Origin of the sequence: Achromobacter insuavis, from assembly GCF_902859645.1 — a bacterium.
Lineage (GTDB): Bacteria > Pseudomonadota > Gammaproteobacteria > Burkholderiales > Burkholderiaceae_B > Achromobacter > Achromobacter insuavis.
This window is the reverse complement of record NZ_CADIJR010000003.1, coordinates 57,672-169,627: the sequence shown is the minus strand read 5'-3', so window position 1 is coordinate 169,627 and position 111,956 is coordinate 57,672. Positions and strand designations below refer to the sequence as shown.

Annotated in this window: 109 protein-coding genes, 3 pseudogenes and 1 riboswitch; of the genes and pseudogenes, 67 read left to right on the top strand and 45 right to left on the bottom strand. The window is 63.1% G+C overall.

All coding sequences use genetic code 11. The features are described from left to right. Nucleotides 1–53 precede the first annotated feature (53 nt). From H0523_RS03755 to H0523_RS03745, 3 genes are all read right to left on the bottom strand, one after another. Complete coding sequence (locus H0523_RS03755) at nucleotides 54–1,523, bottom strand: methyl-accepting chemotaxis protein (protein ID WP_054428319.1); 1,470 nt, start codon at nucleotides 1,521–1,523, stop codon at nucleotides 54–56. A 475-nt stretch (nucleotides 1,524–1,998) separates the two neighbouring features. Then, nucleotides 1,999–2,709: a glutathione S-transferase gene (locus H0523_RS03750; RefSeq protein WP_054428321.1), complete on the bottom strand. Its 711-nt coding sequence runs from the start codon at nucleotides 2,707–2,709 to the stop codon at nucleotides 1,999–2,001. Nucleotides 2,710–2,732: 23 nt separating this feature from the next. Next, complete coding sequence (locus H0523_RS03745; RefSeq protein WP_082380634.1) at nucleotides 2,733–3,815, bottom strand: GlxA family transcriptional regulator; 1,083 nt, start codon at nucleotides 3,813–3,815, stop codon at nucleotides 2,733–2,735. 124 nt (nucleotides 3,816–3,939) lie between these two features. Between H0523_RS03745 and H0523_RS03740 the strand changes: the two genes are divergently transcribed. The 7 genes from H0523_RS03740 (at nucleotide 3,940) to H0523_RS03710 (ending at nucleotide 10,037) form a co-directional block, all read left to right on the top strand. Further along, a complete protein-coding gene (locus tag H0523_RS03740) occupies nucleotides 3,940–4,995 on the top strand; it encodes an ABC transporter substrate-binding protein (RefSeq protein WP_054428325.1) in 1,056 nt (351 codons plus the stop codon). Nucleotides 4,996–5,011: 16 nt separating this feature from the next. Beyond that, the gene (locus H0523_RS03735; RefSeq protein WP_054428326.1) at nucleotides 5,012–6,061 is read left to right on the top strand and encodes an ABC transporter ATP-binding protein; all 1,050 of its coding nucleotides are present in this window, start codon (nucleotides 5,012–5,014) and stop codon (nucleotides 6,059–6,061) included. After that, complete coding sequence (locus tag H0523_RS03730; RefSeq protein ID WP_082380635.1) at nucleotides 6,058–6,906, top strand: ABC transporter permease; 849 nt, start codon at nucleotides 6,058–6,060, stop codon at nucleotides 6,904–6,906. The genes H0523_RS03735 and H0523_RS03730 overlap by 4 nt, the downstream gene beginning before the upstream one ends. Then, the gene (locus tag H0523_RS03725; RefSeq protein WP_054428328.1) at nucleotides 6,903–7,694 is read left to right on the top strand and encodes an ABC transporter permease; all 792 of its coding nucleotides are present in this window, start codon (nucleotides 6,903–6,905) and stop codon (nucleotides 7,692–7,694) included. Before H0523_RS03730 ends, H0523_RS03725 begins: the two co-directional genes overlap by 4 nt. Before the next feature lie 39 nt (nucleotides 7,695–7,733). Then, nucleotides 7,734–8,747, top strand: a complete 1,014-nt coding sequence (locus H0523_RS03720) for a proline racemase family protein (RefSeq protein ID WP_054418649.1) — start codon at nucleotides 7,734–7,736, stop codon at nucleotides 8,745–8,747. A gap of 392 nt (nucleotides 8,748–9,139) precedes the next feature. After that, nucleotides 9,140–9,613 (top strand): type II toxin-antitoxin system RelE/ParE family toxin, encoded by a 474-nt coding sequence (locus tag H0523_RS03715; RefSeq protein WP_082404270.1) that lies wholly within the window; start codon nucleotides 9,140–9,142, stop codon nucleotides 9,611–9,613. Then, nucleotides 9,597–10,037, top strand: a complete 441-nt coding sequence (locus H0523_RS03710; protein ID WP_035359324.1) for a CBS domain-containing protein — start codon at nucleotides 9,597–9,599, stop codon at nucleotides 10,035–10,037. Before H0523_RS03715 ends, H0523_RS03710 begins: the two co-directional genes overlap by 17 nt. Before the next feature lie 33 nt (nucleotides 10,038–10,070). Here the strand turns inward: H0523_RS03710 and H0523_RS03705 are convergent, their stop codons facing one another. Continuing rightward, nucleotides 10,071–10,835, bottom strand: coding sequence for a TSUP family transporter (locus H0523_RS03705; protein ID WP_054428330.1), 765 nt, complete (start codon nucleotides 10,833–10,835; stop codon nucleotides 10,071–10,073). 290 nt (nucleotides 10,836–11,125) lie between these two features. Here H0523_RS03705 and H0523_RS03700 point away from each other — a divergent pair, with 290 nt between their 5' ends. The 4 genes from H0523_RS03700 (at nucleotide 11,126) to H0523_RS03685 (ending at nucleotide 16,639) form a co-directional block, all read left to right on the top strand. Then, nucleotides 11,126–12,010 carry an FxLYD domain-containing protein gene (locus H0523_RS03700; RefSeq protein WP_054428332.1) on the top strand — a complete coding sequence of 295 codons (885 nt, stop codon included), beginning with the start codon at nucleotides 11,126–11,128 and terminating at the stop codon, nucleotides 12,008–12,010. Further along, nucleotides 12,000–12,899 (top strand): FxLYD domain-containing protein, encoded by a 900-nt coding sequence (locus tag H0523_RS03695; RefSeq protein WP_054428334.1) that lies wholly within the window; start codon nucleotides 12,000–12,002, stop codon nucleotides 12,897–12,899. Before H0523_RS03700 ends, H0523_RS03695 begins: the two co-directional genes overlap by 11 nt. Before the next feature lie 321 nt (nucleotides 12,900–13,220). Then, complete coding sequence (acnB, locus tag H0523_RS03690) at nucleotides 13,221–15,812, top strand: bifunctional aconitate hydratase 2/2-methylisocitrate dehydratase (RefSeq protein ID WP_054428336.1); 2,592 nt, start codon at nucleotides 13,221–13,223, stop codon at nucleotides 15,810–15,812. Between the two features lie 227 nt (nucleotides 15,813–16,039). After that, nucleotides 16,040–16,639: a transglycosylase SLT domain-containing protein gene (locus H0523_RS03685; RefSeq protein ID WP_054428338.1), complete on the top strand. Its 600-nt coding sequence runs from the start codon at nucleotides 16,040–16,042 to the stop codon at nucleotides 16,637–16,639. 10 nt (nucleotides 16,640–16,649) lie between these two features. Here H0523_RS03685 and H0523_RS03680 read toward each other — a convergent pair whose 3' ends face one another. Continuing rightward, on the bottom strand, nucleotides 16,650–17,309 hold the full coding sequence (locus tag H0523_RS03680; protein WP_054428340.1) for a thiopurine S-methyltransferase: 660 nt from the start codon (nucleotides 17,307–17,309) through the stop codon (nucleotides 16,650–16,652). 352 nt (nucleotides 17,310–17,661) lie between these two features. On the opposite strand from H0523_RS03680, the gene H0523_RS03675 reads away from it, so the two are divergent. From H0523_RS03675 to H0523_RS03665, 3 genes are all read left to right on the top strand, one after another. Beyond that, nucleotides 17,662–18,207, top strand: a complete 546-nt coding sequence (locus tag H0523_RS03675; protein ID WP_054428342.1) for a fasciclin domain-containing protein — start codon at nucleotides 17,662–17,664, stop codon at nucleotides 18,205–18,207. Nucleotides 18,208–18,358: 151 nt separating this feature from the next. Then, nucleotides 18,359–19,063 carry a tetratricopeptide repeat protein gene (locus H0523_RS03670; protein ID WP_054428344.1) on the top strand — a complete coding sequence of 235 codons (705 nt, stop codon included), beginning with the start codon at nucleotides 18,359–18,361 and terminating at the stop codon, nucleotides 19,061–19,063. Between the two features lie 72 nt (nucleotides 19,064–19,135). Next, a complete protein-coding gene (locus H0523_RS03665; RefSeq protein WP_082404272.1) occupies nucleotides 19,136–19,951 on the top strand; it encodes a hypothetical protein in 816 nt (271 codons plus the stop codon). A 24-nt stretch (nucleotides 19,952–19,975) separates the two neighbouring features. Here the strand turns inward: H0523_RS03665 and H0523_RS03660 are convergent, their stop codons facing one another. From H0523_RS03660 to H0523_RS03650, 3 genes are all read right to left on the bottom strand, one after another. Beyond that, complete coding sequence (locus tag H0523_RS03660; protein ID WP_006390661.1) at nucleotides 19,976–20,734, bottom strand: YoaK family protein; 759 nt, start codon at nucleotides 20,732–20,734, stop codon at nucleotides 19,976–19,978. Nucleotides 20,735–20,746: 12 nt separating this feature from the next. Continuing rightward, nucleotides 20,747–21,436 carry a lysozyme inhibitor LprI family protein gene (locus H0523_RS03655; protein WP_054428346.1) on the bottom strand — a complete coding sequence of 230 codons (690 nt, stop codon included), beginning with the start codon at nucleotides 21,434–21,436 and terminating at the stop codon, nucleotides 20,747–20,749. Between the two features lie 137 nt (nucleotides 21,437–21,573). Beyond that, nucleotides 21,574–22,620: an aldo/keto reductase gene (locus tag H0523_RS03650; RefSeq protein WP_054429196.1), complete on the bottom strand. Its 1,047-nt coding sequence runs from the start codon at nucleotides 22,618–22,620 to the stop codon at nucleotides 21,574–21,576. 314 nt (nucleotides 22,621–22,934) lie between these two features. Here H0523_RS03650 and H0523_RS03645 point away from each other — a divergent pair, with 314 nt between their 5' ends. The 3 genes from H0523_RS03645 (at nucleotide 22,935) to ycaC (ending at nucleotide 25,684) form a co-directional block, all read left to right on the top strand. Next, a complete protein-coding gene (locus tag H0523_RS03645) occupies nucleotides 22,935–23,870 on the top strand; it encodes an AraC family transcriptional regulator (protein ID WP_054428348.1) in 936 nt (311 codons plus the stop codon). A 99-nt stretch (nucleotides 23,871–23,969) separates the two neighbouring features. Then, nucleotides 23,970–24,941, top strand: a complete 972-nt coding sequence (locus H0523_RS03640; RefSeq protein WP_054429197.1) for a LysR substrate-binding domain-containing protein — start codon at nucleotides 23,970–23,972, stop codon at nucleotides 24,939–24,941. 119 nt (nucleotides 24,942–25,060) lie between these two features. Next, a complete protein-coding gene (gene ycaC / locus H0523_RS03635) occupies nucleotides 25,061–25,684 on the top strand; it encodes an isochorismate family cysteine hydrolase YcaC (protein WP_054428349.1) in 624 nt (207 codons plus the stop codon). Nucleotides 25,685–25,700: 16 nt separating this feature from the next. Here the strand turns inward: ycaC and H0523_RS03630 are convergent, their stop codons facing one another. Further along, entirely contained in the window at nucleotides 25,701–26,846 is a 1,146-nt protein-coding gene (locus tag H0523_RS03630; protein ID WP_054428351.1) for a sterol desaturase family protein, read from the bottom strand. Nucleotides 26,847–27,103: 257 nt separating this feature from the next. Here H0523_RS03630 and H0523_RS03625 point away from each other — a divergent pair, with 257 nt between their 5' ends. The 3 genes from H0523_RS03625 to H0523_RS03615 all read left to right on the top strand — a co-directional run bounded on the left by H0523_RS03625 (nucleotide 27,104) and on the right by H0523_RS03615 (nucleotide 28,595). Beyond that, complete coding sequence (locus H0523_RS03625; protein WP_054428352.1) at nucleotides 27,104–27,328, top strand: HP1242/YdcH family protein; 225 nt, start codon at nucleotides 27,104–27,106, stop codon at nucleotides 27,326–27,328. 291 nt (nucleotides 27,329–27,619) lie between these two features. Then, nucleotides 27,620–27,871, top strand: a complete 252-nt coding sequence (locus tag H0523_RS03620; protein ID WP_054428354.1) for a BssS family protein — start codon at nucleotides 27,620–27,622, stop codon at nucleotides 27,869–27,871. A gap of 121 nt (nucleotides 27,872–27,992) precedes the next feature. After that, nucleotides 27,993–28,595: a LysE/ArgO family amino acid transporter gene (locus H0523_RS03615; protein ID WP_054428356.1), complete on the top strand. Its 603-nt coding sequence runs from the start codon at nucleotides 27,993–27,995 to the stop codon at nucleotides 28,593–28,595. Here the strand turns inward: H0523_RS03615 and H0523_RS03610 are convergent. Continuing rightward, entirely contained in the window at nucleotides 28,576–29,052 is a 477-nt protein-coding gene (locus H0523_RS03610; RefSeq protein ID WP_054428358.1) for a carboxymuconolactone decarboxylase family protein, read from the bottom strand. The genes H0523_RS03615 and H0523_RS03610 overlap by 20 nt on opposite strands. Before the next feature lie 204 nt (nucleotides 29,053–29,256). On the opposite strand from H0523_RS03610, the gene H0523_RS03605 reads away from it, so the two are divergent. After that, entirely contained in the window at nucleotides 29,257–29,778 is a 522-nt protein-coding gene (locus H0523_RS03605; RefSeq protein WP_054428360.1) for a hypothetical protein, read from the top strand. Here H0523_RS03605 and H0523_RS03600 read toward each other — a convergent pair. Continuing rightward, entirely contained in the window at nucleotides 29,741–30,277 is a 537-nt protein-coding gene (locus H0523_RS03600; RefSeq protein ID WP_054428361.1) for a hypothetical protein, read from the bottom strand. The genes H0523_RS03605 and H0523_RS03600 overlap by 38 nt on opposite strands. A 356-nt stretch (nucleotides 30,278–30,633) precedes the next feature. On the opposite strand from H0523_RS03600, the gene H0523_RS03595 reads away from it, so the two are divergent. Next, nucleotides 30,634–32,121, top strand: coding sequence for a tyrosine-type recombinase/integrase (locus tag H0523_RS03595; RefSeq protein ID WP_054448037.1), 1,488 nt, complete (start codon nucleotides 30,634–30,636; stop codon nucleotides 32,119–32,121). A 51-nt stretch (nucleotides 32,122–32,172) separates the two neighbouring features. Here the strand turns inward: H0523_RS03595 and H0523_RS03590 are convergent, their stop codons facing one another. The 3 genes from H0523_RS03590 to H0523_RS03580 form a co-directional block, all read right to left on the bottom strand. Beyond that, a complete protein-coding gene (locus tag H0523_RS03590; protein ID WP_054460692.1) occupies nucleotides 32,173–32,712 on the bottom strand; it encodes a JAB domain-containing protein in 540 nt (179 codons plus the stop codon). A gap of 444 nt (nucleotides 32,713–33,156) precedes the next feature. Next, complete coding sequence (locus H0523_RS03585; RefSeq protein WP_197286504.1) at nucleotides 33,157–34,302, bottom strand: MBL fold metallo-hydrolase; 1,146 nt, start codon at nucleotides 34,300–34,302, stop codon at nucleotides 33,157–33,159. Between the two features lie 47 nt (nucleotides 34,303–34,349). Next, nucleotides 34,350–35,075, bottom strand: coding sequence for a RibD family protein (locus tag H0523_RS03580; RefSeq protein WP_054428365.1), 726 nt, complete (start codon nucleotides 35,073–35,075; stop codon nucleotides 34,350–34,352). A 221-nt stretch (nucleotides 35,076–35,296) separates the two neighbouring features. Between H0523_RS03580 and H0523_RS03575 the strand changes: the two genes are divergently transcribed. The 3 genes from H0523_RS03575 to H0523_RS03565 all read left to right on the top strand — a co-directional run bounded on the left by H0523_RS03575 (nucleotide 35,297) and on the right by H0523_RS03565 (nucleotide 37,092). After that, the gene (locus H0523_RS03575) at nucleotides 35,297–35,935 is read left to right on the top strand and encodes a LysR family transcriptional regulator (protein WP_081397570.1); all 639 of its coding nucleotides are present in this window, start codon (nucleotides 35,297–35,299) and stop codon (nucleotides 35,933–35,935) included. Nucleotides 35,936–36,070: 135 nt separating this feature from the next. Further along, the gene (locus H0523_RS03570; RefSeq protein WP_127185445.1) at nucleotides 36,071–36,604 is read left to right on the top strand and encodes a DUF6152 family protein; all 534 of its coding nucleotides are present in this window, start codon (nucleotides 36,071–36,073) and stop codon (nucleotides 36,602–36,604) included. Continuing rightward, nucleotides 36,604–37,092 (top strand): DUF6644 family protein, encoded by a 489-nt coding sequence (locus tag H0523_RS03565; RefSeq protein WP_108914246.1) that lies wholly within the window; start codon nucleotides 36,604–36,606, stop codon nucleotides 37,090–37,092. Before H0523_RS03570 ends, H0523_RS03565 begins: the two co-directional genes overlap by 1 nt. Nucleotides 37,093–37,215: 123 nt before the next feature. Here H0523_RS03565 and H0523_RS03560 read toward each other — a convergent pair whose 3' ends face one another. From H0523_RS03560 to H0523_RS03550, 3 genes are all read right to left on the bottom strand, one after another. After that, nucleotides 37,216–38,172, bottom strand: a complete 957-nt coding sequence (locus tag H0523_RS03560) for a Bug family tripartite tricarboxylate transporter substrate binding protein (protein WP_076409397.1) — start codon at nucleotides 38,170–38,172, stop codon at nucleotides 37,216–37,218. After that, the gene (locus H0523_RS03555) at nucleotides 38,162–39,421 is read right to left on the bottom strand and encodes a CaiB/BaiF CoA transferase family protein (protein ID WP_054448035.1); all 1,260 of its coding nucleotides are present in this window, start codon (nucleotides 39,419–39,421) and stop codon (nucleotides 38,162–38,164) included. The genes H0523_RS03560 and H0523_RS03555 overlap by 11 nt, the downstream gene beginning before the upstream one ends. A 293-nt stretch (nucleotides 39,422–39,714) precedes the next feature. After that, nucleotides 39,715–41,373, bottom strand: coding sequence for a sigma-54 interaction domain-containing protein (locus H0523_RS03550; protein WP_054428366.1), 1,659 nt, complete (start codon nucleotides 41,371–41,373; stop codon nucleotides 39,715–39,717). Nucleotides 41,374–41,544: 171 nt separating this feature from the next. Between H0523_RS03550 and H0523_RS03545 the strand changes: the two genes are divergently transcribed. Genes H0523_RS03545 through H0523_RS03495 form a run of 11 tightly spaced genes read left to right on the top strand, consistent with a single transcriptional unit; the run spans nucleotide 41,545 to nucleotide 52,942 of the window. After that, the gene (locus H0523_RS03545) at nucleotides 41,545–42,777 is read left to right on the top strand and encodes a CaiB/BaiF CoA transferase family protein (protein ID WP_054428367.1); all 1,233 of its coding nucleotides are present in this window, start codon (nucleotides 41,545–41,547) and stop codon (nucleotides 42,775–42,777) included. Between the two features lie 42 nt (nucleotides 42,778–42,819). Further along, complete coding sequence (locus H0523_RS03540; protein ID WP_054428368.1) at nucleotides 42,820–43,599, top strand: enoyl-CoA hydratase-related protein; 780 nt, start codon at nucleotides 42,820–42,822, stop codon at nucleotides 43,597–43,599. Nucleotides 43,600–43,627: 28 nt separating this feature from the next. Then, nucleotides 43,628–45,304, top strand: a complete 1,677-nt coding sequence (locus tag H0523_RS03535) for a class I adenylate-forming enzyme family protein (RefSeq protein WP_054428369.1) — start codon at nucleotides 43,628–43,630, stop codon at nucleotides 45,302–45,304. Between the two features lie 7 nt (nucleotides 45,305–45,311). Then, a complete protein-coding gene (locus tag H0523_RS03530) occupies nucleotides 45,312–46,082 on the top strand; it encodes an enoyl-CoA hydratase/isomerase family protein (protein WP_054428370.1) in 771 nt (256 codons plus the stop codon). A 2-nt stretch (nucleotides 46,083–46,084) separates the two neighbouring features. Then, nucleotides 46,085–46,831, top strand: coding sequence for an SDR family NAD(P)-dependent oxidoreductase (locus H0523_RS03525; protein ID WP_054428371.1), 747 nt, complete (start codon nucleotides 46,085–46,087; stop codon nucleotides 46,829–46,831). A 28-nt stretch (nucleotides 46,832–46,859) separates the two neighbouring features. Then, nucleotides 46,860–48,029, top strand: a complete 1,170-nt coding sequence (locus H0523_RS03520; RefSeq protein WP_054428372.1) for an acyl-CoA dehydrogenase family protein — start codon at nucleotides 46,860–46,862, stop codon at nucleotides 48,027–48,029. A gap of 3 nt (nucleotides 48,030–48,032) precedes the next feature. Next, nucleotides 48,033–48,908, top strand: a complete 876-nt coding sequence (locus H0523_RS03515; protein ID WP_054428373.1) for a 3-hydroxyacyl-CoA dehydrogenase family protein — start codon at nucleotides 48,033–48,035, stop codon at nucleotides 48,906–48,908. Between the two features lie 5 nt (nucleotides 48,909–48,913). Then, the gene (locus H0523_RS03510; protein WP_054428374.1) at nucleotides 48,914–49,585 is read left to right on the top strand and encodes a 3-hydroxyacyl-CoA dehydrogenase family protein; all 672 of its coding nucleotides are present in this window, start codon (nucleotides 48,914–48,916) and stop codon (nucleotides 49,583–49,585) included. Then, nucleotides 49,572–50,702, top strand: a complete 1,131-nt coding sequence (locus tag H0523_RS03505; protein ID WP_054428375.1) for a CaiB/BaiF CoA transferase family protein — start codon at nucleotides 49,572–49,574, stop codon at nucleotides 50,700–50,702. Before H0523_RS03510 ends, H0523_RS03505 begins: the two co-directional genes overlap by 14 nt. Further along, the gene (locus H0523_RS03500; protein WP_054428376.1) at nucleotides 50,699–51,709 is read left to right on the top strand and encodes an NADPH:quinone oxidoreductase family protein; all 1,011 of its coding nucleotides are present in this window, start codon (nucleotides 50,699–50,701) and stop codon (nucleotides 51,707–51,709) included. The genes H0523_RS03505 and H0523_RS03500 overlap by 4 nt, the downstream gene beginning before the upstream one ends. Nucleotides 51,710–51,727: 18 nt before the next feature. Continuing rightward, nucleotides 51,728–52,942, top strand: coding sequence for an ABC transporter substrate-binding protein (locus tag H0523_RS03495; protein ID WP_054428377.1), 1,215 nt, complete (start codon nucleotides 51,728–51,730; stop codon nucleotides 52,940–52,942). A gap of 57 nt (nucleotides 52,943–52,999) precedes the next feature. On the opposite strand, the gene H0523_RS03490 is transcribed toward H0523_RS03495, so the two are convergent. Together H0523_RS03490 and H0523_RS03485 are read right to left on the bottom strand one after the other, a co-directional pair. Continuing rightward, nucleotides 53,000–53,779, bottom strand: a complete 780-nt coding sequence (locus tag H0523_RS03490; protein ID WP_054428378.1) for a glucose 1-dehydrogenase — start codon at nucleotides 53,777–53,779, stop codon at nucleotides 53,000–53,002. A 40-nt stretch (nucleotides 53,780–53,819) separates the two neighbouring features. Beyond that, on the bottom strand, nucleotides 53,820–54,803 hold the full coding sequence (locus H0523_RS03485) for a Bug family tripartite tricarboxylate transporter substrate binding protein (RefSeq protein ID WP_054428379.1): 984 nt from the start codon (nucleotides 54,801–54,803) through the stop codon (nucleotides 53,820–53,822). Between the two features lie 291 nt (nucleotides 54,804–55,094). Between H0523_RS03485 and H0523_RS03480 the strand changes: the two genes are divergently transcribed. Next, complete coding sequence (locus H0523_RS03480) at nucleotides 55,095–56,273, top strand: CaiB/BaiF CoA transferase family protein (RefSeq protein WP_054428380.1); 1,179 nt, start codon at nucleotides 55,095–55,097, stop codon at nucleotides 56,271–56,273. 17 nt (nucleotides 56,274–56,290) lie between these two features. Here H0523_RS03480 and H0523_RS03475 read toward each other — a convergent pair whose 3' ends face one another. Further along, the gene (locus H0523_RS03475) at nucleotides 56,291–57,964 is read right to left on the bottom strand and encodes a sigma-54 interaction domain-containing protein (RefSeq protein ID WP_054428381.1); all 1,674 of its coding nucleotides are present in this window, start codon (nucleotides 57,962–57,964) and stop codon (nucleotides 56,291–56,293) included. Nucleotides 57,965–58,278: 314 nt separating this feature from the next. Here H0523_RS03475 and H0523_RS03470 point away from each other — a divergent pair, with 314 nt between their 5' ends. The 9 genes from H0523_RS03470 to H0523_RS03430 all read left to right on the top strand — a co-directional run bounded on the left by H0523_RS03470 (nucleotide 58,279) and on the right by H0523_RS03430 (nucleotide 66,365). After that, nucleotides 58,279–59,466: a CaiB/BaiF CoA transferase family protein gene (locus H0523_RS03470; protein WP_054428382.1), complete on the top strand. Its 1,188-nt coding sequence runs from the start codon at nucleotides 58,279–58,281 to the stop codon at nucleotides 59,464–59,466. Nucleotides 59,467–59,539: 73 nt separating this feature from the next. Continuing rightward, complete coding sequence (locus tag H0523_RS03465; protein ID WP_054428383.1) at nucleotides 59,540–60,115, top strand: DUF2889 domain-containing protein; 576 nt, start codon at nucleotides 59,540–59,542, stop codon at nucleotides 60,113–60,115. Nucleotides 60,116–60,272: 157 nt separating this feature from the next. Then, a complete protein-coding gene (locus tag H0523_RS03460) occupies nucleotides 60,273–61,055 on the top strand; it encodes an enoyl-CoA hydratase/isomerase family protein (RefSeq protein WP_231689862.1) in 783 nt (260 codons plus the stop codon). Between the two features lie 210 nt (nucleotides 61,056–61,265). After that, entirely contained in the window at nucleotides 61,266–62,081 is an 816-nt protein-coding gene (locus H0523_RS03455; protein ID WP_054428384.1) for an enoyl-CoA hydratase/isomerase family protein, read from the top strand. Continuing rightward, nucleotides 62,078–62,488 carry a Zn-ribbon domain-containing OB-fold protein gene (locus H0523_RS03450; RefSeq protein ID WP_054428385.1) on the top strand — a complete coding sequence of 137 codons (411 nt, stop codon included), beginning with the start codon at nucleotides 62,078–62,080 and terminating at the stop codon, nucleotides 62,486–62,488. The genes H0523_RS03455 and H0523_RS03450 overlap by 4 nt, the downstream gene beginning before the upstream one ends. Nucleotides 62,489–62,499: 11 nt before the next feature. Continuing rightward, a complete protein-coding gene (locus H0523_RS03445) occupies nucleotides 62,500–63,678 on the top strand; it encodes a thiolase C-terminal domain-containing protein (protein WP_054428386.1) in 1,179 nt (392 codons plus the stop codon). A 51-nt stretch (nucleotides 63,679–63,729) separates the two neighbouring features. Next, nucleotides 63,730–64,197, top strand: a complete 468-nt coding sequence (locus tag H0523_RS03440) for a MaoC/PaaZ C-terminal domain-containing protein (protein ID WP_054428387.1) — start codon at nucleotides 63,730–63,732, stop codon at nucleotides 64,195–64,197. Continuing rightward, nucleotides 64,194–65,153 carry a Bug family tripartite tricarboxylate transporter substrate binding protein gene (locus tag H0523_RS03435; RefSeq protein ID WP_127185446.1) on the top strand — a complete coding sequence of 320 codons (960 nt, stop codon included), beginning with the start codon at nucleotides 64,194–64,196 and terminating at the stop codon, nucleotides 65,151–65,153. Before H0523_RS03440 ends, H0523_RS03435 begins: the two co-directional genes overlap by 4 nt. Nucleotides 65,154–65,384: 231 nt before the next feature. Then, nucleotides 65,385–66,365, top strand: coding sequence for a Bug family tripartite tricarboxylate transporter substrate binding protein (locus tag H0523_RS03430; RefSeq protein WP_054428389.1), 981 nt, complete (start codon nucleotides 65,385–65,387; stop codon nucleotides 66,363–66,365). A 59-nt stretch (nucleotides 66,366–66,424) separates the two neighbouring features. On the opposite strand, the gene H0523_RS03425 is transcribed toward H0523_RS03430, so the two are convergent. The 3 genes from H0523_RS03425 to H0523_RS03410 form a co-directional block, all read right to left on the bottom strand. Next, a complete protein-coding gene (locus tag H0523_RS03425) occupies nucleotides 66,425–67,567 on the bottom strand; it encodes an acyl-CoA dehydrogenase family protein (RefSeq protein WP_054428390.1) in 1,143 nt (380 codons plus the stop codon). Nucleotides 67,568–69,682: 2,115 nt separating this feature from the next. Next, the gene (locus H0523_RS03415; RefSeq protein ID WP_131728821.1) at nucleotides 69,683–69,874 is read right to left on the bottom strand and encodes a hypothetical protein; all 192 of its coding nucleotides are present in this window, start codon (nucleotides 69,872–69,874) and stop codon (nucleotides 69,683–69,685) included. Nucleotides 69,875–69,920: 46 nt separating this feature from the next. Continuing rightward, a complete protein-coding gene (locus tag H0523_RS03410; protein WP_054435593.1) occupies nucleotides 69,921–70,496 on the bottom strand; it encodes a manganese efflux pump MntP in 576 nt (191 codons plus the stop codon). A 15-nt stretch (nucleotides 70,497–70,511) separates the two neighbouring features. Further along, a riboswitch (yybP-ykoY riboswitch) is annotated at nucleotides 70,512–70,682 on the bottom strand. 300 nt (nucleotides 70,683–70,982) lie between these two features. Here H0523_RS03410 and H0523_RS03405 point away from each other — a divergent pair. Further along, nucleotides 70,983–71,240: pseudogene (locus H0523_RS03405) on the top strand (transposase); the annotation flags it as partial. Nucleotides 71,241–71,390: 150 nt separating this feature from the next. Here H0523_RS03405 and H0523_RS32475 read toward each other — a convergent pair. Continuing rightward, nucleotides 71,391–72,071, bottom strand: a pseudogene (locus H0523_RS32475) (IS110 family transposase); the annotation flags it as partial. A 236-nt stretch (nucleotides 72,072–72,307) separates the two neighbouring features. Between H0523_RS32475 and H0523_RS03395 the strand changes: the two are divergent. The 5 genes and pseudogenes from H0523_RS03395 to H0523_RS03375 form a co-directional block, all read left to right on the top strand. After that, a pseudogene (locus tag H0523_RS03395) lies at nucleotides 72,308–72,530 on the top strand (transposase); the annotation flags it as partial. Nucleotides 72,531–73,137: 607 nt separating this feature from the next. Beyond that, nucleotides 73,138–74,649: an aldehyde dehydrogenase family protein gene (locus H0523_RS03390; RefSeq protein WP_054435600.1), complete on the top strand. Its 1,512-nt coding sequence runs from the start codon at nucleotides 73,138–73,140 to the stop codon at nucleotides 74,647–74,649. A 14-nt stretch (nucleotides 74,650–74,663) separates the two neighbouring features. Then, entirely contained in the window at nucleotides 74,664–75,191 is a 528-nt protein-coding gene (locus tag H0523_RS03385) for a cupin domain-containing protein (protein WP_054435588.1), read from the top strand. Nucleotides 75,192–75,243: 52 nt separating this feature from the next. Continuing rightward, the gene (locus H0523_RS03380; RefSeq protein ID WP_054435599.1) at nucleotides 75,244–76,221 is read left to right on the top strand and encodes a tripartite tricarboxylate transporter substrate binding protein; all 978 of its coding nucleotides are present in this window, start codon (nucleotides 75,244–75,246) and stop codon (nucleotides 76,219–76,221) included. Between the two features lie 72 nt (nucleotides 76,222–76,293). Next, the gene (locus H0523_RS03375; RefSeq protein WP_054435586.1) at nucleotides 76,294–78,081 is read left to right on the top strand and encodes a thiamine pyrophosphate-binding protein; all 1,788 of its coding nucleotides are present in this window, start codon (nucleotides 76,294–76,296) and stop codon (nucleotides 78,079–78,081) included. Between the two features lie 95 nt (nucleotides 78,082–78,176). Here the strand turns inward: H0523_RS03375 and H0523_RS03370 are convergent, their stop codons facing one another. The 11 genes from H0523_RS03370 to pcaH form a co-directional block, all read right to left on the bottom strand. Then, nucleotides 78,177–78,956, bottom strand: a complete 780-nt coding sequence (locus H0523_RS03370) for a sulfite exporter TauE/SafE family protein (RefSeq protein ID WP_158072276.1) — start codon at nucleotides 78,954–78,956, stop codon at nucleotides 78,177–78,179. Between the two features lie 182 nt (nucleotides 78,957–79,138). Next, entirely contained in the window at nucleotides 79,139–79,684 is a 546-nt protein-coding gene (locus H0523_RS03365) for a MarR family winged helix-turn-helix transcriptional regulator (protein ID WP_054435582.1), read from the bottom strand. A 74-nt stretch (nucleotides 79,685–79,758) separates the two neighbouring features. Beyond that, nucleotides 79,759–80,952, bottom strand: a complete 1,194-nt coding sequence (locus H0523_RS03360; RefSeq protein WP_054435579.1) for a Gfo/Idh/MocA family protein — start codon at nucleotides 80,950–80,952, stop codon at nucleotides 79,759–79,761. 14 nt (nucleotides 80,953–80,966) lie between these two features. Beyond that, nucleotides 80,967–81,938: a PDR/VanB family oxidoreductase gene (locus tag H0523_RS03355; protein ID WP_054435577.1), complete on the bottom strand. Its 972-nt coding sequence runs from the start codon at nucleotides 81,936–81,938 to the stop codon at nucleotides 80,967–80,969. A gap of 42 nt (nucleotides 81,939–81,980) precedes the next feature. Beyond that, the gene (locus tag H0523_RS03350; RefSeq protein ID WP_054435574.1) at nucleotides 81,981–82,970 is read right to left on the bottom strand and encodes an ABC transporter substrate-binding protein; all 990 of its coding nucleotides are present in this window, start codon (nucleotides 82,968–82,970) and stop codon (nucleotides 81,981–81,983) included. A 12-nt stretch (nucleotides 82,971–82,982) separates the two neighbouring features. Then, on the bottom strand, nucleotides 82,983–84,299 hold the full coding sequence (locus H0523_RS03345; RefSeq protein WP_054435573.1) for a Rieske 2Fe-2S domain-containing protein: 1,317 nt from the start codon (nucleotides 84,297–84,299) through the stop codon (nucleotides 82,983–82,985). Nucleotides 84,300–84,415: 116 nt separating this feature from the next. Then, a complete protein-coding gene (locus tag H0523_RS03340; RefSeq protein WP_081397568.1) occupies nucleotides 84,416–85,432 on the bottom strand; it encodes a Bug family tripartite tricarboxylate transporter substrate binding protein in 1,017 nt (338 codons plus the stop codon). 243 nt (nucleotides 85,433–85,675) lie between these two features. Further along, the gene (gene pcaC, locus H0523_RS03335) at nucleotides 85,676–86,050 is read right to left on the bottom strand and encodes a 4-carboxymuconolactone decarboxylase (RefSeq protein ID WP_054435571.1); all 375 of its coding nucleotides are present in this window, start codon (nucleotides 86,048–86,050) and stop codon (nucleotides 85,676–85,678) included. After that, nucleotides 86,037–87,443 (bottom strand): 3-carboxy-cis,cis-muconate cycloisomerase, encoded by a 1,407-nt coding sequence (locus H0523_RS03330; protein WP_054435569.1) that lies wholly within the window; start codon nucleotides 87,441–87,443, stop codon nucleotides 86,037–86,039. The genes pcaC and H0523_RS03330 overlap by 14 nt, the downstream gene beginning before the upstream one ends. 10 nt (nucleotides 87,444–87,453) lie before the next feature. Then, entirely contained in the window at nucleotides 87,454–88,044 is a 591-nt protein-coding gene (gene pcaG, locus H0523_RS03325; protein ID WP_054435566.1) for a protocatechuate 3,4-dioxygenase subunit alpha, read from the bottom strand. A gap of 2 nt (nucleotides 88,045–88,046) precedes the next feature. Then, nucleotides 88,047–88,757 (bottom strand): protocatechuate 3,4-dioxygenase subunit beta, encoded by a 711-nt coding sequence (pcaH, locus tag H0523_RS03320; RefSeq protein WP_054435563.1) that lies wholly within the window; start codon nucleotides 88,755–88,757, stop codon nucleotides 88,047–88,049. Nucleotides 88,758–88,852: 95 nt separating this feature from the next. Between pcaH and pcaQ the strand changes: the two genes are divergently transcribed. Both pcaQ and H0523_RS03310 read left to right on the top strand, forming a co-directional pair. Next, the gene (gene pcaQ, locus H0523_RS03315) at nucleotides 88,853–89,794 is read left to right on the top strand and encodes a pca operon transcription factor PcaQ (RefSeq protein WP_054435562.1); all 942 of its coding nucleotides are present in this window, start codon (nucleotides 88,853–88,855) and stop codon (nucleotides 89,792–89,794) included. Between the two features lie 84 nt (nucleotides 89,795–89,878). Then, entirely contained in the window at nucleotides 89,879–90,145 is a 267-nt protein-coding gene (locus H0523_RS03310; RefSeq protein ID WP_231689859.1) for an SOS response-associated peptidase family protein, read from the top strand. 257 nt (nucleotides 90,146–90,402) lie between these two features. Here H0523_RS03310 and H0523_RS03305 read toward each other — a convergent pair whose 3' ends face one another. Then, complete coding sequence (locus tag H0523_RS03305) at nucleotides 90,403–91,221, bottom strand: alpha/beta fold hydrolase (protein WP_054428391.1); 819 nt, start codon at nucleotides 91,219–91,221, stop codon at nucleotides 90,403–90,405. A gap of 48 nt (nucleotides 91,222–91,269) precedes the next feature. Between H0523_RS03305 and H0523_RS03300 the strand changes: the two genes are divergently transcribed. After that, entirely contained in the window at nucleotides 91,270–91,584 is a 315-nt protein-coding gene (locus H0523_RS03300) for an ArsR/SmtB family transcription factor (RefSeq protein ID WP_054428392.1), read from the top strand. A 688-nt stretch (nucleotides 91,585–92,272) separates the two neighbouring features. Here the strand turns inward: H0523_RS03300 and H0523_RS03295 are convergent. Beyond that, a complete protein-coding gene (locus tag H0523_RS03295; RefSeq protein WP_054448033.1) occupies nucleotides 92,273–93,583 on the bottom strand; it encodes a sigma-54-dependent transcriptional regulator in 1,311 nt (436 codons plus the stop codon). After that, nucleotides 93,580–94,965: a sensor histidine kinase gene (locus H0523_RS03290; RefSeq protein WP_054428393.1), complete on the bottom strand. Its 1,386-nt coding sequence runs from the start codon at nucleotides 94,963–94,965 to the stop codon at nucleotides 93,580–93,582. Before H0523_RS03290 ends, H0523_RS03295 begins: the two co-directional genes overlap by 4 nt. Before the next feature lie 99 nt (nucleotides 94,966–95,064). On the opposite strand from H0523_RS03290, the gene H0523_RS03285 reads away from it, so the two are divergent. From H0523_RS03285 to H0523_RS03265, 5 genes are all read left to right on the top strand, one after another. Continuing rightward, the gene (locus tag H0523_RS03285; RefSeq protein WP_054428394.1) at nucleotides 95,065–95,286 is read left to right on the top strand and encodes a hypothetical protein; all 222 of its coding nucleotides are present in this window, start codon (nucleotides 95,065–95,067) and stop codon (nucleotides 95,284–95,286) included. 22 nt (nucleotides 95,287–95,308) lie between these two features. Next, entirely contained in the window at nucleotides 95,309–95,794 is a 486-nt protein-coding gene (locus H0523_RS03280) for a tripartite tricarboxylate transporter TctB family protein (RefSeq protein WP_231689858.1), read from the top strand. Nucleotides 95,795–95,797: 3 nt separating this feature from the next. Beyond that, on the top strand, nucleotides 95,798–97,318 hold the full coding sequence (locus H0523_RS03275) for a tripartite tricarboxylate transporter permease (RefSeq protein WP_054428395.1): 1,521 nt from the start codon (nucleotides 95,798–95,800) through the stop codon (nucleotides 97,316–97,318). 127 nt (nucleotides 97,319–97,445) lie between these two features. Continuing rightward, nucleotides 97,446–97,883, top strand: a complete 438-nt coding sequence (locus H0523_RS03270; protein ID WP_234353517.1) for a hypothetical protein — start codon at nucleotides 97,446–97,448, stop codon at nucleotides 97,881–97,883. 38 nt (nucleotides 97,884–97,921) lie between these two features. Continuing rightward, a complete protein-coding gene (locus tag H0523_RS03265; RefSeq protein WP_054428397.1) occupies nucleotides 97,922–99,181 on the top strand; it encodes a putative Na+/H+ antiporter in 1,260 nt (419 codons plus the stop codon). Nucleotides 99,182–99,490: 309 nt separating this feature from the next. Here the strand turns inward: H0523_RS03265 and H0523_RS32440 are convergent, their stop codons facing one another. Beyond that, nucleotides 99,491–99,841, bottom strand: coding sequence for a helix-turn-helix domain-containing protein (locus H0523_RS32440; RefSeq protein WP_353851931.1), 351 nt, complete (start codon nucleotides 99,839–99,841; stop codon nucleotides 99,491–99,493). A 614-nt stretch (nucleotides 99,842–100,455) separates the two neighbouring features. Here H0523_RS32440 and H0523_RS03255 point away from each other — a divergent pair. From H0523_RS03255 to H0523_RS03230, 6 genes are all read left to right on the top strand, one after another. Continuing rightward, complete coding sequence (locus H0523_RS03255) at nucleotides 100,456–100,866, top strand: (R)-mandelonitrile lyase (protein ID WP_054448032.1); 411 nt, start codon at nucleotides 100,456–100,458, stop codon at nucleotides 100,864–100,866. Nucleotides 100,867–101,044: 178 nt separating this feature from the next. After that, complete coding sequence (locus H0523_RS03250) at nucleotides 101,045–101,722, top strand: carboxymuconolactone decarboxylase family protein (protein WP_054429200.1); 678 nt, start codon at nucleotides 101,045–101,047, stop codon at nucleotides 101,720–101,722. Nucleotides 101,723–101,845: 123 nt separating this feature from the next. Further along, complete coding sequence (locus tag H0523_RS03245) at nucleotides 101,846–103,255, top strand: MFS transporter (RefSeq protein ID WP_081397566.1); 1,410 nt, start codon at nucleotides 101,846–101,848, stop codon at nucleotides 103,253–103,255. Between the two features lie 262 nt (nucleotides 103,256–103,517). Next, the gene (locus tag H0523_RS03240; RefSeq protein WP_054428398.1) at nucleotides 103,518–104,282 is read left to right on the top strand and encodes an SDR family oxidoreductase; all 765 of its coding nucleotides are present in this window, start codon (nucleotides 103,518–103,520) and stop codon (nucleotides 104,280–104,282) included. Between the two features lie 17 nt (nucleotides 104,283–104,299). Continuing rightward, nucleotides 104,300–104,965 (top strand): NAD(P)H-dependent oxidoreductase, encoded by a 666-nt coding sequence (locus H0523_RS03235; protein WP_197286516.1) that lies wholly within the window; start codon nucleotides 104,300–104,302, stop codon nucleotides 104,963–104,965. Nucleotides 104,966–105,329: 364 nt separating this feature from the next. After that, nucleotides 105,330–105,737, top strand: coding sequence for a GFA family protein (locus H0523_RS03230; RefSeq protein WP_076409393.1), 408 nt, complete (start codon nucleotides 105,330–105,332; stop codon nucleotides 105,735–105,737). A 75-nt stretch (nucleotides 105,738–105,812) separates the two neighbouring features. Here H0523_RS03230 and H0523_RS03225 read toward each other — a convergent pair whose 3' ends face one another. From H0523_RS03225 to H0523_RS03200, 6 genes are all read right to left on the bottom strand, one after another. Beyond that, on the bottom strand, nucleotides 105,813–106,802 hold the full coding sequence (locus H0523_RS03225) for an aldo/keto reductase (RefSeq protein WP_054428399.1): 990 nt from the start codon (nucleotides 106,800–106,802) through the stop codon (nucleotides 105,813–105,815). A gap of 92 nt (nucleotides 106,803–106,894) precedes the next feature. Then, nucleotides 106,895–107,269, bottom strand: a complete 375-nt coding sequence (locus H0523_RS03220; protein ID WP_054428400.1) for a DUF2255 family protein — start codon at nucleotides 107,267–107,269, stop codon at nucleotides 106,895–106,897. A gap of 82 nt (nucleotides 107,270–107,351) precedes the next feature. Further along, on the bottom strand, nucleotides 107,352–107,705 hold the full coding sequence (locus tag H0523_RS03215) for a cyclophilin-like fold protein (RefSeq protein ID WP_054428401.1): 354 nt from the start codon (nucleotides 107,703–107,705) through the stop codon (nucleotides 107,352–107,354). 209 nt (nucleotides 107,706–107,914) lie between these two features. Continuing rightward, on the bottom strand, nucleotides 107,915–108,982 hold the full coding sequence (locus tag H0523_RS03210) for an NAD(P)-dependent alcohol dehydrogenase (protein ID WP_217482961.1): 1,068 nt from the start codon (nucleotides 108,980–108,982) through the stop codon (nucleotides 107,915–107,917). Nucleotides 108,983–109,107: 125 nt separating this feature from the next. Further along, nucleotides 109,108–110,118 (bottom strand): aldo/keto reductase, encoded by a 1,011-nt coding sequence (locus H0523_RS03205; protein WP_054428402.1) that lies wholly within the window; start codon nucleotides 110,116–110,118, stop codon nucleotides 109,108–109,110. Between the two features lie 22 nt (nucleotides 110,119–110,140). Continuing rightward, nucleotides 110,141–110,878 carry an SDR family oxidoreductase gene (locus tag H0523_RS03200; protein ID WP_054428403.1) on the bottom strand — a complete coding sequence of 246 codons (738 nt, stop codon included), beginning with the start codon at nucleotides 110,876–110,878 and terminating at the stop codon, nucleotides 110,141–110,143. Nucleotides 110,879–111,444: 566 nt separating this feature from the next. Between H0523_RS03200 and H0523_RS03195 the strand changes: the two genes are divergently transcribed. After that, nucleotides 111,445–111,915 carry a (R)-mandelonitrile lyase gene (locus tag H0523_RS03195; protein WP_054428404.1) on the top strand — a complete coding sequence of 157 codons (471 nt, stop codon included), beginning with the start codon at nucleotides 111,445–111,447 and terminating at the stop codon, nucleotides 111,913–111,915. Nucleotides 111,916–111,956: the final 41 nt, after the last annotated feature.

The following is a 111,956-nucleotide window of genomic DNA, read 5'->3' as shown; positions in this document are numbered from 1 at the left end:
ACAAGACCGTATTTATAGCGCACTCGGGCGGCGGGCGCGCCGCCGCCCTCGCATCAGTAACGGACATACTCCAGCACGGGCTTGGGCGGCAGCGGCGTATTGGCGGCCTGCCGGGCCCGCACCGACGGCGCCACCGGCTTGACCGCCGTCCTGAGCGTCGGGCTGCCGCCGTGCAGTTCATGCGCAGCCTGCAGCGCGGACGCCGCCTCGGCCGTCATCTGGGTGATGTCCTCGGTCACTTCGCCCAGCTTGGCCGATTGCGCCAGCGAGACCTCGACCACTTCGCCCATGATCTCGGTGACCCGCCGCGACGACGCGACGATGTCTTCCATGGTGGTGCCAGCCGATTGCACCTGGCGGGCGCCGCTGCCGATCTGCTCGACCGACGTGGTGATCAGCCCTTTGATTTCCTTGGCCGCGGCGGCGCTGTTCTGCGCCAGGCTGCGCACCTCCGCCGCCACCACCGCGAAGCCCTTGCCATGCACGCCGGCGCGCGCCGCCTCGACCGCGGCATTGAGCGCCAGGATATTGGTCTGGAACGCGATGCCGTCCATGACGCCGATGATTTCCGAGATGCGCTTGGAACTGTCGGTGATGGCGCCCATCGTGCGGACCACGCCCGCGACGGTCTTGCCGCCCTCTTCGGCCACCCGGCAGGCGTCTTGCGCCAGGGAATTGGCCTGGCTGGCGCGCTCCGCGTTTTCGGTCAGGCCCTGCACCGCCACCCGCAGCGTCTGGGCGGCGGTAAACCGCTTGGTGATGTCGGTGGCGAATTTCACCACTTTGAACGGCCGGCCCTCGGCATCGAAAATCGGGTTGTAGCTGGCCTCGATCCAGACATGGCGGCCATTCTTGCCGATGCGCAGGTATTGGCCGGTGTCATGCTGGCCGCTGCGCAGTTTGCGCCAGAATTCGGCATAGGCGCCGCTGCGCGCCTCTTCGGGCAGCACGAACATGCTGTGGTGACGCCCGCGCACTTCGTCCTCGTGATAACCGACGGCGTTCAGGAACAGATCGTTGGCGCGGATGATGGTGCCGTCCAGTTCGAACTCGATAATTGCCTGCACTTTGGAAATGGCCTCGAGCTGGCCCTCGGTATCCGCCTGGCGCTGCTGTTGCTCGGTAATGTCGGTGGCGTACTTGACCACCTTGAAGGGCCGGCCGTGTTTATCGAAGATGGGGTTATAGCTGGCCTGCAGCCAGACGTCGCTGCCATCCCTGCGAATGCGGCGGTAGCGGCCCGCGTCGTGCGCGCCCTGGCCCAGCTTGTCCCAGAAGGCGAGGTATTCGGCGGATTCCCGGTCCTCGGGCACCACGAACATGCGGTGATGCTGCCCCAGGACCTCGTCCAGCTCATAACCCATGGTGTCGAGGAAATTCTGGTTGGCCATCAGGACATGGCCTTCGAGATCAAACTCGATCACCGCCTGCGCTTTGTGAATTGCCGCGATCTGCCCGTATAGATCCGCTTTCTGCATGCCGCGCTCGCCGCGCAGCAGGCGTTTGAGGGTAAGCCATTGCATGTTGACGTCTCCCGCAGGGAATGGGACGAGTGTGCTGAAAATCGATAGAGAAACCTTGGCTTGTCTGAAGCAGTTGCTTGGCGCGTCCCAGGAATCAAGCGCCGCATGCCGCGCCGCATGCACACGCTTGCCTGCAGTTCCATCGCCCGGGTAGCGACGGCAGGTCAAGAATTACAGAAAACGGAAGAATGTATCCAGTCGAAAATATTTAATCCTAAAAATGAGCTGTTCTCAATATATTCATTGATGACTGACTAAAAAAAACTCGGCAACGGATATTTCACCGCGTTTCACGATTAACGCCCGTCTGATTTTTCGTTATTGATCCGGGTTAATACGAATCCGCCCCCGTATTTTCAGATATAAGTCAGAGGAATAATGGGGCCGCGCCGGCGGCGGCCCCATTTAATTAACACGGCAATAAATACGCACCGGATCCGAATCCCCCGAATGCGGTGACCACGGCCTGGAATCGTTATTCAGCGTCCAGTTCGCGATAATGGCGGAATATGCCCTCGCCGAATGGCAGGCGCCTGCCGCTGGCGAAATACGCCTGCAACGCCGGCAGTTCCGCGACGCGCCGATGCAAGGCCATGACCTTGGGAAACTTCATCGCCTGCGTGCCCATGCGCCTGGGAAAGGCGAACAGCAGGCCGTCGACCAGATGGAACAACGACAGGTCGGCATAACTCCAGCGCTTGCCGCCCGCCAGCCACGCGTCGGGACCGGCCAGCACCCGCTCGAAATATCCCAGGAACTTGGGAATGCGTTCCTCGCGGAAACCGCGGGCGCGCCGCGCCGCTTCCTCCTTCTGGTCCTCGTAATAATCGCTGGCCGAAATCGGGTGATGGGTATCGTGCGCCTCGGCCACCATGTCGGCGATGGTCAGCTGCAATTGGTTGACCCACAGGCGTCCCGACACCGTGGCGGGCGCCAGGCCGTGCTTTTCGCCGAGGAACAGCAGGATGTTGGCGGTTTGCGCCAGGGTCATTTTCCCGGCCACCAGATACGGCGGCGCGAAAGGCGGCTGCTTGCGATCGGACAGCATGTCCTGGATCAACGCATCTTCGCCAATGCCGGGCTCGCGCGCGCGTTCACGGTAAGGAATACCGCCGGCTTCAAGCGCCAGGCGCACGAATTCTCCGCGGCCGGGAATGCCGTCCCAATACCAAAGGTCGTATGTCATGCGTTCTCCTTGCCGGGGCAAAGCTACGCGGGAAAGACGCTGATCTCGCCTTCGTGCCGCGCGGCGTGCTGCCCGTGGCTTTGCTGATACTGGCGCGGAGATAGTCCGAAATGCGCGCGGAAATCGCGTGAAAAATGCGCGCCGTCGGCAAACCCGCAATCCAGCGCGATTTGCGTGATGCTGCAGGCATTATTAAGCAACAACCAGCTGCCATATTCCAGCCGCAATTGCCGCTGGAACGCCATCGGCGACATGCCGGTGGCCAGGCGGAAGGCGCGCTCCAGCTGGCGCCGGCCCACGCCGACATAACGCGCGATGGCATCCAGCGGCGGCGGATTGTCGATGCGCTGCTCGATGAAATGCGCCGCCTGGCGCACCCGCAGGTCCTGGATGCCGGACAGGTCGGTGCGGAAATGCGCCTGCGGCACGCGGCCCGGCCGCGCGCCCTGCAGCATCATGTGGCGCATGGCCTGCTGCGCCTTGTCGCGGCCGCAATGCCGCGCCACCAGGTACAGACCCAGGTCGATGGCGGCGGTGGAGCCGGCGCAGGAAATCAGGTCGCCCTCGTCGACGAACAGGCGGTCGACCACCGCGCGGGTCGCGGGAAAGCGCTCGCGGAAGGTTTCCAGCACGTTCCAATGCACGCACACCGTGCGCGGCCCGATCACGTCGGCCTGCGCCAGCGCAAAGGTGCCGGTGCAGATGCCGAGCAGGCGCACCCGCAGCGCCGCGGCGCGCCGCAGCCAGTCGCGCAGGGGCTCGGGCATGCGGCCGCTGGAATAGTCGTTGCCGCCGCAAATCGCGACGTAGTCGAACTGCGCCGGGTCCTCGGGCAGGCCGGCTTCGACCTCGATCGTCAGCCCGGCGCTGGAGCAGCGCGGCTTGCCGTCCCAGCTCATCACCCGCCACGCGGTATGGATCTGGCGGCTGCGGCCGCCATGGTCGCCGGCCAGCCGCAACACGTCGACGAAACCGGCGAACGCCGCGAGCGTGAACTGGTCCAGCAGCACGATGCCGATGGTCAGGGCGGGTTTTCCCTGAGGCAGGTGTGCTTCGCCGTCTTCATAGGAGAGCGGCAAGGACGGGGGTGGCGCGGCGACGGACATGACGCAATTATTCAAGTTTATGTCCCGCGTCTTCAAGCTCGTTTTCCCGAGCATCGCCCAAGATGTGCCTGTGGTACTTGAGTCAATGAATCGCGGATCGACAAATCTACAAGGGGAATCCGACATGGCAACAAACACCCGCAGCGCGCTGGGCGCGGCGGCGCTCGGCGCGGGGCTGCTCCTGGCTTCGCACGCGGCGCTGGCGCAACAGCAGAAAATCACCGTCGCCTGGTACGGCGGCAACTGGGGCGACGCGTTCCGCGCCTGCGTGGCCGAGCCCTTCACCAAAGCGACCGGCGTCACCGTGGTGCCGGAAGTCGGCACCTCCACCACCACCCTGGCCAAGCTGCAGCAGCAGAAGGGCGCGCCGACCATCGACGTGGCCTGGATGGACGGCGGCATCAGCGAGCTGGCGCAGCAGGCCGGCGTGCTGGACGCGCTGGACGCCAGCGCCATTCCCAACCTGAAGAACGTCATCGAGCAGGGCGTGTACCGCGACGGCAATGCCGCCTTCGCGGTCAGCACCGGCTATTACTCGCTCGGCATCACCTACAGCACCAAGGAAGTGACGCAGCCGCCGACCAGCTGGAAGGACCTGTGGAAGCCCGAGTATGCCGGCGCGGTGGCGGTGCCCTCGCCCGCCAACTCGTCGGGCGTGCCGTTCATCTTCTTCCTGGCGCGGGTCTGGGCGATCGACCCGTCGAACCTGGCGCCGCTCTATTCCAAGCTGGCCTCGCTGGACACCGCGCTGTTCTTCGACAGCTCGGGCGCGGCCACCAACGCCTTCCAGAGCGGCGAAGCGGTGATCGGCGCGCACTTCAACGTCGGCGCCTGGGACCTGATCGACAAGGGCCTGCCGATCGGCTTCACCGTGCCCAAGGAAGGCGTGTGGGCCACCGACGCCCGCCTGCACCTGGTCAAGGGCGCGCCCAACAAGGCCGCGGCGCAGAAGTTCATCGACACCGCGCTGACGCCGGACGCGGCCGCCTGCCTGGCGACCAAGCTCTACCTCGGCCCGGCGGTCAAGGACGTACAGGTCTCCAAGGACGTCGCCCGCAAGCTGCCCTGGGGCGCCGACGGCTCGGTCAAGAACCTGAGCCTGTTCGACTGGAACATCATCAACGCCCGCCGCGCCGAGGTCACCGACGCGTGGAACCGGCAGGTCGCCCGCAAGCGCTGAGCAAGGTCCGTTCCCCATGTCCGCTTTGCTCACCATCGAAGGCGTGTCGATGCGCTTCGGCGCCTACCAGGCGCTGGATCGCATCGACCTGGCGATCCAGCAGGGAGAGTTCGTGGCGCTGCTGGGCCCCAGCGGCTGCGGCAAGACCACGCTGCTCAAGTCGATCGCCGGTTTCCTGCAGCCGGAATCGGGCCGCATCCTGATCGACGGCCAGGACGTCAGCCGGCTGCCGGCGCATCGCCGCCCGCTCAACACCGTGTTCCAGAACTATGCGCTGTTCCCGCACATGACCGTGCTGGAGAACGTCGCCTACGGTCCGCGGCGTCAGGGCGCGTCGAAATCCGACGCCGCGAATCGCGCCAGGGATGCGCTGGACATGGTCGGCCTGGCCGACTTCGGCCCGCGCTATCCCCGCGAAATGTCCGGCGGCCAGCAGCAGCGCGTGGCGCTGGCGCGCGCCATCGTCAACCAGCCCAAGCTGCTGTTGCTGGACGAGCCTCTATCGGCGCTGGACCTGAAGCTGCGCAAGCGCATGCAGCTCGAACTCAAGCATCTGCAGGCCCGTCTCGGCATCGCCTTCATCTTCGTCACCCACGACCAGGAAGAAGCGATGACCATGGCGGACCGCGTCGTGGTCATGCACGCCGGCCGCATCGAGCAGGTCGGCGCCGGCACCGACATCTACCGCCAGCCGGCCACGCGTTTCGTCGCCGAGTTCATCGGCGATGCCAACTTCATCGCCTATACGGTGGCCGATGACGGCGCCTTGATGCTGGATGCCCAGGGCCTGCGCGTGCCGCTCGCCCAACGTCCGGCGACGGCGCGCGGCCTGGCCGTGCTGCGGCCCGAGGACCTGAAGCTGTGCCAGCGCGCCGATGCCATGCTGACGGGCACCGTGAGCGACGTGATCAACGTGGGCAGCCACAGCATGATCCACGTCGACATCGGCGGCCAGACCCTGGTGGCGCGTCACGGCGGCCTCGCGCCCGGCGGCCTGCATGCCGGCGGCGAGGTGGCGCTGGCGTTCGCGCCCGAACACCTGCACCTGATCGGCGGCCAGCCATGATGCGGCGCGCCTGGCTCTCCCCCGGCCTGCTGCTGGCGGCCCCGGTGCTGTTCTTCGCGGCCTTCTTCCTGGCGCCGCTGGCGGTGGTGGCGCTGGCCAGCGCCACCGGCGGGCCCGACGGCCTGACGCCGACGGCCGCGCAATACATGAAGGTGCTGGCCGACCAGTACCACTGGGACGTGATCCTGGTGACGTTCCGGCTGGCCCTGTTCACCACCCTCGCCTGCCTGGCGCTGGGCTATCCGCTGGCCTGGTACCTGGTGCGCGTGGTGCGCTGGCAGGCCTGGCGCCGCGCCTGCGTGATCCTGCTGGTGGTGCCGCTGTTCACCAGCAACATCGTGCGCGCCTTCGGCTGGATGGTGCTGCTGGGCCGCAACGGCCTGGTCAACCAGGGCCTGATGGCGACCGGCGCGGTGGACCGGCCGATGCGCTTCATCGGCACCGAGCTGGGCATCCTGATCGGCATGGTCTACGTGCTGCTGCCGTTCGTGGTGCTGGCGGTCGGCAATGCGCTGGCGCGGGTCGACCCGGCCTGCGAACAGGCCTCGGCCGACCTGGGCGCGAGCCCGGCGGCGACCTTCTTGCACGTGACCTGGCCGCTGACGCTGCCCGGCGTGGTGTCGGGCGCCATCATCGTCTTCACGCTGGCGGTCAGCGCCTACGTGACGCCGGCGCTGCTGTCGGGCGGCCGCGTCACGGTGCTGTCGATGCTGATCTTCCAGCAATACAGCACGGTGTTCGATTTCCACTACGGCGGCGCGCTGAGCATGGTGCTGCTGGTCTTCACCCTGATCCTGGTGGCGCTGGCCAATCGCGCCGCCACCTTGCCGGGAGCCGCGCGATGATCGCCCGCCACCTGATCCGCCTGACCGCGCTGGCCGTGCTGGCCTACCTGGCGCTGCCGCTCGTGGTGATCCTGGGCGCGTCGTTCACCGCCACGCCGTACCTGGCGTTCCCGCCGCAAGGCTGGACGCTGGAGTGGTACCGCACCTTGCTGGTCGAGGCCGGCTATGTGGCCGCGTTCACCACCAGCACGGTGCTGGCGCTGGCCGCCACGGTGGCCGCGGTGCTGCTGACGGTGCCGGCGGCGCTGGCGCTGGCGCGCTACGAGTTTCCGGGCAAGGCCGCGCTGACCTCGGTGCTGATGTCGCCGCTGGTGCTGCCGCACATCGTGCTGGGCGCGGCGCTGCTGCAGTTCGGCGCGTACTTCGGCCTGACCCGCAGCTTCCTGTCGCTCCTGATCGGCCACGTCGTGATCATCGCGCCGTTCGTGCTGCGCTCCACCCTGACGCTGCTGACGCCGGAACAGCGCGCGCTGGAGGAAGCCTCGGCCGACCTGGGCGCCAACCCCTGGACCACATTCTTCCTGGTGGTGCTGCCGCAGATCCGTCCGGGCATCGTGACCGGTTCGATCTTCGCCTTCATCTCGTCATGGATCAATGTGGAGCTGTCGATTTTCAACACCACGGCGGACCTGAACACCATCCCCGTGAAGCTTTTCAATTACGTGCAATACACGATTGATCCGACCATCGCAGCCGTATCGGGCGCCACGATCGTGGCTGCGGTCGTCGCCATCGTGATCCTGGATTTGACCGTCGGGCTGGACATGCTGTCCGAACGCGGCAAATAACTTTCCTCTTCCCCCTATCTACCGCCTGGAGTCACTGTCATGCGCAAGCAAGACGCGTTCGATGTCATCTATACCCATACGGAAGGCGAGCCCCTGTGTATCGTCCACAGCGGCATTCCGTACCCCGCCGGTTCCACCATCCTGGAAAAGCGCGCGTTCCTGGAGCAGCACTATGACTGGCTGCGCAAGGCGCTGATGCGCGAGCCGCGCGGCCACAAGGACATGTTCGGCGTGTTCCTGACGCCCCCGTCCAGCCCGGAATACGACGCCGGCCTGATCTACATCGACGGCACCGAGTATTCGCACATGTGCGGCCACGGCACCATCGCGGTCAGCATGGCCATGGTGGCCAACGGCCTGGTGCCGCGCGGCAAGGACGGCATCACCCGCATCCGCTTCGAGACCACCGCCGGCCTGGTGGTGTCGGAAGTGGCCTCGGAAGGCGACAACGTGCTGTGGACGCGCTTCGAGAACGTGCCGGCCTACGTCGCCGCGCAGGACATTCCGGTGGAACTGCCGGGCTACGGCAAGCTGTCGGCCGACATCGTGTGGGGCGGCAACTACTTCGGCATCGTCGACCTGTCGAACTGCGACCTGCGCATCTCGCCGGACAACGGCACCGAACTGTCGCGCATGGGCCTGATCGTGCGCGACCAGCTCAATGCTCGCCAGCGCATCCAGCACCCGACCGAAGCGCACATCAACAACCTGAACTTCATCACGTTCTGGCACCAGCCGACGATCGAGGGCGCGTTCTACAAGAACGTGCACGTGTTCAGCGCCGGCCAGCTCGACCGCTCGCCCGGCGGCACCGGCACCAGCGCGATGATGGCCATGTTCGAGGCGCGCGGCAAGATGGGCCTGAACCAGCCGATCAAGTCCGAAGGCCTGCTGGGCAGCGGCACCTTCGAAGGCTGCCTGCTGGGCGAGGTCGACCTGAACGGCACCCGCGCGGTGCGGCCGACGGTGAAGGGCACGGCCAGCATCCTGGGCACGGCGCGTTGGGTCATCGACAAGAATGATCCGGTGGGCGCGGGGTTCCTGATCCGCTGAGGATACGGGGCGGCCGGCGCGGGCTGGCCGCCGACCACCGCCGCGCGCTTGGCGAAAGATAGGACGAGAGGAATGGCCCAAAGGACTTGTCGCGTCGTCGTGCCACACATAGGCTATCCAGGTCGCCCACGCCTTTGGAATTCTCTACATGCCACGCCGTCCAACGCCATCCCAACGGCCCCCCGTACGGGAACACTGCCAATCGGATCCTCCTCCGGAGCTGCCGCCTCCCTATCTACCCAGCGTCGATCAGCGGGACGAAAACGCCTGGCTCAAGCGGCTCGAAGCGATAAGCCGGGCCAGCAAGGCGGATCCATCCCGCCTGCTCACCCCTGGCGAGGTTCTGGCCGCGCTCGCCGCGGAACGCGCCAGACGACCTTCAGGCCGCTGACATGTTCTGCGTCGTGTTCACGCCGGACGCGCTCCGCGACATCGTCAACATGCAACGGTATTTCAGCGCGGCGGGGACTTCCGCAACAGCGGACGGCTATGTCGACGGCGTGATCCAGGCCTGCCTGGACCTGGCCCATTTTCCAAGACGCGGAGCGCGGCGCCATGCCGCCAACCCCAATCTCCGCTTCCTGCATCATCAGAAGCGATGCACCATCGCCTACTCCTTGAACGATGACGGGTCCGTGACCATTATGGGCGTGTTCTATGGCGGCCGCGACTATAGCCACCTGCTCCACGAACCTGCCAGGCCATACCGCCTGAGAACCCACCGGAAACTTGCGGCAATCCCGCCGCCGGGCTTAGGATGGAGTCACGGCCAGACCGTGCGCCGGCGCCAGGCGTCCGGCGCGGGCTCTAGCCGGCGCTTGAACCTTGCCAGCGATTCGGGAGCACATCGTGAAGAAAGTTGCTGAGATTCTCAGGGAAAAGGCCAACCCGCCCGTCGTGACCGTCACGCCGGACTCGTCCGTGTACGACGCCATCAAGACCATGGCCGAACGCAGTATCGGCGCCGTGGTGGTGGCGGAGGGCGACGAGGTGCTGGGCATGCTCACCGAGCGCGACTACGCCCGCAAGATCGTGCTGCAGGATCGCTCCTCGCGCACCACCAAGGTCCGCGAAATCATGACCGACTCCGTCTTCTACGTGCGGCCGGAAGACACCCGCGAGCACTGCATGGCGCTGATGACCGAGCGCCACTTCCGCCACCTGCCCGTCATCCAGGACAAGAAGCTGGTCGGCCTGGTGTCCATCGGCGACCTGGTCAAGGACGTCATGAGCGAGCAGAAATTCATCATCACCGAGCTCGAACGGTACATCTCCGGCGAACACGGCTGAATCGCGGCAAGGCCCGGATCGTCCGCCTCGCGGCTACCCCGCCGCGAGGAGCCGCGACGCCGGCACGATCAGGCCGAGTCCGGCCGCCAGCAGCAGCACGAACACCATCCGCTTGACGGTCTTCATCGACCCGGCGGTGGCGTAGCGGCGCGCGACCCAGGTCACCCCGATCACGACCGGCAGGGCTTGCAGGCTCAGCCAGAACGACGTGGCCATGAACGTGCCCTGCCCCGTCACCAGCGCCAGTCGCACGACCGCGTTCAATGAAAACAGCACCAGCAGGCTGTTGCGGATGGACGCCAGCGGCAGGGGCTGGCGATACAGGTGATAGACCATGGGCGGGCCGGCGCTGGAGAACAAGCCGCCCAGCACGCCCGAGACCCCGCCGAACAGCACGAACGAGGCGCGCGATGACAGGCGCTCCAGGGGCTGGGTGCGCGCCACCAGCAGCACGGCGCAAGCCAGGATGGTCAGGCCCAGCAGCAATTGCAGCAGCACCGCCATGGCGCCGCTGATCCAGGCCAGCGCCACCACCCCCAACGCCACGCCGGCCAGGCTGCTGACCAGCGCCGGCGTCATCAGGCGCCAATTGACCTGCGGCTTGGCCCGCGCCAGCGTGACCACGGCGTTGACCAGGGACAGCACGCTGACCACGTTGGCCACTTCGGACACGGATGCCAGCTGGAACACGCCGGACAACCCCAGCAGCACCAGGCCGAAGGCGAACCCCGTCATGGTCTGGGCGTAGGTCGCCAGCGCCACACAGGCGAGGAACAACACGTGTTGGAAGATGCTCATGCTGGGGCGGAGCCTGACCTGCCTCGGCTCGGCCCCGCCGCGCGGGATCGCGGCCAGGAGCGGAACGACTGGGGGAACGGCGTATTCAAGGGGCTTGGAACGCCGGCGATCATAGCACCGGGCCCGGCGGCGTCCGCGGGCCTTCGCATACATTTCGTAATAATCAGATGCGCTCATGCACCCCGCCGCCGACGCGCCGCCGCTATCCTTGCGGCCCAGTAAGCCAGCCACGCCCGGCCCGGCCGCGCCATCCCGGCGCCGCCCCGGACGCGGCGCGCCCGCCCTCTCGCATGACACCCAAACAGACCACGATCAATACGGTGACGTTGACCTGCTCGACCTGCGGCAGCGCGCAGTTCACCAAGCTGGATACCAACGAATACCAGTGCAGCCATTGCCACGCCGTCACCCTGGTCGAGGACAACGTCGCCCAGCGCCTGGAGAAGATCCTGCGCGGCATGCAGCAGCCGGCGCCCGCCGCCAAATTGCAGCCGGGCGCGATCATCGCGATCGCGCTGGTGGTGCTGGCCGCGATCCTGGTGCCGCTCACCGCCACGCTGTTCAACAGTGGCTCATCGACCCGCGCCCCCTCGCGCGCCGCCCCGCCGCCCATCGACGCCGCGCTGGTCAAGCTGACGGACGTGCAGGAAGTGCGTGGCCGCGGCCGCAACCAGCTGGTGATGCTGATGCGCAACGAGACCGGCAAGAAGATCGATGCGCCGCGCGTCACCGCCACGTTCTATCAGGGCGAACTGACGCTGTCGTCCACCTCGGGCTCGCCGATGGCGCGCACGCTGCTGCCCGGCGAATACACCCCGGTGACGATCTCCCTGCCCGACACCGCCTACAGCCGCTATGTCCTGAAGCCGGCCACGCCGTCGCTGGCGAACAGCAGCGCCCGCGACGTCGCCGCCGACAAGGTGCAGCTGGTGCGCAACGATGGCGTCTACCGCCTGGTCGGCCTGCTGCGCAACAAGGGCGCGGTGGCCGCCGGCAGCACGCAGATCTCGGTGATGCTGTACGACGAGGACGGCAAGCTGCTGGGCATCGGCAACGGCTACGGCTCGGCCAGCCCGCTCGCCCCCGGCGCGGTGACCTCGTTCGACGTGCGCTGCGAGATGCTGGCCGAAGGCAAGGTCGGGTCCTACGATTACATGGTGCAAAGTGAAAGCTGACCGTTCCCCCGCGCGGCCCCTGTCGCGGCCCGCCCGGGCCGGGCTGGTGCTGATCATCCTCGCCGCTGGCGGCTACGCCCTGGCCAAATACAACGGCCTGTTGCCCTGGGACGCGCCCAAGCCAGCCCAGGCCGCGGCGGCGCCGGCCACGGCGGCGCCCGCGCCCGAGGGCCCCGCCAGCCGCATCGTGCGCGTCAGCCCCGCCAATCCCCGCATCATCGACCAGGTGCGCCTGACCACGGCCGAACTGCTGGACCCGGATTTCGCCCTGTTCGACCCCGCTTCGCTGACCTTGTCGGCGCCACGCCGCCTGCTCAATGAGATCGAGCGTCCGCTGCTGCTGGCCGAAGTGGTCAACCGCAGCGACAAATACGTAGCGCTGTCGCCGGGCATGGATATCTCGGTGTTCGACGGCTCGCGCCCCCTGCGGCTGCGCCAGGAATGGTCGCTGCCGGCCATGCTGTACCCCGGCGAGCGCATTCCGGTGCTGCTGAACGGCGAGAACTTCGAGCGCTATTCCGAGGTCAAGACCGACTGGAAGCCGGCCAAGCGCGCGGCCCTGCCCGGCACCCGGCCGGCGCTGGACATCAGCGTCGAAACCACCGAGGCCGGCGTCGGCACCGGCACGCTGAATTTCACCTACCGCTACCGCTACAAGTACGTCATGGTGCATGGCCGGGTGCGCAACGACGACCACGTCGACGTCGACAACGTCAAGGTCTGGATCAGCCTCTACGACGCGCAGGACAAGCTGACCGGCGCGCGTTATTCGGAGCTGCGCCTGCCCAAGCTCAAGCCGGGCGAGAGCGCCCCGTTCCAGCTGGACGTCAAGCAATACGGCGCCAACTTCGCCCGCGTGGGCGTGGTGTACGACGCCAAGGCCAACTGATCCGCCGCCCCGGGGGCCCGCCCGACAGTCGCGCGCGGCCCCCGGCGTCAACACGGGCTCCCGCTGCCCGAACGCGGGCACGGGGCCTGCCGCAGCGGCCCTCCCATCCTCGCGCCGGGGCGCCGGCCACCAAATCGTCCCCGTTTTCACGCTCCCAAGATCGCCCCGTCCCGCGCCTGGCTGCGCCCCGGCGTGGCCCGCAGACAACGCCTATCGACTCAAGTCTTATATAAGATATAAGACATTTGCTAGCGGCCCCCTCTTCCCTCTACAATTCCGGCGACAACCCTTCTTCCAACCCGACTTTAAGCAGGCCTCAACATGCTGGATACTTACCGCCAACACGTTGCCGAACGCGCGGCTCTGGGGATTCCCCCGCTGCCCCTGACGGCAAAACAAACCGCTGAACTGATCGAACTGCTGAAGAACCCGCCCGCGGGCGAAGAGCAGAACCTGGTCGAGCTGCTGACCCACCGTGTTCCGGCCGGCGTGGACGATGCCGCCAAGGTCAAGGCCTCGTATCTGGCCGCCGTGGCCCTGGGCACCGAAGCTTGTGCCCTGATCAGCCGCGCCAAGGCGACTGAACTGCTCGGCACCATGCTGGGCGGCTACAACATTGGCCCGCTGGTCCAACTGCTCGACGACAAGGAAATCGGCACGATCGCCGCCGACGCCCTGAAAAAGACCCTGCTGATGTTCGACGCCTTCCACGACGTGAAGGAAAAGGCCGACAAGGGCAATGCCAACGCCAAGTCCGTGATGCAGAGCTGGGCCGACGCCGAATGGTTCACCAGCCGCCCGGAACTGCCCGAGAGCCTGACCATCACGGTCTTCAAGGTGCCTGGCGAAACCAACACCGACGACCTGTCGCCGGCCCCGGACGCCACCACCCGCCCCGACATCCCGATGCACGCCCTGGCGATGCTCAAGAACAAGCGCGACGGCGCGGCGTTCGAACCGGAAGAAGACGGCAAGCGCGGCCCGGTCAAGTTCATCGAGTCGCTCAAGGACAAGGGTCACCTGGTCGCCTACGTCGGCGACGTGGTCGGCACCGGCTCCTCGCGCAAGTCGGCCACCAACTCGGTGCTGTGGTTTACCGGCGAAGACATCCCCTTCGTGCCGAACAAGCGTTTTGGCGGCGTGTGCCTGGGCAACAAGATCGCCCCGATCTTCTACAACACCATGGAAGACGCCGGCGCCCTGCCGATCGAACTCGACGTTTCCAAGATGGAAATGGGCGACGTGGTCGAACTGCGCCCCTATGAAGGCAAGGCCATCAAGAACGGCGAAGTCATCGCCGAATTCGAAGTGAAGTCCGACGTGCTGTTCGACGAAGTGCGCGCCGGCGGCCGCATTCCGCTGATCATCGGCCGCGGCCTGACCGCCAAGGCGCGCGAAGCGCTGGGCTTGGCGCCGTCGACGCTGTTCCGCCTGCCCAAGGACCCGGCCGACACCGGCAAGGGCTTCTCGCTGGCCCAGAAGATGGTCGGCCGCGCCTGCGGCCTGCCGGAAGGCCGCGGCATCCGCCCGGGCACCTACTGCGAACCGAAGATGACCTCGGTCGGCAGCCAGGACACCACCGGCCCCATGACCCGCGACGAGCTCAAGGACCTGGCCTGCCTGGGCTTCTCGGCCGACCTGGTGATGCAGTCGTTCTGCCACACCGCCGCCTATCCCAAGCCCGTGGACGTCAAGACGCACCACACGCTGCCCGAGTTCATCAGCACCCGCGGCGGCGTCTCGCTGCGTCCGGGCGACGGCGTGATCCACTCGTGGCTCAACCGCATGCTGCTGCCCGACACCGTCGGCACCGGCGGCGACTCGCACACCCGCTTCCCCATCGGCATCTCGTTCCCGGCCGGCTCGGGCCTGGTCGCCTTCGCCGCCGCCACCGGCGTGATGCCGCTGGACATGCCGGAATCGGTGCTGGTCCGCTTCAAGGGCAAGCTGCAGCCCGGCGTCACCCTGCGTGACCTGGTCAACGCCATTCCGCTGTACGCCATCAAGGCCGGCCTGCTGACGGTCGCCAAGCAAGGCAAGAAGAACATCTTCTCCGGCCGCATCCTCGAAATCGAAGGCCTGCCCGACCTGAAGGTCGAACAAGCCTTCGAACTGTCGGACGCGTCGGCCGAACGTTCGGCCGCCGGCTGCTCGGTGCGCCTGAACAAGGAACCGATCATCGAGTACATCAACAGCAACATCGTGATGCTCAAGTGGATGATCGCCAACGGCTACGAAGACGAGCGCACGCTGGGCCGCCGCATCAAGGCGATGGAAGCCTGGCTGGCCAATCCCCAGCTGCTGGAGCCGGACGCCGACGCCGAATACGCCGCTGTCATCGAGATCGACCTGGCCGACGTGCACGAGCCCATCGTGGCCTGCCCGAACGACCCGGACGACGTCAAGACGCTGTCGGAAGTCGCCGGCGCCAAGATCGACGAAGTGTTCATCGGCAGCTGCATGACCAACATCGGCCACTTCCGCGCGGCGTCCAAGCTGCTCGAAGGCAAGCGCGACATCCCGGTCAAGCTGTGGGTGGCCCCGCCCACCAAGATGGACGCCACGCAGCTGACCGAGGAAGGCCACTACGGCGTGTTCGGCACGGCCGGCGCCCGCACCGAAATGCCGGGCTGCTCGCTGTGCATGGGCAACCAGGCGCAGGTCCGCGAAGGCGCGACGGTGATGTCCACCAGCACCCGCAACTTCCCGAACCGCCTGGGCAAGAACACCAACGTGTACCTGGGTTCGGCCGAACTGGCCGCGATCTGCTCGAAGCTGGGCCGCATCCCGACCAAGGACGAGTACATGGCCGACATGGGCGTCATCAACAAGAGCGGCGACCAGATCTACCAATACCTGAACTTCGACAAGATCGCCGACTACAAGGACGTGGCGGACGTGATCGAGGTGTAAACCTCGCCACGTAGGCTCGCCTGCGACACGGCCCCGGAGCGATCCGGGGCCGTTTTCATTGGCGCCGCCAAAACGGCCGGATCCCGCGGAAATCCGCCTTGATCGGCCGGTTGGAGGCAAAAAAAACGGGGGCGGAACTTTTCCGTCGATACGTTTTCATACAATCACAGCAAACCGTGACAAACAGAACGTAACCGCCGCCCGCCGGCGCCTGGAGAAGACCACCAATGACACGGCTCTTGATGCCGCTGCCGCTGCTGGCCGCGCTTGCCGGCTGCGCCACCGCCCCGCCCTCGAATCCCGAGAACATCTGCGCCATCTTCCGCGAAAAGCCGGACTGGCACGATGCCGCGCTCAAGGTGCAGAAGAAATGGGGCGCGCCGGTGCCGGTGCCGATGGCGATGATGTACCAGGAGTCCAGCTTCAAGCAGGACGCGGTGCCGCCGCGCTATTACTTCCTGGGCATCATCCCGTGGGGCCGCGTCAGTTCCGCCTATGGCTACGCCCAGGCCAAGGACGAGACCTGGGCCGACTACAAGAAGGATGCCGGCGGCTGGGGTTCCAGTCGCGACAACTTCGCCGACGCCCTGGACTTCATGGGCTGGTACATGAACAAGAGCCAGCGCCTGAACGGCATCTCCAAGTCGGACGCCTACGGCCAGTACCTGAACTACCACGAGGGCTGGACCGGCTACCGCAACCGCAGCTACGACCGCAAGGCGTGGCTCAAGACGGTGTCAAAGAAAGTGCAGGCGCGGGCCGACAAATTCGCCAGCCAGTACAAGAGCTGCGAAAAGGACCTGACCCGCGGCGGCTGGTTCTTCTGAACCCGGCGCCTCAGGCCTGCACGCCCAGCCGGTAGACGACCGTGTCGAGCCGGCTCACGCCGCGCTCGGCGAACTTGGGTTCCTTGGCCAGGATGTCGCGGCGGTCGATGATGACCGCCGGCGAGACGCCGCTGAACAGCGTCCGCATCTCGGTGTCCAACACCGCGAACGGCGGCCCGTCCATCTCTTCCTGCGGGTAGTCCAGCGTGATCAGCAGGCCGCGGTAGCCGGGCGACAGCTGCCCGTAGACGTGGCGCACGTACTCGCCGCGCATCTCCACGGGCAGCGCCACCAGCGCAGCACGGTCATACGCGCCGACGCAGTGCGACAGCAGCGGCGCATCCAGCTTGAAGATGTCGCCGCAGATGATCTCGATATTGCCCGCCACGTAGTGCCTGCCGTAGGCGCTGTCCTGGATCACCGGCTTGAGCTCGTTCTCGACGAAGAACTGCTCGACCGCCAGTTGCGACAATTCCACGCCCAGCACCTGGAAGCCTTGCGCCGCCAGCCAGACCATGTCGAGGGATTTGCCGCACAGCGGCACCAGCACCTTGCCGCCCGCGGGCACCGAGAGTGTCGGCCAGTATTTCTGCAGCAGCGGCGTCACTCGTGTTTGATGAAAATGCGTGCGCCCGTCGCGCCAGCGTTCCAACCAGAATTCCGCGTCCATGTTTGTTCTTATCCTCCGGAAAATAGCGAATCGCGTGATTCGCGGCAGCGCCGCGCGCCGGTGCGCGGGCTGGCAATCACGCTCTCGGATGCTACCTGTCCGCGGCCGGAACTACGTTGCGAACAAGCGCCCGAAAGGCGTGCTTACCGATGCCCGGCGGCGGCAACGCCCCGGCCGGGCGCCGGTTCTCCCATTGTAGTGATCCTGGTGATCCGGGTATCGGGCTCAAGCATGCCGGTTCCGCCGGCGCGGCGACGGCGCCGACCTAGGGTTTGTTCCAGGTCATCGGACGCATCCAGACGGGGGGCTGCCCCGTATTTGCTAGTGACGGCCAACCAAAAAGGAGATCGTCATGAAATTGCTAGCTTCGATTGCCATCGCCTGCTCCGCCCTGACCCTGTCGCCCACCTATGCGGCCGACGTCATGGTCGGCGGCCAACCGATGATGCCCGGCAAGACCATCGTCGCCAACGCGGTCAATTCGGCCGACCACACCACCCTGGTGGCCGCGGTCAAGGCCGCCGGCCTGGTGGACACGCTGCAGGGCAAGGGTCCGTTCACGGTGTTCGCGCCCACCAATGCCGCCTTCGCCAAGCTGCCGGCCGGCACGGTCGACACCCTGGTCAAGCCCGAGAACAAAGCCACCCTGACCAAGATCCTGACGTACCACGTGGTGCCCGGCAAGCTGGACTTCGACGCGCTGGCCGCCAAGGCCAGGAAGGGCGGCGTCACCGAGCTGACCACCGCCAGCGGCGGCAAACTGTGGGTGATGATGAACGGCAAGCACAACCTCATCGTCAAGGACGAGAAAGGCGGCGTCGCCAACATCAGCACCTACGACGTCTACCAGTCCAACGGCGTGATCCACGTGATCGACAGCGTGCTCATGCCCAAGTAAGTCCATCTCGGGATATCGTAGGGGGTCCAGCCCCCTCTTCCCGACCCTCATGATCGCAACGCCGCATCGTCCTTTTCGATTGTCGCCAGGCTGGCGGCTCGCCGCGGCATGGCTGGCGGACCGGCGCGCCGGCCGGCGGCATTGGCGGCCAGTGATCCGCTGCCTGCTGGCTGCCCTGCTGCTGGCGGGCCACGCCACCGCCCGCGCGCAGCCGCAACCGCCGCTGGAATTCGACAATGCCTACCAGGCCGAGCTGGCCGCCGAGAGCGCCGCCTTGCGCGCCCGCATCCAGCAATGGCCGGCGCCGCTGCAGGAGATGAACCAGCAGATCTCCGCCGCGCTGCGCGCCAACGACCCGGCGCGGGCGCAGCGCATCGCCGAAGCCCTGTCGCAACGCGATCCGGGCAACGCCGATGTCAGGAACTTCCTGGGCAAGCTGCAAACGGTCAACGGCCAGCCCGCCGCGGCGCTCGAACGGTTCGACGAAGCGATCGGGCTGAACCCGGACAACCGCTGGTTCTATGTGAACAAGGCCGGCGTCCAGGCCGAACTGCGGGATCTGCCCAACGCGCTGGCCACGACCCGGATCCTGACGCAACGCTATCCGCAGTGGAGCATCGGCCTGAACCTGGAAGCCGCTCTGCTGGACGGCCTGGACCAGACCGAGGAAGCCCTCAAGGCGTACGAGCGGGCGGTGGCGGCGACGCCGCCCAGCGCCCAGATACTGACCAACCAGGGCATGCTGCTGCGGCGGCTGGGCCGCCAGGCCGACGCGCGCGTCAGCTACGAGGCCGCGTTGCGGCTGCAACCCGGCTATTCCCGCGCGAGCGCAGAGCTGGCATCGTTGCCGCGCTAGCGCCGCTTCTTTCAACTTTTTTCGTCCCGCCTTGCCGCGACCCGCAAGCCATCCGCCGCCACAGGAGCCCCCATGTCTCGCACGCCGCCTGCGCCCCCCTCGCCGCCCGCCCCGCAATCGCCTCTCGCTTCCCCGCCCCGGCGCGCGCTGACGCTGGCACTGGCGGCGCTGACCTGCGCGCCGCTGCGCCTCGCGTCAGCCGCTGGCGCCGCGGCGCCGAATGAACGGGACGCCATCATCCGCCAGGTCTTCCGGGCGGATCCGGCGAGCCTTCGCTACCACGCGGACCACGCCAGGCTGATGCGCGGACTGGGCGTGATCTGGATTCCCGTGGAGTCCGGCGCGCCCGGCGTCGAATTCGAACGGCCGCTGAGCGGCAAGGACACGATCGCCGCGGCGATGGCTTTGCTGGGTACGTCCGACCGAAGCCTGGCGACGCGGCGCCTGGCGGAAGTGTGCCGGCTGGTGCCGGCCTATGTGCGCGACATCGGCCGGCTGGCGCCCAGCCGCTATACACTGCCGCCGCAACGGCGCGAGGCCTTCGACTTTCCCGACAGCGGCGTCGATGCGCAGGGCCGCTTCGAACTGCGGCGCGAGCACCTGACGCTGCTGCGCGCGGCGAACTGGCGCGAGGCCGGCCTGGGCGAGCTGAACGCGGTGCTGCGCGAAGGCGACGCCTTCTGGCCGATGCCGTTCATCGACGGCAAGCGCCCGTATGGCGACAGCAGCTACTACCAGATCGACATGGCGCGGCTGCTGGGCAAGCCCTATCCGGTGGGCGCCGATGGCCGCGCCATCACCGATCCCGCGACGGATGCTCGCCTGGAAAAACTGCACTGGCAGACAGCGGCCGCGCTGCAGGTCTTGCTGGCGCATGCCAGAGCCTGAGTCGCGCGCCGCACCGCGGGCGCGCTACGGCCGCGCAAAGAAATGGCGGATGTCGTCGGCCACCGGCACGGCTGCCAGCACCATCAGGAACAGCGCCAGCGGCAAGGTCGACCCGAAGCCGTAATGGAAGAAGGAATAGGCGCCCGTCACGCCGCCAGCGAAAAACAGCGTGACCAGCGTGCTCAGCACGATCAGCTTGCCTCGATCGGCCCGCACCGGCGGCGTGCCGGCCTTGTCCTCATGCGCCAGGTTCCAGTAGAACAGCTTGCCCAGCTCGATGCCGATGTCGGTGACCATGCCGGTGACGTGCGTGGTGCGGATCTCGGACTTGGACACCTTGGTGATCATCGCATTCTGCAGGCCCATGATGTAACACAGCAGCATCACGGTGCCCGGCACGTAGAACCAGCGCAGGTTCTCCAGGTTCGCCCCCAGCAGGCCGAAGGCCAGCAGCAGCACCGCCTCGACCATCAGCGGCAGGGCGAACTCGCTGGCCAGGTGCGTGCGCCGGCCGAAATTGATCAGCGAAGCGGAAGTGGCCGCTCCCGCCACGAACGACAGCAGTGCGGCCAATCCCTGCACCACCACGGCCAGGCCGCCCAGCACCATATGGTCGGCGATCATCGAGACGATGCCCGACATGTGCGAGGTGTACTGCTGCACGGCCAGGAAACCGCCCGCGTTGACGGCGCCGGCGATGAACGTCAGGAAATACGCCAGCCGCCGGTTGGCCTGCGGCGTGCGGCTGACCGCGGTGAGCTGGCGCAGGAAGGGGATGGCCACGGCGTCGGCGCGCTAGCGCACGGGGAAATAGGTGCCGTCCATGGACCCGCCCGACCCGCAACTGGGCGTGGGGTCGTCGCGCTTGTCGCCGGGCGGCCGCGCTTCCTCGGCCACCAGGCCCATCCCCTTGCGGCGCAGCGCCAGCGTCCAGCCGGGCGCGTCTTTTTCATGGATCACCAGCGTGTCGCCGCGCACCTCGGCCTTGCCGGAGGTGTCGCAGAGCCAGCGGGCGTTGTAGGGGTCCGCCGCCGAGACTTCGGCGAACAGGCTGCCGTCCGCCTGCCGCATGACCTTGAGCTGGCCGCCGTAGTTGCCCCATTGGCCCTCGAAGCCTTTGCGCGGCGCAAGTTCGAGCGACGCGAGGAACTTGTCCCGGTCGGCCAGCCGTTCGGCCAATTCGGCCGCGCCCGTGGGATTGTTGAAGGGGCGCTCGTAGGACTGGTCACGCACGCCGTTGAACAGCCACTGTTCGGTGGAGAAGATCTTGGCGGTATCGGCATCGTAGGCGCGGCGCGCCTTGTCGAAACGCTGGGCGATGCTCACATCGAGCGCCGCCAGTTTGGGATCGCCGCAAATGGCTTTCTCGGCGCCGCTCTTGGCGCGGGCGCAATCGAACGACGGCTTGGCCGCCGCCGAGGCGCTGGCGACCCCGGCAACCATCATGACCACCGCCAGGCCGGCGGCGCGCGCATAGCGCTTCATAGCGGGAACTCCCGGAAAAAGGGCAGCGCGGCCGGCGAACGGGCCGCGCCCGGTTCCTGGATTCTACCCGCCTCATCGCCCCGGCCGGCGGGGCTTGCCGCCCGCGCCGGCCTTTCTCGGTCTCAGTCCCCGTCCGCTCACGCGGCGTCGGACTCGCTCAGCTGCTTGCGGCGGAACTCGCCCTGGCGCGTGAACATCCAGCCCGGATACTCGGGCGGCAGCGCGCTTATCTGATCCAACGCCGCCAGCTCGTCGTCCGTCAGACGGATCGCCGTGGCCGCCAGGTTGTCGTCGAGCTGATCGACCCGCTTGGCGCCGATGATGACGCTGGTGACCGCCTTCTGGTGCAACAGCCAGGCCAGCGCCACCTGCGCCACCGACACGCCGCGCGCGTCGGCCACCTGGCGCAACACATCGATGCTGTCGAAGGCGCGCTCGCGGTTGACCGGCGGAAAGTCGAATTGGGCGCGGCGATCGCCGGCGGCGGCCTGGCCGTCGCGGCTGTACTTGCCGCTGAGCAGGCCGCCCGCCAGCGGGCTCCACACCATCAGGCCCACGCCCTCGCTTTGCAGCATGGGCACGATCTCGCGCTCCAGGTCGCGCCCGGCGATGGTGTAGTAGGCCTGCAGCGATTCGAAGCGGGCCAGGCCCAGGCGCTCGGCGATGCCCAGCGCCTTCATGATCTGCCAGGCCGCCCAGTTGGACACGCCGACGTAGCGCACGTGGCCGTGTTGCACCAGGTTGTCGAGCGCCCGCACGGTTTCCTCGATCGGCGTGGCCGGATCGAAACCATGGATCTGGTAGAGGTCGATGTGGTCCAGCTGCAGGCGCGCCAGGCTCTTCTTGACGCCCTCCATGATGTGGACGCGCGAATTGCCCCGGGCGTTGACGCCCGCGCCGGTCTGGCCGAACACCTTGGTGGCGACGACGACGTCGTCACGCGCCACCTTCAGGTCGCGCAGCGCCTGGCCGGTGATCACCTCGGAACGGCCCTCCGAATACACGTCGGCCGTATCGATGAAGTTGACGCCCGCCTCCAGCGCGCGGCCCACCAGGCGGTTGGCGTCTTCCTGCTGCAGGGCGCCGATCTTGCTCCACAGTTCGCCTTCGCCGCCGAAGGTCATCGTGCCCAGGCACAGTTCCGAGACGAACAGGCCGGTGCTACCGAATTTCTTGTACCGCATCATTGCACTCCTTCCAGGGCGCGGCGCGGCGGCCGTCCCGGGATGGGCGGCGCCGGCATGGCCGGGGTGCAAACAGTATGCGTCGCCGGCGTCGGCGGATGGATGCTCGATCCTGCCCTTTTTTTGCCCGATTCTCTGACCGTCGACCGGCCTGGTGCGGGACGCGCCCGATCCTCCGCATTTTTTGCCTATTTCTCCGCACTCCGCTCGACACACGCCCGCACAAGTTCTGCCTGGGTCTACACTCGACATCGCCTGATTCTCCGGCGGCCCGCGCCACGCGCGCGCCAGGCCGCCTTGCCCGGAGCCCGCCCATGCCTCCCGCCGACCACACCCCCAATCCCGTCTTCGAGCCCGCCCGGCACGAATTGCTGTGCCTGCTGGAACGCATGACCGGCACGCTGGAAGGTTCCCTCGACACGCCCATCGAGGGCCTCTTCCTGCACCGCCTGTCACAGCCGACCGGCCCCAAGCCCGGCCTGCAGAAGGCCGCGCTGGCGGTCATCGCCCAAGGCTCCAAACGGATCCTGATCGGCGAGGAGACCTACGAGTACGACCCGTTCCACTACCTGATTTCGTCGGTCGACCTGCCGGTGGTGGCCAAGGTGTCCGTGGCCAGCCCGACCCTGCCCTACCTGGGGCTGCGGCTGGACCTGAATCCCGAAGAGATCACCGAGCTGATCAGCGACGAGAACCTGCCGCCGCTGGTGCCGGCCGAATCTTCGCGCGCGCTGTGCATCAACCCGCTCGGCGGCACGCTGCTGGACGTGATGCTGCGCATGCTGCGGCTGCTGGACACGCCGCGCGACATCCCGATCCTGGCGCCGATGATCAAGCGCGAGCTGCTGTACCGCCTGCTGATGAACGGTCAGGGCGTGGTGCTGCGCCAGACGGTGCTGCAGGACAGCCAGCTCAACCGCGTCGCCAAGGCCATCCGCATCCTGCGCGACAACTACGCCCTGCCGCTACGGGTCGAGGAAATCGCCCGCGACGTCCACATGAGCGTGTCGTCGCTGCACCATCATTTCAAGCAAGCCACGGCCATGAGTCCGCTGCAGTACCAGAAGCACCTGCGGTTGCAGGAGGCGCGCCGGCTGATGCTGACGGACGACGCCGGCGTGGCGCTGGCCGCCCACGCCGTGGGCTACGAGAGCTCGTCGCAGTTCAGCCGCGAATACAGCCGCCTGTTCGGCACCCCGCCCCTGCGCGACAAGCAACGCTGGAAGGACGAGGCGCTGGCGGCTGCCTGATCCTCCGGCGCACGGCCGCCGCCATCTCGCGGCGATGGCCGGCTCGGCCGCAATCGGCGATATGCTTGGGGATTGCCCATCGCGGAGGCCGGCGCGCCCATGCAAGACCTGAACGATCTCTACTACTTCGTCCAAGTCGTGCGCAACGGCGGCTTCGCGCCGGCCGGACGCGCCCTGGACATCCCCAAGTCCCGCCTCAGCCGGCGCATCGCGCTCCTGGAAGAGCGGCTCGGCGTGCGGCTGATCCAGCGTTCGACGCGCACCTTCGCCGTCACCGAACTGGGCCAGGAGTATTTTGAGCAATGCCTGTCCATGCTGGCGGGCGCCGAAGCGGCGCAGGACGTCATCGACCGCACCCACGCCGAGCCGCAAGGCACGATCCGCATGAGCGCGCCGCCCGCGCTGATCTACTACTTCCTGGGCGACGTGGTAGCGCGGTTCATGGAAAAGTGCCCCAAGGTACACGTCTACCTGAAGAGCTTCAGCCGCCCCGTGGACGTGCTGCGCGAGGGCTATGACCTGGCGGTCCGGGTGCGCTTCGGCGCCATCGAGAGCAGCGACCTGGTGATGAAGCATCTGGGCATCGGCCGCCAATGCCTGGTGGCCAGCCCCGAGCTGGCCCGCAGCCTGCCCGCCGGCGCCGATCCGCAGTTGCTCGGCCAGATGCCGACGCTGGCGCTGGGCGTCGAACAGCGCGAATGCCGCTGGAAACTGGATGGCGTCGATGGCGCGCGCGTCGAGGTGCCGTTCTCGCCCAGGCTGGTGACGGACGACATGCTGGCGCTGAAACAGGCCGCCCTGCGCGGCGTGGGCATCGTGGCGCTGCCGCTCCTGATGATCCACGAGGAGCTGGATGCCGGGCGCCTGGTCAACGTCGGCGGCCCCTGGCAGCCCGAGCAGGGCAACGTGCACGCCGTGTTTCCCTCGCGCCGGGGATTGCTGCCGGCGGTGCGCGAACTGCTGGACTTCATGGCGGACGAATATGACCGGATTGCCGAGCAGGAGGCGTCGACCCAGCAGCGGCACGCGTCACCGCTGTCATGGCTGCCACAGGCATCGTCCGAAAAATAGAACGCTGCGGATCAGTTAGGTGTACTACCGATGTATTCGGCTTGTATTTAGGATGAAGGCTCTCTCGGTTACCCCACCCCGGCGGCCACCGGCCCGCCATCCCCCAACGGAGCAAAGCCATGACCAAACCCTACGTGAAGCTGGACAAGAACGAAGCAGCGGTGCTGCTGGTGGACCACCAGGCCGGCCTGCTGTCCCTGGTGCGCGACTTCCAGCCCGACCAGTTCAAGAACAACGTGCTGGCGCTGGCCGACCTGGCCGCCTATTTCAAGCTGCCCACCATCCTGACCACCAGCTTCGAGGATGGCCCCAACGGCCCGCTGGTGCAGGAACTCAAGGACAAATTCCCCAAAGCGCCGTACATCGCCCGCCCCGGCAACATCAACGCCTGGGACAACGAGGACTTCGTCAAGGCGGTCAAGGCCACCGGCAAGAAGCAACTGATCATCGCCGGCGTGGTGACGGAAGTGTGCGTGGCCTTCCCCGCCCTGTCGGCGCTGGAGGAAGGCTTCGACGTGTTCGTGGTGACCGACGCCTCGGGCACCTTCAACGAAGTGACCCGCAACGCCGCCTGGAGCCGCATGGAACAGGCCGGCGCGCAACTGATGTCGTGGTTCGGCGTGGCCTGCGAACTGCATCGCGACTGGCGCAATGACATCGAGGGCCTGGGCACGCTGTTCGCCAACCACATTCCCGACTACCGCAACCTGATGGCCTCCTACTCGGCCACCAAGGGCAAGTAAACCGCGACGCGCGGGCCTACTTCTTGCGGAAGGGGTAGGCCTGCTGCGCCAGGAACGTGCCCGGCATGTCGTTGTCGAGGATGCCGTAGTTCTCCGGCAGGCGCTTGCCCGTGCCGCGCACCGCGGTGCCGAACAGGTAGTCGATGAACGACAGGTGGGCCGCGTAGTTGCGGTCGATCGCCTCGGTGTCCGACGAGTGGTGCCAGTGGTGGAAGTCCGGCGTCACGATGATGTAGCGCAGCCAGCCCCACGGCAGCTTGACGTTCGAGTGGATCAGCACGGCCTGGAAGCCGACGATGATGATGTAGGCGTCCAGCACCGGCTTGGAGAAGCCCAGCGCGAACAGCACGCCCAGCACCGCCACGCGCGTGATCAGCAGCTCGACGATGTGCAGGCGCGAGCCGGCGAGCCAGTCGAGCGTGCGGGTGCTGTGGTGCACCGCGTGGATGCGCCACAGGAACGGCACCTCGTGATACGCGCGATGCGCGGCGTACTGCACCAGGTCGGCCACCAGCACCGCCACGAACAGCTCGGCCAGATACGGCAGCGACTGGATCGCCTGCTGCAGCGGTTCGTACGCCGCCCACGAGAACAGCCGGTGCACGAAGAAGTTGATGCACAGCAGCACCGCGCCCACCGAGAGGTGGTTGAACAGGAAGTGCTTCATGTCCACCTGCCACTCGCCGCGGAACACCGGTTGCCCCGGATAAAGCGGGAACAGCTTTTCGAAGATGATGAACACGGTGCTGGAGGCCAGCAGGTCGAGGATGAACCAGTCCAGGCCCAGGTAGGGATGGTGGCCGGTATTGGACGTGGTCACCACCACCTGGCTGCCGCCGGCGGCGACCGCGCCGCACACCAGCACGAACGCGGCGATATTGAGCCAGCGCTGGCGGCCGAACACGATGTTGGTCAGGGCGATGGTGCCGGACGCCAGCAACGCCGCGAACAACAGCGTGCGCATCGCGTCGACGGTATAGAAGGTGCGCAGTTCGGGCGTCGTCAGATACGCCGGAAAATGGAATGCCAAGACGCCCAGGACCGACAGGATCGCCAGGAACAGCGCGATCACGCCAGTGATCATCCCGGTGCCCGGGTGGATGCGGCCGTCCTGCTTGAACAAGTCCAGGACCCGGCGATGGATGGACGCGCGCTGATTCATTTCACTTTTATGGCAGACCACGGGGAAGCGAGTGTATCCCCCGCCTCCAAAAGCCATGTAAAGAAACGTGAGGAGATAAGACCAACCGATCTTCGCCCGCCCCCCCCTTGCGCCGTGTCAATTCTCGCGCACCGCCGCGGCCGCGTCGGGTTGACTTTGAAGGGCCATTGCGCTGTCATGGAACCGACAGCTCATTTACGGGCCGGCCCGCCGGCCCCGCGCAGCCCCCCTTCAACCGGATCACGCAAGAGGCCGTCATGTTCCCTGAGTATCGCCAACTGATTACCCGCCTGAAAGCCGAAAACGGACATTTCTCCGCCCTGTTCCAACGCCACAACGACCTGGACCAGGAAATCAAGAACATGGAGGCGGGCATCGTGCCGGCCTCGGACACCAACGTCGAAGTCCTGAAAAAGGAAAAGCTGCTGCTCAAGGACAAGCTCTACAGCCTGCTGCGCGCGGCGGATCAGAACGCCGGCTAGCCTGGCTTCACGGATTCCCCTGCGACAAGGCGCCCATCCACGGGCGCCTTTTTGTTGCCCGCCTCCCACGCAGCGCTCATCGCTCGGTCCGAGTTTCGGCCACCACGCCGCTCCGCGGGTGAATGAGTCCGGCAACAGGATCCGCGTTTCCCCGGTCGGCTTGGGCCGCCATGCGATCCCGGCCCCGCCGCCCTCGCGCACTGCCCGTTCCGGCGCACTTGCTGACATTAAGCTGAATAAATAAAATCGCGGCATACGGCCGCCCGTCGGCCGCGTGAACAGGATGCCAAGGTGCAAGACAGAGATTTCAAGGCAGGCGAGGCCGTATCGCCAGTGACCGGCTGGGCCATGATGCCGCTGGTGGAACACGATTCACTGTTGCTGCGATTGGACTTCCTGACCGACCCATCGCCCGCGGCCGCCACGCGCAGCGAACGAGGCCGCGTCTATGCCGTGACTTCCGAGCAACTGCAACTGTTGCTCGATTCATTACAGGCCCAGCTCGCCAAGCTGCAGCCCGGCCAGGGCGGCCCGCGCCATTGAGCCGGGGCGGCGCCATGACGCCGCCACCCAATCTTCAGGATTGCTAAAGATAGATTAGGATCTTTAGATTCTCTAATTACACTGCAACCGCTAGTCTGTCGCCCTTGATTCAGGGTACGACATGACCAGCGCCTTTTTCCCCGGTTTTTTCCTCAGCCTCAGCCTGATCCTCGCGATCGGCGCGCAGAATGCCTTCGTCCTGCGGCAAGGCCTGCGCCAGGAACACGTCTTCGCCGTCTGCCTGGTCTGCGCCGTGTCGGACGCCGTGCTGATCGCCGCGGGCGTGGCCGGCTTCGGCCTGGCGTCGAACGCCCTGCCCTGGCTGGAGCCGGTGCTGCGCTACGGCGGCGCGCTGTTCCTGCTGACCTACGCGGCGCGCAGCTTCCGCTCGGCGCTGCGCAACCACGGCAGCCTGACGCCATCGTCGCGCCAGGCCGCCGGGCTGGGCGCCACGCTGGCGACCTGCCTGGCCTTCACCTGGCTCAACCCGCACGTCTACCTGGATACCGTGGTCCTGCTGGGCTCGATCTCCAGCCAGTACGAGGGCCGCAAGGTGGCCTTCGCGCTGGGCGCCATGACGGCCTCGTTCGCCTTTTTCTTCACGCTGGGCTTCGGCGCCCGCCTGCTGCGGCCGGTGTTCGCCAGCCAGACCGCCTGGCGGATACTGGATGCCCTGGTCGGCCTGGCCATGCTGGCGATCGCGGTCAAGCTGCTGTGGCCGTGACGGCGGCCTTGCGGGCGGCGGCCGGCGTATTGCGGAACGTGACGCCCAGGCGGTTGAACGCATTCATCAGCCCGATGGCATAGGTCAGGTCCGCCAGTTCCTTGTCGCTGAATTCGGCCGCCGCGGCCGCGTAGTCGGCATCCGGCACGCCCGTTTCGGCCACCCGCGTCACGCATTCGGCCCAGGCCAGCGCGGCCTGTTCGCGGGCGCTGAACACCGCGCCGCCTTCGCGCCACACCGGCACCAGCACCAGCTTGTCCACCGTCACGCCCTGCTTGAGCAGGTCGCGGCTGTGCATGTCGATGCAGTAGGCGCAGCCGTTTATCTGCGAGACGCGCAGGTACACGAGGTTGACCAGCGCCTCCGGCAGGCCGCATTGGCGCAGATAGGCGTGAACGGCGCCGAAGGCCTTGTAGCCCTCCGGGGCGGCTTGGGCATAGTCGAGGCGATGACTCATGATGAAAGTCCTGATAACTGTGTGTCGAAGGCTCCATGCTGCGCCCGCGCCGCGTTTTGCGGTAGATCCAAGAACCGGGTTCCGGCGTGGGCCATGTCGCCGCGGAGCGGCGCCAGCCCCGGCGGCGCCTGGAGTATCCTGCGCGACAGCACAGCACGCCGCCACGCGGCGCCAACGGTTCGACCGGACACAAGGAACCCCCGCATGAAACGCCTCCTGCCCCTGGTGTTTTCCCTTCTCGCCTGGCCCGCCCACGCCGCCTGCCCGGCGCCGGCGGAGTGGGCACGCACGTTCCAGCAGGCGCACGCCGACTTCCACGTCGCGCCGGACCGCTACGAACCCTCGCTGTTCACCCCGGCCTTCGACGCGGCCTTGCGCCGCGAATGGAACTACGCCCAGGGCGAGGTCGGCCATCTCGACTACGATCCCTGGCTCGGCGCGCAGGATGGCGAGATCGGAGGCAAACCGGTGTTCGAGACCGAATCAGAAACCCGCGGCACCGCGATCGTGGCGATGCGCTACCCCTTCGTGCTGGAACCCGGCGGCCCGCGCACCCCGCAGGTCGTGCACCTGGTGCTCAAGCGCGAGGCGTCGCAATGCTGGCGCCTGGACGACTTCATCACCCCGCTGGGCGATTCGCTGCAACGGCTGTATGCGGCGCGCGAGGACACGCCCCAGGAACACAAGCCTACGAGTCCGCCTGCTGCCGATACGCACGCTCGTTAGCCTCATCCTTGTCGATGACCCAGACCATGAACATGCAGGCAAGGAGCAGGCCGAAGCCGATCCAGACCATGGCGGCGGGCGCGGCCTCCCGCCCCTGACGGATATCCGCGACGACTTTATCCGGCGACACCAGCAGCCGTCCGTCGTGTTCCATCAACAGGACGCGCCGGTTGCTGAAGAACGGATAGACCGACTGCTTGAACCAGACGATCTTCAGCTTTTCCCCCTCCATCGCCTCACGCACCTGCGCGACCTTACCGACGAAGCAATTGGGGCTTGCATAAGCCGGCCCCGCACAGACATATTCCTGCCCGTCCACCACCAGCAACGCCGCGCGTGATTTGCCGACGGACTTGAACGTCGCGAGCCCTTCCGTGATGTGTATCTCCGACTGCCCGGGAAAGCGCAGCTTCATATCGTAGATGCGCGGCAGGATCAGCCCCGCGAAGAAGACCAGGCAGAGGACGGCCACCCAGGTTGTCCGAGGATGGGCCTGCATGTGCCGCCATATCGTCCGTATTTTCATGCGACGGCAATATAGGCATGCGGGATGACGGGCCGATGACGCCTGCCGCGCGCCCAAATGCGCAAGGCCTTGCAGACGGATGCCTGCAAGGCCTTGATTGGATTGGTCGGGGCGGCGGGATTCGAACTCGCGACCCTCTGCTCCCAAATTAGAAACGCACGAACGCCAGCGAACGCCAGCGAACGAATAACCGACTGATTTCTAAGGCTTTCCACGAATTTCCTTGTTCGTCGACGTTCGCTAATGTACGCTGACAGCCGCAAAAATGTTGTCCCATATGTTGTCCCATATGGCGGTTGGAACAGAAGAACGGAGAAATTTGAGGAACTATGACGAGATACCCGAAACGCGGAAAAGGTGCGCGGTGGACCGTCAAGGAACTGGAAGCGGTGCCGGCGGAATGGGCCGGCGATCACCTGGCCGATGGAGACGGCCTGACTGGGGAGATCCGGATCCAGCGCGGCACAATGGCCGTGGTGTGGCGATATGCCTATCGCTTGGGCGACAAGGTCAAGAGATTCTACTGCGGCTCATGGCCGGAGCGCACACTCGACGAGATCCGCACCGCTAGGAACAAAGCGCGAGCGGACATTAAGGCGGGCCGCAATCCGTCAGCCGTTCGCGACTTGGAAAAAGCCCAGGCGCGGGAAGCCGTGGCAGCTGAATCTGCCGCAGTAACCGCCGCTGAAGAGGCGGCCACGACCGACGCCCTTTCGGTCCGAGAGATGTATAAAAGCTGGTTGGAATCGGGAGTAAAGCGGGCCGACGGCAACACCGAAGTGATGCGCATCGTTGAAAAAGACGTGCTTCCCTTGATCGGTGATACTGCCGTGCGATCAATTCGCGAGAAGGATATTGAGCGAGTGATCCGCTCGATCGTTGGCCGCGGTTGCAATCGGCTGGCCGAGGTGACCTTCCAGATACTGGGTCAAATGTTCCATTGGGCAGAGAAGCGCCAACCGTGGCGCAAGCTGCTTTCGGAGGGAAATCCGGTCGAGCTGGTTGAACTGGGGGTGCTCCTAGCAGACGATTACGACCCGGATAACGTCCGCGAACGCGTTCTCCCACCCATTGAGATAGTCGAGCTCCAAACCCGATACCGCGAGTTGGAGGAGCAGTATCTCACTTCAGACGACAAGCGAAAGAGGAAGCCTCCTTCCGAAGCGTTGCAGGCAGTTTCCTGGATCTGCTTGAGCACGCTATGCCGGATAGGTGAATTGCATCTCACTGAAATTGCTCATCTCGATCTCAGAGAGGGCACTTGGTTCATTCCCAAGGCGAACGTCAAAGGCAGAAAATCTCAAAAGCGGGACCACCTGGTTTTTCTTTCACCCTTCGCAATCAAACACTTCGAGACCCTCGTCAGCCTGGCGGGATCATCCCGCTGGCTCCTCCCTTCCCGCGACAATGACGCGGAGGTAGACCAACCGATGTACAAGCAGGCCTTTACTAAGCAAATCAAAGATCGGCAAGCCATGTTCAACGGAAAGTCCAAAGCACGCCGCGCTTCGGACAACTCCCTAGTGCTCGGCAAGGGCCAAAGCGGCAATTGGACGCCTCATGATTTGCGACGAACGGGGTCGACAATCATGGAGTCACTGGGAATCGATCCAAACATCATCGACCGCTGCCAGAATCACGCCATTCACACGGGCAAGAACCGTGTCAGACGCCACTACCAGTTGTACGACTACGCCGACGAGAAGCAAGCAGCATGGGCTAAGCTCGGCGAGTATTTGGAAAGACTGCTTTCGGGAGCGATGGCGCCGGCCGAGCTTCAAAAGCGGCTAACCACCAAGCAGCTACTCGCGGCATAAAAAAGGCCGAAGACCGTTAGGTCTTCGGCTGTTGGACGCATGAGGGCAGGACTAGATCACGCCCATCTTGGACATCGAATGACCGCTACCCGCCGCCACGATCACATGGTCGACCAATGAAACGTTCACCAGCCCCACGGCTTCCTTCAAGCGTCGCGTAACCTCAATATCCGCCCTGCTTGGCTGCGCCGAGCCCGAGGGATGATTGTGCGCAATCAAGATGGAATGCGCGTTATGCCGAATCGCGGCCTTGACGACCTCGCGCGGATACACGCTGGTCTCCGACAGCGTACCTCTAAACATCTCCTCGAAGGCGATCATTCTCAACTGCGCATCAAGGAACATTACGCCGAATACCTCGACGTCTGACAGCGCCAGCCGGGTCACGATATAGTCGATGGCAGCCGATGGCTTAGTCACTGGCAAGCGGCTACCCAGTGCCCCCTCCAATTGCAGCGCCGCCGCACTTAGCAACTCTTCAGGCGTCGCGGCTCGATAGAGGCCGCCCGCCTCACGCACCACCGGTGCGCCTTGGACAACCTTCTGCACGTGCCTTTTGCTTGCCCACACACTACTGAAACTTAGCTGCATTGCTTTCTCCTCCAAAAGCGAGGGTTGCCTATCAACCCATTCACGCTTGGTCGTGAACAGATGGAGGTGCCAAATACTGGCTAGGAGCGGAGGCTCCAATCGGCTTTCATCCCTGCACAATGGGCAATGCACATTCCGTAGAACCCATGGCGACGATTTCCCGCAGCCTTGCATTGACGAGTCGTCTGCGGGACGCCATCGATTGAGGCCTGGGGAACTTCCCGCGTTGCGTCCAGCAACCATCGACCGCGGTCGTAGACAAACCTGCGGTCGAAAAATGCCGATAATACGCAGCCGAGCTCTTGCGCCAAGCCAGGCTCCAGGACGCGCGGTGTGCCGTCGAGTTTAAGCAATCCGCCGACCGCCGCAGAAGTGATTGGTGGCCATGGTGGCCATACCCGAGTGGTAGAGCAGGATTTCTGCTTGTCGCTAAACATAAAGCTCTCAGTCTGCGCATGCCCACCACTCGCTGAAATGCTGTGTCGAGCCATCAAGCCAAACAGGCTCGCCGATCCGCGGCATCAGCAGGCGAAAATCTCGATTCGCACCGGCTGCCGCGATACGTTTGAATGGGTCATCCCAAGGATGGACGCCCATGGCGAAGCGCCCAACGTGAGCAGGCAGCAGCAGCTTGGCACGCAACAACTCTGCGGCATCGGCGGTCTCCTCCGGCGTCATGTGCAGGTAAGCCCAGCGCCTGTCGTACTGGCCGCTGTCCAGAGACACCAGATCGAAGCTCGGGAACTTGGCAGCGATGGCGGCGATGTGGGGGCCGTAACCGCTGTCGCCACCGAACAGTAAACGCTTTCCCGAAGCTTCCAGGACGAATCCAGCCCACAAGGTTTTGTTGCGGGTCAGCAGGCGTCCAGAGAAGTGCCGCGCAGGCACTACATGCACGAGAAAGCCGGCTTCCAAGGCAATGGTGTCGAACCAGTCACCTTCGTGGACCTGGTTGGCGGGGTAGCCCCAGTACCGCAGGTGCGAACCAACGCCAAGCGCCGTGATGACGTTCTTCACCTTGTCCTGCAAGGCCGTCACGCTGGCCCAATCCAGATGGTCCCAATGGTCGTGAGTGATGAGCAGGTAGTCGATGGGAGGCATGTCCTCCGCGGTATAGATGCCAGTGCCTGGAAACGCTCGATTGGAGACGGGCACTGGAGCCGCATAGCTGCTGAAAACCGGATCGATCAACAGTCGCCTGCCACCCAACTGGACGAAGTAGGACGAGTGACCTAGCCAAACCACCGTGTCGCGTTCGATGTCCAGTGCCCTCAAGTCCGTCTTGACAGTGGGGATGGGTTTGTCCGGCCGTCTGCCCTCCGCTTGCGAAAACAGATTCCCCAGCAGCACCGACGTGAAACTGGCGCCCTCGGTGAACATCGGCGTCTCGACAAGGTTCATGAATTCACCATTGACGTAGTTCGGGGATCGCTCGATGCGAGCCAGATCCGCCCCTTCTGGCAACTTCCCGAACTTCGGGTGCTGGAGGTACGCGCACGCGCTGATCGCCAGAGCACTGACCGCGATGAATGCCGCGCGGAGCCATGTGCGCGGCCATGACCTCATTGTGCGAATCGTTGGATTTCTCATCTTGTCGCCTTCCAAGCCCACCCTGTGGTCCACCACAACCCGGGGGACTACGCAACAGCCCGTCTATCGACGGCATAGCGTATCCATACGATGTCGGCAGAAAGGGTTTCAACGGATAGCAGGCGCAGAGTGCGCCCGGCCGCAGGCAATTCATTGGCCGATGCGCCGTGGTACTCGAAAATGCTGGGTATTCCGGCCAGCCCATCGATGCCGGGATACACCAACAAGCTAATCTCATCGATCAGATCGGCTTTGAGGAACGCCCCGTTGATCGTGCCACCTCCCTCCAGGAGCACGGTCTCGATGCCAAATTCATCGCCAAGCGTCGCCATGGCTGAGTGCAGGTCCTGGCCGTCGGCGCCGGCGAAAAGATAGGATACCCCGTCGTTGCGCAGCTCTTCCAGGTACTCGTCCGATACCTGCTTACCCAGTATCGCCACCAGGTGCTCGGCCCCGACATGATCCGTGCCGTAGTTGAGCTTTCCGGAAGGATCGACGGCAACCGCGACGGCGCGTTCCCCGCGATTCCCGATGTAGGTGCTGCGGTCGCATGACGTGTCGAAAGCGCCATGCGAGCGGGCGGTCCCACTGATCATATCGGCCATGGTCTTGCGGCCGACAATCCACCCCTGTCCGTTCAACCGTTGTGCGGCTTCGTCATAGACCGTGAGGATGGTGTTTACCTCCGCTCCTTCGGGAAGTGGGGTCCAGCGATCGGACAGGAGTCTGCCGTCAATGGAGCCGATCATGTGACAGATGATTTTCGGGCGCATGTGCCTTCTCGATTCGACGAATGCAGGACAAGACAGGCATCCATCAATGGTTGATTCCAGCGGCGGGCTTGCGCAAGGGGTACCGCCCCCGGACCTGGAGGGCATGGATTAGCCAAGGCACGCCAGTGCTGCTGAACAGTGAAGTTCTTGATATTGTGGCAAGAGATCAGTAGCGCGATAAGCTGGTAGAATCATAATACGCCCATGAAATAGTTTCATGAATGCCTCGTGACAACTACAGCGGCTTGCTCGCCTTCGTGACCGTCGCCCGTGAAGGCAATTTCACTCGCGCGGCTGCTCGATTGGGTGTCTCTCAGTCGGCGTTGAGCCATAGCATCCGAATGCTAGAAACCAATCTCGGCATTCGACTGCTGACACGGACGACCCGCAATGTCTCGCCTACGGAGGCCGGCGAGCGGCAGTACCAGAACATCTCGACGCAAATGGCCGAGATCGATACCCAAGTCCAGGCATTGAGCGAGTTTCGGGACAAACCCAGCGGAACCATCCGCATCACGGCGATGGACTATGCGATCAAGACAATCCTCTGGCCAAAGCTGCTGAAGTTCCTTCCGAAGTACCCCGACACCAAGGTTGAATTGGTCAGCAACTACACCATGAGCGACATTGCGGCGGATCGCTACGACGCGGGCGTGCGATTCGGCGAGTCACTGGCGCAGGACACGATCGCGGTCAGGGTCGGCCCTGATATGCGTTTCGCCCTTGTGGCGACGAAGGGCTTCCACGCCGGGCTACACCGACCCTGGCTACCCGGTCGAGGGCCGCGTGGTCGCGTAATGGCAACTGCCGATCTTCAGTATCTCAGGATTACAAGATACACCAATGAGCTTTACTCATAGGTGTAATCAGTCTCTGCGTCTAGTGCGCAAGGATGTCCGCACTTAAAGTTATGTTTTCCGTCCAGTGGGAACAGTCACGGTGCTGCATTTGTCCAATGCCGCTGGGATTCATCCTCGTAAGATTGGGGTCCGATCATGGTCAATTTCACCACCAGAGCCGCGGCATTCTTTACGCTGCTTTCATCCATCGCTCTGTTGTTTATTCTTGCATCGCCAGCGTCAGCACATCACGGGTGGAGTTCGTTCGACACACGCTATGCGTATTTCGCCTCCGGCACCATCACATATGTGCGCTGGGGCAATCCGCACAGCGAAGTTCGGCTCAAAGTCGAGAGCACGAAACTTCCCACGAATTGGAAAGAGCGCGACCTTCCTCCCGGAGCGGATGAGTCGAGTGCTCGCGCAACGATGGCGTCTGCTCGCCCTTATGGAGGGGAGCAAAAGGAACTGCGCCTGGTACTCGCCGGCCCTGGCTGGATGGAGCGCTGGGGTCTGGATCGCCCCTTGAAAGTTGGCGAGAAACTTGAAGTGGTGGGTTTTCTCAATTCCAGCCAGGATCGGGAACTGCGTCCGATGATCTTTTGGCTTAGTAACGGCCAGGGCGTTTGGCAGCAGTTGACTTCGCTGCCACAGCAGCCAGAGCCCGCATCGAATCAGCACAGTCAGTGATGCGGATGCTCGTCGATATCCTCAGCTCCATTGAGCGCTCGGGCCTTGGTGAGGCAATACGAACAACGCCCTATCTGTATCCCATCCTCATGAGCCTTCACGTCGTGGGAATTAGCATCTTGGTAGGTCCTGCCCTTGTCGTGGATCTACGGTCGCTTGGGATCGCTCGCAAGGTCGTCCCGGTGACTGTAACGACCCGGTATCTGCTTCCCGTGTGCCACATTGGATTTGCGGTCGTCCTCTGTACCGGAATCGCGATGTTCGTGGCTATTGCGATGGCTGTCGGTGAAAGTCCGGCAGCACCATGGAAATTCGGACTCATCGCTATTGCTGGCATCAATATTGCCGTCTTTCACAAAGGCATTTACCGAACCGTCGAAAAATGGGACTTCGACGCAAGTCCCCCGACGCCAGCAAAACTGGCGGCAAAAGTATCTGCACTTTCATGGACTGGCGTGATCTTCGCTGGGCGCTTCCTAGCGTACTGAACATGCTTGAGGGCGGCCTATTTCCACACTACGATGGGGTCGCCCATTTCCATTCAGCTTCTGATGGAATCTGTACGCATCAACGGAGCGAACGAGAGTTCGCAGCGCGCTCGCGTGCCCCACTCAGTTTTTCCCACGCAGGCCCAATTGTGTTACGACCGGCCGCCATTTGCTAATTTCAGCGCGAATCAACTGATCGAAGTCGGAAGGCGTCCCGACGCTGACAATCATGCCTCGATCGCGTAATTTCTTAACGATCTCGGGAGCATTCATGGCAATGCGAATATCTGCGTTGATCCTCTTGACCAGAGCCCTATCCATATCTTTTGGCCCAAGAATACCGAACCATGTACTGACTTCGTAGTTAGACACCCCAGATTCGGCTATCGTAGGGACGCTGCTGAGCACGGGCACGCGCGTGCGCGACGTAACTGCGATCGCCCTGACATTTCCGGCGTCGATTTGCTCCTTGGCGCCCGGAACCGTGTTGAAGCTGAGTGGCACGTGTCCGCCCATTACATTAGTGAGCGATTCAGCGTCCCCTTTGAAGTAGATAGCCTCGATGTTCGCACCACTCATCGAATTGAACAGCTCACCTGACAGATGCACAGACGTTCCCTTGCCGGAAGTTCCGTAAGATAACAGGCTCGGATCGGCTTTCGATGCGGCAACCACTTCCATAACATTCTGGTACGGGCTATTCTTCGGCACCAGCAGCACATTCGGCACGTCGACTACTTTAGCAACCGGCGTAAAGTCCTCAACGGTGCGGTACGGCAGTTTCTCATACACCAATTCATTTATCGCGTGTCCACTCGCAACGATCAATAGCGTACGTCCATCGGGGGCTGCTGTCGAAACCTGCCGTGCACCAATGGTGCCAGCCGCTCCTGGCCTATTTTCCACCACTACCGGCTGATTCCACATAACGGTAAGTCTGCCGGCCAGATCGCGCGCCACGAGGTCTGTAGCCCCGCCGGGCGCGAACGGCACAATGATCCGTGTTGAGATATTCTGCGCCGTTACAACGAATGGAAAAATGGCAGTAGTCAATATTGCGAGAATGATCCTAAGCTTCATGCTTGCTTCCTGTTGACGTAAGATTTTCTAAGGACAAGCCCAGCAATTCCTGCAGCACTTCTTCGGTGTGCTGGCCACATGTTGGAGGCGAGCTGTAGTGCTCGAGGGGTGTCGCGGACATGCGCATCGGTGACGCTATGAAGGGCACAACGCCACCGCTAACGTGTTTGACGTGACGGACAATTGCGCGCGCGCTTGTCTGTGGATCTGCCAACGCTTCAGCGAGCGTATTGATAGGGCCCGCCACCAGACCAGCGCGCTCAAGCGCCATCAGCCAATGGGCCTTGGTATTCGTGCGTAGCGTAGCCTGTATCGCTTCCAAAAGCGGAGCACGGTTTGTGACTCGTGCGCTGTTTGTCCTAAAGCGCTCGTCATCCATCAGCTCTGCGAGATCGAGGACTTCGCAAAGACGGCGAAATTGAGCGTCGTTACCCGTGACTATGACAATGCTGGCGTCTGCACAGGCGAACGAACAGGAAGGTGATACCGAGGGGGCACCGTTACCGAACCGACCGGGCACTACGCCGGAAACGAGGTAATGACTGGCTTGGTGAGACATCGCCGCCAACTGCGCATCGAACATCGAAATGTCGATGTATTGGCCCTCGGTGCTGCGAGTATCTCTCGCATAGAGGGCAGCCTGAATCGCCAGAGCGGCGTAGGTTCCGGCCATCATGTCAGACATTACTAGCCCAACTTTCAGTGGCCCACCTCCAGGCTCCTCGTCCGGCTTGCCCGTAACACTCATGAGGCCACACATTGCCTGCATCACTGTGTCGTAGCCCATCTGATGCTTACGAGGACCGGTCTGCCCAAACCCACTTATCGAGCAGTAGATGATGCGAGGGTTTATCTTGGAAATGGTGACGTAATCTAGCCCGTACTTGGCGAGGCCACCGGCCTTGAAGTTTTCGACAAAAACATCACACTTTTCCGCTAGCTTCTGAACGGCCTTCTGTCCTTCGGGTGTGCTGATGTCCAACGCGACCGAGCGCTTATTGCGGTTGACGCTGAGATAGTAACTGGACTCGTCGGTAGGCTTTCCTTGACCGTCCACCAAGAACGGGGGGCCAAGGCGCCTCTGATCGTCGCCTCTACCAGGTTGTTCAACTTTAATAACATCTGCGCCCAAGTCGCCAAGGATCTGTGTTCCCCAAGGCCCAGAGAACACCCGAGTCATATCCAACACTCGAATTCCCGCGAGCGGGCGACTATCTATTCTCTCGTTCTTCCCGGCAATAGTTGCCATATTCGCCTCTTACATTGATGAGATCAGATCTTCAAGCAAAAGGCGTGCCACCGTCTGACTATCCATTTTTACGACGAAGGCGCGCGCGACACTTTTGGAAGGATGGCGTCAACAACTTCACAACTGCCTTCTGCAGCTACATTGCAGATGTCGTCGCCTTGCGAAAGGTCTCGTCGCCACCATCCCAACCAGTGTTAATGCGGCTAGCGGCGCTCCTCCCCTATTGGCTAGAGGGTGAAACGATCAACTCCCCGTGCGGTAGGTGGTTATCCCTAGGGTGTCCAGGCGAACAATTACTTGTCCGGTTGTTCGTTGATCTCGGCCAGCCGCTTGTATAGATAGGATCGCGAAATTCCCAGCGCTTCCGCAACCTTCTTCTTATTGCCGTGAAATCGCTGTAGATACTCCACGATGAGATCTGCCTCCATGCGGTCCTTGACCTCCTTCATCGAGCCGTCGCGCGGCGCCACGTTGGCCACGCGCACGGTATCCAGGTGATAGGTGTCGCGCGCCTCGCCCGCCATCTCGAAATCCGCCACCCGGATCGCATCGTCGTCGCAGAAAATGGCGGCGCGTTCGATGGCGTGCTGCAACTGGCGCACGTTGCCTGGCCAAGGCAGAGACTGCAGGAAGCGCAGTGCAGCCGGCTCAATCTCCTTGAGGGGCAGGCCGTGCCGATCCGCGAACTGCTTTAGGAAGGCACCCGCCAGCATGGGAATATCCTCCAGGCGCTCGCGCAAGGACGGCAGGCGCAAGGTAACGGCGCTGATGCGGTAAAACAGGTCCAGACGGAAGGCGCCGCTGTCCAGCATGTGATGGAAGTCGCGGTTGCTGGCCGAGATGAGGCGGAAGTTCGAGCGGTGCAGCGACTCGCCTCCAACACGCTGGAATGTGCCGTCCTGCAAGGTCCGCAACAGCTTCACCTGCACTTCCAGAGGCATGTCGCCGATCTCGTCCAGGAACAGCGACCCGCCATCGGCCTGTTCGAACTTTCCGGGCCTGCCCTTGCGATCTGCGCCCGTGAACGCACCGCTCTCGTAGCCGAAGAGTTCGCTTTCAACCAGGGAAACAGGCAGCGCCGCCGCGTTGATGACCACCATGGGATCACTGGCACGTGGACCCAGCATATGGATGGCATGCGCCACCACGTCCTTGCCCACGCCGCTTTCGCCCAACAGCAGCACGGGCACATCCAAGGGCGCGATCTTGACGATCTGTTCCTTCAGCCGCGCCACCGGTTCGCTGTCGCCGATGATCGCATCCAGGCCGCGATTCGGTCGGTCCATACTGGATAGTTCACGCCTGTAGAAGTTCACCTCCTTGCGCAGCCGGGAAATCTCGGCGCTCATCTTCTGCAGCGCGTCCGGGCTCTTGAACATGACCTGGCCGATGGCGCCGACCACGCGGCGCTGGCGATCAAAGATGGGCGTGCGGCTCACGACCCGCGTGGTGCCGTGCATCTCCTGGGTCTGGCCGATCTCGGCCTTGCCGCTGCGCAGCACGTTGTCGAGCCGCGTGTTCTCGATGACCTCGCGCGCCGGCCGACCCACGCCTTCGCCGCGCGACAACTTGAAGAACTTTTCGTGCACCGGACTCATGTAGCGCAAGGTGCCTTGTGCATCGACCACGTTGATCGCGCCGTACGGATTGGTGATGAGATGCCGCAGGATATCGCCGGCGAAGTCGACGCTGGCCACGAAATTGAACAGCGGGTCCGCGTCGTCGTGACTGCTGACCAGGAAGCACGCCGCCTCGGGCGTGGCCACATGCAGCACGCTGAGCGGCTCGTCCAGGTGCTCGAGCGCGAAGCTGGAAGGGATGGGCCGCAAGGTGCGCGCCGCCCAGCGCTTGGACAGATCTCGCAGCAGTCCAGAGTCGGAGCCGATCCCCGAGGCAAAGCACACCTTGCCGCTGGCGTCCAGCACCACGACGCCGCGCATCTCGTTTTCCATGACGCCTGTGTCTCCGAGTGATTTCGTGTTTTTGGGAAAGTGTTTGCGCCGAAGACACCCACCGCTTCAGGACGTATCCATAGGCGTGGCCAGCCCAGCTGCACTCCCTTTTTATAAGATGGCACGAAACTTGCTTGATGTCATCCACGTGACTTCCCCCCTGGATGACAGATGACACCGCAAGAAAACCTGCCCTACGCGGATTCGCAAAAAAACGGCCTGGAACTGCTGGCGCCGTTGCGCGTCCTGGACCTGACAACCTCGATTGCCGGTCCGTACGCGACGCAACTGCTCGCCGACCTGGGCGCGACCGTGCTCAAAGTGGAAAAGCCCGGCACCGGAGACGACACGCGCGCCTGGGGCCCGCCCTTTCTGCAGGACGTCTCGCTCTGGTACCTCAGCGTCAACCGCAACAAGCACAGCCTCACGCTGGACGTGTCGCAGCCCGAAGGGCGCGAAGTCCTCGATGGCTTGCTGGTGCAAAGCGATGTGCTGGTGCTGAACATGGTGCCCCGCGTGCAGCGCAAGCTGGGCCTGGACTATGACAGCCTGAAAGCCGCCTACCCGGCGCTGATCCATGCTTCGCTCACCGGCTTCGGCCTGACGGGTCCGCGCAGCGATTTTCCCTGCTACGACCTGATCGCCGAAGGCTACGCCGGGATCATGGACCTGACCGGCGAACTGGAATCCGCGCCGCAGAAAGTCGGCACGCCGGCCGCCGACCTGCTGGCCGGCCAGGACCTGGCGCTGGCGGTACTAGCAGCCTACATCGCGCGCGGCCAGCATGGCCGCGGCACGCAGATCGACATCTCTATGCAGTCGAGCATGACGCGCTTCGTCTCGCCACGGCTGCTGCCTTATCTGGGGTCCGGCGAGCTGCCCAGGCGCTCGGGCGGCAAAGATTCGGTCATCGCCATCTACCAGGTCTTCGATACGGCCGATGACCCCTTGTCGCTGGGACTGGGCAACGACAGGATCTGGCAGCGCTTCTGGCAGGCCGTGGGAGATCCGGCCTTTGGCGCGCGTGTGGAGTTTGCCAGCAATGCGCACCGCAGGACGCATCGGGAGGCCATCGTGATGCACATCGCCGAGCTGTTGCGCACGCAGCCGCGCGCGCACTGGCTGGCGCTGTTCGCCGAGCACAACATTCCCGCCGGCCCCATCAACCGGCTGGACCAGGTGGCGCAAGACCCGGACCTGCTGGACAAGGGCCTGATCTATCGCGCCCGCGCCTCCAACGGCGCCATTCCTCAGGTGGGGCTGGGCATAGGCTTTGACGGCTCCCAGCATGTCCACCGCAAGTCTCCGCCCGCACTGGGCGAAGACACCGACGACGTCCTGCGCGGCTGGCTGGGATACGCCGGTCCGCGCATCGACGCGCTGCGCGAGCGCGGCGTGATTTGACCCATTCCATTCTCGATAACCCCACAGATCAAGGACAGCACCATGGAGTTCCAGGACATCCTCTACGAGGAGCAAGGCCCCGTCGGCATTCTGACGCTGAACCGTCCCGACGACGGAAACATGTTCACCGAAACGATGTGCCATGAGATCCGCGACTGCATCAACGCGGTCCGGCGCGAAACGCGCACCCGCGTGCTCGTCATCACCGGGGCCGGCGACCGCTTCTTTTGCCTGGGCGGACGCAAGGACGGCATGCAGGACAGCCAGCTCTACGCAGGCGTGTTGCCGACGCTGGACATGTACGAAAGCATCGACCGCCTGCAGAAGCCTGTGATCGCCTCTGTCAACGGTTACGCCGTGGGCGGCGGCAATGTGCTGCAGATGGTTTGCGACATCACCATCGCCTCGGACAAGGCCATGTTCCGTCAGGTCGGCCCCATGGTCGGCAGCTTCGACGCCGGTTACGGCACCTGGTATCTGGAAGACCTGGTCGGCAAGAAGCGGGCCAAGGACATCTGGTACAGCAACCCCAAGATCTCGCCGCAGGAAGCCGTGGAAATGGGCCTGATCAACCGGGTCGTACCGGCCGCAGAGTTGCGCCAGGCCACGATGGAGCATGCCCTGAAGATCGCCGACCGCGGCGCCTTCGCGCTGGCTTCGATCAAGGGCGCCTTCAATGCGCGCCATGGCGGCGTGGGCGGCCTTTCGCGCATGGCGCACGACCTGCTGCTGCGCGGCTACCTCGACACCTCGGAACATGACGAACTGGCGGCATCGTTCGCGGAAAAGCGCGCGCCGGACGCCGGCAAGTTCGGTCATTGAGACGCTTTGCCGCAACGAGACACCCAATATGAACACCCTACTTACGCTGCAGACCCCGCACGCTGCCCGCCAGTACTACCTGTCCGGCATCTGGCAGCAGGACACCCTGTACACGCTGGCCCGCCATCACGCGCGCGAGCGGCCCGACGCCTATGCCCTGCGCGACCCTTACCGGCGCCTGACCTGGAGCCAGCTGCTCCAGCACGTCGACAGCGTGGCCGAGAGCCTGCACCGGGCCGGACTGCGGCAGGGCGACCGGGTGGCGGCCTGGCTGCCCAGCCGCGCCGAGACCGTCATCCTGTTCCTGGCCTGCTCCCGCGGCGGCTATGTTTATTGCCCATCGCTGCACCAGAACTACACCGTGGCCGAAGTGGTCGAGCTGGCACGGCGCATGTACTGCCGCGCCCTGTTCGCCGCCGTCGGCTATGGCGCGGATGCCGACAAGAAGGACATCTTCGCGCTGGCGCACGAGATACCCAGCCTCAAGCGCTTCTACGCCCTGCCGCGGCCGGACATGCCGCTGCCCCCGGGGGCCCATCCTTTCCCCGACGCCGCCGACCTGCCGCCCGTGCGGACTCCTCCGGTGCTCAACCCGGACAAGATCACCTACCTGGCCTTCACCTCCGGCACCACCGGCGCCCCCAAGGGTGTGATGCACAGCGATAACACGCTGCTGGCCAATGGCCGGGCGCTGGTGCGCGACTGGCACCACACCCAGGATACCGTCGCTCTCAGCCTCAGCCCCATGAGCCATCACATCGGCACCGTGGCGCTGGAGCAGATGCTGGTGGCCGGCATGGAGCTGGCGTTGCACGATCCGGCCGCTGGACTGGCGCCGCTGGACTGGCTGCAAACCTGCAAGGCGACTTACGTCATGGGCGTGCCCACGCATGCCATGGATCTGCTGGCGGAAATGAAGCGCCGCGGGCTGGACAGGCTGGGCGAGGTGCAGGCCTTCTACATGGCCGGTTCGCCCATCCCCCAGGAACTGGCGGAGAAATTCCTGCACATCGGCGTCAAGCCGCAGAACGTCTACGGCATGACCGAGAACGGCTCGCACCAGTACACACTGCCCGACGCCCCCACCGGCGTCATCGTGGGCACCTGCGGACAAGCCTGCAAGGGCTATGAGATCCGCATCTGGAAACAGGAGGATCCCGACGCCGAAGCCGAGCCGGGAGAAATCGGAGAGATCGGCGGACGCGGCGGCCTCCTAATGCTGGGCTACTACAGCAACCAGGAAGCCACCGAAGCCTCGTTCAACGCCTCTGGCTGGTTCATGAGCGGAGATCTGGGCGTGCAGGACGCCGAGGGCAACGTGCGCATCGTCGGGCGCAAGAAGGACCTGATCATCCGGGGCGGTCACAACATCCACCCCGCGCGCATCGAGGACCTCACCCATCGCCACCCGCAGGTGCTGCGGGCCGCCGCCTTCGCCGTTTCGGACCCAAGGCTAGGCGAGATGGTGTGCCTGGCCATCGTCCCCCAGCCCGGCAGCTCACCGCAGGCCGACGAAATCCTCCATCACCTCAACGAGGTCGGCCTGTCGAAGTACGACATGCCCGAGTACTACATCCTGCTGGACAGCTTTCCCATGACCGCCAGCGGCAAGATCCTCAAGCGTGCGCTGATGGACTGGGTCAAGGACGAAAAGATCGCGCCCATCCCCGTGCGCTGGCAAGGCGCCGCCACGAATACCAAGTGAGACACGCATGATTCAGGAATCAACCCTGCCGGGCGGCATCGCCGTGCTGGCCCTGGACCGGCAGAAGGCGCTGAACGCGCTCAGCTTCGAACAACTGCGGAACCTGGACCTGGCCGTCGAACGCGTGTCGGCCTCGGCAGCGCGCGGACTGGTCATCACAGGCGCCGGCTCCAAGGCCTTCTGCGCCGGGGCCGACATCCCGGAGCTGGTGGGACGCACGCTGCGCGACGAGCATGAAGGCGCCCGCCTGGGCCAGGAAGTGTTCCAACGCATCAGCCAGCTGCGCATCCCCTCGGTTGCCGTGATCCACGGCTATGCCTTCGGCGGCGGCCTGGAGCTGGCGCTGGCCTGCACCTTCCGCGTCGCCACGCCCGCAGCCCGCATGGGCCTGCCCGAGGTCAAGCTGGGCCTCATTCCCGGCTACGGCGGGACGCAACGCCTGCCCCGGCTGGTGGGCGAAGGGCGCGCGCTCGAACTCATCCTGTCCGGCCGGACGGTGAAGGCCGATGAAGCCGAGCGCATCGGCCTGGTGAACCAGATCGCGGAGGAAGGCGAGCCCGCGGCCATCGGCGCGGCCTATCTCGCGCCGATGCTCCAGCACGGCCTGCACGCGCTCGACTTCGCCCGCCAGGCGGTCCAGCGCGGCATGCAGACGTCGCTGGAGCTCGGGCTGCGCATCGAACGCGACCTTTCCACCCTGGCCTATCGCAGCGCCGACGCCGCCGAAGGCATGCAGGCCTTTCTCGAAAAACGCCCCCCCTGCTTCAAGGATGCATGACCATGCCTGAATCCACCATCGTCGTCACCGGCGCCAGCCGCGGCATCGGCGCCGATATCGCTCTCTCTCTCGCACGCGCCGGCTTTCGGGTCGCCTGCCTGTCGCGCTCGGGCCAGGCGCCTGAACTGGCGGACGTGCCTGAAGCGCTGCGCGCCCGCTGGCATGCCGTGGCCTGCGACGTCGGCGACGCCGCGCAGATCCAGCGCGCATTCGCCGAAGTCTCCGAACGCGCCTCAGGCCGCATCGCCGGCCTGGTGAACAACGCCGGTCAGCACACCGACGGCGCGGCCGCCACGCTGGCGCCCGCGGCGTTTGAATCCCTGATGCGCAGCAACGCCACGTCCGTGCTCATGGCCAGCCAGGCCGCCTATCCGCTGCTGCAGGCCAACGGCGGCGGCGTCATCGTCAACATGGGCTCGTTCTACGACAAGCTGGGCGTCAAGAAGAATCTGTCCTACTGCGCATCCAAGGCGGCGGTGGGCGCCATTACGCGCTGCCTGGCTGTGGAATGGGCGGCCGACGACATCCAGGTCGTCAATCTGGCGCCGGGCTACGTCATGACCAGCCTGAACCGCGAGTACATGACCAGCGGACCGCTGGCCCAACACCTGCAGAAGCGCATTCCGCGCCGCAGTCCAGCCGAAGCCGCCGAAGTCGCCGACGCGGTGGCCATGCTGTTCTCGCTGCGCTCGCGCTTTCTGACTGGCGAGACCATTTATCTGGACGGCGGCCAGAGCCTGATAGTCTGAGCCCCGCCCAAGCAGCTAGGAGCAATCAATGAACGTACTGCAACGCCTGGACGCCTCCATGCCCTGGAGCCCCGAAGAAGCCATGCTGCTCGACTCGGTGCGGGAGCTGGCGCGCGAGCGCATCGCGCCCAGGGCCGCTGAACTGGACCGCAGCGGCGCCTTCCCCCACGACAACGTGGCCGACATCAACGCCTTGGGGTTGAACGCCATGTTCATTCCCGAAGCCTATGGCGGCTCGCCGCTGTCCTATTCCTGCTATCTGGCCTGTGTGCGCGAAATCTCCGCGGCCTGCGCCTCCACCGGCATCGTCTGGGCCACCAATTTCCATGCCATCAAACCCTTGATCGAATTCGGCAACGAGGAACAGAAGCAACGCCTCCTGCCGCGCATCGCCGAAGGCGGCCTGGCCTCGCTGGTCATCACCGAGCCCTCGGCCGGTTCCGACGCCACGGGCATGCGCACCCGCTTCGAGCCCCGGGGCGACGACATCGTCATCAACGGCCAGAAGACCTTCATCACCAACGGCGATGTGGCCGACGTCTACCTGCTGTTCGGAAAGTGGGCCGGCATCGACGATGCCAAGCGGGCGATCAGCGCGGTCATCGTCGAAAAGGGCGCGCCAGGCCTGACGGTAGTCGGCACCGAGGACAAGATGGGCACCCGCGCCTCCAGCACCGCCACGCTGGCTTTCGAGAACTGCCGCATCCCCCGCGCCAACCTGCTATGCGAGCCGGGCGACGGCCTGCGCATCCTGCTGACCTCGCTGAACCGCTCGCGGCCCAGCGTGGCCGCGCATGCGCTGGGCATCGCGCGCGCCGCCTTCGAGGACGCCGTCGCCTACATCAACGAGCGGCGCCAGTTCAAGCGTCGTGTGCTGGAGTTCCAGGGCATCCAGTTCCTGGTCGCCGACCTGGCGGCCGAGCTGGCGACCTGCGAGGCCTGGCTGTGGCGCGTCGCAGGCATGGTCGACAACCGCGCCGACGACATAGGCATGGAGGCCTCGATCCTGAAGCTCAAGGCCACCGACCTGGCGATGCGCATGAGCACCGAGGCCGTGCAGCTGCTGGGCGGCTACGGCTACTGCAAGGACTATCGCGTCGAACGCCTGATGCGCGACGCCAAGATCACCCAGATCTGGGAAGGCACCAACCAGATCCACCGCCAACTCATCGGCCGCAGCTTTCTGACCAAGGAGTAGTCCATGAACACCATCAAGACCGTAGGCGTCGTCGGATGCGGCACCATGGGAACGGGAATCGCGATCGTCGTGGCCCGCGCCGGCTTCAAACTGCGCGCCTACGACACCCGCGCCGAGCTGGCCGAACAGGGGCGCCGGCAGGCGGCCGGCTTTCTGCGCAAATCGGTGGAGCGCGGCAAGCTCGCGGCCGGCGAGGACGAAGTCATATTGGCCAACTGGCATGCCAGCGACGACATCGAATCGCTGGCCGACTGCGACATCATCATCGAGGCGGTGTTCGAGGATATCCAGGTCAAGCACGAACTGTTCCGCAAGCTGGACCGGATCTGCGCGCCCCACACGCTGTTCGCCTCCAATACCTCCACCCTGTCGATCACCGAGATCGCCGGAGGCAGCGGCCGCGACACCCAGGTCGTGGGCATGCATTTCTGCCTGCCCGCGCAGCTGATGAAGCTGGTGGAAGTCTCGCCTGGCCTGAACACCTCGCGCGAAGCGCTGGATCAGGCATGGGCGTTCTGCGAGGCGCTGGGCCAACAGCCCGTGCTCACACGCGACACGCCGGGATTCATCCTCAACTACTTTCTGGTGCCCTGGCACAACGACGTCATCAACATGGTGGACCAGGGGGTCGCGGAACCGGCCGACATAGACCTGGCGGTCAAGACCGCCCTGGGCTATCCGCTGGGACCGCTGACCTTGCTGGACATGGTCGGCATGGACACCCAGAAGCTCTTGTGCGAGGCGCTGCACGGCAGCACCAATGAGCCGCGAGCGGCCTGCCCCCCTCTGGTCAAACGCATGATTGGCGCCGGACGCCTGGGCCGCAAGAGCGGCGCGGGCTTCCATCGCTACGACAACGACAAGATCTTCGGAGCATGACTACCATGGCCTATCGCATCATTGACACCGGGAACAGCGCGTCCTTCCCCCAAGCCCACGACTTTCTTGCGCAAGCCCAAGCCAGCGGCGAGGGACGGGTCTACATCGGCGCCCAGACCGGCCAGCGCTACCGGCAGGAACAGGCAGAAAGCCAGCAGGCGCCCTTCGTTGCCATCGAACTGGATCTGGAATGCCTGGGCGTGCATACGGGCGACGATGACGACGGCCGCGCCCGCAACGTGGTCGGGTTCGCACGGTTCCGCCTGGGCGACGACGCGCCGACCCGGCTCATCGAACTGGTGCGCAAACCCTACACGAGTCCTGAGGCTCTACAGGCCGCACGAGCAGCCTTCGCCGCGGCCGGCCTGGAAGTCGCTGTCTGCAACGACTTTCCCGGCCGCATCCTGAACCGCCTGGTGCGGCCCTACTACAACGCGGCGCTGCGACGTCTGGACGAGGGCCTGGCCAGCGCCGATGACATGGACACCACCCTGCGCCTGGGCCTGGGGTATCCCGAAGGCCCCATCGCCCTGCTCGGCCGCACCGGCCTGCACCACCATTACCGGGTAAGCCAGGCCTTGTACGAAATGCTGGGCCAGGAAGCCTACGCTCCCGCGCGGCGCGCGCGCGTCGCGTGGCAGCGCCACCTCCAGGAGAGCGGCAATGCAAGCGCTTAGCGACATCACGGTGCTGGACTTCAGCACCCTGTTGCCCGGCCCCCTGTGCACACTGCTGCTGGCCGAGGCCGGCGCGCGCGTCATCAAGATCGAACGGCCGGCCGGCGGCGACGAGATGCGCGGCTACCTGCCCCGATTTGGCGAGGACAGCGTCAACTTCACCCTGCTCAACCGCGGCAAGACCTCGGTGGCGATGGATCTGAAGAATGAAGACGAGCGCGCGCGCCTGCGCCGGCTCGTCGAAGGGGCCGACGTGCTCATCGAACAGTTCCGCCCAGGCGTGATGCAACGTCTGGGCCTGGACTACGAAAGCGTGGCGCGCATCAACCCGCGCCTGGTGTATTGCTCCATCACCGGCTATGGGCAGAAAGGCGCCAGGGCCGGCATGGCCGGCCACGACCTGAACTATCAGGCGCTGACCGGCATGCTGTCGCTGACAGGGGATGCGCAAGGACGACCTCTGGTGCCGCCCACGCTCACCGCGGACTTGGCCGGCGGCGCCTACCCCGCCTTCATGAACATCCTGCTGGCCTTGCGCCAGCGCGACCGCGACGGCAAGGGACGCCACCTCGATGTGGCCATGGCGGACAACCTTTTCACCCTCATGTATTGGGGGCTGGGCAACGGCTGGAGCCAGGGGCAGTGGCCTCGGCCCGGGAGCGACAAGGTCACGGGTGGCAGCTGCCGCTACCAGGTGTACGAGACGGCGGACGGACGCCACCTCGCGGTGGCGCCGTTGGAGGACAAGTTCTGGCGCGCCTTCGTCGAGGTCATCGGCCTGCCGGAGCTGGCCGATGCGGCCGAGGACGACGCCAGCGTGCGCCAGCGCGTCGCGGCCGTCCTGATCCAGCGCAGCGCCGAGGCATGGATGCAGGCGTTCGGCGACGGCGATACCTGCGTCAGCCTGGTCGCCAGCCTGCGCGAGGCAGCGGAGGACCCGCACTTCATTGCGCGCGGCCTGTTCTCGCGCGAAGTCGCCGACGGCGCGAGCCGGACCATGCCCGCCTTGCCGGTTCCCATCGATCCCAGCCTGCGCGTGCCGGCATCCCAGGTCCAGGCTCCGGGCCTGGGAGCACACACGGCGCGCATCTTGGCCGCGCAGGAGGCGACAGAATGAAAGCCCTGTTGGTCAGAAACTTCGCGCCCGCCGGCGACCACCGTGTCGAAACCGTCGCCGACCCCGTGCCTGGCGCTGACGAGGTGTTGATCCAGGTTGCCGCGGCAGGCGTGAACTATCCGGACACGCTGGTGGTCTCGGGCAAGTACCAGATCCTGCCGGCCTTGCCGTTCGTGCCGGGCAAGGACGCCAGCGGCACCGTGCTGCGCACCGGAGCGGATGTGACCGGCTTCAAGCCCGGCGACCGCGTGGTGGCACACATGGAACACGGCGCCTACGCCAGCCAGGCCGTCGCCCGCGCCGCCCACTGCCACCTGCTGCCCGACGGTGTCAGCCACGAAGACGCCGCCGCGATGGGGCTGGTGTTCCAGACCGCCTATCTGGCGCTGCTGGAACGCGGCGGCTTCAGGGCCGGCGAAACCGTGCTGGTCAACGGCGCGGCCGGCGGCGTCGGCGGCGCCGCTGTGCAACTGGTCAAGGCCCTGGGCGGCATCGCCCTGGCCGGCGTCAACACGCCGCAACAGGCGCAGGTGGCCCGCGAGATGGGGGCCGACCACGTGATCGATCTGTCGGTGGAAAACCTGCGCGACAGCCTGCGCGATCAGGTCTGGGCGGCAACCGATGGCCGAGGCGCAGACATCGTGCTCGATCCCCTGGGCGACGAAGTCTTCGCGGCTTCGCTGCGCGCCCTGGCCTGGTGCGGCAGGCTGGTGGTGATCGGCTTCGCGGCGGGCCAGATCCCGACGCTGAAGGCGAACTATCTGCTGCTCAAGAACATCAGCGTCATCGGTCTGCAATGGAGCGACTACCGCGACCGCCAGCCCGAGAAGATCGCGCTGGCGCAGGCGCGGCTGCTGCGCATGCGCGAACAAGGATTGATCCGTCCCAGGCTGGCCGCCGGCCTGCCACTGGAAGAGGTGGCCATCGCCCTGCAGGCACTGGAGCAAGGCCGCGCCACCGGCAAGTACGTCGTCCATATGGAATCCCCCTCGCATCGCCCAATCTGAGAAGGCAGGACATATCCCATGAAACAGACAACCGTAGTCATGGCCGCGCTGCTAGGCGGTTCGCTGTACGCATTCCCTGGCCACGCACAGGGCGTCGCCCCATTTCGCCTGGGCGCAATCGTCGACATGACCGGCGTGTATTCGGCGCACGGCGGCCCCGGCATGGTCACCGCGGTCAAGATGGCGGCCGAGGACTTCGGCGGCAAGGTGCTGGACCGCCCCATCGAAGTCCTGTCCGCGGACTACCAGAACAAGGTTGACATCGCAGCCACGCGCGCGCGCCAGTGGTACGACCGCGACGGCGTCAGCGCCATCATCGAATCCACCGACTCCGCGTCGGCCCTGGCCCTGCAAACCCTGGGCAAGGAAAAGAAGCGCATCACGCTGTTCGCCGGCTCAGCCTCGTCCAACCTGACCAATGCGGCGTGCTCGCGCTATGGCGTGCACTATGTCTACGACACCTACGTCCTGGCCAACGGCACGGGCCGCGCCGTGACCCGCGCCGGCGGCGACAGCTGGTTCTTCATCACGGCGGACTATGCTTTCGGCCATTCGCTGGAACGCGACACCAGCAATGTCATCAAGGCGAACGGCGGCAAGATCCTGGGCAATGTGCGCGCGCCGCTGTCCAGCCCCGATTTCGCTTCCTATCTGCTGCAGGCCCAGGCCAGCAAGGCCAAGGTGATAGGCTTGGCCAACGCCGGCACGGACACCCAGAATGCCGTGCGCCAGGCCTCGGAGTTCGGCATCACGCAAGGCGGCCAGAAACTGGCCACCCTGCTGGTCTTCCTGCATGACATCAAGGGCCTGGGTCTGCAGGCCGCGCAGGGCTTACAGTTCACCACCGGCTTCTACTGGGACCGCAACGCGGAAACCCGCGCCTGGTCGCAGCGCTATTTCGAACGCCAGAAATCCATGCCCTCCATGGTGCAGGCCGGCGCCTACTCGGCCACCCTGCATTACCTGCAGGCCGTGCAGGCCGTCGGCACCGACGACGCCGATGCCGTGGCGGCCAAGATGAAGGAGATGCCGATCAATGATTTCTACGCCACGAACGGCCGCATCCGCGCCGATGGGCGGATGGTCTACGACATGTACCTGGCGCAGGTGAAGACCCCGGCGGAGTCCAAGGGCGAGTGGGACCTGCTGAAGATCCTGGACACCATTCCAGGAGACGAGGCGTACCGCCCCTTGTCGCAAAGCGAGTGCCCACTGGTCAAGCCAGCGGGCTGAACGGGCAGCGGGCGGCGGCCATCCGGCCATCCGGCCCGCTGCCCGCTGCCCGCCTGTTCAAGCCGCCACATACTTGAGCCAGCGGCCGCCATCCACCACCATGTTCTCGCCGGTGATGTAGGCGCCCAGGTCCGACGCCAGATAGACCGCGGCATTGGCGATATCGGACTTGTTGCCGAACCGGCCCAGGGCAGTCTTCTTGCGCTCCAGTTGTTCGCGGCCAGTCTCCTGATACAGGCGGCGCACCCCTTCTGTGTCGCCGATGGGTCCAGGCGAAATCGTATTGACGCGGATGTTGTCGCCGCCCCACTCCACCGCCAATGCGCGCGACAAGGAGATGATCCCGGCCTTGGCCGCGCCGGCGTGCGCGGCGCCCGGCCAGCCGCTCAGGCCGAGCATAGTGGCGATGCTGATGATGCAGCCGCCGTCACGGGCCGCCTTCAGATGCTTGTAGGCGGCGTGACAACCGTAGAACGTGCCGTTCAGATCGATGTCTATGACCGTCTTCCAGCCATTGGGCGAAAGCTCGGCGGTCGGGCAATGGAAGTTCCCGGCGGCGTTGTTCACCAGGATGTCCAGCGCGCCGTAGCGCTCGACCGCGGTTTCTATGGCGTCCCGGATCTGCTCGTAGACTCTGACGTCGGTTTGCACGGCCAGGATCTCCAGGCCCTGCGCCGCCAGCGACGCCACGGCGCCGTCCAGCCGTTCCTGGTTTCGGCTCGCCACCACCACCTTGGCGCCCAGGCGCGCATAGGCCGTGGCGATCTCCAGTCCTATGCCGCCCCCGCCTCCCGTTATCAACGCCACCTTTCCTTTCAGCACATCTGCAGCAAACATCGCTTTCTCCTATTTCGCTTGTGTTCCCGGCGCGAGCGGCCTAGTTGATCTTGATTCCCGATTCCTCGATGAGCTTCTTCCACTTGGGACGCTCCGACTCCATGAACGCGGCAAACTCTTCCGGAGTGGTGCTTTTCGGTATGCCGCTCATCCCCTCGACCCGCGCACGGAAGTCCGGCGACGCCACGACCCGGGCGATGGTCTGGCTCAGCTTGTTGATGATGGGCTTGGGCGTACCCGCAGGGACCACCACGCCGTACCAGGCAGTCAGGTCGTAGCCGGGCAAGCCGGATTCAGCCACCGTCGGCATCTCGGGCATGGACGGAACCCGGTCCAGGGACGTCACCGCCAATCCCCGAAGCATGCCGCCGTCGACGAAACGCTTGGTGGCGAAGATGCTGCCGAACACGATGGGCACCTGTCCGCCGACGACGTCCGGCATCGAAGCGCCATCCCCCTTGTAGGGAATATGCGTCATCTTCACGCCCGCCATGGACTTCATCAATTCGCCGGCAAAGTGGGTGCTGGTGCCGTCTCCGCCCGATGCGAAGCTGTACTTGTCGGGATTCGCCTTCAACAGCGCGATCAACTCCTTGATGGTCTTTGCCGGCACGCTGGGATGCACGGCGACCATATTGGGCAGATAGGCCACGAAGGAGACAGGATCCAGATCCTTCTTCGGATCGAAGCCCAGGTTCTTGAACATCATCTGATTGGCCACCAGCGGGCCGTTGGTGACCAGCAGCACTGCGTAGCCGTCGGGGGACATGCGCGCAAATTGGGCCGTGCCTACGTTCCCGCCCACTCCCGGCTTGTTTTCCACGATCACTTTTTGGCCCAGCTGTTCCGTCATCGCCTCGGCCAGGCTGCGCGCCAACGTGTCGGTCGGCCCGCCCGCGGCGAACGGCACGATCATCCTGATCGGCTTGCTCGGATATTCGGCGGCCAAAGCGCTGGTCGCGCTGAGCGCTGCCAGCGCTATCGCCGCCATTCGGGTGGCCATCTTATTGATTGCATGGTTCATGTCTGCTCCTGACTCCCTGGTTGAAAACCCACTCCTGCATTCGTTCTGGGAGAACGCAAACTCCATGCCAAGCTTGGCCTCGCTTCACGCCACACTTCCGTCCTGCGATGTAACCGCCAGCCCGTCGCCGGCTCCCTGCCTCCTGGGCGAACACAAATGCATACTATGAAGACACTCGTTACGCGGCAGGACAGACATCCGCAGCGCACGCAGCGGTGGTACGGGTTTTGCTTCATATCAGAACTCGTCCGGGAAAGTACGGACACGCCAGACTTGCTTAGGAGCCCCGAAATGCCCGCCTTGCCCGATCAACCGTACGCCGGATTGCGCGTCCTGGATCTCAGCCAGGGAGTCGCCGGACCCTACTGCGCCATGCTCCTGCTGGAACAAGGCGCCGAGGTCATCAAGGCGGAATCGCCAACCGGCGATTGGAGCCGCGCCATTGGCTATCAAACTGAAGGAATGAGCGCGCTTGCAATCGCCTACAACCTGGGTAAACGTTCGATCTGCGTCAATGGGCAGACTGAGGCCGGCAGAGACCTCCTACGCCAACTTGCGTTACGAGCCGACGTCGTCATAGAAAGCTTCCGCCCCGGCGTCATAGAGCGCCTGGGCCTGTCATACGCCGATCTTTCGAAAGCCCGGCCCGATCAGGTGTATGTCTCGGTGTCCGCCTTCGGTCCTGACGGCCCCTATGCCGAACGGCCAGGATCGGATTCGACGCTGCAGGCCATGAGTGGAATGATGGTGGTCAACCGGGACGCGCGGGGCACTCCCCGCAAGGTCGGCATCCTGCTGATCGACGTGGCGACGGGCATCTATGCGGCGCAGGCTACGGGCGCCGCGTTGTACCGCCGCGCCGTGCGGGGCCAGGGCTCGCGGGTGGAGGTCTCCCTGCTGGAAGCCGCGGCTGCGGTGCAAAGCGGCGCGATCATCGACGAGGCCCTCAATGCCGGACGCTCCGTGCAGGCTCTCAGCGTGCCGGCCGGCACCTTCGAAACCGAGGACGGGCACATCAACGTCACCTCGCTGCACGACCGGATGTTCGCGGGCCTGTGCCAGGCCATAGGACAGAACGACTGGCTCGCCGACCCGCGCCTGAGCACGGCGACCGGACGTTACGCCCACTGCGAGGAGATCAATTCAACGCTGATACGGATCTTCCGTGCCAAGCCGACGGCACATTGGGTCGAGCGCCTGAACCGGCATGGCGTGGTCTGCGGAAAAGTCTCCGACTACGCCAGCTTCCTGGCCGACGCGCAGGTCAAACAGCAACGGATTTTCGCGATGAGCGAGCAAGGCGGCCCATGCCGCGTGCCGATCGCCCGGCTGCCGGGCACGGCGGCGCCAGGTAGCCAGGAAAAGCGCTCGCCGCGGCGCGGCGAGCACACCCGGCAGATCCTGAGTGAACTCGGTTTGGATGCCGCCCGGCAGCAGGAGCTGTTCAACGCCGGGATTGTGCAGTCCTGACATCCCAGGGCCGGGACTCAGCTCTCCTTGCCGCCTTCCATCAGGCGCAGTTGCTTGTACAGATAGGAGCGGGAGATTCCCAGTTCCTCGGCGACCCGCTTCTTATTGCCGCCGGTGCGCTCCATGGCGTCCGCGATCAGCTCCATTTCGACGCGCTGCTTCGCTTCCCACATGTCGAAGCGGCCCGAGCCCGCGGTCGCCTGCAAGGGGCGGTACTCCTTCTCGGCCCCGATGCCTCCTGGATGCTCCAGACCGCCGAAGCTCTCCAGCGTCAGGCGGCCGCCGTCGCTGAAAATCGCCGCCCGTTCCACCGCGTGCTGCAGCTGGCGCACATTGCCCGGCCAACTCCGCGATTGCAGGTACTGGATGACATGGTCGTCGATGGACTTCTTGGCGACGCCCTGGCGCCTGGCGAAGGCGGCCAGGAAGGTATCGGCCAGCTCGGGGATATCCTCGGGCCTGTCCCGTAGCGAGGGCAGGTAGAGCGTCACGGCGCTGATGCGGTAGAACAGGTCCAGGCGGAACGTATTGTCCGCAACCATCTTCTGGAAATCCCGATGGCTGGCCGAGATCAGACGGAAATCCGAGTGCAGCAGGCGCTCGCCGCCGACGCGCTGGAACGTGCCGTCCTGCAATACGCGCAGCAATTTCACCTGCATTTCCATTGGCATGTCGCCGATCTCATCGAGGAACAGGCTGCTGGTATCGGAAAGTTCGAACTTACCCTTGCGGCCGCGCTTGTCGGCGCCCGTGAACGCGCCGCCTTCATAGCCGAACAACTCGCTTTCCACAAGGCTGATGGGCATCGCGGCCGCATTGATCAAGGTCAGCGGCTTGTCGCCACGCGGGCTGAGCATGTGCAGCGCGTGCGCCACCAGCTCCTTGCCTGTTCCGCTTTCCCCCACCAGCAACACCGGCACGTCCAGCGGCGCGACCCGCAGAATGTCTTCCTTGAGCTGGCGGATGGCCTTGCTGCTGCCCACGATCTGGTCCAATCCGTAGGAACGGTTGCGTATGCCAGAGAGTTCGCGTTTATAGAAGTCACGCTCCTGCCGCACGCGGGCGAGCTCGTTGGAAATGTCTTGGATCGCTTGCGGAATCGACTGCGGGCCCTTGAACATGACCTGGCCGATTGCCGCCACCAGCTTCTTATCGCGGTCGAAGATCGGGATTCGTGAAACGATGCGGGTGACGCCCATTGCCTCATAGGCCTCGCCGATCTGCGGCTTGCCTGTAACGACCACTTCCTGCAAGCGGGTGTTCTCGATCACATCGCTGACCGGCCGGCCGATGGCGTCGCCGCGCTTCAAGCCAATCGACCGTTCGTGGATCGGACTCATGTAAAGCAGATTGCCCGCCGCGTCGACGACGTTCATGGCCTCATAAGGATTGGTGATGAAGTACCGGAAGATGTCCGCGGCGCAATCGACGGTAGAGATAAATTCCGTCAGTTCATCCCCACCTGTGGAGAAGATAAGGAAACACACGCCCTGGTCGCAAACCAGCGCAGCGACACTGTGAGCGGGCTCGATGCCGGGCAAGGCGAACAGGCGTTTGACCGGAGTGCTGGAGCGATCGGCCCACAGGCCGGAGAGCATCCGCGCAATCACTTCCTCCGTGCCCAAACCCGAAGAAAATTTAATCTCGCCGCTCTCGTTCAGGACAAGTATCCCTTCGGTGTCTCTTACCATATCCTCTCGCTCTGCATCTGCCTTCCGTGTCTTTCGTGGCGGCATGTTGGTGGCGAAGAGTGTACTCCACGGCTGCAGCGCTGCAGGCAGCGCCGGCACTACATCTTGCGGCCGATTCCCCGTACGCTAGGCGCTCCGCCGCCCCTTCGGTGCCGTGGTCCGCAATGGCATGGAAATTGCTTAAAAGAAATTTATCAGAAATGCATTTGATGCCCTGCAGCAAACCCTGTCCCTCGATCGGGGCCACGGACGCCGAGGCCGATTTCTGTGTAACAAAAAAACCAACGAACCATCAAGAAGCGTAGAGGAGTGTCATGGCTGGTCCTTTGTCTGAAATCAAAATCGTCGACCTGACGTCCGTAGTAATGGGCCCTTATGCCACCCAGATCTTCGGCGATATGGGTGCAGACGTCATCAAGGTGGAAAGTCCCGATGGCGACATCATGCGCCACATGGGAGTCGGCCGCAGCCGCGCCATGGGGCCGATACATCTCTCCGTCAATCGCAACAAAAGAAGCCTGATGCTGGACCTGCGCAAACCCGAGGCGCGTGCAGCGCTGCTGCGCGTAGTGGCGACGGCCGATGTGTTTGTCCACGCGATGCGCCCGGCCGCCATTGAACGGCTCGGCCTGGGCTACGCACAGATCAAGGAAATCAATCCAGGCATCGTCTACTGCGGCGCCTATGGCTTTGGCGAAGGCGGCCCCTATGCCGATGATCCAGCCTACGACGATATGATCCAGGGTGTTTCCGGCCTGTGCTCGATCAATGCTCATCTGGCGGGCGAACCCCGTTTCACGCCTACCATCATCGGTGACAAAGTTGCGGGCCTGACCATCGCCTACAGCATCCTGGCCGCGCTGTTCCACAAGCTGCGCACCGGTGAAGGGCAGAGCATCGAAGTGCCGATGTTCGAATCCCTGGCCTCGTTCATGCTGATAGAACATCAGTGGGAACGGGCTTTCGACCCGCAGAACGGCAAGGCAGGCTATCCGCGGGTGCTCAGCCAGTTGCGCAAGCCGCATCGGACCAAGGACGGCTATCTCTGCGTGCTGCCCTACACTGACAAGAACTGGAAGGACTTCTTTCAACTGGTCGGCCGCGATGATCTGGCGAAGGATCCGCGCTACGACACGCCGAACCAACGCAGCCAGAACTACGAAACCCTGTACAAGACACTCGGGGACATCATGACCGAGCGGACCTCCGCTCAATGGCTGAGCCAACTCCGAACGCTGAGCATACCCGTCGCGCCGGTCAACAGCCTGGAGGACTTGTTCACGGACCCCCATCTGGCGGCGGTAGGCATGTTTGTACAACAGGAGCATCCCAGCGAGGGCGTGTTGACTCACGTCAGGCCGCCCGTCAAGTTCGGCAAGACCCCAAGCCAGGTCAAGTGCCTTGCGCCGCGGCTGGGCGAGCACAACCGCGAGGTTCTTGCCGCGGCCGGACTATCCGATAACGAAATCAGCGCACTGGCCGAAAGCGGCGCAACCCGCTAAGCAGCTCTGCCCCCCTTTGGCGGGACCGGGAGCCAGTTTCCCGGTTCCTCGAACCAGACACGGAGACCACCACATGGTGTCGCCTTCGCATTTTCTTCCCGCCCCTGCTAGCGCCCGCAAATCCTCCCACTCGCGCACCATCCAGTTGCAGGCCTACGAGCGCGAGGATGGCCTGTGGGACCTGGAGGCGCTGATCGAGGACGTCAAGCCCCAAGCCTTCACCACACAGATGCGGCATTTCGACTGCGGCGTGCCCATACATTTGATGGCGATCCGCGTGACCATCAACGAAGCCCTGGACGTGTTGGACGCCGAGGCCGGCATGCATCGCATGCCGTTTCCCTCCGTCTGTCCCGAAGCCCAGGTGCGGCTGGAGCGGCTGGTCGGCGCGAACCTGCTCACGGGCTTCCGCCAGGAAATCGCCAAGCGGATCCCGACCCATGAGCGCTGCACGCACTTGTCCGAGCTCGCGACGCTGCTGCCGACCCTGGCCGTGCAGACGATCCTGCAGGGCAAGATCTCCCACCAGGACGAGGACGATCCCGCGAAACGCCCCTTGAAGATCGGCGCATGCCACGCGTTGAGAGAGGACGGCCCGCTGGTCAAGGAGCATTACCCGCAGTGGTACACCCCACCAACCGAGGCCTGAGCGCGGCCGAGATCCCGGCGCACAGCTCCTGTCTTCTGGCTGTGCGAACTGCATGCGCCGCGGACACGGTCCGCGGTTTCGCCGCCTCCGGTCGCTGTGGCTGAACGCTGGCATTCATTTTGCTTGAAGGTTCAACCCCTCTTCAAGGAGAAGCATGATGCCCACGCATCACCAGGAAAACATCAGCGCCCAATCCACGGTCCTGCTGGAAAAGGCAGGCGGCCTGGCGGTCTTGACGTTAAACCGCCCCGAAAAGCTCAATGCCCTGTCGACGACAATGCGCGCCGAGTTCGGCGCCCACTTGCAGGACATCGCCGCCGCCCCCGACATCCATGTGGTGTTGCTGCAGGGACTGGGCCGCGCCTTCTGCGTCGGAGCCGATACCGGCGATCTGCCAACGACCCCGCTGGCCTGGCGCGACCGCATTCTGACCGCGCAGCAACACCACATGGCACTAATCAGGATGAACAAGATCGTCATCGCTTCGGTCCAGGGCGCGGCGGCCGGCGGCGGCGCTGCGCTGGCGCTTGCCGCCGACCTGCTGGTCATGGCGGATGACGCAACCCTGCGGTTCCCCTTCGTGCGCCTGGGCCTGATCCCGGACGGCGGCTGCTCCTATCTGCTGCAGTCAAAACTGGGCGTCCCCGCCGCCCTGGACCTGATGCTCACGGGCGGCGCCATGGATGCCGAGGAGGCTCGCCTGCGCGGCCTGACCCGCCGCGTGGTGCCGCGGGAAAACCTGGCCGAGGCCAGCCGCACCTTGGCGGCCGAACTGCTGGCGCTGCCCCATGGAGCGCTGATGCTGACCAAGTCAGTCAGCCGCCAGAGCTGGAGCCAGCCCATGGACAGCGCCATGGCCCATGAGGCCGATGCGTTCGCGCTGGCCACGGCCATGCCTGGACATCAACGCGCGCTGGCGGCGGCGCAGGCGCGCAAATAGCCAGGCCGGCGGGCCCTTGCGGTTCCGCCGCCGCGAACACACAAACACAGTCCCGCATCCGCGTGTATGCCGCGAGTACACCCCGGCACGCGATCCGGACGGCCGTGTGCCTGCCGCTCAGCTCCGGCTCGCGGACGGCAGCGCGTCGCGTGCATCTGGCACGAACTTTGCTTTTGAGCAAACACCCCTTTACCCATTGGAGCGTCCTACATGGCAGCACAGGAGCTGGTAGCAACACAAAGAGACGGAGACGTACTCATAATCCGCCTGGCGAACCCCGAAAGCCGGAACTCGATGACCATGGACATGCGCGAACAGCTCGGCGCGGCGATCGCACTGGCCGAGCGCGAGCCCGGCATCCGCGCGGTCTTCCTGACGGGCGACGGCCCCACCTTCTGCTCCGGCGGCGACCTGAACCATCTGCGCACGGCCTGCGATCCGTGGACGGTGCATCGGCGTTTCCGCAATCTGAGCCGTTGGCTTACGCCGCTGATCACGCTGGACAAGCCAGTCGTCGTCGGCGTGAACGGCCATGCGGTGGGCGGCGGCATGGGCCTCGCGCTGACCGGCGACGTGGTCATCGCCGGCGAAAGCGCGAAGTTCATGTCCGGATTCTTCAGGCTGGGTGTCGTGCCCGACATCGCGGTCATGTACCACTTGCCGCGCCTGATCGGCATGGCGCGCGCCAAGAACTTCCTGTTCAGCGGCGGCACGTACTCCGCGCAAGAAGCCGCCGAACTGGGCCTGGTGTCCAAGGTCGTCGCCGATGCCGACCTGTATGACGCCGGCCTCACGGAGGCCAGGCGGCTGGCCGAGGGGCCCGCCGAGGTCATGGGGCTGGCCAAAGCAGTCATGGCGCGCAGCTTCGAGACTTCGTTGCACGACATGCTGGCATTCGAGGGATTCGGTCAGGTTCTGGCCATGTCCAACCCCGAATTCCGCGAAGGCTTGAATGCCGCCCTGGAACGCCGTCGCCCCGATTTTTCCGGCGCCGCCGCGGTCGCGAACAAGGGAGAAGAAACATGAGCCAGGATCTGCCGCAACCCATCGCCAATGCAGACTCCCAGCCCTACTGGGACGGGGCCCGCGAACGCAAACTGCTGATCCGAAAATGCAAGGCATGCGCAGCGCTGCATTTCATGCCGCGCCATCTCTGCCCTGAATGCTGGTCGGATCAGCTCGAATGGATCCAAAGCAAGGGAACGGGCAGCGTCTACAGCTTTTCCATCATCCGCCGCGCGCCGCTGCCCGCGTTCGCGTCCAGGACTCCCTATGTCACGGCGCTGATCGAACTCGACGAAGGCCCCCGCATGGTCGCCAACATCGTGGGCGACGACGCCCTCTCGGTACGGATAGGGGACAAGGTCGGCGTGGTTTTCGAAGACCGCGGCGATGGCGCCCTGATTCCCCAATTCAAAAGAACCGAGGCCTGACTGGGATTGTTATGAAAGAACGCGCATCGCTAAAGAACAGAATCGCCATCGTCGGCGTAGGCGAATCGGACATCGGCAAGGTTCCCCACATGACGGGCTTGGGCCTCAACGCCCAGGCCGCCAAGCGCGCGCTGGACGACGCCGGATTGCAGGTGTCCGACATCGACGGCGTGCTGACGGCCTACTCCTTCACTGAACCGTACTTCATGTTGGGATCGGTCATCTGCGAGTACCTCGGTATTAAGCCCAGGCTCAACGCATCAATGATCGTGGGTGGCGCCAGCCCGGTCGTCATGCTCAAGCATGCGGCGCAGGCCATCGTCAGCGGCCAGGCTGAGACCATCCTGGTCTGCGCGGGCGAGAACCGGGCCACGGGCCAAAGCCGGGACGCGGCCGTGGCGGCGCTGACGGCGGTGGGCCACCCCTATTTCGAACAGCCCTACGGCACTTCCATACCCGGTTTCTACGCCATGATCGCGTTGCGCCACATGCACAAGTACGGCACCACGCGGGAGCAGCTCGCGCACGTCGCCGTGAACACGCGCACGCACGCCTTGCTGCACCCCAATGCGCACATGAAATCACCCTTGACGCTGGACCAGGTGATCTCCGCCAAACCCATCGCCGATCCGCTGGGCATGCTGGATTGCTGCCTGATCTCGGATGCCGGCGGCGCTTTCATCGTGACGTCCGCCGAGCGCGCGCGCGACCTGAAATGCAAGCCCGCCTACCTGCAAGGCATAGGCGAATACCACACGCATGAGCATCTGATGTGCGCCCCCAGCCTGACCGAGTTCGGCGCAGCCGAATCCGGGCGCATCGCCTACGAGATGGCAGGACTCGCGCCCGGCGATATCGACGTGGCCGAACTCTACGACTGCTTCTCCATCGTCCCCATCCTAGAGGCCGAGGAACTCGGCTTCTGCCAGCCCGGAGAAGGCGGCGCCTTCTTCGAGCAGGGACACGCTCGCATCGGCGGCAGGCTGCCCATCAATACCCACGGTGGGATGCTCTCGCATGCGCACGCCGGCGCCGCGGGCGGCCTGTTCGGCATCGTGGAAGCGGTGCGCCAATTGCGCGGAGGCCTGGGAGAACGCCAGGTCGAAGGCGCGGAGGTGGCGCTCGTGCACAACGAAGGCGGCATCCTGTCCTCGCACGGCACCGCCATCCTGGCCAACGAGAAAGGCTGAATTCAACGCGGCTGGTCCGCATCCGGAAACCACTACAAGGATAACGCAATCATGACCACGACTCCCTCCGCGCGCGGCCGGTACTTCGATGACTTCGAGGTTGGCCAGGAATTCGTGAGCCCGGCCCGCACCATCACGCAGACGGACATCGTCAATTTCGCCTGCTTGTCGGGCGACTTCAATGAGGTCCACACCAATTTCGAATACTGCAAGACCACGCCATTCGGCGAACCCATCGCGCACGGACCGCTGGTGTACGCCATCATGGGCGGCCTACAGTACGCCAGCGGTCTGAACGACGGCACCTTGCTGGCCCTGCTGCAGATCGACGGGTGGAAACTGCTAGACCCCGTCAAGCATGGCGACACCATCAGACTGCATTCGCGGGTCGTCGACAAGAAGGCCAGCAGCAAGCCGGATCGCGGCGTCGTCACCTTCCAACGGCAGTGCGTCAAGCACGACGGCACGATAGCCCAGGAGATGACGGCCACGCTGCTGTACCGCCGGAGAACATCGTGAACGCTCGCAGAAGATACCTTCTGGGCGCCATGCTGGCCGCGCCCCTCCTGGCCGGGCGCACCCTGGCGGCCGACAGGCCCCTGAGAATCGTGGTCCCTTTCCAGTCGGGTTCGGCCACCGACACCGCGGCACGCATCATCGGAGAAAACCTGAGCCGGTCCCTGTCCCGCGCGGTGGTCATAGACAACAAGCCCGGCGCCGAAGGATACATCGCGGTCAAGGAGGTCATGAAGGCGGAACCCTCGGGCGACGTGCTGCTGTTCTCGACCAACACCGCCATCACCGGCATAAATTCTTTCAATGCCAAACCGATCTACGACCCGCTGACCGAGCTGTCTCCCATCAGCCGGGCCGGCGAGTTCCCCTTCCTACTGGTCGTGAACACCGGCCTGCCATTTACGACCGCCCGCGGGTTCGTGGAATACGCCCGGGCCAACCCCAAGAAGCTGACCTATGCGTCTGGCAGTTCGTCCTCCATCGTGGCGATGGCGCAGCTGATGGGCATGGCCGGCCTGGAGCTGCATCACATCCCTTACAACAGCGAACCGCCTGCCGTGGTGGATCTGGTGGGGGGCAGGATCGACGTCATGTTCGCCACGCCCACCACGACCATGGGCTTCATCAAGGAAGAGAAGGTGCGCCCGCTCATGACCACCACCCGGACACGCCTGGAGCAGTTTCCCGAAGTGCCCACGATGACCGATGCCGGCTACTCCAACATGCCGTTGGTGCCGTGGGGCGGGTTCTTCGGTCCTTCCGGAATGCAGCCGGAACTGCGCAGGAAGCTGAGCGCGGAGATCAATGGGGTTCTCGCCCAACCGGACGTGGCGCGCGCGCTTGCCGTTCACCACATTTCGATCTCGACGTCTGGCCCCGACGAATTCTCCGCCTATGTGAAGGAGCAGCTTGCGCTGTCGCTGCAAGTCGTCAAAAAACACGGGCTCGGCAGGAAGTAGACGGAGCAACTGCTGTGCGCCGCCCATACACTGCTGATCGGACCATGAACACCAACGCGCATGCGGACAGTCTCCAGGCGGGCAGGCAGGCGGCGCCAGCCCCTGGCACGGATGTTGCGTGGTTACCCCCGACGCGCCCTGCGTTCATGTTGCCGGCCCGCCCGCAGAGGCAGGCTGAACAATAACTACATATGTATTCTCCGCTGGCGAAAAGCGGAATTGGAGATAAGAATGACCGTTTTCAGAAAACCGCTACTGGCTGCGGCGGCCCTGCTGGCCAGCGTGGCGCTGCAAGGGCAAGCGGCGGCCGGCAGCTATCCGGACAAGCCCATACGCCTGATCACCCCCTACGCCGCCGGCGGTCTTTCCGACATCCTGGCCCGCACGTTGGCCCAGGATCTGTCGGAACGTCTGGGCCAATCCGTCATCGTCGAAAACCGCACCGGCGCGGGCGGCATCATAGGCACGGACTTCGTCGCCAAGTCGCGCCCCGACGGCTACACCCTGGCGCTGGCCAGCCAAGGCCTGGCCAGCGTCAACACCACTCTGTACCCGAACCTGCCCTATAACACGCTCAAGGACTTCACGCCGATCTCCCTAATCGCAAAGTTCTCGCTGGTGCTGGTGACGAACCCCGATCAGCCGATCAACACCGTCGCAGACCTCGTCGACCGGGCGAAGAAGAATCCCAGCGCGCTCAACTATGGATCCGCGGGGAATGCCTCGACCGCGCATTTGACGATGGAAATGCTGAAGGACCGCACCGGCATGCCCATCATGCACATCCCGTACAAGGGCGAGTCCCTGGCGTTTACCGAACTGCTGGGCGGCCGCATAGACGCGACATTCGCGACGGTGGGCGGCGCGCTGCCGCTTATCCAGTCGGGCAAGGTCCGCCCCATCGCTGTGGCCGACAACGCGCGCAGCGCCTTGATGCCCGACGTGCCCACGGTCGAGGAATCGGGCGTGAAGGACTTCAACGTGTTCGGCTGGTACGCCATCCTCGCCCCGGCCAATGTGCCGGCGGAGGTGACGGACCGCCTGAGCAAGGCGCTGATGGATATAGGCAGGAGCGAGAAGTTCCGCGAAGCCATGCGCGTGCGCGGCATGGAGGCCGTGGGCAGCTCGCCGGAAGAAACGACCCGGGTGATCCGCGATGAAACGCAACGTTGGGGCGCCATCATCAAGAAGGTAGGCATCACCGCCGACTAGGCGGCTGCGGCATCGTCCCACTGGGCGGCCCGCTACCGGGCCGCCCTGCCGTCAAGCGCTTACAGTCCCAATTCCCGCGCGATCAATTCGCGCTGAATCTGCGAGGTGCCGCCTCCGACGGTCGCGTTGCGGGCATCGCGCCAATGCCGTTGCATCGCGTGATCCGTGGTGTAGGCGTGTCCGCCCAGGATCTGCATCCCCGAGGCGGTGACCCGCTGAAGCATCTCTGAAACGTAGAGCTTGGCCATGCTGGCTTCCTTGCGGCACGACAAGCCATTGTCATAGCGCCAGGCGGCCATCGCGGTCAGCCAGCGGCCGCATTCCACCTCGGTCGCCATGTCGGCCAGCATGTGCGCGATGGCCTGGAACTGGCCGATGGGGCGCCCGAACTGCTTTCTTTCCTGGGCGTAGATCGTGGCGTCGTTCAAGGCGCTGCTGGCGCAGCCCAGATAGTTCGCCGCGAGCGTGATGCGCTCGCGTTCCAGATGGCGTCCGATATATCCCCAGCCTTTGCCTTCCTCTCCCAGCAGATAGCGCGAGGGCACGCGCACGTCGTCGAAGTAGATTTCCGACAGGCCCAACACGCGGCGGCCGATGACGTCCAGACGCCGGATGGTGATGCCCTTGAGATCATTGGGCACCAGGAACAGGGAAATGCCATCGTGCCGCTTGTCGCTCTTCGCGGTCCTGACGGCCAGCACGATGTGGTTGTCGGGCGCATCCGCGCCGCTGGAGAACACCTTCTGGCCGTTGATCAGCCAATCATCGCCGTCGCGCCGCGCGCTCGTGGTCAGCGACGCCGCATCCGACCCGGAACTGGGCTCAGTGAGGCTGAACGATAGCTTGGCCTCGCCTTGCGCCACGCGCGGCAGGAATTCGCGCTTCAACTCCTCTGGCGCCACATCCGCCAGAATCGAGCAGCCCCAGGCCTGTAGCGCAATGCGCGTCGCGAAGTCCACGCTGGGCTTGGCGACCTCTTCGTAGAGGATGATGCAATCAGACATCGGACTGCCCATCCCGCCGTACTCGGCCGGGACTACCATGGAGACAAAACCGGCGTCGACCATAGCCGCATAGACTTCCTCCGGATACGAACCGTCGCGGTCCCACTGCCTAACTTTTTCGGGCGTGCACATTGAATGCACAAGCCGTTCGATCGCCGAACGCAACATGATCTGTTCTTCAGTTTGATTAAAGTCCATCTGCTTGCCTCCGAGATATTCAATTGCACCTCTGACAGTCGAGTGCCTCATGCGCGAGGAGTCTGTACAGGTGTGAAGATAGGAATTGACCAAGTTGCCTTGTATCAGTTTCTTCTGGGGTCTCTGGCGTTACTCAATCTACCGGCTCGTCCGACGCTGACGCGGGAGTATTACAGCAATCAATGGATGCAAAATTCGGGCCAGCGTCCCCGACCGCAACTCTTGCTCATTTGAGCTCATGGCACTGTCCGTGCGATGAGCACAAATGAGTGGCCCGAGTACACATTTTTGTGTCTCTAGATTCCTGTTCGCGCCTCTCACTTCAATCCTTATATGAGCGCTTCCGTCCGCCTGATCTCCTGAAGTGACTATTATTGATGGAGGCAATTGGCTGTGTAGACGAGCCCCTCCGGCGCTCTCCTGCGGCAAATGAAAAGTTTCGTCTCCTAAAAATTTCGCCTGGCGACTTCTTCAATCCGTCAGAGGGGTGGGATGACGCCGACAAGCCTTCCCCCGTTGAGCGGTGATCCCGGCCGTCCGTCGGCACCTGCTCAATGAGGTCAGGCTGGATCAGGAATACCCTCATGTCCAAGGCGGTGTCGATTAATTACCCCTCTAGAAACGCGATGCAGGCAGAAGTAGAATTTTTTCGATTGGCGCCGGTGCTTTGCGCTGGCGTCAATGGCGCCCCCCGTCCGGCAGTCGGATTGTCATCTCCTGCATCGGCGGAGTCGACTGGATGGCTGTGCAGTACGCCAAGGCGATAAGCCTGAGCGTTGTAGCCGTGGATGCGGACGACGCCAAGCTCGACTTGGGCCGCGCGAGGGCGCCAAGGCCACCATCAACTCCCTGACCACCGATCCGGTCTCCGCGGTGTCGCCGAGACGTTCGAACGAGCGCTGGGCATGGTGCGGCGCACCGACGTGGCGCTCCCCCCCACGGAGCGACGCTATTCGAGGCGTTCAAGGCCGCGGGCCTGAACCAAAACCGCCAGCGCAGTGCCTGAACGCGGCCCGTCAAGACGATTTCGAAGTTTGCGGGGTACGCTAGCCGCGAGCATCAGTCGCGTTTGGGGTCGAATAATGCGGCCTTGCTGGCCGGCAAGAACCCGGCTGACCAGGCGTATCCCGCCTACTGGGCGAAGCGTCCTTCGGCATCCTGCGGATCGGAGGGCACGACAACCACAGTTCGTTCGGACTACGGCGCTGGCGCTGATTGGAGCGACCTGACGATTCCCCCCGATAGGCACAGAGTCCCTACGAACCTGCCCATCCCCCGGCGGCGCGTCACCGAACGTCCGGCCCGAAAGATATGCGTGAGCTCGCGCAACTGGATCGAATGCAGGAATCCCCGAGAGAGATTCGATGACCCGCCCCGACAAGTCAATGTCCTCCGCACGAGAGGCAAGCAGGGTCAACGCCGTGAATAATAGCGCCAGGTGGGACGGCAACACGCTGGTCTCCGACAGCGTGTCTCTGAATTTCCACCTTCAACGCCCACAGCGAGACAGCCCCGAAGTCGTTCACCTTGGGTAATGCCTGGAGAAGCGCGCAACACTGCATCATTCCGGCCGATGCCATCTTCGAGCCTGACTGGCGCTTAGGCACGGCCGCCGCGACCCGCTTCACCCGGACGGCACACCCATCGGCATTGCACGTTTGTCGCACCGGTACCGCGATCCCGCCGGGCAATGACAGGAAAGCTACACCAAGCTGACCATCAAAGCGGGCAAGGACCCGCTTTTCCGTGAATACCACCAGCCCGGCAAAGAAAAGCGCATGGTTGTCATCCTGCCTGAGGGCGCTTACCGCGATTGGTTTACCGCGCCTGTCGACGAATGCGGGGATTTCCTGGTGCCCATTCCAAGCGACAAGCTGGTGGCCACACCCGTGCCCTAAGTCGGCCGCATCGTATCAATAGCAGCAGCCACCGGCTGCATGCGAGGCTGAGCGGCGCGTCATCCAGAACTTGACACTCGAAATCGGTCTTCCGGACGTCATATCCGGCTGTAAGCCAAGGTCGGAAGCCGCCGACGATGGGGTCCGTTTTCGGCCATAAGCTGAAATCCAGCCGAGGGACGTCCGAGGTTAAACCGGGTGCACTTTAGAAGAGGAACTACCGGAAGCGCTCTCCGAGCGCGAATTCAACTGCCGCGTCGACATGGATCGAAACCGAATCGAAACCCGGCAATGCGTTGAAATGCTTGCTCCGCACGCGCAGATCGTTTGCCTCGCCGACCTCGAAGAACAAACCTTCGATTATGCGGAGCAGCCACACGTTCGAAACCTGGTTCAACCAGGAATTCAAACCCCAGTCGTAGATAAGAATGTAATTTATCCCTTGCGCCGCGCTGTTAGGTAGCAGTGAGGTGCTCGTAGAGAATCGTGGCGCCTACCATGATCAGCACGAGCCCCCCCACCAGCTCGGCGCGTTTACCTATGAGCGAGCCTAGCGCCCGGCCAGCCATGACACCGACGGTGACCATGACAAACGTACAGAAGCCGATGACGAGCGAAACCGCGATAATGTTGACGTCAATGAACGCAAGTCCTACACCCACCGCCATGGCATCGATGCTTGTGGCCAGACCCGTAAGCGCAATCGCGGCGATTTTCTTCTCTTTGCTTGATACCGGCGCCGCCTCTTCCCCCTCATCCGGCTGACTCGCTTTGTAGATCATATGCGCGCCTAATCCAATCAGGAGCACGAAAGCCAACCAGTGATCGTAGGCTTCAATAAGATTTGACGCCACAGAGCCAAGCAACCACCCAACGGCAGGGGTGATAGCTTCCACCACGCCGAAAATAAGGCCGATCTTAAGCGCCTCGAAGAGGCGGGGTTTGTACATGGCGGCGCCGCGCGCGAGGGCGGCGGCAAATGCGTCGGTGGACATGGCCAAGCCGAGCATGAAGACAGAGATGGGATTCATGGTAAGAAGTCGGCCGGGCATTGTGGGACACGACGAACATCGTCCGCGCCCGGCCTGGGCTGTCGGAAGATGCTCGTTGGTCTCGCCTACGCTGGGTTGCCTTCGCCACGGCCGTGGGGGCCGAGCTTGTTGACGAAAGCTTCTTCCAGGCAATCTGGAAGCCGGCTACTCCCCAAAGAGGATCGCTATTGTAGCGGCGCCGCCCACGATTGCCAAATTGGCGGCCGCCACTACGACAGCAATCCAAGCACAACAGTCGTTGGTTAGAGCACATCCGAACTTCCGCTTTGGGTCGGTCGGAAGCCGCCGTTCGGCGACGGCCGGGCCTATCCGTGATTTTGTGTGCGGGGCATATCATGAGGACTAAAGATCATGGATATGCCGATGAAGAAGAAACGCACGGCAGCCGCTCAGGCAGCGGCCCGTGGGCGGCTGCCTGAAGTGCCGGCCGAGTTGCTGGACCATCTGGTCAAGGGACCGATGACGCCCAGCGAGGTTCAAGACCTGTTCCCGCGCACGACGGTGCAGACCTGCATTGTGCATCTGATCCGCAACAGCCTGGATTACGCGTGTTGGAAGGATCGCAAGGCCGTGGCGGCCGAGCAGGGGCTGCAAACATTCGCCGATGGGCCCTGGGGGATCAAGTACCCAACGATCGTCGCGGCCTGGCAGCGGGCCTGGGAGAACGTCACGCCGTTCGTCGTCTTCCCGCCGGACATCAGGCGCGTGATCTATACGACGGATGAAAACGACAAGCCCCAACGCGATTTTTTTATGAAATCCGTGTCCCCGGCCATAACAGTGGGGCGTCGCGCCCCTTGGGGCGCGCCTCCTTCCATCTTGAGAACAGCCGTTGATAGGTACGTTCAGCCTGCGCAGCGACGGCCCGTTCTTCAGGCCGATTGCCACCGTGGTGTTTACGCCGGTGATGGTCAGCAGACTGCGCAGTCGTTCGTCACTGATACTGACCTGCGCCAAGGCCCGGTCCACCTCTCGCAGATCTTCACCAAGGCGGTCCAGTTCCCGCAGGCGTTGCTCGACGCCCAAGCGCTCATCCATTGGCAGAGGCTGCGCGCCGAGCCACACCCGTCCCTTCTCGCCAAACAGGTGCGTAGCAGAACACCGCGCGATCAGATGCACAGCCAGCACCGCATGGACTCCGTTCTTGAGCCTCGTGCGTTGCCGAACGAGTTGTGCCCGGCGCGAGACCTGTCGGCGTAGAGCCAGCGTGTTCTCGTCGGGCATCCAGACTTCGGGCAGGAAATGGCTCGCGTACAGTTGTGCGAGCACCGCCGCGTCAATCTTGTCTGTCTTGACGCGAGCCTCGGCGATGAGCCGTACCTGTAGCGGGTTCGCAATCGCCACGCGCGCCACATGCGGGCGAAGCACATTGACGATGGCAGCGATGTTGCCCGTCGCCTCGAGCACCACATGATCGCTCTTGTGCAACTTCGCGGCAAAGCGTTCTAGTTCATCTCGTCTCAGCCCGGCACGGCCACCTGCACGCAGTACGCCGTCCTCCAGGTACGCAATCTCAGCGACGGAGCGAGAAACATCTAACCCTACGATTCGCATAACCGTTCTCCCATTCGAATGAATGTAGGGAGCCGGTGGGACAGCACGACAACTACGGATTCGCGCTCGCAGCGCAACTGGGCGGGTCGCAGGGGCGGCCAACTACTAACACGAGCTCGCGGCTCATCGTATAAGAACGGCCTGACCACCCGAAGTGCTCCCCAGTGCCCCGTGTCCCGAATGGTCACATCCATACGCCGGAACTGCGCGGCGCGGAACGGTGGGGCGCTGGCTATATCATGCCGGTTACCAACGCCATCGAGAGCTTGAACATGCAATTGCGAAAGATCATCAAAGACGCGCGGTCACTTCCCCACCGACGAGGCCGCCATCAAGCTCCTATGGTTGGCGCTACGCAACGTGCTGGCCAAGTCCGTGAGGGCGACCTTCGACTGGAAAGCCGCCATGAACCGGTTTGCTATCCTGTTCGGCGAACGGTTTGCTGCGGCGCGGGGATAACAACTTTTAAAACGCCTCGCCCACAGAAATACGGACAGGCTCCCAACCGCGCCCCTACAACTTTCACCCAATGCTGAGCCCCCGTCCGCGCCCAAGGGCCGCGTCCCCCAGTCACCGCCTCCTTCTTCGATTGAACGGCGGATTGGTGGCGACTGCCTTCACCACCGCCCCTCCCGCCAATCACAGGTGAGATTGCTCCCCTGCCGACGCAGGCCCGCCACAGCGGTCAAACGGTAGACACTCGGCAAACACCACGGCCACGACTCCAACCGGAGTCGTGCTGGCCGGAACGGTGACGCAGCCGCAAGTCAAATGTCCACGCTATGTACGTCAAGGCCGTAGGGCATCTACCAGTATCCTTTTCATTAGCGATCTAAGTATTCTGATTGAAGCCCGCAAAGACGGGCCGCCCTTTCCGTGGCTCACGATCAGGAGACATCCCCATGTGCCCGCCCAGCGCCCGGCCTCCCTAGCTTCTGTCCATCTTCAAGATCCGTCGCCTCGGATCGACCATCGTGAGCCCTCAGCGCTCCAGGAGCACAAGTATCCCGACCTGCCCCGAAAAGGAATGGCAAGGGACGAGCTCGTCTTTCAAAGAGGAAGCTTGATGAACTCTGATTTACCCAATGCTGCGCATGAAGTACCAGGCCTGAACGCATCGATGCCTTCAAATCTCGATCTCTATTACGGGGGATCGTGGCATCGCCCAGCGCACGCGCGCTACTCCGTTATCCGTAATCCCGCCACAGGGGGGAAGATCTGTGACGTCGCGCAAGGGTCGACCGCGGATGTAGAGAGCGCCATTACCGCAGCGCAAGCCGGTTTCCTGGCGTGGAAGGCCATCCGCCCCCTGGAACGCGCCAAGTCGATTCGCGCCTTTGCCCAACGTCTTCGAGAGAACGCCAAGGAACTCGCGCTGATAGACGCGGCGACCGGGGGAAATCCGTGGCGCGACCTGGTCATGGACGTGGAAATTGCCGCATCGCAACTTGACTTCTTTGCAGGGCTGGTAACGGAGATGAAGGGGCATTCCGTGCCCATGGGGCCAGGCGATTTTTCGTTCTCGGTGCGCGAGCCCTTGGGCATCGTTGCCCGCATCATTCCCTTCAATCACCCCCTCATGTTCTCCGCCGGCAAGGCAGCCGCCCCGCTCGCTGCCGGCAATTCGCTGATCATCAAGCCGCCGGAGCAGGCGCCCGTTTCTGCGCTGCGACTCGCGGAGCTGTCCGAGGGCCTGTTTCCCGCCGGCGTATTCAATGTGATACCTGGCGGAAAGGAAGTGGGTGCGGAATTGGCGTCGGATCCGCGCGTTTCCGCTGTTGCGGTCATAGGGAGCGTTGCAACGGGAATCGCCGTCGGTCGAGCCGCCGCCGAGACCGTCAAGCCCGTACTGCTGGAGCTCGGGGGAAAGAATGCGTTGATCGCATATCCCGACGTCGACCCTGCCACGGTCGCAGCCGCGGTCGTCGCAGGGATGAATTTTTCCTGGTGCGGGCAATCCTGCGGCTCGACGAGCCGAGCGTTCATTCACGCCGACATCTACGACGAAGTAAACCGGCTACTCATCGACCACTGCCAGGCGCTTGTCCCCGGCATCCCGACGGATCCTGCCACCACCATGGGCTGCATCATCAGCCGCGCGCAGTACGACAGCATTCGCCAGTACATCGAGCTTGGGAAACAGGAAGGAGCGCGTCTGCTGTGTGGCGGCAAGCCGCCCACGGACCCGCGGCTCCAAGGCGGCTTCTTCCTGGAGCCCACCGTGTTCGTGGACGTCAAGCAGCACATGCGCATCGCGTCCGAAGAAATCTTCGGCCCGGTTCTTTCGGTGCTCAAGTGGGAAGACGAGGGCGCAATGCTGCAAGACGTGAACGCCCTGCCCGTTGGCCTCACCTGCTCAATCTGGACCCATGACCTGCGGCACGCCCAGCACTGCATCGCCAATGTCGAGGCTGGCTACGTGTGGGTGAACGAAACGTCGAAGCACTTCCTTGGCACCCCGTTTGGCGGTCACAAGCAGTCCGGCCTGGGACGCGAGGAATGCCTTGAAGAACTTCTGAGCTTCTCCAAGGAGAAGAACGTCTACCTGAAGGCGGTGCCCAGCCATCGCACCGCGTAACCCCTGGAGTGTCGATGAAAACCCCTGAAGAATCCAGAAGCCGGCCCGTAGCCCCTATCGTTAACAGCGCCGATGACTGGCGAGCCGAAATGCTGCAGCTTGCCCAGAAAAAAACGCCGAGCTTCTTCCATCTGACCGCCCCGCTTCCCTCCTCGGGCCGTACCAATCAGGTGCTCGGCGCCACTGACATGCTGAGCGTCGTCCTCAAGACGTACGCCGAGGGTGGCGAGAACGAACTGCACGCCCATCCCAACGAAGACCACGTGTTTGTGGTGCTGCAAGGAGGTGCGCGGTTCGAAGGACCCGCTGGAGAAGTGCACGAGGCGCGGCGTTACGACTGCGTCTTGCTACCCGCCGGGAGCTTTTACAAATTCCAGGCGTTCGACGATGAAGCGTTGGTCCTGCTTCGAATCGGCGCGGCCGTTTCGCCGGGCGCGGACGTCCTGCAGCGTGTTGGAATGGACGGCCGTCCTTTCGATGGCTATTCGGCAGAGAACAACGAGATTCCACCAACCTTTATGGCAGGGCGGTACTTCGCCTGATTGGTGCAGACCGAAAAAACATAAAGGCTCCATGCGAGCCGAGGAGGAAGACATGAAAATCACTATTGCGTCCGCGCTCTGCGCGCTCTGTGCCGCATTTGCCGCAACTCCCGCTGCGGCCACACAGCAATACCCTGAAAAGGCCGTGAAACTGGTCATTCCGTTCACGCCGGGCGGAAGCAACGACGTCCTGGCCCGCGTCATCGCCCAGGAGCTCAGCGCAAAATGGGAACAGCCCGTCATCGCTGAAAACAAGCCTGGGGCCGCTGGCAACATCGGCGCCGAACTCGTCGCCAGGTCTCAGGCGGACGGATACACGCTGCTCATCGCCGCCAACAACGTGATGTCCGTAAATCCTGTCATGTACCGGCAGAATTTCGATCCGGCAAAGGACTTTTCCCCGATCACCTTGCTTGGGACGGTTCCCGTCGTGTTGGTCGTCAACCCCTCGGTCCCGGCGAAATCGTTGCGGGAACTCGTCTCGTACGCCAAGGCGCACCCAGGCACATTGAATTACGCCTCCTCGGGAGCCGGGTCTCCCCAGCACCTCTCGGCCGAACTATTCAAAAGCGTCGTCGGCATAAGCATGACGCACATCCCCTACAAGGGCGCGGCCCCTGCCACCGCCGATCTTCTGGCGGGCCAGGTCCACGTACTGTTTGCGCCGTTGAACTCGGTTCTGCCCCACATTCAAGCCGGGAAGCTTCGGGCGCTGGCGCTCGGAAGCAAGGATCGTTCAGCCTTGCTCCCAGGCGTTCCCACCATCGCCGAAAGCGGATATCCGAGCTACGAGAGCGACATCTGGGTGGGGCTGGTTGCCCCCGCCGGCACGCCCGCTGGCGTTCTGCAGAAGATCAATCAAGACACCCGCGCGGTCCTGACGAAGCCCAGCGTGAAAAAGTCTCTGACCGAACAAGGCATCGAAGCGAAGACAAGCACACCCGAGGAATTTCGCGAACTTGCGGCACAAGACCTCAAGCGCTGGGGCCAAGTCATCAAGCATGCGGGAATCTCTGCGGAAAGCCGCTAAGCCTCCCCGCGTTTCCGCCAGCGCACCGCCCGTGCCTGCGCACCCGATCAAGATCATCAATGTGAGTTCGATATGAGCAAGGACTACCCTCGTCGCGATGTGCCCGTGCCCTCTCCGTCTGAAAGTGGATGCTGGGGAAGCGACGTCATCGCCGACGCGATTCGAGACGTCGGCATCCGTTATCTCTTCGTCAACCCGGGCGCCAGCTTTCGTGGGCTGCACGATAGTCTGGTGAACCACCTGGGCAACCAGCAGCCGCAAATGCTGCTGGTGTTGCATGAAGAGCACGGCGTCGCCATGGCGCACGGCTATGCCAAAGTGACGGGAGATCTGTGCGGCGCCATTGTCCACAGCAACGTTGGCCTGATGCACGCATCGATGGCCATCTTCAATGCCTGGGCGGACCGCACCCCGGTCCTGGTACTGGGAGCGACCGGCCCCGTAGACGCGGCGAAACGCCGTCCCTGGATCGACTGGATACACACTGCGCAGGACCAGGGCGCATTGGTTCGTCATTTCGTCAAATGGGATGCGCAGCCGGCATCGCCCAAAGCCGCACAGGAGGCGATCGCCAGGGCGGTGCTGATGTCGAACACGGCGCCGCAAGGTCCCACCTACGTCTGCTTCGACGCCGCGCTACAGGAAGCGCCGGTCAATGACCGGCCGCCTCGGCTGGACCGGACCCGCTACCCCCAGCCCGCGGGCGGGCGGCCGCTGGCGCGGGACGTGCGCCAAGTACTGGAATGGGTCCGGGCCGCGCGGCGACCCGTGGTCCTCATGGGGCGAGTCTCTCGAAACACCGCCGACTGGGAGCAGCGCGTGCGGCTCGTGGAAAGCTGGGGAGCCTTGGTCTTGACCGATCTGAAACTTGGCGCCGCCTTTCCCACCTCGCACGGCGCACATGGCGCCGCCCCAGGGTTCTTCCTCTCTCCCCAGGCCGCGGGGACACTTAGGCAAGCCGACCTGATCGTCAGTCTGGACTGGCTCGACCTGGCCGGGACACTGGGCCAGGCCTTTGGCGACGCCGCATGCCATGCTCGCGTCGTCCACGTGTCTTTGGATCAGTACGTCCACAACGGCTGGTCCATGGATCACCAGGCGCTGCCCCAGACAGATCTCACCCTCTTGTGCGACCCTGACGCCTTCGTGGCGTCGGTCGTCGAACATCCTGATTTTTCCCAAGTGGACAAACGACCCTCCCCCAGCGAGCGCCCATATCCGCGCAGCCAGATTGCAAAGTCGGACACGATTTCCATCGCTCAGCTTGCCGCCGATGTCGAGGCGGCCGCCGCAGGGCTGGACATGAGCCTGATCCGCCTGCCGCTAGGATGGTCCGGCGACCTTTGCGACTTCGACCACCCGCTCGACTATCTCGGCTACGACGGCGGCGGCGGGATCGGGTCAGGGCCAGGCATGGCGGTAGGCGCGGCGCTGGGGCTCAAGGACTCCGGCCGGCTTCCCGTCGCGATCATCGGCGACGGAGACTACCTCATGGGCGTATCCGCGCTCTGGACCGCCGCCAACGCCAGAATTCCATTACTGATAATCGTCGCCAACAATCGATCCTTCTTCAACGACGAATTGCACCAGGAACGCGTCGCGCGGGATCGCAGCCGGCCTATCGAGAACCGGTGGATCGGGCAACGCATCGATGATCCCGCGCCTGATCTGGCAGGGCTGGCCCGCGCACAAGGCCTTACCGGCTTTGGCCCTGTCTCCGAGCCGGCGGAATTGGTGGGCGTCTTGCGAAACGCCGTGGAACTCGTGCGCGCCGGGGGTAGCGTCGTCGTCGATGTCCACGTGACGCCGGGATACAGCCCGGCAATGTCATCGGGCATGACACGGTCGCACGACGATTAGCCGCTGATATCCTGGCAGGCCGCGGCCATCCTGCATCGGCACGGCGGCGTCACAGATAGGGACCGCCAGCGCGCCGACATCGCAGGGTGGATTGCTCAAGCCCCCTTGGAAACCAGCAGCACCGCCACCGAAGCCAGGAAGCCCAGCAATACGCGACGAAAAGCCTCTTCGCTGAGGAACGCGCGCATTCGCCGGCCTATCATCATTCCCAGCGCCATCGGCGCCAGCGCCAGCAACGACATCGACGTCTCGACCAAACCAAGGCGACCGTAGTAGGCAAGCGCAAGGTAAAGCGGAATCATCCCGAACAGGTAGATGATGCTGATGCTGCCCACGAATTCGTCTCGCCCAAGCTTGAGAGCGAGCAGGTACGTGATGATGAAAGGGCCTGTCATGGACGACAATCCGCCCATCATGCCCGCCAGCACGCCCACCCCGATTCCAAGCGGAAGCTCCTGTTCAGACGGTATCGAACCCTGCGGCTTGTACATCATCAGTACCACCGCACAGATGACCGACGCGGCCACGAGCACACTCAAGAGCTCGGTGGGAAGCGCGAGCGACAACCGGACGGATACCACCGTGCTCACCAGCAGGCTCAGCGACAGCCATTTGAAACGCATGGCATACCTTGCTGGCTTGTCGGCCTGCCACGCCTGCCAAAGATTGGAGATGAGCACGGGAACCACCAGCAGGCTGATCGCGGTGGGCGGCGGCAGCACTAGCGACAATAGCGGCACCGCGACGAGCGGCAGCCCTACTCCCAGGGCTCCCTTGACGACTCCTGCCCCAAAAAAAGCAAGTCCGGCGAATCCCAGAAGCGCAAGCGCTGGAATCCCTGTGAAAGTCCACGGCACCTGGGACAGCAAGTCCATTGTTGTCTCGTCCATTGTTTGCGCCAACACCAGGAACGCCACCCGGCGCTCGGTTGGCCATGAACGAGAATATTAGAGATCTAACTTTATTGCAACAGCGATGCACGCCGCGGCAGGCGGGCTGGACGAGACCGATCCAGCCCCAACACCTTGCCCGGGCGCGTGGATCGATTAGCGGCGGCTCACTCGGCCGACGATATCCGGCGAGACAGCTCCCGGGTCGAGGGTACCTTGCGCTCGGCGTTCTCGAGGGCGGCTTCGTCTTCCGCCAGGTTGGTGATGATTGCGAGCAGCACTTTGCGCGTGGTCTTGATTTCGACCTCGGTCAGGCCGCGTGTGCCGATCGCGTTGATTTCTTCCGCAAGCGGTACCAGCTTCTTTTTCAGCGCGCGGCCGTTTCGCGTCAGGAAGATATGGATGTTCTTGTTGTTCCCGGGCAGATGCTTGCGCTCGACATAACCGAGCGACTCCATCGCCTTCATCGCGGAAAACGTGGTTGGTTCCATGACGGCAGCCTGCTCGCTCAATTCCCGCTGAGTCAGGCCGTCCTGCTCCCAGAGGATACGCAGGAAAGTCCAGTGGCCGAACGACACGTTGTAGTCGGACAGGCGCACCTGCAGGCCCCGGACAAAAGCGCGCGTGGCATCCTTGATCAGGTGCGCCAGCCTATCGTCTGGAACAGCCTCGCGCCAGTGGTCAAGGACTGTCCTGGTTTCTTTTGAAGTCATCGGCTATATGAAGTTTCGTGTACTTAGATGTCTAAAAATGATACTCGAAACATTCTTCAGCCGGTTGTCATAGATCAAACGTGGCGCATAACCCCGGATAAGATGACATCCCGCGACGCCCGGGAAGACTCGATCATCGCAAGGCAGATCTCCAGTGTGCGCCGGGCCCATTGCCCTCCATGCAGGCATGGCTGCCCGGCATGGACAGCGGCATAGAGTTCATCGATGACCTCGGCTCTGGGAACCGGGGGAGGCTCGATGTCGATGAGGTATTTCTTGTCGTCTTCGTAGACGTAGATCCCATCCGGAAGCGGCCGGAAATCCGCTTTTTCACACGACACGACGAAGGGTCCGAAGTGTTGATGGCGCGCCGCGCCGGGCGCCTGCCGGTCGGGCGGCGTATAGGCGCTCCCGCCATAGGTGCCCGCATTTTTGAGCGCGGACTCCTCCGCGGGGCCAGCGATTGACTTTAACCGCCGCCGGGCCGCGCCATAGTCTTCCGACGACTTGGGCAGCCCCATCTCGCCCGTCCATCCCATCCATTCATCGGAGTCGAAATGGCCATACCCGTTGTAATTCAATGCCGCGTATGCGCCGCCGTGAAACCACATCAACGCGCTATAGGCCCCTTCCGTTGGGCGGCTTTCGTCCCAGTTACCCAGCGCGCTGCGCACGCGCTCCGGCTCCTGGCACGCCAACAGCCGTACGATGTCGACCTGGTGCGCAGCCTGGCTGAACACTGCCCCGCCCCCCTGTTCCGTCCGTAGTTCCTCCGGCCTGCGCGGCCGGCAGATATAGTCCGTGAAGTTCAGGGCGTGGATCATGCGGACGGCGCCGAATCTCCCTGATTGCACCAGTTCGCGGGTTCTCAGATAGGGCGTGTCAAAGCTGTGGCAGTGGCCGATGAGCAGATGGACGCCGGCCTGCGTGCAGGCGTCGATCATGGCATCGCATTCGGCCAGGCTTAACGCCATGGGCTTTTCCACCAGGACATGCTTTCCATGATCGGCGGCAATCTGCGTATGCCGCGCATGAAACTGATGCGGGCTGGCGACGTAGATGACTTCCACCTCAGGGTCAGCGGCCAACGCTTCCACTGCCTCGTAGGCTGGCCGGGAGAAGTCTCGGCTGAACTGATCCCTGGCTCCCGCGCGCGGGTCGCACCCGGCCACGAGTTCGACTCGGGGGTCCGCAAGAAACGTGGGAAGCATCAACGAAAACGCCCGCCCCAGGCCGACCACGCCGATACGCAATTTTCCGTTTTTCATGATTGGGGGCTCGGCTACAGGTCGAGGACCAGCTTTTCGCACGTGGCTCGGGAAACGCAGACCATGATCTGGGACGCTTGCTCTTCCGGAAGCAACACCATGTCGCGATGGTCTGCCGTTCCTTCGAGCATCCGCGTCCGACAGGACCCGCACGTCCCGCTTTCGCACGAATAGCCGACGCGCACGTCCGCAGCCTGCAATACCGACAGTATCGACTTTCCCACGGGCACTTCAAGGGTCTGGTTCGATTTGGCGAGCTCCACCAAGAACGGCTTGTCTTCCGGCCGCTTTCCTCCGCCCTCCAGGAAACTCTCAAAGTGGATGCGCTTGGGCGACCAATGACCCGACATATCGCGGACGGCTTCCATCAGCCCCCTCGGGCCGCAGCAATAGACGTGCCCTCGGTTCGGCTTTTCAAGAATGGGCCACAGGTCGAAGCAGGCGTCCGGATTGCCGAGGTCGTGGTGTATCTTGACATTCGACCGGTACAGGTCCGATCCCAACTCTTCGAGGAACGCCGTTGTCTCGGCGGCCTGGCTCAAGTAGTACAGCTTCCAAGGCGCGGGAGGAAGCTCGCCGAACGATCGGATCATTGACAAGATGGGCGTGATGCCAATGCCCCCGGCAATGAACGTCAGCGATCCAGGATTGTCGACCAAGGGAAAGGCGTTATCGGGCGGCGCGACCAAAACCGTGTCGCCCTCTTTGGCCTCGTCGACCATGCTGACCGACCCTCCTCTGCCCTGCGCCTCTCGCTTCACAGTAATGACATAGCGCTGACGTTCGGAGGGATCATTGCACAGCGAATATTTCCGCCACTCTCCGTTGGGGACCTGGATCTTTATGTGCGAACCCGCCGAAAACTCGGGAAGGTCGGTTCCATCTTCGCGTCCCAGTTCGAATGAACGTATGCCTTGTGCGGCCTGGTGCGTAGCAAGAATTTTCAGCGACATCAATGCCGCGTTGTCCGTCGTGGGATCTGTCATGACTGCCTCCTCGAGCGGGGAAGCATTGCCTCCCGCCCTCCTTCATATCTTGTAGGATTCGTACGTGCTGGGATGAAACAGTTCCTCGACCCGAACTTGACGGTCCGAGAGCCCCTGCGCATGATGATGCCGAGTAAAGGCTTCCAGCGTGGGCAAGCTCTTTTCAACGCCATAGGCCCAGTAATCCGCGCCCAGCGTATCTCTTGCGGCCTTCAGTTGCTCCTCCACGAACGGCAAGGTCACCTTAGTGGCCGAGGTGTCGGACAGCTTTTCCAGCGCAGCAAGCTTGGACTGGTCGAAGGCCTTCAAGAGCGTGCCGGGTAGCCAGGGGTGCTGTTCCACCAGCGTTTTTCTCACGCCGACGACGTGCATGATCGGAAAGACTCCGGTCCGCCGGTAGTAGCCCTTTGCGGTCTCGGTCGGGTCGTCGAACAACCAACCGATATTGGGATTGACACGGGCATTCCCCGACGGGGCGCGCGGTGCCATGAAACCATCGATGTCTCCGCGATCCAGCATGTCTGAGATGGTCGTGTCGGCAGGCGCATCTATCATCTTCACGCTGTCGGGCAGCTTCAATTTGATCTTTTCCGGCCGGCCGGGCTGATCGATGCCGCCTCGTACCCAGATCACGTCCGACGGCTTCACCCCATAGTCCTCTTCCAGGATGGCGCGGGCCCACACATTCGCGGTCAACTGATACTCCGGAATCCCGATGCGCTTTCCCTTGAGATCCTCAGGACGGCGAATCCTGTCCTTGCGGACATAGATAGAGGTGTGCCTGAATGCGCGGGACAGGAACACCGGGATGGCGATGTACGGGCATTGCCCGGCCGCATGCTTGACCAGGTAGCTGGAAAACGACAGCTCACTGACATCGAAATCCTGAAAGCGGAAAGCGCGGAAGAACATTTCTTCCGGGCTCAACAGCGCATACACCGGATTGACGCCATCGATCTGCACGGCCCCGTCATACAAGGCGCGATTGCGATCGTAGTCGCCCATTGCAATAGACAATTGAAGTTTAGACATGCACTGTTGCCCCTAGGCGGTGGTTTCGTAGTTGCTTTCGAGCTGCGGTCCAGAACCGGCGCCATACACAGGCTTCGCTTCGAAATCCCGCCAGTCGACAGTCTTGGGGACAATGGCCTGGAACGAACATACGCTGGGTAGGATCTGCTTGTCGCCCGTGCCGATAGCGGGCTGCCCCCGGGAGAATTCCTGGACCGCTTCGAGCATCTGGCGCCGGAACTCGACGATGGCCAGGTCACTGGCCCCGAGGCGATCGTTGGAACGGTCGGCGATCGGGCCCATCGTTACCCACATTGCGATGTCCTGGTTCGGAAAGCCCTTGATGCCCGTGAAGTTACCTGCCTTCATCGCTTGGCGATCCTGCCAGAATCGGTTGTCCACGTTACGCAGCGGGCGGTACTGATCGTCGAGATCCGAGCCGATGCTGGTACCCAGGAATTTGCGCCAGGTTTCGGTATCCGGCGTCGTGGCGCGGTCACCCCACGCAATGAAGTAGAAGACCGAATTGGTGTCATCCATCGGCACGTTGACGTTCGCCACGTTGTACAGATTGTTTGGCGGAATCAACACGGTTCCGGGTGCGACGAAAACCGTGGACCGGACATAGTCGGTCTGCGCGGCATTCGTAATGGGGCGTCGGATGGCCGCGTAGCGGAAGCCATATTCCGTACGATGGACCTGCATGCGCGGGGCCTTGTCCGTCGACGGCCGCAACCAATTCTTTTCGGTTGCCTCCGCCCCCCCCACGCGTGCCGGCACGAAGTCCGAAGAATGCAGACTGGAACTATGGGCCGAGTCAATGGCGCCTTCCAGAATCTGCGCCCAGTTGCACGGAATCAGGACCTTCGCGATGCTGACTTTCGCGGACTTCTCCGGCGCCCAGGGCGGAGGCACGAACGCTGGGATGCGGGCTTGGTCTCCCATGAACGCCCAGATCAGCCCCGCCCATTCCTGGACTTTGTACGCCTTGTGCTTCACCTTCTCGGCCATGGTGCTGGCTGCCGGCTCCGAGACCATCTCTATGACGGTTCCCTCGACATCCATTTTCCAGCCGTGATAGAGGCAACGCAGCCCACAGTCTTCGTTTCTGCCGTAGACGAGCGACACCCGCCGATGCGGACAGTACTCGTCCATCACGCCAACCCGCCCCTCGGTATCGCGAAACACGACCAAGTCTTCGCCCAGGATCCGCGCATGGACGGGATCTCCGTCGGGTTCGCTCACCTCTTCGCTCAGGCAAATCGGTATCCAGAAATTGCGCATCAACTGCCCCATCGGCGCGTCCCCTTCAACGCGGCAGAGCAGTTCGTTCTCTTCATTCGTCAACATACACCCTCCTCATCCTCGGATCTCTCAGCACGCGCAGGCGGCGTCTGGCAAAACAATTATATTAGAGATCTAAGTATTTATTCAATGCTGGATTTCCGGCTGGATACGGTGACGGTTCAATTGGCCTTGATCCCGGCATCCTTGATCGCGCTTTCGTAGCGCTTGCCTTCTGCCTCGATCGCGCCGCGATACGCTTCCGGCGTACCGCCCACGGATTCGATGCCCAGGGTGCTGAATTGCTTCACCACGGCGGGGTCCTTGACTGCTTTCGCGATTTCCTCGCTCATGCGCTTGACGGCATAGGGGGGAATTCCGGACGCGCCCAAAGCGCCCACGGTGACGGCAAAGTCGAAACCGGGAACGATCTCAGCGATGGCGGGAATGTTCGGAGCAAGCGCGGAACGCTGGCCGCTATTGGTCGCCAGGATCTTGGCCTGTCCCTTTTCCGCGAAACCGGAGAGGGACGGCAGCGCCGCGAACACGACATCGACCTGCCCCCCGATCATTGCGGGAACGGACTGCCCCGAGCCGCGGAACGGCACATGGGTGATCTTGGAGTGGAGCGCGACGTTCAACGCTTCCATCGTGAGGTGGTGCGAGCTTCCCACGCCGGAAGAGCCATAGTTCATCTTCGCGCCATCACGCTTCGCGCGCTCGACGAACTCCTGGAGCGTATTGATGTTGCTCTGGCTGTTGGACGCGAGAAACAACGGAGAAGTGGCGATCAGCGAGACAGGAACGAAATCCCGCTTAGGGTCATAGGAAAGGTCTTTATACAGCGCCGGATTGATGGACATCATCGATCCGTCGGTCACGAGATACGTATAGCCATCGCGCGGGCTGCTGGTGAGCGTCTGCGCGGCGATCACGCCATTCGCGCCCGGTTTGTTTTCCACCACGACAGACTGTCCGAGGTTCTGGCTGATGCGCTGAGCGACAACGCGCGCAACCGTGTCTGGAAGTCCGCCCGCGGCGTACGGAACGATGAAGCGGATCGGATGAGAGGGAAACTTCGCCGCATCTTCGGCCAGGGCATTCGCCGACAACGTCAGCGCGGACAGCATGGCGGCGAGCGCAAACCCTCGGCGCACGACATGACAGGACGGAATGCGCTTTGCGTATCTATTGAACATAATTGTCTCCATTGGATCCGCGCCTTCTCGTGAGGGCGAATGTCGACGTTTCTTGCCGTCTGACACCCACCGGGCGCGTTCCAAAATAATATTAGAGATCTAAGTATTTTTCAATCAGTTGCTGCCTTTTTTTCCGTTCGCGTATTCCCTGAAAGCACGCTGCCGCGCCGCTTTCTGGCGGACAAGCGCCAACATCCCCGCGATCCGTCGCAGGGATGCCGAGGCGCTCCTCGCAAGCCGGCACTACCCGGAGGCAAACAGGCGGTCGAAGAGATGAAACGCCGAATTTGCCGCAGGCACTCCGCAGTAGATGGCCGTCTGCAACAGCACTTCTTTTATCTCTTCGGGGGATACGCCATTGTTCTTTGCTGCATTGAGGTGCAGCGCCAGTTCCTCCTGGCGGTTCAGGGCAACCATCAGGCCTATGGTGATGAGACTGCGTGTATGCCTGGGCAGGCCATCGCGCGTCCAGATCTCTCCCCACGCATAGCGCGTGATGAGATCCTGGAAGTCCGTATTCAGCGCGGTGCGGTTGCTCAAGGAGCGCTGCACGTGCGCGTCGCCGAGCACCTCACGCCGGACTTCCAACCCCGCCTCATAGCGGTCATGCTCGTCCATGATCTTCCTCCCTCTCATTTAGTACTTCTCCGCACGCCCCCAGACCGCTCGACCGCCCGTGGTATTTGGCGAGGACGGCATCCACATAGCCTGTCGACTGGCCGCAGTAGTTGAGCGGGCTCAACAGCTCGGCGAGCTTCGCAGGGGACAGATAGTCCGTTACCGCGGCGTCTCGCGAGAGAACCTCCAGCAAGGGACGATTTGACGAGACCGCCAGGCGCGACGCCCTCTCGACCAACTCGTGCGCAGGAAGGCGTCCAATGTGCGTGCCCAGCGCCAGCATGACGGCTTCCGCCTGGATCAGACCCCGCGTAACGTTCAGGTTTTGCAGCATCCGGTCTGCGTGCACCTCCAACCCCGACATAATGTCGGCAGTCGTTGCCACGGCGCCGCCCGTGATCACCGCAAGCTCCGGCAAGACGTCCCACTCTGCTTGCCAACCGCCAAGCGCCCTTTCATGCTCCTGGACCATGCCGCTGAAGAGAGCCGCCACCAAGTGAGGCGCCTTCACCCCTGCGCTGAGCACAGCGGCGCAACCGACCGGATTGCGTTTGTGCGGCATGGTCGAGGAGCCTCCCTTGCCCTTTGCACTCGCTTCCGCGACTTCACCGATTTCGGTCTGGGCCAGCAAGCTCATGTCGCGCGCCATCTTCGCGCATGCTCCCGTCAACATGCCCATCCATGCCGCCACGGATACGAGTCTGTCCCGTTGCGTATGCCAAGGGATGTCGGGCAGGTTCAGTCCAAGATGACGCGCGAGGGACCGGGAGACAGCCGATGCCTGATCACCCAGGCTGGCCAAAGTGCCAGCGGCTCCCCCGAACTGCAGCACCGCCACGTTCTCTTGATGCCGCGCGAGGTCATCCTGCAGACGGCCCACGGCATCGAGATACTGCGCGAGTTTCAGTCCGAACGTCATCGGCAGGGCCTGCTGCAACCAAGTCCTGCCGACCGTCGGCGTGGTACGGTGCTCGCTGGCCCGCGCGGCCAGGCTGGACGCAAGGGGGTTGATCTGCCGCTCAAGAATCACCAAAGAGGAACGCAGTTGCAGCACCAGGCCGGTGTCGATGATGTCCTGGCTCGTCGCGCCCCAGTGCACAAATCCCGCCGCCCGGATGTCCGCGCGCTTCACTTTTGCCGTGAGCTGCCGAACAAGTGGAATGGCCAGGTTTCCGCCGGCCGACGCCTCGTTCTTGAGGGCATCGATATCGAACAGATCGGCACGGCATGCGGCAACGATGGGCGCCACCGCGTCTTGAGGAATGACGCCATGCTCTGCGCAGCTACGGGCCAGCGCCGCTTCGACATCGAGCATGGCCTGAAGGGTCCCGGTTTCAGACCAGACATGGTTCATGGCGGGATGACCGCGCAGCAGATCTGTCAGCGTGCCCATCGCCGCGCCCTCAGCAGTCAAAGAATACCGTTTCGTCCGGACCTTGGAGGTGGATGTCGAAGCGATACTGCTTCACCCCCGAGCCGGCAACCTGCTTGGCGATGAGCGTTCGGCGGCGGGCTGCGGGAACACTGTTCAGAACAGGGTCGCTCTCATTGGCCGCCGGCTCATCCTCGAAGTAGAGCCGGGTGAAGGCGTGCATCAACATGCCGCGCATGTGAAGGATCACATCAATGTAGGGAGCCGAACCGGTGGCAACCGGTCCTGGCTTGATCGTACGAATCACGAACCTGTTGCTCTCCTCGGTGCCTGTTCCGACACGGCAGAAGCCTTTGAATCCGCGAGCTATCGCGTCATCGTGGCTGGCAACGTATTGCCCCGAGGCGTCGGCCTGCAGGGACTCGACGATGGCGTCGTCCACGGCGGCTCCGCTGCCGTCGTAGACCGTGCCCGTGATGATGATGTGCTCGCCCGCCACGCCGGGTTCCGCCGCATTGGCGGTGAACAGGCTTTTCAAATCAAAGTTGTATTGCTCCGGACAGAGGCCATATGCGAAGAACGGGCCTACCGTTTGGGAGGGAGTCTGCTTCAGTTGGCTCATGATTACTCCGTGGGGGTCTGGCGCGCGCCGCGCAGCACGATGTCGAATTCGTAGCCGAGAGCCACCCCTTCCTGGGTTGCGGCAAGAGAGAACTGCGCCACGAGGCGGTCGCGGGCATATTCGGGCACGCCCTGGAAGATGGGATCCAACGCGAGCAACGGGTCGCCCGGAAAGTACATCTGGGTCACCAACCGCGACCCGAAGTACTGGCCAAAGAGCGAAAAATGAATGTGATTCGGACGCCACGCATTGCTATGGTTGCCCCACGGGTATGCGCCCGGCTTGATCGTGACGAAGCGATAGCGCCCCTGATCATCCGTAATACAGCGCCCCGCCCCAAGAAAATTGGGGTCGAGCGGCGCGTCATGCTGATCACCCTTGTGAACATACCGGCCCGCCGCATTGGCCTGCCAGATTTCCACCAGCGTGTGACGCACAGGTCTACCTGACTCATCCAACACCCGGCCCGTCACGATGATGCGCTCGCCGAGGGGGGCTCCGTTCTTGATCGCGTTTAGGGTCAGGTCGTGATCCAAATTTCCCAGTTGCTCACTGCCATACACGGGCGCCAACCGATTGCCCAGCGCGCCCTTCAGAGGCACCAAGGGCAGCGACGGACTGCGCAACACAGAGGACTTGTACGGCGGATGCCTGTAGGGCGGATTCGCCTGCCAATCGCGAGGCGTAAGAAGGATAGCGTCTTCGTGGCTCAAGGTAGACCCCGATCGTAGGTGGAATAGCACAACTTTAACCACGACCGAAAGTTATATATAGTGATCTTTTCTACCTACAATATCCAAAAAAAGTTATGGATTTCAACATACACGGGAATCGCATCAAACTACGGCATCTTCAATGCTTCATCGCGGTCGCCCAACTTCGCAGTCTGCAAAAAGCGAGTGAAGCGCTTGCCATCACTCAGCCGGCGGTTTCCAAGACCCTGGCGGAGTTGGAGTCAGCGACTGGCGCTCGCCTGTTCGAGCGCGGACGAAAAGGGGCGGAACTCACCGACCACGGCCGGATGTTCGCGCCCTACGCAAACGCAGCCCTGTCGGCGCTACAGGAAGGCGTGCAAAAACTCCGGGGCGGAAATCAAGCGCCCCCGTCCATTGTGCGGGTCGGAATCCTTCCCACCCTCGCCCAGGTGTTGTTCCCACCGGCATTGGCGGAATTCCGGCGGGCATTCGCGACCGTAAGCGTCGACGTCCACACGGGCCCCAACCTGGAACTGCTGCGCAGCCTCAAGGCGGCCGAGGTCGATTTCGTCGTTGGCCGACTGGGCGAGCCATCATCCATGACGGGAATGAGCTTCGAGCACCTCTTTCGCGAGCCGCTCACGATCGTCGTCCGCGCGGGACATCCCATCCTCCGGGGCCCCATCACAGCGAGCACGCTTGCTTCCTATGACCTCCTTTTGCCGTCTGCGGGCACACTCATCCGCCAGTCGGCGGATAGCGTCTTGGCCGCATTCGGCGTGCCCGAACGCGCGGCAATGATCTGCAGCCTGTCGGTCTCGCTGAATCTTCAACTCACGCTGCAGAATGAAGCAATCTGGTTCGTTCCGGCCAGCCTGGTCGACAGCTATGTCGCCAGCGGTGAACTGATGCGGGTTCCCATGCCGGTTGGCGGAACCGATGAGCCGATAGGCCTGTTGCGGCGCACCGACGTGGCGCTCCCCCCCCATGGAGCGGCTCTATTCGAGGCGTTCAAGGCCGCGGGCCTGAACCAAAACCGCCAGCGCAGTGCCTGAACGCGGCCCGCCAAGACGATTTCAAAGTTTGCGGAGTACGCTAGCCGCGAGCGTCAGTCGCGTTTGGAGTCGAATAATGCGGCCTTGCTGGCCGGAAAAACCCGGCCGCCAGGCGTATCCCGTCTACTGGGCGAGGTGTCCTTCGGCATCCTACGGACCCGCTTCACACACCCGGACGGCACACCCATCGGCATTGCAGGTTTGTGGGACCGGTACCGCGATCCCGCCGGGCAATGGCAGGAAAGCTACACCATGCTGACCATCAAAGCGGACAAGGACCCGCTTTTCCGTGAATACCACCAGCCCGGCAAGGAAAAGCGCATGGTTGTCACCCTGCCTGAGGGCGCTTAACGCGAATGGTTGACCGCGCCTGTCGACGAAAGCGGGGATTTCCTGGCGCCCATTCCAAGCGACAAGCTGGTGGCTACACCCGTGCTCTAAGTCGGCCGCATCGTATCAATAGCAGCAGCCACCGGCTGCATGCGAGGCTGAGCGGCGCGTCATCCAGAACTTGACACTCGAAATCGGTCTTCCGGACGTCATATCCGGCTGTAAGCCAGGGTCGGAAGCCGCCGGCGATGGGGTCCGTTCTCGGCCAATCGCTGCCATCAGGCGTCGGCGAGCTGTTTCAGGACGGCCGCCACAATGGCTTCCGGTCTATCTTCCTGCACGAGATGGCCCGCATTTCTGATTGGAACACAGGGTCTGTCCGAAATCAGAGAAGCCAAAGTTTCACCGGTCTCGTACGGAATCCAGTTGTCGTTCTCCCCCCACAAGACCTTCACCGGGCAGTCCATAGCGCGATATTTATCTTGAAGCACATCCGTGTACTTCTGATCCATCTGCGCAATTTGCCGATAAAAGGCGGGCTGGCCGATCGGGCCCAACCAGGGCCTGCTATAGACATCAAGCGCTTCATCAGAGAGAGGGTTATGCGCTGCCGTCTGCAAATAGGCGTTCAGGATCGCGCGATGCATGTAGTCGGGCATCCCCGAAAAAGCGTTCTCATGCCTGCGGACGTGTTGGATCAAGGGCGATCCCCAAGGAGCCAGTGCAACGGCGTCAAATATCGTCAGCGAGGCGTAGCGCAGCCCGTCCAGGTAATACGCACGCAACGCGGTAGCACCGCCAAAATCGTGCGCCAACACATCAGGACGCTCAAGGCCCCATTCATTGAACAATGCTGAAAGCACCTTGTTCTGCACGCCGAGTGAGACATCCTGGTCTACTCGCATTTCGGATTGCCCATAGCCCACCAGGTCGAAGAAGTAGACGGTTCGGCGATCGACAAGCTGCGGCACGATCCTGCGCCATACCTGTGACGAAAATGGCGTTCCATGGATGGCGACAAGAGGTGGCCCCTTGCCACATTTCCCCCATCTGACAGCGCTGCCTTCGATCATCGACGTATTGGATAGATCCAGCATAGGCACCTCTCATATAGTCAGTTAGCTAATTGACGATATACTAGAGAGATGAACCGCTCAATGCAAGTTAAGGCAATGGCCAGCGAAGTCCGTATGTCGGTGTTGCGCCATTTAGCCGACGCGAAGAAACACTTCGGACATCAGTGGTCAGCAGACCCCGAGGAATTCGGGGTCTGCATGACATTGATCGCCGAAGCGATGGGCATATCGCAGCCGACTGTAAGCAGGCATCTAGATATCCTGAAGCAGGCGGGATTCATCATCGTTCGCAAGCATCAGAAATGGTCATACTGCAAAAGGAATGAAGCAGTGATCCAAGACTACCTGGCATGGTTGCAACAAGAATTGTCGACTCCAACATAGGTCCACTTCGCGCCGGAGACAGGCAACTGCAAGAGCCTCTCTGTGGCGCGTTGCGCGCTTTCAATGTCGTGCCCTAATCCCGCCGACAAGCAAGCTTTGGGCGCCTCCGGACGAACTCGAATGCGAAGAGTTCGTAGTGCGCCTCGTTACCGATGCGGCAATCACGTCGTTTGACGCCTGAGGAACCGTGCCATCGCGCGTCTTGAAAGACTGCTGTCGCGCAAGGCGACGGTCGACGCTGGGTCGAAAGCTCGCTTCCGACCTGCAAGGATCATGCAAAGAAAAGGCCGCTCGTGAAAGAGGGAAATAAAGTCGGTCGCAGACGCGCCTTGCAACCCCTTGATTTTGAAAGACCTCGAAAATTGGAAAACTTGGATCAAAGTCGGTCGCAGGAGGTTCGGGTTCGATAAATAAGGTCGCTAAGCTACGAAAAGGGCTGCCTTCCTCGTGGCTCACACAGCCTTAGTGCCAAGCGAAACAGCCGTGCACTCTTGGAGCGGGGTGACACGAGAAGCGGGCGGGGCGCCCCACACCGCCGTTGCAAGACAGCTATCGGCTAAAGCCAGTCGAGCGCCCTGCTGGCAAAATTCGGCCAGGAGCGGTCATCGGTAGACGGCCGCTCCTGACATCCGATGCGGTCGAACCCCGGTTTCGTGAGCCCATGGTTAGCCTGCGCAGTCGACGTGGCTCAGTCCTCACCTGCCTCACGCCGCCCTTCGCGCAGTTTCTTCCATAACGTTGTTCGCGAAATCCCGAGCAGTCTGGCGGCATTTCCCATGTGACCACCCGATTCAGAGATGGCCCGCTGAATGACGCGGTGTTCGGCGTTTAGGCGGCTGGAGGCCAAGTCCGGCTTGTCGGCCAGCTTGCGTTCGGGAAAGAGGTCGTTAGCATGAATTGGGCCACTGTCCGTCATCACGACTGCGCGAGCAATGCGATTTTTCAGTTCACGCACGTTACCCGGCCAAGCGTGGTGGAGCAAAGCTTGAAGGGCGTCGGGAGATAGCGATTCGCACTCGGGCAAATGCTTATTCAACATGGCACTTGCCAGACTAGGCAACGCGCCAGGTCTATGCCGCAGGGGTGGTACGGCAATTACCGCGACCGCTAGTCGAAAATACAGATCCGCTCGAACCTTGCCTTGCACCACCGCAGCCTTCAGGTCAGCGCAAGTGCTGCTCAGAATTCGGCAGCGCATCTGGCGGACGGAACTGTCGCCCAGGGGACGATACTGGGCGTCCTCCAATACCCCCAATAATGAGGCCTGCGCACGTGAAGGCAGTTCCGCCACCTCATCAAGGTAAAGCGTGCCACCGGCTGCCTGTGAAAAAAGGCCCTCGTGCGACGATCCAGCGCCGCTGAATGCGCCTTTGACATGACCGAACAATAAACTCTCGACAAGATCAGCCATCAGCGATGCGCAGTTGACGGCAATGAACGGACCATTGGAGTACGACGAGCGTGCGTGAATGTAGCGAGCCGCGCGATCTTTACCTGAGCCGGTTTCACCTTCAAGCAACACGGGCAACGAACTGGCCGCAAGCCGCTCAAGCTCCTGCGCCAACGGATAGGTTTCGTCGCTTAGTGCGAAGGGATTCTGCGAAACTTCGTCGAATTGGCCTGCCGGCTGAGTGGCGATGACCGATCGAATTCGCCGCACCAGTGCGTCGGTGTCGTAGGGCTTGGTAAGGTAATCGTTCGCGCCCGCTGATACCAGCCGCACGGCCTGAGCGATGTCGCCAAATGCCGTGGCAAACACCACTGTGGTGCTCGCCAAATGTGGAATCAGCCGCCGATACAGATCTTCTCCGGACCCGTCCGGGAGTCGAATGTCGGCCAGCACGAACGCAGGCCGCATACGCGTCCTGCGAAACAGTTCCACCGCCTGCGAGCAGCTTTGCACCCACTGAGCGGAAATACCTTCGAGCCGCAATCGTTGCAATAATGCACCGCCTTGAAGCTCGTCGTCTTCAATTAGCAAAACCTGCGTGTCGCTCATAGCTTTCCCTCCTTTCGACCACAGGGCAAACGCACAGAGATGCATGTGCCGTCTGACATGCGCGTGACGCGCAGGCGGCCTTGCATCGCTTTAATAAGATCGGCCACTATACTCAATCCCATTCCGTCTCCGTCGGGATGCCCCCCTGCCAACGTGTGTACCGCTGCTGGTGGCAAACCCTGTCCAGCGTCGACCACGTGCAACGCCAGAGCATCATTCCGCGCACGGGAAAAAACGGCGACAAGTCCGCCGGGGGGGGACGCCTGGACAGCATTTAGCACTAGGTTGAGCAACACTTGCCTGACGGCCCCGGCGGGTAACAGCAGTTGCTGGTTCTGCATGCCGTCGCAAAACATTTCGACTCGGACCCCAGCCCTGTCAGCTTGCGCCCCCACCATCAGACGGATATCAGCAATATCTTCTTCCCCGAGAGACGCGGTGCCCGGGCGGAAAGTGCGCAGACTAGCGTCGACAACGGCCTGAAGCGCCTCAACACCGCGTTCGATGAAGGCCAGCGACTCGGCGCGAACGTCGCGACGTTCGCCGAACTGCCTGAGCGTCTGGACGGCGGTACGCAGCCCTCCGAGCGGGTTGCGGACTTCATGAGCAAGCGCCGCAGACATTCGTCCCAACACCGCTTCACGCTCGATCCGCGCGTTGCGTTCTGCAAGCGCCTCGCGTTGCTGAACATTCTCGACCATCCAGTTGTATGCCGATAACAACTCGGTGATCTCGGGGTCGGTGGTATCAACCTGCAAGCTGCGCAAGCGATCTTCGGGCCTGGCGCGCAGCGCTTCGGTTAGTTGAATGATCGGACGCTGAAGCCGCCTGGCCATGCCAAAACAGACCGCCGCGCCTAGCAGGCCGATTGCCAATCCCACCATGCCCAGTTCCCACGCTAGCTCTTCACGTTGGCGAAGGAAATCACCGACATCAAGATTGGCCACCAACATTCCCAGAGCAGGCCGCTCGTCGTCCAACATGCGCCACGTCCAGACACCGTCCGCGGCTCGGGTGATGAGCGTCCCCGACAAACCTTCGAAAGACGCCAGCGGGATAGGTTCAACCTCGGGATAGCGCGCCACATGCGCCAGCAGACGATGACCATCCGTGACGACGGCGAGCGTTCGATCCACCACACCAAGGTGCGTATCCAGCGCTCGGTTAAGCACTTCGACCATCTGCTCCGCGTCTCCGCCTCGGACTGCTGGCAGGATAGCTGCTGAAAGGCCGTCCAAATACACCTGCCCCAGATTCGCGACCTGCCTGTCGAATTGTCGGGACACGCCGTGAAGCGCCAAAGAAATCAGCGCGGTGGAAATTACGAGGAATAGGAAGGAGACCGCGAGTGGAATCCGGGCGATGAGGGAAAAGCGAAACATGGCAGCGCATTTTGAACCACAGAATGGCGATTATGCCTCGGACGTATTGGCCCGCGTATTTGCAAACAATGGAAAGCAGAACGCACTCTGGCAAAAATCGTGCCCGCCGCCTTTCAGGCCATCATCAAGACCATGACGTTCAGTTTTGTAAACACACAGCTGGACCTTGTGTTCATTATTGTTCAACTGGACGAACCGATCCCGATCGACCCTCTGGTTTTCCCTGAGGATGCCCCTCGGCGCATGAAAGCAGAGTGCAAGGCGGTGTCCTTAAAGTCCCGCTCCTCCGGCATGCAATCGAACGCGGGCCGGATCATTTAGACAACAAATAGGGGAGCAAGCCGTGGGCAGCACCATATTTTCCAGGAAGCGCGATCTGTGGGGCGGTGCATTCATCGCCCTGTGCGGTGCGCTGACCATTCTTGAAGCAACGTCGTATGACATCGGAGAGCTTGCCCGGATGGGGCCCGGCTATTTCCCGTTGATGGTGGGCTGCTTTCTCGTCGCGCTGGGTATTTTGATTCCGCTCAGTCCAGATCCTGACGAAGTGCAGGACGAGCTCATTGAGGAGAAACTGCCCCAGCCCGCGCAGCGCGATCGCGTTCGCGGCATGGCTTGCATCGCCGGAGGGATTGCACTCTTCATCATTCTGGGCAGCTCCGTAGGATTTCTGCCTGCCACCTTCGCGCTCGTCTTTGTCTCGGCGCTAGGAGACACATCGAACTCCGTCAAGTCCGCCACCATTCTCGCGCTTGCAATGACCGCTTTTGGCGCGGTGGTTTTTTCGTGGGCGCTGCAATTGCAGTTCCCCATGCTGCGCTGGGGGTAAGAAATGGATCTCTTCGACAACGTATTGCATGGCTTCTCCGTCGCGTTGCAGTGGGAGAACCTCCTTTGGTCGCTATTTGGCGTCTTCATGGGCAACATGATCGGCGTCTTGCCCGGAATGGGCGTGCTGGCGGCGATTTCGATCCTCCTGCCTTTGACCTATGCGATGACGCCGGTCGCCGCGTTGATGATGCTGGCAGGCATTTACTACGGCGCGCAGTATGGTGGCGGCATCACGTGCATCTTGCTCAACCTGCCAGGGACACCGTCGCATGCTGTGACGTGCCTCGATGGCAATCCGCTGGCGCGGCAAGGCAGATCCGGGTCTGCGCTGTTCATGCTGGTCATGTCGTCTTTTGTAGGCGCCAGCGTGGGCATCATCATCATGATCCTGTTCTCGCCACTGCTGGTCGAAGTCGCATTTCAGTTCGGCCCAGCCGAGTATTTCGCAATGATGATGCTGGGTCTGTTCGCCGGCGCGACGTTGGCCAAAGGCTCTGCCATCAAAGGCATTGCGATGGTATTCCTCGGCTTGCTTCTGGGCGTGGTTGGTACGGACGTCAATACCGGCACCATCCGCTACGCGTTCGGCGTCATCGAGCTGAGCGATGGTGTGCAGCTCGTTGCCTTGGCGATGGGCCTGTTTGGACTAGCGGACTTCTTTGCCAACGTGAACCGCATCGGTAAGGCCACTACCGTTGGGGCAGGCCCAAAAATGTCCGTACGGCCCGAGCCAGGGGATATCAAGAAGTCGGTCATGCCTATCGCTCGCGGCAGCGCTATCGGTTCGGTGCTTGGCATCTTGCCCGGCACTGGAGCGACCATCGCGTCATTCATGTCTTACGCGGTTGAAAAACGCGTTTCCAAAACGCCCAACCGCTTTGGCAACGGCGCGATTGAAGGGGTGGCGGGTCCTGAAGCAGCGAACAACTCCGCGGCACAGACAAGTTTCATTCCCACCATGAGCCTGGGCATACCTGGCGATTCCGTTATGGCCTTGATGCTGGGCGCGTTGATCATCCACGGGATCCAGCCAGGTCCCCAGATGGTCACTGAACACGCGGATCTTTTCTGGGGACTTATCGCAAGCTTCTGGATCGGCAACATCATGCTGGTCGTCATGAACCTGCCATTGATCGGCATGTGGGCAAGACTGCTTAAGGTGCCTTACAAGTATCTCTTCCCATCCGCGCTGTTTTTTGTATGTGTCGGCGTCTACAGCACGAACAACAATCTGTTCGACGTAGGCATGGTCCTGGTGCTTGGTCTGGTGGGCTATCTGTTCCTGAAGCTGCGCTTCTCGCCCGCTCCGCTGTTGCTGGGCTTTGTCTTGGGCCCCATGGTCGAAGAAAACTTCCGCCGCGCACTGCTACTGTCGCGCGGCAGCATGAGCGTGTTCATTGAACGCCCGATCAGCGCTGGCTTTATCTACGCCATTCTCGCTCTTGCGATCTGGCTGGTTTTTTCCACCGTGCGTAACAGAAAGAAGGTTCGCGAGTTGGAGCGTATCCAAGCCGGGGGGTGATCCCGTAGCTATGTAGCGCTGAAAGGGGGCCGGCAGCCGTCGGTCCCCTTTTAGATCAATGGAGAGTGTCATGAGTATATTGGCGCGACACAACGGAGGGAATCGGCCACGCGGGACGGTATCGGTAGTGCGCCAGCTTCCCTTTGTGGAATTCATCGAATTGCTTGAATTCAGTCATCTACGCTTTGAGATGCCGAAGAAGGGGTCCACATCAACATTGGTCGGCTCGCAGGAATGGCTCCGTCAAATTGAGGATGATGTGGCCCAGCCGGGATCTGTTTATGTCTGCACCACGGTCGATGCGCTGCGTCAGGCGGTGCTGGCGCCCGAGAACGCCCAGCTGAAAATCGACATGCCGTCGGATAGCCGCGTGCGGCTGCGGGCACTGTCCCAGCGTCGCGGGCCGCTCGCATCGCGTCCATGCGTGCGTGTAGACTTGCAAGCACTGATTCGACGCGTGCTTGTGCCTGCCAGCGCTCCCGAACACCTTTTCGATCTGGTTAAGCACGTCGTCATGACGCGCGTGTGGGTGGAGGTCGCGCGCGTCTCATCCCCGCGAATCTAACTTGGGCCGTACTGCCCTCTAACTACAGGAACCGACAAGTGCCAGAGTCCAGTCTCGAAATCCTCGCCGCCGTAGTTTTTGCAATTGCCCTTATACATACTTTTTCGGCGCCGCTGTTTTTGCGTCTGGCGCATCGAAGCAAACGTCATGGCGGTTTACTTCATTTGTTGGGAGAAGTCGAAGTCGTTTTTGGATTCTGGGCCGCGATATTGCTTGTCTTGATGGCGTTGGCGGCGTCAGGCGGCACGGCCCTCGCATATGCCGAATCCCGGAACTACACCGAGCCGGCATTTGTGTTCGTCGTAATGGTCATCGCAGCATCATTGCCGGTGCTAACTTTCGTCATGCGCCTAGTCGAACGCGTGGCGCGAGAGCTCCCCGTAAATGACCAGACAGCCAAGGCCTGGCTTTGCCTAGCTATGGTTCCACTCGCCGGCTCCCTTGTTACGGAGCCGGCCGCAATGACGATTGCCGCAATGATGCTGGCGCCGCAAGTTTTCCACCGCGAAATGCCGGAACGCTTGAAGTATTTGGCGCTGGGTGTCTTGTTTGTCAACATATCCATTGGGGGCACGCTGACATCGTATGCCGCACCGCCAGTTTTGATGGTCGCGTCAACGTGGGGCTGGGACAGCGCTTTCATGTTTAAGACATTCGGCTGGAAAGCCGCGCTAGCCGTGCTGGTCAACGCCACGCTGGTGACATTGTTCCTTCGGCCCCACCTGCGTTCGGGAGATGTACTTTCTCTGAAGAAGTCCGCTGTGCCGATGTCTCCCCTCGTCATTGCGGTGCATCTATTTTTTTTGGCGGCGGTGGTTCTCAGCGCACATCACCCCATAATTTTTCTGGGGCTGTTCCTCTTTTTCATTGGCTATACGCAAGCGTACAAAGTACATCAAAGCCCGCTCATCATCAAAGAAGCCTTGTTGGTCGGCTTCTTCCTCGCTGGCTTGGTTGTCCTGGGTGGCATGCAGCAATGGTGGTTACAGCCTATCGTCGGCAGCCTCGAGCCTAACGTGCTGTTCGTCGGCGCTCTGGCGCTCACCGCTATCACCGACAATGCCGCGCTGACGTACCTGGGATCGCTCATCGACGGGATTTCGACTCAGGCACAGTACATGCTGGTGGCTGGCGCCGTGGCTGGCGGCGGCCTGACCGTTATTGCCAATGCGCCCAACCCTGCGGGCGTCGCTTTGCTTCGTGGGAGTTTCGCGAACGGCGCAGTGAGCATGCTTGGTCTTTTGTCAGGCGCGCTGATACCCACAGTGATCGCAGCGGCGTTTTTGTTCTTCTTCTGAAGCGGTCCCGCGGCGCCACCGGCACAGCAAGCGCTGCGGTAGGCTTTGCGCCACGCGTGGGCGCTGTCCTTCGATGTTCGCTTCAAAGGACCTCATCACGATCTGAGGTGTGCGAAAGGCCGCCGCCTAGAACCCGCTTACAAGATATCGAGTTCCCGAACCCAATCAACCGAACGACCGCAATGGGCCGGAATCGGCCCGTCGCGTGCCGCTTGCAGAGGGTGTGATGCGCAGACTGCCCCGCATGGCTTTTTTCAGAAGCCTGGCATGGCAGAACATCCGCTGCGTGGGCAGGTGCTTTTTTTGCTCCTATCGCAGTACCCCGCGGGTCTGAACCAACAGTGATCGATAGATCGTCTCGTGCGAAACAAACACGGTCTTTCCGCCAGGGGATCGAGGTTTCAGCCATCCCGATATCTGTTCGGGGGACCAGTCCGCCTCCAACAAGCGTATCACGACATTGCGCAGCTCCGGCTCCCGAGTGAGCAAGTACGGCTTCGGTCGCCGAGCGCGTTTCAGGAACTGCTTTTCAGCATCGTATGCCCGATACTTCCCTGGGCCACCATGGCGGCCAACCTCTCTCGAGATCGTTGAGGCTGAGCGACCCAGCGCACGACCAATGGCTCGATAACTGGCACCACTGGCGAGCCGTCGAGAGATCGACTCGCACTCTTGTGCGGACAGGCATTCGGCACGGCGTGTTCGGGGACGAGGCGCGATGCCTCCGTGGTACAGAAAAAATCAAATAAGGTGTTGCACTGACCGTCTGAAATTTCGACGCCCGCCATCAGCGCACTCAAACCAGGGACCTTTTTTGAGAACACTGCTGGAAGAGTAAGCAGATGATCCATTCACCAGGCTCGCCAGAGACATCACGAATAGCGGACAACTACCAATGCGCCATCCTTCAGCATGTTGCCACCACACCTCGGTCGGCAATCAAGGGACTCCACAACGGCATGCGAGAACCACGGCGGCCAGACGACCATAGAGATCTGCTCTTGAATTCATGAATGGACTTCATAGCTGCATGCCAACTTCCCCACCTTATCACTACGCCGCACGCGCTCTATAGTTTTATGCGGGTCAAATTGACTGTCATGAAGCCCGAGATTTTGCAGTGCTCCGCCGACAGGCAGCCAGATGCAAAACCAATTCTAGGCGGTCGGCGCCGACCAGCTTGGCTGACGCGACTCATTTCTTGACGCCGCGCAGATCACCGCACAGGGGCTGTAGCGAGCCATGTTCACTCTCATGCAATGAAAGGAATAGCCATGGAACTCAAACGCGCTGGTTCTCAACCTTCCACAAGAGGGCCTGCCGAGTGGTTCACGGGGACGGTTCGCATTGACCCCCTGAACAGCGCTCCGGCGCCTGCTCGTGTTTCTTGCGCAGCCGTGACTTTTGAGCCCGGTGCGCGCACGGCGTGGCACACCCATCCGTTGGGACAAACACTGATCGTCACCGCTGGCTGCGGTTGGACGCAGTGCGAAGGCGAATCTATCGTCGAGATCCGCGCCGGCGATGTCATCTGGTGCCCGCCGGGTCATCGGCATTGGCACGGTGCGTCGCCGACCACAGCCATGACCCATATCGCCATTCAGGAAGCACTCGATGGCAAGAACGTCGAATGGATGGAACACGTCACCGACGCGCAATACCTTGCTGGCCCGCCCAAAGGCTGAGCCGCCTCACTTTAAGGAAAGGACACCCATGTACTCGTTCCACCGCACTATGCGCGAATCCCGTGCAACCCAATCCGATAGGCACAGGAAAGCGCCTCTTCGCCCTGCCGTGTTGGCGGTGACCCTCGGTCTGGTCGCGGCACTGAGCCAAGCAACCCATGCACAGGAGGCCAAGCAAATGAATCAAGTTTCCGCTGGCGCGCCCAGCGCCGCCGAATCCCTTACGGTCCGTCAACAAGCCATCGTACCCATCGGAGCGTTTGCGGCTGCAGGTGACATGGCCAAGCTGAACGCCGCCCTGAATCAGGGGCTGGACGCTGGCATGACGATCAGCGACACCAAGGAAATCCTGGTGCAGCTCTACGCCTACGCCGGCTTTCCGCGCAGCCTCAACGCGCTGGGCGAACTGATGAAGGTGCTGGAAATACGCAAGCAGCGCGGCATCCAGGATGCACCCGGTCGTGAACCCAGCCGTCCCATCCCGAAGGGCGACGCGCTCCTGGCTACGGGAAAGGCCAACCAGACCAAGCTATCGGGCGGGCCTGTGGAAGGTCCATTGTTCGACTTCGCCCCCGTGGCGAACGAATATCTGCGCACCCATCTTTTCGGTGACATCTTCGAGCGCGACAACCTCGACTGGCAAAGCCGAGAACTGGCCACCGTGAGTATGCTGTCGGCGCTGCCCGGCGCCGAGCCGCAGTTGCAGGCGCACATGAAGATCAGCCTGAATACGGGCCTCACTGCGACGCAGTTGCGTCAGCTTACCCACGTGCTCGGCGAGCGCGCGGATGCCGATATGGCTCGCCGTGCGAACGAGGCGCTGGAGCGACAATTGGCTACCAAGGCGGCAAAGTGAGCATTGCCGCCACACATGACGCCAAGTTGACTCCGCGGCTCGGTTCAACCTCCGTCGCGACCAAGGTCACGCCTGGCCGCACTGCCACAAGCGAACGATGCGCCATCAAGACGGCCTTGTCATATGCCATCTGACGCCGCCGTTGCCTCCACACACATGCAGGGCGGTTCAGCAAAAGACACGCGACGCCGCGCGCAGGCGACCCTGATTGCGGCGCTTCTGGGGTTCTTCGTGATCACGCTGGACGCGGTGGTGGTCAACGTCGCGCTGCCGACGCTCGCCCACGATCTGGGTGCCAGTGTGGACGGCCTGCAGTGGGTGGTGGATGGCTACACCCTGATGTTCGGCGCGCTGCTGCTGTCGGCCGGGGCGCTGGTTGACCGCATTGGCGCGCGGCGGGCGTTCGGCATGGGACTGGTGGTGTTCGTCCTGGCATCGATGGCTTGTGGATGGGCCCCGTCGTTGGCGGTGCTGGTGGCAGCGCGCCTGGCGCAAGGTGTCGGCGCCGCGGCCATGATGCCGGCCTCCATGGCGCTGATCCGCCAGGCGTATCCCGACCCGATCCGGCGCGGGCACGCGGTGGCGCTGTGGGCCATGGGCGGCTCCGTGGCGGCCACGTCCGGCCCGGTCATCGGCGGATGGCTGGTTTCGCTGGATTGGCGCTGGATCTTCTTCGTCAACCTACCTGTCGGCCTGTTGACCCTGGCGTTTCTTGCGCGTACGCCTGCTTCACCACGCCGTCCCGCGCCTTTCGACGCGGTGGGGCAGGTGATGGCCATAGTCGCCATGGGAGCGCTGATCTACGGGGCGATCGAGGCGGGCGTACAAGGGCCGGGCGCAATGCCGGTGCTGGCGGCCTTTGCAATGGCGCTGGTTGCGCTGGCAGCTTTCGCATGGTCGCAACTCCGCCGGGCGAATCCCATGGTGCCGCCGGGGCTGCTGGCGCCGCGCAATGCTCGGATTTCGATGGTCGTCGGCTTTACGTTCATGGTCGGCTACTTCGGCCTGCCATTCGTGATAAGCCTGTATCTGCAGCAGCAGCGGGGCCTCTCGGCGCCGGAAACCGGCGTGGCCTTCCTGCCGATGATGTTGATTGGGCTTGTGCTGACGCCGTTCAGTGCGCGCCTGGTACGGCGCTTCAGCGCGCGGACGATGATCGTGAGTGGTCTAGTGAGCATGGCAGCCGGGTTGGCGGCGGTGGCGCTGCTTCCGCCCACCGCGCCCGTGGTGTGGATCGCCGCGCTGATGGTGCTGGTCGGCTTGGCAGGTCCATTCGTCGCCCCGCCGGTGACGGCCGTGCTGTTGTCTAGCGTGCCAGGTGCGTTGGCGGGGACGGCCAGCGGCGTGTTCAACACATGCCGGCAAGTGGGAGGTGCGCTTGCCGTGGCGGTGTTCGGAGCACTTCTGTCGCAGGCATCCAGTTTCACGGCGGGCATGCGCATCAGTCTGTTAGTGGCAGCCGGTATTGCGCTGGTCACTGCGGTGATGGCATTTGGGCTTCACTCTTCAGGAACACCTGAGTTCAATGGATAACCAGCAATTTTTTGACTAACCTACCTCTCAATCGCCGCGGTGCTTACCTGTCGTGCGGCCATAACCACTTGGAAACCTTCCTTGTTTGGCCGAGATGGGCAAAGCCGCGACAGCACAATTTCATGCTTTGCGAGTCGGGGGAAGATTGCTCGACATCCTTTTCATGAAGCGATTTCATAGCTGCATCCCGGTTATGGGTATTTATCAATAAGCGAAGTCGTACTTAAATCTCACCATGTCGAATCGAGATTGGAGTACTGATATGAGTGATTCATTTGCAGGCAAGGTAGCCCTAGTTACGGGCGCCGCTTCGGGCATGGGCCTGGCGACCGCCAAGGCGTTCGCATCGGCGGGCGCAGCGGTCGTGCTGGCCGACGTGAACGAGGCGGCAGTTCGCGCGGCTGCCGATGAGCTGGCAGCGGGTGGCGCTCAGACGCTTGCCGTGCGCTGCGACGTGGCCGACGAGGCGCAGGTCAAGTCCATGGTTGAGCAAGCCGTGACCAAGTTCGGACGCCTGGATGCGGCCTTCAACAACGCTGGCGTGCAAAGCCCGCCCGTGGAGGTCGCCGACATGGATGGGGAAGAGTTTGATCGCGTCAACAGTATCAACCTGCGCGGCGTGTGGAACTGCATGAAGTACGAGCTGATCCAGATGCGTAAACAAGGCAGTGGTGCAATCGTCAACTGCTCCTCCCTGGGAGGGCTGGTGGGTGTCGCGGGGCGGTCGGCGTATCACGCAACCAAGCACGGCGTACTCGGCCTGACCAAAAGCGCGGCGCTTGACTACGCCGCGCGTGGCATCCGCATCAATGCCGTGTGCCCCGGAATCATCAGCACGCCGATGCTCGACAGCATGATTTCTGGCGGCGAGGATGATCTGATCAAGGAAATGCTCAAGGAGCAGCCGATCGGCCGCCTGGGCAAGCCCGAGGAAATTGCCTCTGCCGTACTCTGGCTGTGCGGTCCGGGTTCGACCTTCGTGATCGGCCATGCGCTGGCCGTCGATGGCGGCTACACCGCGCGCTAGGCAATACAGGAGTACTCATGTCCGAACCCAAAGGCTCCATGCCTGGAATCATGGATGGCGAGGGCGTCGCCGATGCGGGTCGCCGCGACATTCTGAAAGCTGGGGCGACGGTGGCCATCGGCGCGGCCATGCCCGCGCTGATGGCCACCGCGAACGCCCAGGCCCAGCCCTCGCACGTCGGGGCAAAGACGCTGATCATTGCCTCCCATCCTTATCCCGACCGTTCTGTCGTCAACAAGGCGTTGTGGGAGGTGGCTCAGAAAGCAAACGGCGCGATGTTCAGGAACCTGGAGTCCGTCTACGGCGATAACATGCGCGGCTTTGACCGCGCGGCGGAGCGCAAACTCTACGAGCAGATGGAGCGGCTGGTGTTCATTTTCCCGATCCATTGGTTCAACCTCACGCCCATGCTCAAGGCCTACATGAACGAGGTTTGGGGATCGGGCCCACCGCCTGAACTCAGGGGCAAGGAGCTGTTCGTCGTGACCACGACAGCCGGCCCGGAAGATGCCTACTCTCCTAAGGGACGCCTGGGCTTCACTATCGACGAGGTACTGACTCCGCTTCGTGCCAGTGCGAAATACACGGGCATGACGTTCGCCAAGCCGCTGTGCTTTTTCGCCGCCTCCGGCAATACCTCGGCGCTGCGTGAGTATCAGCAAGCCCTGACTGCAAGGCTCTGACAGCAAGGTTGCACAAAAAATCCGTGATGACCGATACTTGGGGTATACGAAAAGTCACAGGTCCATGCCCGATGACGGTGCCGCGAAATCAGGCGCATACAGCGCCCTTGCTCACAGGCGAAGCGGGCCAGGCGCACGACGGGTCTAGGTCGACAACGGCGCCTTGGCTGAACGTCGAATGCCGAAAACGATGTACGCCCATAACTTGGCAAGGTACCAGGCAAGTTTGAGATCCCATCGCGGCTTTCGCTAGTGGCCAGAATTACTTCGTAGTCCTTTGAGCGAGCATCGACCTCGCGTCCACGGTGTTTCGCCAGCACATCAGGCGAGCCACTGAGCCCTTGTCACGTCCTATGGAGCTGCCATGAAAGTCGAAGGCCAATGTCATTGCGGTGCCATCACCTACGAAGCGGAGGTGGAGCCCGGAACCGTCATGATCTGCAACTGTGCGGATTGCCAAATGCAGTCGGGCTCGGCGTTCCGAATGAACATCCCAGCGCCTGCGGAGACATTTCGCCTCACCAGTGGAAGTCCGAAGAAATACCTCAAGGTCGGAGACAGCGGCGCCAAGCGCATCCACGGCTTTTGCGGTGATTGTGGCGGGCCGGTGTACTCATTAGCGGCCGAGAATCCTGCAACCTACTCTTTACGAGTCGGCGCGCTCAAACAGCGCTACGATTTAGGGCAACCCATACGACAAATCTGGACCGGGAGACGGTATCCGTGGCTCCCACGCCTGGAGGGTACGGAGGAATTTGCAGGACAGCCATGACGCGCTTGGCGGCCCGTCCAGGCTTCGAGGCACTGCACGAGTTCGGCCTGTAGTGCAGGATCCACCAGCGCGGCTTTACCACGCATAGGCTTGGGGCGACTCACCGCCCGGCCCAGGCCAGATGTCATCCAGGCAGCGCAGCGTATCGTCGGAGAACGAGATCTCCAGCGCCTGAAGTGCCTGCCGGAGTTGCTCGACGGTCCGGGGACCGACGATTGGGGCGGTCACGTCCGGATTGTTGAGCAGCCACGCCAATGCAATCACGGCGGGGGCTTCCCCGAGATCGCCGCACAGCGCTTCGTAGGCCTGAAGCTGCGTCTCGTGCCGTGCCAACGTGGTTCGGACAAGCCTTGCACGGCGGCCCTCCACGGCTTGCTTCTCCTGCATGCCGGCCAGCAGCCCGCGACCCAAGGGGCTCCAAGGCAGAAGGCCCACCCCCAGATGCCGGCAGGCCGGAATCACCTCCAGCTCGACGGTGCGCGTGCTCAGGTTGTATAGGCTCTGCTCGGACACCAACCCCATGAAATGCCGCGACTGAGCCGCCGCCTGGGCCGTGGCAATGTCCCAGCCAGCGAAGTTGCTGCTGCCGACGTACAGCACCTTGCCTTGCTGGACCAGCAGTTCCATCGCCTGCCAGACCTCGTCCCAGGGCGTGTGCCGGTCGATGTGATGCATCTGGTACAGGTCGATGTGGTCGGTTTGCAGGCGGCGCAGGCTATCCTCGCACGCTTTCCTGATGTGGTATGCGGACAGCCGGCGGTCATTGGGCCCCAGCCCCATGGGCTGGTAGACCTTGGTGGCCAGCACGATGCCGTCGCGCCGCGTGCTGTCCTGCGCCAGCCAGCGCCCGATGATTTCCTCTGAGATGCCGAAGCCCTTATCCATGTCCGGCGTCTGCGGGCCGCCATAGACGTCGGCGGTGTCGAAGAAGTTGATGCCTGATTCGACCGCGACGTCCATGATGTGGTGGGCTGCCGCTTCGTCCGTCACATCGCCGAAGTTCATGGTGCCGAGACACAGGCGGCTGACTTTGAGGCCAGAACGCCCGAGATGTGCATATTGCATATACGTGCTCCTTTAGCATGTCCAACACGGCCTTGTCTTCAGCAGGCCGCTGCGGCCTCCCGCTGCTCTCTGCTGATTCCCAGCGGATGGGATCAGGCGGGATCGCGCGGAAGCACCCTCACCGTCGCCGCCCGCGCACGGTCGCTGATCATCGGCCGCAGGTACTGGCTGGTGGAATACTTGGCCCGGTATGCGGAGTCGATCGCGTCGTTGGTGGGGCCGGCGACCGGCTCGAACGTGACGTCGATCACCGATCCTGCCGCCGAAATGCGGCCTGCCCGCTGCTTGATTGCGGCCTGGTACCAGCGAGAGGCCGTGCCGCTATAGCCACGCACGTACAGTTCGCCGTCCACCTGCACGCACCAGATCCAGGTTGGTGTGCCGTAGGTTTTGCCATCGTTGCGCAACGGCGAGATTTTCAGGTCGTCCGCATCCACGATGCGGTCGAGTTGTTCTTGATTCCACATGCTCGTTCTCCGGAATATAGATGCCGGCGCCGGAGCGGCGCAGCCGATGCCTGGTACGAAGCTGGCCGACAGCTCTGCCTATTTACTGCGTTGCCTTTCGGATGGTGACCTTGAGAGGCCCCGGCCGGCGCATGATCTCGACGCCCGAGTCCAGCGAGCCGAGCTTCACCAGTCCGCTGGCGTGTCGGAAGTCCTTGTAAAAAATCGCCAGGTTGCCCCAGGGCGAGTAGTAGGTCAGGTCGCCTGCCTTGGCGGCTGTCCCCGCAGGCGCGTCCTTGGTGGACAACCTCCGAGGCAGGTCGCTAACCTTCTCCGTTGCGGCGTAATCGTCCAGCGTCAGCGACAACGGCAGCAGGGAGGCGAAGTCCCGGGAGCTGTCGTTATCGTCCAAGGTGGCAGTGAGGGTGGTTCCTTCGATGTCGATGCTGATCTGCATGGCGCGATGTTGTTCCTGTGTCGAGGACCTCCTTGAAGAAGGGCTGGAGGCATCGCCCGCTATGGCGCCGGTGGCCACCGACAACGCGGCGGCGCACAGCACGCCCAATCCAAGCCATCTGGCGTTCCTGCGTACCACCCGATCGCCCGAAAGGGTGCCAAGCTCCCCACGTGCAACGCGGGCCACAGGGTGCAGAGTTGTCCTTCGCATCACGCCGCCTTGCGCGCATCCGCCGACAGCGACGACATGTCGATGACGAAGCGATAGTGGACGTCGGAGCGTTCCATGCGCTCGAAGGCTTCGTTGATCTCGTCCATGCGGATCATTTCGCATTCGGGCAGGATGTTCCGCTTGGCGCAGAATTCGAGCATCTCCTGCGTTTCGCGGATGCCGCCAATCAGAGAGCCCGCCACGCGGCGACGTCCCATGATGAGCGGCACAGAAGTCGTCTGCGGAATGCCCCCGATCTGGCCGACCAGTGTCAGCGTGCCATCCACATCCAGCAACGGCAGGTAGGGCGTGAGGTCGTGCTCCACTGGCACCGTGTCGATGATGAGGTCGAAACGCGACTGCGCCGCGCTCATTGCCGCCGGATCGGCCGAGACGATGAATTCGTGGGCACCCAGCGCCTTGGCATCCACGGCCTTGGCGTCGGTTCGGCCCAGTACCGTGACGTGCGCCCCCATGCCGGCTGCGAGCTTGACCGCCATGTGACCCAGGCCGCCCAATCCGATCACCGCTACCCGGCTGCCATGCTGGATATTCCAGGTCCGCAGCGGCGAGTACGTGGTGATGCCCGCGCACAGCAGCGGCGCCACCCGCGACAGATCCAGCCCTTCGGGGATGGACAGCACAAACTCCTCACGCACGATGAGGTGCTTGGCGTAGCCACCTTGGGTAGCATCGCCTGTGATGCGATCCAGGCCCGAGTAAGTGCCGACCAAGCCCTCACGGCAAAACTGTTCATGTCCCTCGTCGCATTGGTCACAATGCTGACAAGAATCCACCATGCAGCCCACGGCGACGTGATCGCCAACGCGGAACTTGCTGACGCCGGCGCCAACCTGGGTGACGCGGCCCACGATCTCGTGGCCGGGCACGATCGGATACAGCGTGCCGCCCCAATCGTTGCGGGCGGTATGCAGGTCAGAGTGGCACACGCCGCAATAGAGAACCTCCATCGCAACGTCGTTGTTCCGCAGTTCGCGCCGCTCGAACTCGAACAGCGCCAGCGGGGTGTCCGCGCTATGCGCGGCGTAGCCTACGGTCTTCATCATCAACTCACATTCTTTGTTGTCTTCCCTGCAATGGCTCTGCCAACCAGAGCCGCCGACAGGGCCATTGCGGAAACCGGATCAGATCGCCTCGGTGCCTCGATCGGGTATGCCAAAGTCATCGGTGTTCATCCGACCCGACGCCCCTCCACTGGATAGCCAGGATCGGTGTAGCCCGGCGTCGAGGCATGGCCGGGCGGCACCAGCGCATCGACGAAACGCTCGTCGTCCGCGGTGAGCTGCACCGTCAGGGCTTCGAGGTAGCTGTCCCACTGCGCCTCGGTACGGGGGCCGGCGATGGTGGAGCTGACCAGACGGTTGTTCAGCACCCAGGCCAGGGCGAAGGCGATCGAGGTCGTGTCGTGCTCGACAGCGCGTGCCGCGATGGCCTGGGCGACCTTCAGCGATTCAGGCCGCCACTCGGTCTGCTGCATGCGCTTGTCGCCACGGCCGGCACGGCTGTCGGATGGCGGCGGCGCGTCCACGGCGTACTTGCCCGAGAGCACGCCGCGCGCCAGCGGGCTGTAAGAAACGACACCCAGGCCGTAGTGGCCCGCGGCGGGCAATTGCTCGACTTCGGCCGTGCGATCGACGATGTTGTAGAGCGGCTCGCTGGCGACCGGACGGTCGATGCCGAGCTGGTCGGCGATGCGCGCCACTTCGGCAATGCGCCAGCCGCGGAAATTGGACAGGCCGAAGTACCGCACCTTGCCCTGGCGGATCAGGTCGCCCACGGCGCGTACGCTTTCTTCGAGCGGCAGGCCCGGGATTGCGCGATGGAAATACAGCAGGTCGATGTAGTCGGAGCCCAAGCGCTTGAGGCTGGCCTCCACCGATTGGTAGATCCAGCGGCGCGACTGGCCTTGCTCGTTCGGGCCGGCCGTACCCGACGCCGGGAAGCCGAACTTGGTGGCGACCACCCAGCGGTCGCGGTCGTCGGCGATGGCGCGTCCGATGATCTCCTCGGAGCGGCCGGCGTGATAGACGTCCGCGGTATCGATGAAGTTGACGCCCTGGTCGCCCGCCTTGGCGATGATGCGCTGCGACGTGGCCTCATCGGTTTCGCCGCCGAACATCATTGCGCCCAGGCACAAGGGTGAGACCTTCAGGGCGCTTTGGCCCAGGTAACGGTAATCCATGGTTCGATTGGCTCTCTCGTGATCAATAGGCTTGGCTGGTCGGACGGAACAGCACTTCGTTGATGTCCACGTCCTCGGGCTGGCTCATCGCGAACGCGACGACGCGCGCGAACGATTCGGCCGGGATGGCCTGCTCGTAGGTCTTGCGCATGCCGGCGGCCACGTCCGAGTCGGTGATGCTGTCGATCAGCTCCGTAGCCACTGCGCCGGGCGAAACGATGGTGGTGCGGATGTTGTAGGGTTTGACCTCTTGGCGCAGGCCTTCGGAGATCACCCGCACCGCGTGCTTGGTGGCCGCATAGACCGTGCCGCCGGGGCCGACCTTGTGGCCGGCCACCGAGGCCACGTTGATGAAGTGCCCGCTCTTCTGGGCCTGCATCACCGGCAGCGCGGCGGCCACGCCGTACAGCACGCCCTTGATGTTCACGTCGATCATGCGGTCCCACTCGTCCACGTGGAGTTTTTCCAGCATCGCGCTGGGCATCAGGCCCGCGTTGTTGAGCATCACGTCCACGCGGCCGTGGAGCTGCACTGCGCGATCGACGAGGCGCTGCACCTGCGCGCGGTCAGTCACGTCGGTCTGCACGACGGCCTGATCGTCCAGCTTGAGTTCGCGCGCCAATGCCTGCAACCTGTCGATTCGCCGCGCGCCCAAGACCAGCTTGGCCCCTTGCCGGGCCAGCAACCGGGCGGTGGCCTCGCCCAGGCCGCTGCTTGCGCCGGTGATGACGACTACCCTGCCTTCGATGTTCTGTGTCATGTGATTTTTTCCTTTCTGAAATACGTTTTGCAGCACTGCGCGCGCAGCACCAAACCCATGCCTATAGACATTCCACTGGAGATGACCGATGGCAGTGCGCTCTCCAGCCGGGCGATGCTTCCAATATCCAAGCGCAAGCGCCTAGCTTTCAACAGCTTCGCAGGCCTGCTTCCGATGGGTCAATTTGAATACGACTGCGCACATTGATAAATAGGCCTTTGACGAATGTAGCCATGAGCCGTTTTCATAAAACTGCATATTGGCAGCTAAATTGACAGCAGTGTTACACCGCTATTCTTCGATCCTTCGCCACACTGGATTGATGAAATTCCTTCATGGCCGCTTGCGGACTCACCCGCTTAATCCCACGGCAGGCCTCTGATACAAACATGGATCGGGCCGCCTTTTTGATGACGGGATACGTCTGTCATCCAGCCTCACCTTGCGATTACGCGTAGGCGAGTAACCAAAGCCGCCGCTCTTGCAGTGGGTTCCGCCGCCGAAAAACGGGTACACGGCGGGCAGTCCCCTGACCCTCCAACCTCAACCACCTCGCGGGGCAACCTATGAAAAAGACGCTTGCAGCAATTTCCCTATTCGCACTCCTGGGCGCTGGCACTGTGCATGCACAGAACATCCAGATCACGCCCAACGGCACCAATCCGTCGAGCATCGGAGACAAGAAGTACTTCTCCGGCCACGCCGTCGTCGACCCGCTCTTTCCCGCTACCGCGGAGTCGCACGCCACGTTCGGCGAGGTGATCTTCGCACCGGGGGCACGCACGGCCTGGCACACCCATCCTGCCGGTCAGATGCTCATCGTCACCGGCGGCCAAGGCTGGGTCCAGCAGGAAGGCCAGGCGCGCCGCGTGATCAACTCTGGCGATGTGGTATGGATTCCGGCCGGCGTCAAGCACTGGCACGGCGCGACCGACAAGACCGGCATGTCCCACATTGCTGTTTCCTATATGAAGGATGGCTCCAACGTCACCTGGCAAGAACTGGTCAGCGACAAGGACTACAGCGAGAAAAAGTAAGCCCGACCGCGGCTTGCATCCACGATGGGTTCGCCGCACGG

Excerpts from the sequence above, each read along its gene's own strand:
- H0523_RS03755 (WP_054428319.1), bottom strand. The coding sequence starts at position 1,523 with ATGCAATGGCTTACCCTCAAACGCCTGCTGCGCGGCGAGCGCGGCATG.
- H0523_RS03750 (WP_054428321.1), bottom strand. The coding sequence starts at position 2,709 with ATGACATACGACCTTTGGTATTGGGACGGCATTCCCGGCCGCGGAGAA.
- H0523_RS03745 (WP_082380634.1), bottom strand. The coding sequence starts at position 3,815 with ATGTCCGTCGCCGCGCCACCCCCGTCCTTGCCGCTCTCCTATGAAGAC.
- H0523_RS03740 (WP_054428325.1), top strand. The coding sequence starts at position 3,940 with ATGGCAACAAACACCCGCAGCGCGCTGGGCGCGGCGGCGCTCGGCGCG.
- H0523_RS03735 (WP_054428326.1), top strand. The coding sequence starts at position 5,012 with ATGTCCGCTTTGCTCACCATCGAAGGCGTGTCGATGCGCTTCGGCGCC.
- H0523_RS03730 (WP_082380635.1), top strand. The coding sequence starts at position 6,058 with ATGATGCGGCGCGCCTGGCTCTCCCCCGGCCTGCTGCTGGCGGCCCCG.
- H0523_RS03725 (WP_054428328.1), top strand. The coding sequence starts at position 6,903 with ATGATCGCCCGCCACCTGATCCGCCTGACCGCGCTGGCCGTGCTGGCC.
- H0523_RS03720 (WP_054418649.1), top strand. The coding sequence starts at position 7,734 with ATGCGCAAGCAAGACGCGTTCGATGTCATCTATACCCATACGGAAGGC.
- H0523_RS03715 (WP_082404270.1), top strand. The coding sequence starts at position 9,140 with ATGTTCTGCGTCGTGTTCACGCCGGACGCGCTCCGCGACATCGTCAAC.
- H0523_RS03705 (WP_054428330.1), bottom strand. The coding sequence starts at position 10,835 with ATGAGCATCTTCCAACACGTGTTGTTCCTCGCCTGTGTGGCGCTGGCG.
- H0523_RS03700 (WP_054428332.1), top strand. The coding sequence starts at position 11,126 with ATGACACCCAAACAGACCACGATCAATACGGTGACGTTGACCTGCTCG.
- acnB (WP_054428336.1), top strand. The coding sequence starts at position 13,221 with ATGCTGGATACTTACCGCCAACACGTTGCCGAACGCGCGGCTCTGGGG.
- H0523_RS03685 (WP_054428338.1), top strand. The coding sequence starts at position 16,040 with ATGACACGGCTCTTGATGCCGCTGCCGCTGCTGGCCGCGCTTGCCGGC.
- H0523_RS03680 (WP_054428340.1), bottom strand. The coding sequence starts at position 17,309 with ATGGACGCGGAATTCTGGTTGGAACGCTGGCGCGACGGGCGCACGCAT.
- H0523_RS03675 (WP_054428342.1), top strand. The coding sequence starts at position 17,662 with ATGAAATTGCTAGCTTCGATTGCCATCGCCTGCTCCGCCCTGACCCTG.
- H0523_RS03665 (WP_082404272.1), top strand. The coding sequence starts at position 19,136 with ATGTCTCGCACGCCGCCTGCGCCCCCCTCGCCGCCCGCCCCGCAATCG.
- H0523_RS03655 (WP_054428346.1), bottom strand. The coding sequence starts at position 21,436 with ATGAAGCGCTATGCGCGCGCCGCCGGCCTGGCGGTGGTCATGATGGTT.
- H0523_RS03650 (WP_054429196.1), bottom strand. The coding sequence starts at position 22,620 with ATGCGGTACAAGAAATTCGGTAGCACCGGCCTGTTCGTCTCGGAACTG.
- H0523_RS03645 (WP_054428348.1), top strand. The coding sequence starts at position 22,935 with ATGCCTCCCGCCGACCACACCCCCAATCCCGTCTTCGAGCCCGCCCGG.
- H0523_RS03640 (WP_054429197.1), top strand. The coding sequence starts at position 23,970 with ATGCAAGACCTGAACGATCTCTACTACTTCGTCCAAGTCGTGCGCAAC.
- ycaC (WP_054428349.1), top strand. The coding sequence starts at position 25,061 with ATGACCAAACCCTACGTGAAGCTGGACAAGAACGAAGCAGCGGTGCTG.
- H0523_RS03630 (WP_054428351.1), bottom strand. The coding sequence starts at position 26,846 with ATGAATCAGCGCGCGTCCATCCATCGCCGGGTCCTGGACTTGTTCAAG.
- H0523_RS03625 (WP_054428352.1), top strand. The coding sequence starts at position 27,104 with ATGTTCCCTGAGTATCGCCAACTGATTACCCGCCTGAAAGCCGAAAAC.
- H0523_RS03615 (WP_054428356.1), top strand. The coding sequence starts at position 27,993 with ATGACCAGCGCCTTTTTCCCCGGTTTTTTCCTCAGCCTCAGCCTGATC.
- H0523_RS03610 (WP_054428358.1), bottom strand. The coding sequence starts at position 29,052 with ATGAGTCATCGCCTCGACTATGCCCAAGCCGCCCCGGAGGGCTACAAG.
- H0523_RS03605 (WP_054428360.1), top strand. The coding sequence starts at position 29,257 with ATGAAACGCCTCCTGCCCCTGGTGTTTTCCCTTCTCGCCTGGCCCGCC.
- H0523_RS03600 (WP_054428361.1), bottom strand. The coding sequence starts at position 30,277 with ATGCAGGCCCATCCTCGGACAACCTGGGTGGCCGTCCTCTGCCTGGTC.
- H0523_RS03595 (WP_054448037.1), top strand. The coding sequence starts at position 30,634 with ATGACGAGATACCCGAAACGCGGAAAAGGTGCGCGGTGGACCGTCAAG.
- H0523_RS03590 (WP_054460692.1), bottom strand. The coding sequence starts at position 32,712 with ATGCAGCTAAGTTTCAGTAGTGTGTGGGCAAGCAAAAGGCACGTGCAG.
- H0523_RS03585 (WP_197286504.1), bottom strand. The coding sequence starts at position 34,302 with ATGAGAAATCCAACGATTCGCACAATGAGGTCATGGCCGCGCACATGG.
- H0523_RS03580 (WP_054428365.1), bottom strand. The coding sequence starts at position 35,075 with ATGCGCCCGAAAATCATCTGTCACATGATCGGCTCCATTGACGGCAGA.
- H0523_RS03575 (WP_081397570.1), top strand. The coding sequence starts at position 35,297 with ATGCCTCGTGACAACTACAGCGGCTTGCTCGCCTTCGTGACCGTCGCC.
- H0523_RS03570 (WP_127185445.1), top strand. The coding sequence starts at position 36,071 with ATGGTCAATTTCACCACCAGAGCCGCGGCATTCTTTACGCTGCTTTCA.
- H0523_RS03565 (WP_108914246.1), top strand. The coding sequence starts at position 36,604 with ATGCGGATGCTCGTCGATATCCTCAGCTCCATTGAGCGCTCGGGCCTT.
- H0523_RS03560 (WP_076409397.1), bottom strand. The coding sequence starts at position 38,172 with ATGAAGCTTAGGATCATTCTCGCAATATTGACTACTGCCATTTTTCCA.
- H0523_RS03555 (WP_054448035.1), bottom strand. The coding sequence starts at position 39,421 with ATGGCAACTATTGCCGGGAAGAACGAGAGAATAGATAGTCGCCCGCTC.
- H0523_RS03550 (WP_054428366.1), bottom strand. The coding sequence starts at position 41,373 with ATGGAAAACGAGATGCGCGGCGTCGTGGTGCTGGACGCCAGCGGCAAG.
- H0523_RS03545 (WP_054428367.1), top strand. The coding sequence starts at position 41,545 with ATGACACCGCAAGAAAACCTGCCCTACGCGGATTCGCAAAAAAACGGC.
- H0523_RS03540 (WP_054428368.1), top strand. The coding sequence starts at position 42,820 with ATGGAGTTCCAGGACATCCTCTACGAGGAGCAAGGCCCCGTCGGCATT.
- H0523_RS03535 (WP_054428369.1), top strand. The coding sequence starts at position 43,628 with ATGAACACCCTACTTACGCTGCAGACCCCGCACGCTGCCCGCCAGTAC.
- H0523_RS03530 (WP_054428370.1), top strand. The coding sequence starts at position 45,312 with ATGATTCAGGAATCAACCCTGCCGGGCGGCATCGCCGTGCTGGCCCTG.
- H0523_RS03525 (WP_054428371.1), top strand. The coding sequence starts at position 46,085 with ATGCCTGAATCCACCATCGTCGTCACCGGCGCCAGCCGCGGCATCGGC.
- H0523_RS03520 (WP_054428372.1), top strand. The coding sequence starts at position 46,860 with ATGAACGTACTGCAACGCCTGGACGCCTCCATGCCCTGGAGCCCCGAA.
- H0523_RS03515 (WP_054428373.1), top strand. The coding sequence starts at position 48,033 with ATGAACACCATCAAGACCGTAGGCGTCGTCGGATGCGGCACCATGGGA.
- H0523_RS03510 (WP_054428374.1), top strand. The coding sequence starts at position 48,914 with ATGGCCTATCGCATCATTGACACCGGGAACAGCGCGTCCTTCCCCCAA.
- H0523_RS03505 (WP_054428375.1), top strand. The coding sequence starts at position 49,572 with ATGCAAGCGCTTAGCGACATCACGGTGCTGGACTTCAGCACCCTGTTG.
- H0523_RS03500 (WP_054428376.1), top strand. The coding sequence starts at position 50,699 with ATGAAAGCCCTGTTGGTCAGAAACTTCGCGCCCGCCGGCGACCACCGT.
- H0523_RS03495 (WP_054428377.1), top strand. The coding sequence starts at position 51,728 with ATGAAACAGACAACCGTAGTCATGGCCGCGCTGCTAGGCGGTTCGCTG.
- H0523_RS03490 (WP_054428378.1), bottom strand. The coding sequence starts at position 53,779 with ATGTTTGCTGCAGATGTGCTGAAAGGAAAGGTGGCGTTGATAACGGGA.
- H0523_RS03485 (WP_054428379.1), bottom strand. The coding sequence starts at position 54,803 with ATGAACCATGCAATCAATAAGATGGCCACCCGAATGGCGGCGATAGCG.
- H0523_RS03480 (WP_054428380.1), top strand. The coding sequence starts at position 55,095 with ATGCCCGCCTTGCCCGATCAACCGTACGCCGGATTGCGCGTCCTGGAT.
- H0523_RS03475 (WP_054428381.1), bottom strand. The coding sequence starts at position 57,964 with ATGGTAAGAGACACCGAAGGGATACTTGTCCTGAACGAGAGCGGCGAG.
- H0523_RS03470 (WP_054428382.1), top strand. The coding sequence starts at position 58,279 with ATGGCTGGTCCTTTGTCTGAAATCAAAATCGTCGACCTGACGTCCGTA.
- H0523_RS03465 (WP_054428383.1), top strand. The coding sequence starts at position 59,540 with ATGGTGTCGCCTTCGCATTTTCTTCCCGCCCCTGCTAGCGCCCGCAAA.
- H0523_RS03460 (WP_231689862.1), top strand. The coding sequence starts at position 60,273 with ATGCCCACGCATCACCAGGAAAACATCAGCGCCCAATCCACGGTCCTG.
- H0523_RS03455 (WP_054428384.1), top strand. The coding sequence starts at position 61,266 with ATGGCAGCACAGGAGCTGGTAGCAACACAAAGAGACGGAGACGTACTC.
- H0523_RS03450 (WP_054428385.1), top strand. The coding sequence starts at position 62,078 with ATGAGCCAGGATCTGCCGCAACCCATCGCCAATGCAGACTCCCAGCCC.
- H0523_RS03445 (WP_054428386.1), top strand. The coding sequence starts at position 62,500 with ATGAAAGAACGCGCATCGCTAAAGAACAGAATCGCCATCGTCGGCGTA.
- H0523_RS03440 (WP_054428387.1), top strand. The coding sequence starts at position 63,730 with ATGACCACGACTCCCTCCGCGCGCGGCCGGTACTTCGATGACTTCGAG.
- H0523_RS03430 (WP_054428389.1), top strand. The coding sequence starts at position 65,385 with ATGACCGTTTTCAGAAAACCGCTACTGGCTGCGGCGGCCCTGCTGGCC.
- H0523_RS03425 (WP_054428390.1), bottom strand. The coding sequence starts at position 67,567 with ATGGACTTTAATCAAACTGAAGAACAGATCATGTTGCGTTCGGCGATC.
- H0523_RS03410 (WP_054435593.1), bottom strand. The coding sequence starts at position 70,496 with ATGAATCCCATCTCTGTCTTCATGCTCGGCTTGGCCATGTCCACCGAC.
- H0523_RS03390 (WP_054435600.1), top strand. The coding sequence starts at position 73,138 with ATGAACTCTGATTTACCCAATGCTGCGCATGAAGTACCAGGCCTGAAC.
- H0523_RS03385 (WP_054435588.1), top strand. The coding sequence starts at position 74,664 with ATGAAAACCCCTGAAGAATCCAGAAGCCGGCCCGTAGCCCCTATCGTT.
- H0523_RS03380 (WP_054435599.1), top strand. The coding sequence starts at position 75,244 with ATGAAAATCACTATTGCGTCCGCGCTCTGCGCGCTCTGTGCCGCATTT.
- H0523_RS03375 (WP_054435586.1), top strand. The coding sequence starts at position 76,294 with ATGAGCAAGGACTACCCTCGTCGCGATGTGCCCGTGCCCTCTCCGTCT.
- H0523_RS03370 (WP_158072276.1), bottom strand. The coding sequence starts at position 78,956 with ATGGACTTGCTGTCCCAGGTGCCGTGGACTTTCACAGGGATTCCAGCG.
- H0523_RS03365 (WP_054435582.1), bottom strand. The coding sequence starts at position 79,684 with ATGACTTCAAAAGAAACCAGGACAGTCCTTGACCACTGGCGCGAGGCT.
- H0523_RS03360 (WP_054435579.1), bottom strand. The coding sequence starts at position 80,952 with ATGAAAAACGGAAAATTGCGTATCGGCGTGGTCGGCCTGGGGCGGGCG.
- H0523_RS03355 (WP_054435577.1), bottom strand. The coding sequence starts at position 81,938 with ATGACAGATCCCACGACGGACAACGCGGCATTGATGTCGCTGAAAATT.
- H0523_RS03350 (WP_054435574.1), bottom strand. The coding sequence starts at position 82,970 with ATGTCTAAACTTCAATTGTCTATTGCAATGGGCGACTACGATCGCAAT.
- H0523_RS03345 (WP_054435573.1), bottom strand. The coding sequence starts at position 84,299 with ATGTTGACGAATGAAGAGAACGAACTGCTCTGCCGCGTTGAAGGGGAC.
- H0523_RS03340 (WP_081397568.1), bottom strand. The coding sequence starts at position 85,432 with ATGTTCAATAGATACGCAAAGCGCATTCCGTCCTGTCATGTCGTGCGC.
- pcaC (WP_054435571.1), bottom strand. The coding sequence starts at position 86,050 with ATGGACGAGCATGACCGCTATGAGGCGGGGTTGGAAGTCCGGCGTGAG.
- H0523_RS03330 (WP_054435569.1), bottom strand. The coding sequence starts at position 87,443 with ATGGGCACGCTGACAGATCTGCTGCGCGGTCATCCCGCCATGAACCAT.
- pcaG (WP_054435566.1), bottom strand. The coding sequence starts at position 88,044 with ATGAGCCAACTGAAGCAGACTCCCTCCCAAACGGTAGGCCCGTTCTTC.
- pcaQ (WP_054435562.1), top strand. The coding sequence starts at position 88,853 with ATGGATTTCAACATACACGGGAATCGCATCAAACTACGGCATCTTCAA.
- H0523_RS03305 (WP_054428391.1), bottom strand. The coding sequence starts at position 91,221 with ATGCTGGATCTATCCAATACGTCGATGATCGAAGGCAGCGCTGTCAGA.
- H0523_RS03300 (WP_054428392.1), top strand. The coding sequence starts at position 91,270 with ATGAACCGCTCAATGCAAGTTAAGGCAATGGCCAGCGAAGTCCGTATG.
- H0523_RS03295 (WP_054448033.1), bottom strand. The coding sequence starts at position 93,583 with ATGAGCGACACGCAGGTTTTGCTAATTGAAGACGACGAGCTTCAAGGC.
- H0523_RS03290 (WP_054428393.1), bottom strand. The coding sequence starts at position 94,965 with ATGTTTCGCTTTTCCCTCATCGCCCGGATTCCACTCGCGGTCTCCTTC.
- H0523_RS03275 (WP_054428395.1), top strand. The coding sequence starts at position 95,798 with ATGGATCTCTTCGACAACGTATTGCATGGCTTCTCCGTCGCGTTGCAG.
- H0523_RS03255 (WP_054448032.1), top strand. The coding sequence starts at position 100,456 with ATGGAACTCAAACGCGCTGGTTCTCAACCTTCCACAAGAGGGCCTGCC.
- H0523_RS03250 (WP_054429200.1), top strand. The coding sequence starts at position 101,045 with ATGAATCAAGTTTCCGCTGGCGCGCCCAGCGCCGCCGAATCCCTTACG.
- H0523_RS03245 (WP_081397566.1), top strand. The coding sequence starts at position 101,846 with ATGCCATCTGACGCCGCCGTTGCCTCCACACACATGCAGGGCGGTTCA.
- H0523_RS03240 (WP_054428398.1), top strand. The coding sequence starts at position 103,518 with ATGAGTGATTCATTTGCAGGCAAGGTAGCCCTAGTTACGGGCGCCGCT.
- H0523_RS03235 (WP_197286516.1), top strand. The coding sequence starts at position 104,300 with ATGTCCGAACCCAAAGGCTCCATGCCTGGAATCATGGATGGCGAGGGC.
- H0523_RS03230 (WP_076409393.1), top strand. The coding sequence starts at position 105,330 with ATGAAAGTCGAAGGCCAATGTCATTGCGGTGCCATCACCTACGAAGCG.
- H0523_RS03225 (WP_054428399.1), bottom strand. The coding sequence starts at position 106,802 with ATGCAATATGCACATCTCGGGCGTTCTGGCCTCAAAGTCAGCCGCCTG.
- H0523_RS03220 (WP_054428400.1), bottom strand. The coding sequence starts at position 107,269 with ATGTGGAATCAAGAACAACTCGACCGCATCGTGGATGCGGACGACCTG.
- H0523_RS03215 (WP_054428401.1), bottom strand. The coding sequence starts at position 107,705 with ATGCAGATCAGCATCGACATCGAAGGAACCACCCTCACTGCCACCTTG.
- H0523_RS03210 (WP_217482961.1), bottom strand. The coding sequence starts at position 108,982 with ATGATGAAGACCGTAGGCTACGCCGCGCATAGCGCGGACACCCCGCTG.
- H0523_RS03205 (WP_054428402.1), bottom strand. The coding sequence starts at position 110,118 with ATGGATTACCGTTACCTGGGCCAAAGCGCCCTGAAGGTCTCACCCTTG.
- H0523_RS03200 (WP_054428403.1), bottom strand. The coding sequence starts at position 110,878 with ATGACACAGAACATCGAAGGCAGGGTAGTCGTCATCACCGGCGCAAGC.
- H0523_RS03195 (WP_054428404.1), top strand. The coding sequence starts at position 111,445 with ATGAAAAAGACGCTTGCAGCAATTTCCCTATTCGCACTCCTGGGCGCT.